We start from the raw sequence: 115,343 nt of genomic DNA on the forward strand, positions 1-115,343 counted from the left end.
ACTTACATCTCCATTTACTATGTGATAAACTTTCTTTGTCCTTTTCCATAAGGATACCTCCTATCTTTGATAGTGATGCGGTCGGGAAACCAACATCAGTTTATCAATTTTGGGAGGTCTTTTTATTACCACGCTGGAAGCTCTTTTGAACCACCAGCACAGCAGGTGGTTTTCAAACATACAAAAAAGCATCGGCAGCACATGGCCGATGCTAGAATCTTATGAATGTCCCACAATTCGATGGGGCACATAGGGCTCTTCCAAATAAGCAACGTCCTCTGGAGTGAGCTTGAAATCAACTGCTTCAACCGCACCTTCGACATGACTCATTTTGGTGGCGCCCACAACTGGCGCTGCCACAGGATCTTTTTGCAGCAGCCAGCCCAATGCGATATTTACTCGGCTGGTTTCATAGTTGTCCGCCAATTCGGCCACCCGATCAATGATCATTTGATCCATTTCCGCAGTTTGATCGTATTTCGCCCGTTGCGCCTGATCCGTCGTGCTACGGGAAGTTTGGACTGAAGCATCTCGAATCAAACGACCGGAAGCCATCGGACTGTAGGGTGTTAGGGCAATGTTTTCTGATAGGCAATACGGAATCATTTCCCGTTCTTCCTCCCGGTAAATTAAATTTAAATGATTCTGCATCGAAACAAATTTGGTCCAGCCATTCATTTCCGCTACGTGATTGGCCTTTTGAAATTGATAAGCATACATGGCTGAAGCACCAATGTAACGGGCTTTTCCCGCCTTGACTACATCATGCAGTGCTTCCATCGTTTCCTCAATAGGAGTAAACGGGTCCCAGCGGTGAATAATATACAAATCTACATAATCCGTCTGCAGACGTTTTAAGCTTTGATCAATTTGTGACATGATAGCCTTGCGAGACAACCCCTGACCATTCGGACCGTCGAACATTTTCTGATGCACCTTCGTGGCCAGCACGATTTCATCCCGTTTAGCAAAATCCTTCAGTGCCTTGCCGAGAATTTCTTCACTGCGTCCTAGAGAATAAACATTGGCTGTGTCAAAAAAGTTAATTCCTAAATCCAACGCCCGCTGAATCAACGGACGGCTCTCAGCTTCTTCCAGTACCCATTTGTGAATCCAATTGTTCGGATCGCCAAAGCTCATGCTGCCCAAACAAATCTGTGATACATCCATCCCCGTGTTACCTAATTTTACATACTCCATTTCGTTCATCCTTTCATTCGTTTGATTTGTTCCTCATGATCAATGATCGCACACAATGAAAATTTTTTCTCTTGATATTCATACTTAAAAATGCAGCAATTGCCAATTCGACGGCTGTGCTTGTCAGCACGGTACTCAGGTCGACTGTGTTCGTCCCAAAATTTGCGGAATTGCCCGCAAAAAGCCCCATGCGTTACCGCCAAAACCGTCATTGCTTCCTGCTTCATCAAGTCTGTACAAACGGATACTGCCCGCCTTTGAAAAGCCTGCTCCTCCTCACCGCCATATTGGACAAAGAAATCTCGATACGGCAATGCGGGATTTAGCTGCTCACTTTCTCCCTCCAGCTGACCAAAATTCCATTCCTTCAACCCCTTCAAACGCGTATAGGACTGAGAAGTTATTTGCTCCAATGTGTCCGAGGTACGTTCTGAGGTAGAACAATATGCCTGATCAAAGGTAATACCTGCCCTTTGGAAATACTGTCCAGCAATTTGGGCTTGGTAAATACCCCGTTCAGTCAAAGGTGAATCACACCAGCCTTGAATTTTATGCTGAGCGTTGAACAACGTTTCTCCATGGCGAACCAAATACAACATTTTCTTCATTTCAGCCTCCTTGCTCAGAAACACCAAAAAGAATGGATTCAACCATTCTTTTTGATGCCAAGATTATACGTTGACCGCTTCGGCTACCTCTAACTGCTCACCATTAGAAGCAATCACCTGTTTGTACCAATCAAAGGATTTTTTCTTGGTCCGCTTCATCGTTCCATTGCCTTGATCATCGCGATCAACATAGATAAAACCGTAACGTTTGCTCATTTGACCCGTGCTGGCTGCAACCAAATCAATACAGCCCCAAGTCGTGTAGCCTAACAGTTCCACCCCATCAATTTCCACCGCTGCTTTGAAGGCTTCGATGTGCTGCTTCAAATAATCAATACGATAATCGTCTGCTACATACCCGTTTTCGTCCGGTACATCCACCGCACCTAACCCATTTTCCACAATAAACAACGGTTTTTGGTAACGGTCATACAGCTGATTCAAGGAGTTGCGCAAGCCTAATGGATCGATTTGCCAACCCCATTCTGTTGACGGCAGATGCTCATTTTTAATAGAAGCGAAAATATTGCCGGTAGCCTGCTGGTAATCCTCTGCATGGGCGCTGACTGTGCGGGAGCAATAATAAGAAAAGGAAACAAAATCAACCGGAGCCGAAGCCAGGATTTCTTCATCGCCTGCTTCCATCTGAATCCTTAACCTCTCCTGTTCAAATTTCTTCAAGGCATAGTTTGGATATTTGCCCCGTGCCTGCACGTCAATGAAGAAATAACCTTCGCGATCCCGCTTAATCGCCTCTTGATAATCCTCAGGACGACAGGTGTAGGGATAATGACTGCCGCCAGCCAGCATGCAGCCAACTTGATTCTCCGGATCTACCTCGTGAGCCATCTTCGTCGCCAGCGCACTCGCCACCAGCTGATGATGAGCCGCCTGATATTTCACTTCTTCCTTGTTATCGCCTTCTCGAAAAATAATCCCGCCGCCGACAAAAGGCTGATGCAATAAAATATTAATTTCATTAATCGTCAACCAATACTTCACATAACCCTTGAACCGCTTCAGCACAGTTTCCGCATAGTGACTGTAAAACTTCACCAGCTTGCGGCTGCGCCAGCCGCCATATTCCTTAATCAAATGAACAGGCACATCAAAGTGAGCAATCGTCACTAACGGCTCGATGTTGTGTCTTTTTAATTCTTGAAAAATAGTTTCGTAAAAAACCAGCCCTTCTTCGTTCGGCTCCAATTCATCCCCATTAGGAAAAATTCGCGACCAGGACAGTGACATGCGATAGACCTTAAAGCCCATTTCGGCAAACAATTGGATATCATCCAAATAACGATGGTACATATCAATCGCTTCTTTAGCCGGATAATAATGATCCTCCCGCCATTCCAGCATTTCCATTTCACCTAAACCGACTGCTTTACGGTCTTCACCACAAGGCAGCAGGTCAATATTGGACAGCTTACGGCCACCTGCTAATACGCCGCCCTCGACTTGATTGGCAGCTGTGGCACCGCCCCATAAAAAGTTTTTATCTAAAGCCATTTTTTGCCTCTCCCTTGTTTTAAACTTTTACCGCTAAAATATCTTCCTGGCAGTCGGTTGATCCTTGAGCAATCGTCTCGATTGATGAGTATTGCGGACTGTTGGTCACCACCACTGGAACCTGGGTTTCATAACCCGCTGCCTGAATGCTTGCTAGATCAACGTCTAACAACGGTTGCCCTTTTTTCACTGTGTCGCCAGCATTCACCAGCACATCAAAATATTGCCCGTTTAGTTCCACCGTATTCAAGCCCACATGAATCAGGATTTCTACGCCAGTATTCGAAACCAGCCCAATCGCATGCTTCGTTGGAAAAATCGCCGCAATGGTTCCATCAAAAGGAGCGACTACCTGACCTTCCACCGGCTCAATCGCAAAACCTTTGCCTAAAGCCTCGGAAGCAAATGCTTCATCATGTACTTCACTTAAAGGAATAATTTTTCCCTTCATCGGACTAATTACCCGCGTATCTTCTAAAATCAGCTCTTTTATTTCCGGAATATCTTCCTTCTCAAACTTAAAGCTCAAAAGATAGGTTAGAACACCAGAGACCACCATTGAAATAATCAAGGCAATGACAATGTTCCAAAAAAAACGCATCGTGTTGTCACCAATATACAGCAGAATCGCTGGAACACCCGAAGAGCCTGTCGCAAAACGGTGAGTGTTAGTCAAACCAGCAAACAATCCGCCAGCACCCCCACCGATCATCGCTGCTACTAATGGATATTTCTTCGGCAGGTTAACCCCATATAAGGTTGGCTCCGTAATCCCCATGTACGCCGTGATCGAACCCGAAGTTGCCAGCTGCTTCAACTTTTTATCCTTGGTCCGGAAAGCTACCACCGCTGAAGCAGTTGCTTGAGCAATGTTGGAACACACACAACCAGGACCAAAAATGCTGTCATAGCCAAGCTCGGCCATTTGCATAACTCCCAGTGGTGCCACCCCATTGTGCAAGCCGAACATTACCATGATTGGTAAAAATCCGCCGATCAATACTGCCGGAACCCAGCTGGCATTCACACTCAAGAAAGTAAAGAAGGTTGCTAAATATCCGCCAAGTACCGTTCCGATCGGCCCTAAAACAGCTAAAGCCAAAGTACCCATCACCAAGAACGTCAGCATCGGTACAAACACCAGCTCTACTGATTTCGGAATCACGCGGTTCAAGAATTTTTCTACATAAGATTGTGCAAAAATTACCAGCAAAATCGGAATCACAGAACCAGTATATGTTGCCAAGGTAAAAGGAATAATGTCAAAAAAATGTACTGGATCACCCGCTGTTACTAACGCCCCCCAATTGGGATGCAGCATAATCGCCGCCACAGACACTGCCAAAATCGGATTGCAGCGTAGTTTTTGTGCTACTGTAAAGGCCAAAATCATCGGCAGAAAATAAAACACCCCATCCGCAAACATATTTAATAAATAGTAGGTTTGCGAATCTGCTGAGATTACCTCAAAAACCATCAATAAAGCCAGTACCGCTTTCACCATCCCGGCACCTGATAACGCCGGAATCACTGGCTGAAAAGTTCCCGCCACAAACTCGATGATGGTGGTCATGATGCCTTTTTTCTCACCACTCGCTTCTCCTGAAGCGGATACATCCACATTTTTCTCTACTTCTTCAAAAACATCCTTCACATGGGTGCCAATGACTACCTGATGAACACCCGCATTAAAAATATATTTAGTTACGCCATCCAGCGCTTCTAAACCTGCTACATCTACCTTCGTTTCATCCACTAATTTAAAACGTAGACGTGTTTGACAATGATAGGCTTCGGTAATGTTTTCCTTCCCACCCAATTCTTTCACAATGTCACGAGCCAACGACTGATACTTCTTACTCATGATGTTACCCCTTTCACTGGAACAAGCAGCTTGTTTTTGAAACTCACCGGTGTCTTCATTGCTTGTCTGTAAGTGCACTTTATCATGTCCGGATAGCGTTTCCAATAGTTTCAAAGCAAGACGAAACGCATTTCACAAAACTTGGGAAATTAAGCCCGTTTTGTGAAATGCGTTTTGGGTTTTGATAAAAAGACAGATGCGACAAAGAAGTTAAAACCCCTCCTCCAGCTCCTTAAACGTCGCCTGTCTCCGCGACTCCAGCTGCTTAGCACTGGCGATTTTGTTCACCTTGTTCTCCTCATAATTCAACGCAAATACCTTAGCAAACAGCGCATCGAGAATCAGCAAAATGGATTCCTGGGTGGCGAAATTGGAAATTTTTGAATAAAGCTTTTCTTTACTGGAAATATTCAGCACAACATCAGAATAATCCCGCAAGTAATTTTTGCCGCCGCTGGTAATACTGATGATGGGAACCCCGCGGTTTAGCAAGATTTTTACATTACTGGTAGGACTCTCCTCCGGTGTATTGCCAGAATAAGAAATAATAACTGCACAATCTCGTTGATTCAAGGAATGAGAAATCACACCGGACTCCCCCGCTTTTGCCATAAAAGCTTTCTTGCGTATCGTTAACAGGTTGCGTTTAAACAGCTCGCCGTAATAATAATTAGGACTTGTACCGTAGACAACCACATTGTCTGCCCGAAGGATTAATTCCGCCGCTTTGTTCAAATCCTCTGTTGCAATCAAGGATACCGTATCTTTGATGCTCTGCATCTTCAAATTAACTAAACTCTCAATGATTTCCAATGTTTCAGCCTCTGCAGAAAAAGGAAAATTTGGGTCAATATCGGCATAAGCCGTGTCGTCGTAATAAGCAACCTCATGATGAAAAGCATACATAAATTCCTTCCAGCCGGAATAGCCAAAGTATTTAGCGAAACGCACCAGTGTCGGTTTGGAAGTGAAGGTTTGCTTAGCGATCTCTTCCATCGATAAGTCCTGCAGCTGGTCTTTGTTCTCCAAAATAAATTCGCCAATCGTCCGTCGCGCATCACTCTGCTTAAAGGCTGCTTCTTCAATCCGTTGAAATAAATACATCGCTGCTCGTCTCCTCTTGTCTCTTTTTCGTTAGAGAATCAATCTTGCCTTTTATTGTAACAGCCTTCAGATACAATGACAAAGCGCTTCAAGAATATTTGTTTGGATTGTTTCAATTGGTTCTCCATTTGAATAAACAATCTAACCCAGCATAAACTTTTTTGGTTACGACTCTGTTTCCCATCGATGCACGACAAACATTTCTCTAGTAATCATGACATCCTTGCTAACAGCTTTCCTATTCATAGGTTAATTTATAAGACGATGCATTCAACGTTTGTTTCTGTAGATGTCGATTTTTAGTATACTTAACACTAACTTTGAACGGGAGGTTAAGAGATGACCTATACGATTGGCGAATTTGCCAAGCTGACTAATTTTTCCATCGACACACTCAGGTATTATGAAAAACTAGGAATCATTCTACCCAATCGCGACCAAAACAACCGGCGCGTCTTCTGCGAAAAAGACCTTGTCTGGATCGACTTTATCAGCAAGCTAAAGCAAACTGGTATGAAACTGCAAGACATAAAAAAATATGCCGAATTACGTTATCAAGGAGCACAGACGGTTGAGGAACGCTTAGCCCTGCTCTTTCAGCAATCCGTTAGTTTGCAGAAAAAGAAAGAAGAAATTGACACCCATATCGCCTTTTTGGAGACCAAAATTACGATTTATCAGGAAATGCTTGCTGAACAAAATCAGCATGTTTAATTTCTGCTTGACCTAGAGTATACTCCAGCAATTATTGTCTTAGGTACAGACATTAAGGAGGTATTTACTTTGGAAAAACTAAAATACACAGTGATCACCGGTGCCAGCTCAGGAATTGGATATGAGACGGCCAAGGCCTTTGCTGACCGTGACAAGCCGCTCATTTTGGTGGCACGTCGAAAGAAGCGGCTGCAGCAATTGAAACAAGCGATCCGACAGAAAAATCCAAATCTTGAGGTGTTGATTTTTCCTGTCGACTTGACCATCAAGGAGAATGTTTACCAGCTTTTTTCAGACTTGACAATCTATGAGCTTGAAACATGGATCAACAATGCCGGGATTGGAATGTATGGCGGGCTACGAACAAATGATCTTCAAAAAACGGAGCATCTCCTACAGTTGAATATTGAGGCATTTGCTATTCTTTCCAGCCTGTTTGTGAAGGATTACTTTTCAAAAGCCGGAACTCAACTGATCAATATCTCATCTGCTGGCAGGTATACGATCGTCCCTAATGCGGTCTTATATTGCGCCACCAAATTTTTTGTCAGCGCCTTTACCGGAAGGGATAGCAGAAGAATTGATTGCTGCTGGTGCCAGCATGCGAGCCAAGTTATTAGCTCCTGCTGCCACCAAAACCGAGTTCGGCCAGATAGCAGCGAACACGGATACTTATGATTACGACCAAGCCTTTGGAACTTATCATACCAGTGAAGAAATGGCTCAGTTCCTGCTGCAGTTGTATGATAGTTCTTATACTGTCGATTGGGTAAACCGCGAAACATTTACGTTCGAGTTGAGCAATCCGCGTTTCCCTATAGCAAAACGCTCTAAATGATGTAGAAACTGTGATCAATCGTAAAAAGGATTTAGCCCTTCCTCGTCTTCTTCTTATCAGGTACTTTTAAATGATTAATTTGGTATAATAGGGAAGCAAAATCCATCGAAAAGGAGACAACACTGTGACGAAGTATTATGCGGTAAAAAAAGGCAGGAAGACTGGTGTGTTCACTACCTGGGCTAACTGCCAAGAACAAATCAAAGGGTATTCTGGAGCAATCTACAAGTCCTTTGCAACAAAGTCAGAGGCCGAAGCATTTGTCAAAGGAGATTCAGCGAAAAAGACTAAACTAAGAAATGAAGATAGCCTGATCGCGTACGTAGATGGTTCTTTCGATAAAAAAAGACAGGCTTATGGCTCAGGAATCGTCCTACTAAAAGGCAATACAATTTTAGAAGAGCTGTCGATTCCCGGCAAGCATAAAGAATTCACGGAAAGCTATCAAATCGCTGGAGAGGTCTTTGGTGTTTTAGAAGCTGTTTCTTGGGCGATCAAACACCAATACTCCGATATTGAGATCCATTATGATTATGAGGGAATTGAAAAGTGGGCGCTTGGGTATTGGCGAGCAAATAAACCGGTCTCGCAGTATTACGTGGAAGCCTTTAAGCCTCTATCAAAGAAAATTGATGTCTCATTCACAAAGGTAAAGGCCCATTCTGGAGATACTTACAATGACTTGGCAGACGAACTAGCAAAAAAAGCAACTCAAATTGAAGCCGAACCTGTGAGAAAAGAAGCATCAGATGCAGAAAATCAGCTGCTGCATGTCGAAGGCCACAACAATGATCTCTACATGAATCTGCTGATCGATGGCAAATTAGTCGATTACACCACACTCTATAATCTCATTACCTCTCAATGGCAGCAACAAGGTTATCTGCTTGCTGATCTAAAAGAAATAAAAGTGATTTTTGATGTAGACGAAGAGCAGCTTATTGCTGCTGTAATTGATGTGAAAAATGATGTCGAATATCTCTCTTTTGATGGAAGTCAATTGACAGAATACGAATGAAAATGGAAAATCACCAGCTGATCTACCGGCTGGTGATTTTTAGAGCTATCGTGTATTTTACAGGGGTTTCATACCCTACTTAGTTGGAAAGCCTTCAGATCAAAACATCTTTTTCTGCAGAACTCAAACAAAAAGACCGCCTATCTATCAGACGGTCAAGCAACAAAATTCCCTAAAATAAATCTGCCCTTACACCAAACGGTTCAAGCTTTTCCGGTTCATACCCCACACACAAATGATGGTCATTAAACAAAATTGGACGATTAATCAAATGAGGATACGTACGCAGTACAGTCAATAATTCATCAGGGGACAATTGGGAATAATCAAGAGACAGTTCGTCATAAATTGGGGAACCCACGGTTAAAATTTCATTGATATCCTCTACCAGTTCTAAGATGGTAGTCAAGGTTTCCCGTTGGAGCGCCTCCGTTTGCAGATTGTACGATTCAAAATCTACCTGATTCATCTGCAGCAGTTTTTTAGTTTTTCGACAATTGGGACAGCCTGGATCTGACAATACTTGGATCATTTCCATCACTCCTTCGTTCATTTCTGTATAAAAAAAGATTGCCGTTTTCTAAAAGGCATAGCAACCTTCATTTGTAGATATGAGCGTTGTATAAATTGTGAATTTTCACACATTCGTTTCATTTATTATAGCGCTTTTCTATTTTTAAAGATATGAATAACCATCTTCTTTCATATAAGCCGATTCATTTGAGTGCTTCTCGAGAATTTGATGATAGCAGGTCAAACACTCTTAAAAAATTGCGTGGAATGTGACAGATGGTGCCAATGTGTAAATCGGAAAATAGATTGAGTCAACATCAGACAAAAAATCAGCACATTTTTACCAAAAGTTAAAATGTGCTTGTGTAATATCCACTTTGAGGACACCGCCAGGAATATAAAGAATGATTTTCAATTCATAAACGTTTCTCTTTTGTAGGAGCTTGAATCGCTCAGCTATATCTTGGTTCAAAAAGTCTTGGACACTGATAGTGAACAAGACTTTTCTAATCAATACTCCTAAACCAATCATATACTTCTTTGCAGAAGGACTCACAATGGATAGAATAACTATTGTGTACATCATCAATTTCAATCATTTTTTTGGAACAAGTCAAATGATTGTAATAATTATCGAAATGAGCTGGACTAAAGTAGCGATCATGCATGGTCTTAAATACCAAGGTTGGGACCCTTAATTCTTTTTGCAGCATGCTGTCTTTGTGTACCGCCATTTCCAACAAGGCTAACAAAAATTTGCTATCGGTCTTCCAGAAATCCGTTCGCCCTCTGACCATTTTTACATACATTGCTTCATCTAGTTCTGCGTGATACCCAGTATACTCAGGCGGTTTCATAGTGAATTTAAAATTCGGAATTGCTTGTAATAGCGGGCACAGCAGTTTAACTAAGAATCGCGGATACCCCATTCCTTTCATTTCACCATAAGAGAGGCATGCAAATTGCGCAAACCCTTTCACATTATTTCGCGCCTGTACGTAATACTGAGCAAAAATCCCGCCGATTCCGGTAGTGCCATACAAAAAGATTCTTTCAGAATACTCCTCTTCGATATAGGCAATCACAGCATCTAAATCGGAGAGAATACTAGATCTTGTTAAATGACCGTCGGATTGACTACATCCTGTCCCGCTAAAATCGAACGCGAAAATATTGACTGGATAGTTGGTTAAAGGTTCATAAACACTCTGGAAATCCGTGGTCGATACAATCGGTGTGTGGGTAATAATAATATTTAAAGCTGATTTGCTGTAGATCCATTGATTACAAAAAATCTTTTTCTTATTTTTTTGAATATAGTACTGATCCCAGGTCAAATGAGCGGCCTCCTTCTTGACAGATCTTATTGCGCCAATCTGCTCAAAATTCTTCTGGCTAAAAATAGAATCCACAAAAGTGCCAGAAGCACTCCAGTGATAAGCGCAGACAGTCTTGATTCCACGACATATTTTCCCAGCCAATAGGCCGGAAGCAGAAAAAAGAAACATTGACGATCCCCTTGCAAAAGGAATGGTGGTAGAATTCCCAGCAAAGTCAAGGAAGCAATTTTCGTGACTGCCATGCCTTCTAATTTATTGGCTGAAAAGGCGACAATGATTAGTACAAGAATCATCCCTAACAAAGCCGAAAAGATCGAAAGCAGCAGCACGTGAATCCAGTTAAGGCCGCTACTATGAAAAATACCTAGAAAAATCGGAGTAAAAACCAGAGCAGCGATAGCCGGGATACCCACTCTTGAAAAAAGATAACCCTTTTTTCCTAAAGGAGTTACCATAAAGTATCTAGCCAGCTGGTTATCGATCTCTTCCAAAAAAATCAGTGCAAAGGCAAAGCAGAACATCCATGGTGTGATCAAAAGATACAGCATGTCTAATAATAAAACTATATAATCAGGTACTTCCGTATAGTTGGAAACGATGCGGAGCACGTACGGAACAAAGAACTTTAATAGAAACCCAGTAACAATCGGAACCAAGAAAAGAACGGCAAGCATATAATCATTCCCTATTTGTCGAAACAGGTTCAAACTGCTGGCTGCATATTTTTTCATAACTTCGCTCCTCCGAGCTGTCGAAACATTTTTCTGACTTGAACCAAACAAATCTGGTACAGCAAAATCATAAGAGCGATGTTTACTCCCCCATCCACGATCAACGATCCGCTGCTGCCATGAATCAAACGGATTGTTGCACTGAACGGGTGAAACTTCAGAAATCCATAATCCTCCCGAAGAATGGAAAGAATCGGCGGAATGAAACAAACCAGCTCGATTCCGACACTCGCTAAAACAAATTGATTAAGGCTGCGAATAGGACTGCCCGCAATCAATCCCAACAATGAAAATTGAATCGATGCAAAGCATGTCCCTAAGAGCATATGTGCCACACTCTTTTTTTCTGTCGGTAAATAAAGAATCACAGCAAAGAGTACAGACAAAATCAATAGTGAGCCAACCTTTGAGAGAATATATTCCTGCGGTTTTAATGGTGAAACTGCCAAAGAATTTAAGACTCTTTGGCTTTTTTCCAACAAAATGATGGCACCCATCACGAACAACCCGATCGCCGCTGGATCAGAAAAAATCAGGATCGTCGTTGCTTGAGCTTGGATGGCATCCGCCAGTTCGTTCAAAATCACTACATATACGAGACAGACAACACCATAGATAAAATAGAAGTTGTATTTCCATTGAAAATAGCTGTCTTTTAAAATCGCCTGTTTCAGTCTCATTCCAAACTCCTCCCAGTCAATTCGATAAACAAATCATTCAACGTCGGCTCACTAGAATGGATCGACAGCAACCGGTTTTCTTGAATCAATTGCTGCAGCAAGCGATCCTCACTTGTTGCTTTCAGCAAGCACTCCTGAACGCTTTCCCCTTTTTCCAGATACGAATAGCGAATTTTAGCTGCCCCGGCAGCCATGATCAGATGATGCGGACTGTCTAAGGCTAAAATCCTTCCCTCCGAAATAAACGCCACCTGATCACACAATTCTGTGGCATCATACATATTGTGTGTCGTCAGAAGAATCAATTTCCCCTTGGCTTTTTCCGCTAAGATCAATTCCTTCATTTTCTGACTATTCACAGGGTCCAAACCGCTGGTGGGTTCATCGAGAAAGAGGATATCCGGATCATGAATCAACGACCTGATAAAATTTAACCGTGTTTTCATTCCTTTAGAAAAGTCACTTACGCGCTTACTTCCTTCATTTTGCAGTCCAACGCTTTCCAGCAGCTCGTCGATTCGACGCAGAGGTCCTTGATACAAAGAACCGAAAAAATTCAAATTTTGTTTTGCTGAAAATTTTTCATACAAGGTCGGAAACTCAAAATCTACCCCGATTCGTTCATAAAATTGGTTGTCATATTCCCGACGCTCCATTCCATCTATCCATATTTCTCCCTCATAGTTTGAAATCAACCCGATCAAAATCTTCTGCAAGGTAGACTTGCCAGCACCCGAAGGACCTAGAAACCCAAAGATCTCACCCTTCTGCACCGAAAAAGTAATATCCTGCAGAAACGGTTGTTTCGTATAGCTGAAGTTGACATTCTTTACAGTAATCAAATGCTCCCTCTTTTCTATATGACCATTTTGTAATTATGGTCATTAAATTGGTTTTAAAAAAGGATCGGTCTTTGCCAATCCTAGATCAATTGATTTAATACGCCTTCCAGCAGGATCGTCAACACTTGATTACCGTCTGGATCGTTCATGAAAATCGTGGTACAAGTGAAGATCGCTTGAAATACCTTCGCCATCACCACAGCGTCTTGTTTGAAAGAGATTCCATAATCTTCTAAGGTTTTCAGCATTTTGACGTCATCCAAGGTGTGCGCGTCAAACAGCTCCTTTGGCAGACGTCTCTGAACATGCTGAATCGTTTCACTGTCAATGTTGTATAGAAGCGGATACTCCTTGATCTTTTCAAATAGCCATTTGAAAATGTACATTGCCAGCTCCTTTGTCTCCAAGTGAGTATGCTGATCCAGCTCATGTTTCATTGCGGCAAAAATCCGCTCCTGAATCGAAAAGTTGATTATCATGAAAAGATGTTCTTTACTTTGGTAAAACGCATAAAAAGAACCTTTGGAGATATTGGCGCTTCGTGCTAAGTCATCCACTGTTACTTTTTTTAACCCTAAGCTGCTAAACAAAATTTCTCCTTGCTCCAGAAGGGTTTCTTCAATTGCTTTACGCTCTGTTTCTGTAAATCTTGGCATAGACCCACTCATTTCTATATGACCAATTCAGAATTATCGTCATATAAAAGTTAACATATGGATATACAATTGTCAATATTACTTGAAATTAAGACATTTTTCTGTTGAATCAGCTTTTGCGTATCAACAGGTATTTCTTTGTCAACATCCTGTTGTATTCGAACGAGACGACAATTAGCGAGCTGCAAAGCACGGACAGGCAAGAAAAATCAAGACAAGAATCAATTATTAACGTTTTATATGGAGACTAATCAGTGCCCAGCCTGTTCAATGCGAGAAGGCGAAAAGCTACAATCGCATGATTCAAAATTAGTCTTGATACAATTGGTAGACAGCTTCTTCTTTATTGAATACCCAATAATGGTCATCAAGTATTTTTCTGTTGAAATGCTTAGAGCTTTACTAAATAAAATCCTAGGATGTCTTCTGTCTACTGCATCAAAACGCGAACAAGTAAACATCCTCATCCTCTTCTTCCATCACGATTGAAAACCCCAGTTTTTGCAAAAGTTTTATTGACGCAGTATTAGCCGGATCGACACCTGCTTTCACTGCTGAAATGTCTTTTTGACTTCGCCCCCATTCAATGACTTCCTGAATGACCTCATAGGCATAGCCCTTGCGGCTGTTTGAAGGAGAAATGGTATACCCAATCCAAATATGCGTATCTTCCTTTTTCAAATAGACATCCCCGATGAGTGATCCATTCTGCTTATCTATAATCGCAAGCTGCATTCCGTTTGTGATCACTGGATTTTCCAAGAGTATTTCCGATATTCTTCTTTTGTACGTCCCTTGAACCCTTGATATCGCATCCAATCGTCGTCATTGTGGTACAGAACAAAAGCAGGAATATCCTCTTCTATGAATTCTCTTATTGTACATCTCTTTGTATGCAGTTCCATTTTTCTGTGCTCCTTTCATCGTTCCTGCTATTTTTACAAGTTTATCCGCTGTCCACACAAAAGTCTATCAAAAAAGTTCAATAGAATCGCAGCTCCTTCCCATAAATACTCTTGGTTCATCTGTTGATTTTTATTTTTTCACATCGAAGATCGTTAGTCATAAGGATGAAGAAAAGGTGAATAAATGATTATTTAAGGATAAATCTACGTCAAACCCGAACATTATCCAGAATAACTGTACAAAAATTCGAAAAAACATCGACAGTAAAAATACCAAGTGTTATTATTTTTGAAGATACGTGATCGTTAAAGAAGGCGGGGAAACTATGAAAGAATTATACGATGGCAAAACAAAGACGGTTTTACTTGATGAGCAGAACAAAGAGGTCCATCTACTATTTAAGGACAGTGCCACAGGCGAAGATGGTGTCTTTGATCCAGGTTCTAACACAGTCGGCGGCAGCGTCGAAGGCAAAGGAAAAATCGGCTTAACGATTTCAAAATACTTTTTTGAATTAATGGAAAAAAACGAAATCCCTACTCATTACTTAGGAGCAGATGTCGAAAAGGGATTAATGAAAGTTCGACAATTGACAGTACCAAATTTAGAATTTGTTTTGCGCTATTTCACAGCCGGCAGCATGTGCCGTCGCTTCACATTACCAGAAGGCTTGCCTTTTGATCCTCCTTATTTGGAAGTTACTTTGAAAGACGACGAGCAGGGCGACCCATTGATTACGGACAGATTGTGCCAAATGAAAGGCATTTTAAAACCTGGACAATTTGATGAAGGGCTCGATATTTTGACAAAGGTCGGCGAAGTTCTCAAAGTGGCTTTAGCAGAAATGAACCTTACACTGATCGATTTCAAAATCGAAATCGGCTATGATGAATCGGGCAAAATGTATGTTGTTGACGAAATCACTCCGGATATTTGGCGCGTCAAGGACGAGGCAGGCAATATCCCTAACCAGATCGATTGCGCGCAATTGATTTTAGCAAAAATTCAATAAAACGAAAAGGTGAGACTCGATAATTTGAGGCTCACCTTATTTTTAGTTTGATGGAAACAGCGGCTCCGATGTAATCAGCTCATTATTTCGTCAAACGAGCAAAAGAAAAAGTCCTTGTTTACCAAGGACTTTCGCAGGTTGTACTTCAACAGGAAGTCTAGAAACTTGCCTATCTTCTGATTTCTTTGTTCCTGCGAAAGTCTATAAAAGACTGATATATAAATGTTTCTTAGTAGGACAACTGCACTTTGACTGCGAATTATTTGACCTTGTGAAACAATCACTAATATTCGTATCTATTAAATAACGATTAACTCTCGAGATCAACAAAAGCATTCAGCGGTTTTAAACGTTCATCTTCAGTAAGATGACGATAAATTTCTGACGTAGACTTATCCGCATGACCCAATCTTGCTTTAAGAACGTCCCAGCTACAATGCTCAGCTACCAAGCTTGCCATTGTATGCCGCGTTAAATGTGTATGAAATGGTTTAGTGATTCCGCATTTCTTAACGCAATTTTTGATATGGTTATTCACGTAGTCTCTCCTAAATGGTAACCCTCGTTTTTTTGGTTCCAAGTAAACAAACAAGTATGACTGATCAATAATGAAATCTAATTGGGAACGCATTTCGTCTAGTACCACAATCAAGTGTTTCAACTTTTCCATGACAAGTGGAGTAACAACAACTCGTCTTGCCGAATTTGCACTTTTTGTTGTTTCAATTTTAAAATCAATCTGTTTACTTCTGACAGCGGTTTGCTTATAAAAGAGGATCTCATTCTTATTGAAGTCAATATCCTGTGGTTGTAGGGCAAGTGCTTCGCTCACACGACATCCTGTATAAAACAGAACGTGGTACAAAGTGCTAAGAGTCAAATCTTCATGAACCGTTGCATAGTTCAGAAAAGTACGGAGTTCATCGATTGTTAAATATTTCTGATCTAAACTTTCCAAAGATTGTTTTAAATCCTGTACAGTTTTCTGATACTTGGGAAGTGTAACACCTTCCAATGGATTTTGAGATAAGAGCTTATTTTTGACACTGTAATTAAAAATCATATTCAACGTTTGCTTAAAACTATAAAGAGAGTTTTTAGAATATCCCTTCTCTTTAAGATCAAAAAACAAGTTGACTAGAAAATCTGTATCAATTGATTTTAGTTCCTTATCTCCAATACACATCGAGAGAGTTTTCATTAGTGTTTCCCTCTTGTCATATGTGCTTTGTTTTTGTTCACGAAGTCCTTTATAGTAATCAAACCACATTTCAGCAATAACCGAAAATTTTTCGTTACTACCGAATATTTTTTTCCTTCTTTTATGATCTTTTTCAAGCTCCAAATAAGCATGTTGAGCTTCCCGCTTTGTTTTGAAACCTCTTCTAGTGGTTCTAAAAGCTTGAAAAGACCAAGTTGTCTTTCCTAATGAATTTTTTTGCTTTTTAAATCTATCTTTCGTTTCCATTTTTCCTCCTAATAAAAGAAGGAGGTTGAGGTTACTGAGACTTTATCGAAGTATTCTATGAATTTCATTATAGGCTAAATTCCTCCAAAAATAAATTCTATAAAGATCGTAATGACTGCATTTTTTTTATGAATGGATCATAATTTTTGTTTCTGTACCATTCAAGAATATCTTCTCTAGAATAATGTCCTCGTATACCGTACCAACAATCCGGAAAATCAGAAAGATTGATCAATCTATTAAGTGTACTGTTACTGATTTGAAATTCTCTCTTCAAATCTTCATTAGTTAGAATCAATGGTAGTTGTTTAATTGACAGCAGATTCGATGTATAGTCTTCAATCAACTTTTTAACAACAGGTAGCAATTCATTTTTCAGATATTCTTCATTCTGATTTATTTCTTTTATTATGGGTACCTCTTGGATTATTTTGCTTAATTTGTTTTAAGACAAGAACAAATTGAATCATTACAAAATCTCCTTTCCACTTCTAAGTAAGCTTGATACTATTTTGAACCGCCTTAGGATTGGCGCACAGGTATTTCACCTCCCCTTGTAGTTAGCAGCGAGACACATTTTTGAGTGTGAGTATCATTATAGTAAGTTGATGTCTTGGCATCTTGTTTTCCAAAGTCAAGATGATATCAGAGTTGTCTCGCTCGGCTACTACTTCATGGCGTATCTGTACTATAGCTCGATCAACTTAAAACGTTATCCAAAAATTGATATTTAATTGTCATAGAACAAATTAATTATTCATACATACATAAACTAAATCTCCTGAAATATGAAACTTAGATTGGTTGATTTAAAATTATTTAATTTTGACATTTTCAGATTTCAAATCGAATCTCAAAAATGATAATAGTCTTTTTGATTGCATCAATCAGTAGACAAAAATAAGAATCACTATCAAATTATCGATAGTGATTCTGTTTCTTGATGTTTCTAAAATAATGTTCAATCATTCAATTGATTCATAGAATCTCTTTTTGAATTTGAGAAAATCTTCAAAATCTTTCAAAATATGATAGAGTCGAGCCTTATTAATAAACTCCTGTTTAGATGATGGAACGTGCTCTTCCTGTAACTCGATGATTAACTCCGACAAATAGTCGATTTGTTCGCTACAAAAAAATTGATCTTCAATATGTTTTTTTATCTCAGTGACAAGCAAGCTGATTATCTGGATGGCTTCTTCATTATTTCTGATATTCTTAATCTCATAATGGAGATTATGTAGCAAGCCGCATTGTTGTAAACGCATTTCAAAATAATCGACAAAGTAATCATCCTTTACTGGTAATCGATTCTGTTGATACTTCACTGCACATTTTGTTAATTCCATTAGATCATTTTCAAGTTGAATGATTTCATCCCAGATAGTACTTTTCTTTTCTGGTCCTTTGACATAATCGATCATTTTCTCGAAAATACAAACAAACCTTTTCTCGATACTTTTCTTTGATCGTTCTAAAAATTTTCTCTGGCGAGAATAGGCCTGAAATTGATTAACAATAATGGCAATAGCCAGACCAATCAACAACAAATAAAACTCATTCAATAGATCATGCATGGTTATTTCGGCACGAAACATGAGGTGTGTGATCGAAACAGCATTAACAGATAAAGTGGACAATAAGTTCTTATAGCTAAATATGAAGGTAATGATTGTTAAAACAACTCCAAAGGTAAACCAATTATTTCCTAAAAATGGATGGAAAGTCAGTGTAAAAAACATCGTAATCAAAAAAGTACTTATCCGATTGATCCCTAATCGAATAGTTTCAGTTTTTGTAACAGCTAAAGTAAGAAGAGTAATTATGCCAGCGGAAGATGAAAAATCTAAGGAAAAAAATTCGGCAATCAGTATAGCAATAGAACTCCCAATTCCAGTCCTCAAGGCGTGCATGGTATAGTCATTTAAATTTATTTTAGGAATGAATTCCATGATCCTCTCCTTCCAGCGCTTATGTAAAAATTTCCTGTTACGCAGTTTTTCTAGATTAAAACTGAAACTTTATTGCTGAAAAATATGTATATAGTCGTGAAACTTTTATTGTTGGCGCTCAAGAAACAGCCTCTCGATCATAATCTTTTTCTTTCACAAATAGTTGCCTACAAGGAATTCTCACTTATTTTCGAAGATGGCTGTTTCTATAGCGCGATAGCTTAAATCAACTAAAGAATGCCAACAAAACTCCTGCTGCTACCGCTGACCCAATAACTCCTGCTACATTGGGACCCATTGCATGCATTAATAAATAATTATTTGGATTTTCATGTTGCCCCACTTTTTGAACGACACGGGCTGCCATCGGAACTGCCGAAACGCCAGCTGCTCCAATCATCGGATTTATTTTTCCGCCAGAAAGCTTATACATTACCTTTCCTAAAAGAACACCCGAAGCAGTTCCAATCGCGAAAGCCAATAGACCCAAAACGATGATTTTCAATGTTACTGGGGACAGGAATAAGTCTCCGTCTGCTTTTGCGCCAACTGTTACACCCAATAGAATTGTCACAATATACATCATCGAGTTAGTTAAGGTTTCAGTTAGTTTAGGGACGATACGAATCTCTTTTATCAGATTCCCTAGCATCAAGCAGCCAATCAGTGTCGTCGCGCTTGGAACGATTAGACTGATAAAGATGGTGGTCACAATCGGAAAAAGAATCTTCTCGGTTTGTGAAACTGTCCTAGCTTGAGTCATTTGGATTTTTCGTTCTTTTTCTGTAGTCAAGAGACGAATAATTGGTGGTTGAATGATTGGCACCAACGCCATGTAAGAATATGCGGCAAGTGCGATTGCCGATAATAAGTGAGGCGCTAATCTTGTGGTAACAAAAATGGCTGTTGGACCATCAGCCCCTCCAATAATTCCTACAGCACCTGATTCTTGCGGTGTCATTCCTAGAGCCGTTGCTAAGAAAAATGCGGCGAAAATACCAAATTGTGCGGCACCGCCTAAAAGAATCGTCTTAGGATTAGCGATTAGCGGTCCAAAATCTGTTGAAGCGCCTAAACAAAGGAAGATTAGTGGAGGATAAATACCTAAGTTAGTCCCTTGATACAAGTAGTAGAATAGCCCCCCTGGATTATTATTTGCGGCTTCACTCATTAAACCTGCCAGAGGTAAATTGACAAGTAAAATTCCAAAAGCAATTGGAACCATCAAATAGGGTTCATACTCTTTCTTAATTCCCAAATACAAAAATATACAGGCTAAAACGATCATAAATAGATTGTTGAATGACAGATTTTCAAAACCCGATGTTTCAATCATTTGCTGAAAAATCTCTAACATAGTATCCCTCCATTGTTATAATACAACCAGTAATTCTCCTGATTCGACTGTTTGATTTGATTGAACAAGGATACTTGAAACGACTCCATCGATTGGTGAAACAATTTCATTTTCCATCTTCATTGCTTCTAAAATAACTAGAGTATCGCCAGCATTCACCGTATCTCCTGTTTTTACATTAACCGATAAAATGTTTCCTGCCATTGGTGCTGGTACTTCTTTTCCACCACCACTCTTAGGTTTTTCCGATGGAGAAATCTCGTGTGAAGTCTTAGCAACTTGAGTCGCTTCCTCTTCACTGATTTCCCTTAATGTCACCTTGTATACTTGCCCATCCACATTAATTTCATATTGTTTCATTTGACCTTCTCCTTATTTAACTCGTTCGATTTTTTCTACTTGATAGTGTTTTCCTTGTTTGTTTTCACTTGCTTCTGCTAGTGCTGTTAGCAAAGCTACGCGTTCTAATTCAGCATTTGGTTGAACCATCGTTGACTTGGCAACTTGGGATGATTTGGATACTTTTTCTTTTACGTCATTATCCGATTTATTCACAAGTTTTGCTGTTATCTGCATCAAAACCATTAGTCCCGATAAAATAAGAAAGACTAGCGACATCGCTACAATAGTCAGGCCTAGTGAATCCATAATTGTATGTTCCATTAATATAATCAGCTCCTTGTATAGGCAAATATTTTAATCGGTTGTTCTGGATCAGCTGCATTGACTTCTGATTCTCCTGGTCCTTCTAAAAAGTTTTTTCCTACCTGCGGGAACAGAGCGTAGATCAATACCTCTTCATCATTCTTAGCGAGTTTCCCGATTTCTTGTTTCAATACGTCGAATTCTGGTTCAATATGATCCGCAGGACGATCGGTGATTCGTTCTTTGTCCCCTACTATTGAGGTAATAAATGCTTCATCAATTGGAACGGGGGACTTTCCGTACTCACCTAAAAGATACGATTTGACCTCATTTGAAACCATCTTATAGCGCTCACCAGTCAATACATTCATTGCTGCCTGAGTTCCAACCATTTGGCTCAATGGTGTAACTAAAGGCGGGAAACCTAGATCCGCTCGCACTTTTGGCACTTCCTTCAGTACTTCCTCGTAGCGATCGGTTGCGCCGGCTTGCTTCAATTGAGAGTACATATTGGAAAGCATTCCACCTGGCACTTGATATAGTAGTGCTCTTGGATCAGGAGTTAACATTTTAGGATCAAGCAATCCGTTTTCAAGATATTTATCTTTGATATCCCGAAAATAGTTTGCTGCTTCTTCCATTTTCTCGACATCGATAGATAGCTCATAATCATCTTCTTTTAAACTTAGGACCATCGACTCTGTCGCTGGTTGGCTGGTTCCTTCACTAAATGGAGAAAGTGCAGTATCGATACGGTCTGCCCCTGATTCAATGGCAGCTAGATAAGTCAGCTGAGCGATACCGCTGGTACAATGTGTATGGACAATTATTGGTAGACTAGTCGCTTTTTTTAACCGTTTGACTAGTTCGCGACATTTATTTGGTGTCAATATTCCTGCCATATCCTTCACACAAATAGAATCAGCACCCATTTCAGCAAATTCTTTTCCAAGTGATTCGTAATAATCCATGGTATGAACATCACTAATCGTGTAAGCAATGGCTAATTGAGCTTCTTTCCCCGTGTTCTTTACAGCTTTCAACGCAGTTTGAAGATTCCTTGTATCATTTAATGCATCAAAGATTCTAAAAATATCTATGCCATTTTCCGCCGAAAGCTTAATGAATTTTTCAACAACATCATCTCCATAATGTCGATATCCCAATAGATTTTGTCCTCTGATCAACATTTGCAAAGGGGTATTAGGAACTAAACGCTTTATTTTTCTTAAACGTTCCCATGGATTTTCATTTAAGTAACGTATACAAGCGTCAAAAGTTGCTCCGCCCCAACACTCAAGTGATGAATAGCCTACTTCGTCTAACAGTGGCAACACTGGTTCCATATCTTCCATCGACATACGGGTAGCCATTAAGCTTTGATGCGCATCCCGCAAAATCGTATCAGTAATCTCAATTTTCATTTTTGAGTCCTTTCCATTTTTTAAATATAAAGCCTCCCTTATTTTCAGATAAAGGAGGCTGACAAAGAATTTCTATGGATAAAACGGAAACAAGATCGGTAATAATATTAGACTTACTATCGTCGATACTACGATCAAAGGTAGTCCCGCTTTCACATAATCCATGAACTTGAAGCCACCTGGAGAAAGTACCATCGTATTTGCCGGCATTCCGATCGGTGTTGCGTACGCGCAAGAGCCGCCGATAACCGTTGCCATCAGTACAGCTCTTGGATCAGCACCCATTCCTGTTGCAATAGACAAACTGATTGGAACCAACAACGCCGTAGTAGCAGTATTTGACATGAAGTTAGTTAACACAGCTGATAATAAGAAGATAGCTGTCAGTAATGCGAACGGAGAAGCATTTTGACCTAATAACCCGATTACCGCATCTGCGATCATTTCTCCTGCACCAGTAAGCTCCAATGCATTTGCTAAGGCCAAGGTTCCGCCAAAAAGGAAAATCGTCTGCATATCGATGGCTTTATATGCTTGCTTTTCAGTAATAACACGGCACAGTACTAGAAGAATGGCTCCTACACAACCAGCAACATATAATGGAATTCCGGTTTGATTTTCAAAAATCATACCAAGAATAGTCATGATCAAAATAACTAAAGACAACGTCTGTTTCCATTTAGGAATGTGTGAATAATCAACATCATCAGAAAAAGCGCCATCATCATCTATGGTTGTTTCATTAGGCAAAAACCGATAACCAACCAAGCTGAAAAAGAGAATCCCAATAATTAAAATCGGCAATCCAACATAACCGAATTCAAAAAATCCAAAGCTCATATCCATTTCTTGCAAAGCAGATTGAGCAATCAAGTTGCCCGGTGCGCCAATTAAAGATAAGTTTCCTCCCATCGCCGCAGCAAAAGCTAGAGGCATTAACAATCGACCTCTGGAATATCCGGACTTAGATGCAATACCGATAACAACAGGAATTAAAACAGCAGCGGTTCCCGTGTTTGAAAGAAAACCCGACATGGTACCTGTTATAACCATAATTGCTACAATCAGCTGTCTTTCAGATTTCGCAAATTTAGAAACTACGGCACCAATCTTGTTGGCCATACCTGTTTCAAAGAGCGCTCCACCCACTACGAACATAGCCACAAATAGAATCACATTGGTATTTACAAAACCATTGAAAGCTTCTTTCGGGTCCAATACTTTAGTTAAGATCAATCCGATACAGACAATCATAGATGTTAATGCCAAAGGAATTTTCTCCGTGACAAACATCACAATCGCAAATACTAAAAATAGAAGTGTGATAACAGCAGGACTCATTTCTTTACCCTCTTTTCCTTCATTTCGATGGAAGCCACTAATCAGGCTTCCACTCCCTATTTAATAAACCCAACTTGCTTGCTGATTCGTTCGATTTCTTCTTCTTTACGTCTATTGAACTCTACTTTATTGTTTTCAAAAAGATTAGACCCTTCAGTATCTATGGAAACAATCAATGGACCATAATTTTTTACTTCGTTTACCCATAATGTTTCAGGCATTCCTAAATCTTTCCACTGAGCATCGACAATTCTTTCAACTTTTTCAGCAGCATAAACCGCATTCCCCGCTGGATAAACCAGATGCAGCGCCTTGTTTTCTTTACAACCTTTTACAGTTCCCGGACCCATGCCGCCTTTTCCGACAATCAAACGAACACCAGTCTCTTTGATAAACTCTTCTTCAAATTTTTCCATACGCATACTAGTTGTCGGACCAACAGAGATCATTTCGTATTCATTGTTCCCGTGGTCCTTGACAATCGGACCTGCGTGCAAAATTGCTTTATCTTTGACATCAACCGGCAATGGACGGCCTTCTTCAACGACTCTACGGTGTGCAACGTCTCGGCAAGTCACTAAAGTTCCTTCTAAATAAACAATATCACCAATTCGGATATCCTTAATATCCTCGGCACTAACAGGTGTTTTTAAATGATATTCTCTCATAGCTCTACTCCTTCATGTAATGGCAACTCATAGTTTAAATCACGATCAAAGTTGATTTTTCCGCGGCGATGAGACCAACAGCCAACATTCACTGCTACTCCAATCACAGATGGATGTCTTCCAGTATTAATGATATTGACGCCCATAACAGATTTTTCACCACCAAATCCCTGCGGTCCCAAGCCAATATTATCGATTCCTTCCTCAAGTAAACGTTCCATCATCGCTGCATTTTCATTAGGACTAACGCTATCAACCTCTCTCATCAAAGCAAGTTTAGAATTCATCGATGCCGTTTCTACTGAGGTTCCAATTCCAATACCTACTAATAGAGGAGGACACGCATTGATTCCATAACTAGTCATTTGATCCATTACAAAACGTACAACCCCTTCATATCCTTCACCAGGCATCAAAACTTTTGCAGCACCAGGTAAGCTACAGCCCCCACCTGCCATATATACATACATTTCGATATCATCACTGTCTCCGTCGATTTCTGTGTATACCGTTGGCAACCCAGTCCCGATATTCAAACCAGTATTATACTCATCAAATGTTTGAACAGCATTGTGTCGTAGCGGCGCTTTTTGTGTTGCGAGATAAACAGCTTCTTTTAAAATATCTTTCAGCTCACTGAGCAGTGGAAACTTCGATCCAACTTTGATGAAAAATTGAAGCGCTCCAGTATCTTGACAACTCGGACGTTTTAATTCTTCTGCCAACAGTTGATTTTCCTTCATCGTATCGTAAACCAATTGTTGTAATGGATCGACTTCAATTTTTGAAAGCTCGTCCAATTTTTTTGTTACGTCATCCGGTAATCTTCTCCCAACGACCGCAATATACTCAACAAGAATATCACGCATTTTTTGAGCTTCAGAAGACAATGTCTTTTCTTCATAAGCATATTTAAGCATTTCTTGTACCTCCTAGTTTTTTCTTTATTATGCCTTTCGAAACATTGACTATCTATCCATTAATTAACGAATCAATTAACGCTAGTTAGGGTCTCCCTCGATAATTTATGAACCAATTGCTTAATGTGTAATTAAAATAAGCTCATCAAGAGAGCATATATATAGGTATTTGTTTGCGCTTTCAAACTATAAGCATATTAAAAAAAGGGTAACCACATTTTTGTGATTCCCCTAAATAGAAAATTTATATACATTTTTAATTAACTATACTTTTTATGTTCTCTACCAAATCATTATACTTATTCTCGTATTCTTTACTTGTACAAATGTCACATAAATTTTGATTATTTTGAGGAGAAATTTCACGATAAGAAAGAAGTTTTTCTTCAATTAAATCTCTTTCTTTCACATCCAAATCATTCTTAAATGTTCTATCAATCTCTTGAATATGAGGATTGATTTGTTTTCTATACTCAGAGGGAGTCGTCCCGAAATGTTTTTTAAACATTTTGTTTAAGGCTTTAACATCACTAAAACCATTTTCAAAAGCAATGGTAGCTACTTTTTTTTCAGTTGTAGCTAGTGATCTGATAGAGTGTTGTAATCGACATCTTGTTAGATATTCATAGAAGTTTATGCCTAATTCCGATTTGAACATTTTAGATAAATAGGGAGTCGAATAATTGCAGTGTTGGGCAAGTCTCTCAAGTGTGATATCCGATTTAAAATTATCTTCAATATATTGAATTGCAAAATCTAAAAATTCTTTCTTTTGTCCAACAGTATATGTACTTTTTTTATTTGTATTCAATAAAAAGAACTTAGTCATTTTTTCTGCAATAGTAAAGATTAATCCATTATGACTTAACTGGTTGGCAGAATTATCTTCAGAAAGAAGTTGTAATCTAGCAAGATCTCGTCTTAATTCGTTATATAAGGGATTCATTCTTTCTTTTGCAGCATTCATTTCAAATCGTCCCTTAGACAAATCAAATCCTTGGGAAGTAAAGAAATCAGGTGAAATATATAGTCGCATCGCTATGCTATTGGGAACAGAAGCAAATGTTGCATGTCCACAATTAGAGTTGATGATCAACAGATCTCCTTCTTCTAAACCAAAAGTATCCCCTTCAACATTCACTTCAATTTCACCTGTTAATAGCCACAGTAATTCAATTTCATAATGCCAATTATAGTGGTAACTTCCGACTTTATAAATCAATTGATCATAAGAAATACCTATGTTTTTGAACTCGTACTTTTTTCGGACTTCCATTCGATCACCTTCTTTTAATTGTGAGATGTTGTTCAAATCATTCACAGTTAATTTAACACATAAGAGTTCTGAAATATATATCTTTTTTTCAGATATTCCTTAAGTATGTGAAGGATCTTTTTAATTGTTTCAGTGCTAATATAGGAATTTGAATCAGAAGGAAAAATAGCGAACGATTTAAAATTTAACTGTTAACTATTGTTTAATAAAACTTTTTCCTCGATTCTACAATTATTCGAGTTTTTCCCATAAATGAATCGCTCACACTATTTACTCAATTTTTGAACAATGACTTATCATTTATCTAATTCCAAAACTAATATTCACTATGAAAAACATTTACAATCAAGAATTATCGATAGTTATTTGCTGAGCAAAAGAATGTTCTAATTGACTCACTTCCATTTTTTCTTTAAAATAGTAGTCGTATGATAGGTAATTAAATAAAAAAAGGCACTTGGTCAACTAGCGCCAACTAGTCTACCAAGCCCTGATTAAGTCACTCAGAATGACCAATCAAGTTGCCCTTAGTCAATGAAAGCCATTGACAGTAAATATTTTACTCAATTTCAAGAGAAATATCTAGTGTTTTACTATTAGTTTCTCTGTAATTTAATTGTTTAAAATTTTCAGGAATATCTTTATATCCTGTTTATTAAGGCTAAGCAACAGTATTGGTAGGAGACCAATGCTGTTTTTTTATTGGTTTTCCTATCATACTTTTTGCAGAGTAGTAAAATTCTCCTAGTTCGTATATTGCTCCACAACATATGGATAGAAAGAATCTCACTCATACTCTGCTAGAGCCGTATTATTTAACGCTTTATGAGCTGCCACTCATACTAAGTAACGGGCTCAAATAATTCAACACCGTTTCATGTTTCTTCTCCTTCGCATTTATTGTGGAGGAGATTTTTATTTTCGTATGCTGAAACTATTAGTCAAATGGTATGAATTGTTCAAACTTCTTTCTTTGTTGCGGAGAAAATTCAGTAGAGGAAATCATTCCCATGATTTTATTTGTACCATTCTCCTGATCAATTAAAAGCAACAGTTTCAAGGTAGGCGCAACCTGTTTTCTAAGCCATGCCAATGTTCGTCGTAAATCATAAGGCTGTGGCTCCGAAGTTAATTTGAGTTTGTCTCTCGTTTTCCCAAGAAATAGTTTCCATTTTGGATCAGTAGTCCACTTCCTTTTATTTTGATTTTTTATAGGAGTAAGGAAGACAATATATGTATTGATGATATTAAAAACTGTTTGTTCAAAATCTTGATGTGTCAGTAAGTCTTGTATTGCATAATACGCTCGATCATCTTTTAGGCGAATCTCATAGCGATTCTTAATGGTTGAATTTTCAAGAGCGATACTATTCTTTACAAGCTGCTCGTAATTCTTTTGATAAAAACAAAAGTAAATATCACTTTTTAAGGAACCTAAATAAAGCGTGGTTCTTAGCGAGCTTAACGCTTCTTCTTCATCCTCTAGCCTTCCAGAATCAATTGAGCGGAATGAACGGAATTTAGACCGTAGCTCTTTTTTCGAACACTTTTCCGCTAGATAAGGAATGGAGAGAATTCCAACTCGATCATTAATCGCCAAGTCAATACGTTTGTAATGGACTTTTTCTTTTTCACATGTATTGAAAAAATCGAACCATGAACGATTCTGAGCGACCAATAGATTTTCAAATTCTCGACATCCCTGTCCTTTTAGTTCAACAAGTGTTCCCTTGTCATCCTCCTCGGGCGATATCATTATTTGAATGTCACTAAAAGCATATTTCGCTATATAACCATAGAAGGCATAGTCTTCGTAAATCATATACTTCATTTTGATTCGTAAAATATTTTCACAGATATATGGAACATCATGACTCTCAAATCTTAAACGTACATAATCAAAGACCAATTCAAAATCATTTTCTGGATTCACTCTTTCTAAACAAGTCAGTAGAGTCTCTTTCATTTTCTCTGATGGCGTTTCTTTCTCATTTTCTATGCGATTAATGTGTTCTCTAGAATAACCGCTCAAAACAGACAACTTACGTTGTGAGACACCATATTGAGTTCGTTTTTCCTTTAATACCGCACTAAAACCCATAGCATTCTCCTTCATAGAAAAAAGTGTGAAGTAAACAAATTTACCTCACACTTTTTTGATTTTGTAGAAAGACTGTTGTATCAATTGTTTCTACGTGTATTTTGTTTGAAATGTTGTATTTACTACCCCCCTAGTTAGATACTGGGGGTTAACGCTTTGGTACGCGCAAGCGCGTACCAAAGACAAGCTTCCAGCTCGCCGCCCACGCTGGGGCGTGTTCGTCGGCTGGGCTTGATTGAATCACTTTTGGTTTTGCTTCAAATTCTTTGTGATTCTTTTTATCTTAATCTCTCGATAATTGAAACCTATTTCTTTCATTAACTCTTCCCATGTTTTTCCAGTTCTTCGGATAATCGTAGATGGTGAGGGCATTATTTTTCTATCGTAATTCTGCTCAAAGGCTCTTCTAGAAAGAGAAGCTTCTAAATTAAGTCGCTCTATTTCAGTCTTCAATAGATACATCATTTCAAAATCACTTACTTTTTTTTCTTTCTCAGAACTAAAGAACGGTCTAACATCCTGAAATCTCTTTTTTAGAGTTGATAAGGATGGCATATTTTCACCAACACATTTTTTCTCATACCTTCTTTGCGACCGAATTTGATTATCAGTAATAAATTTTTTTACGAGCTTCTCTAATTTACTATCAGAGTACTCGTCCCACTTATATCTTTGATAGGTTTTCTTTCCTAGTGATAACAACATTTTATCCCAAGATCCAAAGCGTTGATTGATAATCCATAAGCTAGGTGCTTGACCACTGTTATCAGCTAATTTTTTCTGGTACTCTCTGACAGTAACTATCTCATTTTTATCAATAAAGCGATTAATTAATCCCAACAATTCAAAGTCATTTTTTTCTTTCCAAATTATTCTGTTATCAGTTGATTTCAAACAAATCATCTCCTCGAAGTTTTATAGAAACCGCGAAAAGTTCTCTTTTGTTCACCGTAGTAGTTGAATTGGGTATTCTACCGGACGAGAGTTGATCCCAACCTCTGGACTGTAAAATTCGGTAATCGTTTTGGTACTTTCAAGATGAATAATGTAGTCACTGACTTACTACCTTTTTCACCATTTTTGACTGCATACGTAGTCAACTTTGGAAAATCTAGGAAAATACAGGATAAAAAGTCCGAAAAACCGAATTCTCTCGAAAAAAGAGCAAAAGAAAAAGCCCTTGATACCAAGGACTTTCGCAGTTATTACTTCGATAAAGAATCTCAGAAAACCTATCTTCTGATTTCTTTGATTCTAGCGAAAGCCTCTAGAGGCTTGATATAAAGCTATTCTATTTAGTTTTGACTACTTTTGACTAGATTTTTATAGCTACTCTTCCAGTTCAATAAAGGCGGTCAAAGGTTTAAGTCGTTCATTAGCAGTCAAATGACGGTAAATTTCACTTGTTGATTTATCTGTGTGACCAAGTCTGGCTTTTAGGACATCCCAACTACAATGTTCAGCAACTAAACTAGTCATTGTATGACGTGCTAAGTGTGTATGAAAAGGCTTATTAATTCCAGAACGACTAACACATTTCTTTATATGGTCATTTACATACTCTCGTCGAAAAGGAATTCCTCGTTTGCTTTGTTCTAAATATATGAACAAATAATTATCGTCGTTTTTGAATTCTAAATCTTTACGCATCTTATCGAGCGATTCAACCAACACTTTCAGCTTGTTCATTACTAAGGGAGTAACAGCTACTCGCCTTGCCGAGCTGTTTGTTTTAGTAGACTCAATCCGAAAATCAGCTTGTTTTCCACTAACAACTGTTTGTTTGTAGAAAAGAATTTCGTTAGTCTCAGTCAAAATATCAGACTTTTGAAGTGCTAAAGCTTCAGATACACGACATCCTGTATAAAATAGAACATGAAATAATGTGGATAGAGGCAAGTCTTCGTGAATTATTGAATAGTTTAGAAAAGTTCTCAACTCATCAATCGTGAGATAGTCTTGATCTAGGCAATTCAATGATTTTTTTAGTTCTTCAACACTTTTTTGATATTTGGGCAATTTGACTCCAGTTAATGGATTGCTCGTTAGAAAACTTTTTTTGACGCAAAATTTGAATATCATATTCAAGGTTTGCTTCAATCCTTGAAGTGAGTTTTTTGAATAGCCTTTAGATTTCCCATCAATGCCTTTTTCTTTAAGCATATAGAAAAAGCCTTCTAAAAACTCCGATTCTAACTCAACCAGTTCTTTGTCGCCCAACCAACGGCAAAGGGTCTTTAGAATTTCTGAGCGTTTCTCATACGTACTTTGTTTTTGCTCACCTAAACTTTTATAATATTCAAACCACAATTTGGCAACTACTGAGAATTTTTCGTTTTTAGTAACTATTTGCTTTTTAAAACGATATTCCTTTTCCATTTCTAAGTAAGCAAGTTGTGCTTCGCGCTTTGTTCTGAAACCACGCTTCGTCGTTCGAAACGCTTGAAAATACCACGTTACTTTTCCTTTCGAATTGATTTTCCTCTTAAATCTATCTTTCGTTTCCATAAAATCCTCCTAGTGTCATGAAGGAAGTTGTGGGCAGTATAGATTTTCTGTTGAAGTAAATTCTTATGCTGCCATTATCACATAACTTTCTTCCATTGTAAATTTTATAATGAGTTGATCTCTCTCATAATCTTTCGAAAGCCTTCAAAATCTTTGTCTCGATACCATGCAATTATGTCGTCTCTCAAATAATGCCCACGTATTCCTTTCCAGCATGGCGGAAATTCAGTGTAATTTATCAGACGGTTCAAAGTGCTATCACTGATTTGAAATTCTTTTTTCAAATCTGAATTTGTCAGCACGAGAGGGAGTTCTTTTATACTTGCGATTTCTAAAATATAATGTATTATTGTCAGTGTTTTTTCATCCAGATGTACTTCCTTGTTTTCGTTATCCATCTTATTCACCTTTCGTGTATAATGAGGGAAGCAAGTTTCTATTTACTTGCTACCTTTTTAGGAATGCTTGTCACAGTTGTTTTTGCGGACGGTTGTGACAGGCTCTTTGTTTTCCATTTCATATTTTGTTGCACTGTCTTTAGGATTTTTCCTAAACCTCTATTCTTTTTGTGTCTATTTACCTTCACAAATTTGTGAGAATATCGACCATCAAGATTTTTCTTCTTAGGCAACAATAATTTGCCTCTTTTCATGTAATGTTCATCTTGTGTTGAAGTATATAAATTAAAACCTTCGTTAATTTTGATCAATAATTCAACTCTGCGAATGAACTGTCCCGCATCTTCTGAGAAATTGAATCGAACATTTTCGAAAAAATCAACAGGTTCCTTTGTACTTGTGATAATAATGATTTTTGCCGAACCTAATTTATTATGATATCTTGCACTAATTGGACTAATAGTGTATGGATCAAGTAGCTTTAACCAATCCGAGACACTTAAACTATCAGCACGAATATCATCTAGAAATAAAATTTCTTGTCCATTGTATTCGTCAAATGGATTTGTAGAAGCCGTCATACAAAATTCCCAAGACATTTTTTCATAATACAAAGCAAGCGTTTGTATCATCTTAATTATTTTTTTACTCAAAATAGTTTTTCCTACACCACTTTTTGCATGAATGAAAATAACTGTCTTTTTGAATCTACCCGCTTCTAAATCAGCTATTGTTTGATAACTTTTACTTTCTCCAAAAGTTTCAAATGCTTCATTTATCTTTCTTTTATGGAGAGCATATATTTTGTATAAATCATCTGTCAGCATTATTTGACTCTTTGTAAGATTACCTGCAACAATTTCTGACACTACATAATCAATACTTTGATTTGTTTCTGTTGCTTCCTTAATCGCACGCCCCTTTACCCATTTATCCATTCTGCGATTATAGACACTAAAATAATCTTCGCCTTTGGCTGTTACGACTTCTTTTGGATCGTACTGAAACTTTTCAAGATCTTTTGCATGTACAAGATAAGCGGTCATATTATCATAACCATATCGTCCAGACTTGGCTTTTTCCAAATACTGAGGTTCAATCCCCGAGGTTACGGCTAGGTTGGTAATCGTATTCCCTTTGTCAAATTTAATTAATAGATGAACATGCTTTGCTTTCTTCTCGATAACATTTTCCATTTTTTCTGAATCCCATACGGCAATCTCATCCTTGTCATGAATGATTCCGTACGCTTCGCTCACTACGCAATCGCTCTTTTCAAGCCGATTGACCACTTCTTCTAAAAGAGGTCGAATATTTCCTTTTTTTGCTTCTTCTATATAATCTTTATCCCATTCATGCCAAAACTGCTCATCTAATTGCTGAACAATCATGACACAATTCAAAACAGCTTGTTTCTTCATATTTAAATCAGTCCTTTTCAAACTATTCTTTTAACTATTCCGTTAAAATTTTTGAGTAAAACATTACAGTAATTAGGCTTTTGGCCTGATAAATCAATTTTTTGGAATTATTACGGCACATCGACAAGCCCAGTGCCGTGTAGGCGTAGAATAATTAAATAGTTAAATGTTACGCAGTGCAATGCAAGCCTTGCACTGCGTTTGATCTATCTTATTTTTCTATGAACCACGGTGTTTCATAAAAATGTGGTGTTTCCCATCTTCTTCCACTACTTACAACCCTAGCGACTCCTTGACCTGTTTCGTATGAACGCTTGGGCATATCTGCAAAACCTGCCATCAGATACTTTCGTTCATCAGCGGAATCAGCGGCTCCACCTAACATAATAACTGCGTCTGAGCAATTTACACGCGCTAGAGAAGGAAGAAAGCCCTCTTTAGTAGCAAATTGGCTGATAGCAATAATGTGTATACCAGCACTAGCACCGGTTGCACTCAATTTGTTAACAGCAACTTCCCAACGCTTTTTTAGTGATTTATCAAGTTCTAGTTCCGCATTAAGATTTCCAATTTCATCAAAGAAAACAGCTACATCATTCATATTTTCTATTTCAAGGTACTTTTCTTTATCCGCTTCATTGATTTCATCAAGTCTTGATAACATGACTTGTACCCAGTACTCAGCTCGTTCAACAATCTCGATTGCTGTACTTTTTCCATTGAATTCTTTGACATAGCGATCATATTTTGCGGAATTATATTCCACTTCCCAACCTTGTAAAATCATTAAAGGAGCCATATATCGACCAGCTAATACTGATTTTCCCGATCGGGTACGAGCAATAATGCTAAGATGAGGTGTCATATTAGAATGCCATATCAAGTCATCTGATAAACGAATAGCATGAACATCTGTATCAATAAATTCTGCTAAGGATTCATCAGAATCTTTAACGTAAAGCCTATTTGAAGTTTGCATGTCTTCAAAATGAAAGAGCATATACGTATCACCATCTGTCAGTTCGGATGAGACAACAGCAAAACGTCTGTATTTACCACTGAGAATACCTGATATTCTTTGTTCATATTTTTCCCGATCCATGCGCTCATAATTTGCAATATTTTCAATTGCTACATAACCATATGTTTGATCATCGGCAATCCAAACACAAATTTGTGGCATTTCATCACCATATCGAGTTGTATTCGATAATTTCAATACATCCGTGATTTGTTTATCATTAAATAAGCTTTTAATTTTTTTAGACAGCTTCTGTGATTCTTTTGACATAGCCATCAAATCAAATGTGGTTACTCGCTCTTGATTTTTATAAGAAACAACAAAACCAATTACAAGTAGAATTGTACAAATGAAGGTAAATATAATTGCTCGTTTAGAATAATCTTCAATCAAAGCAAAATATTTACTCGAGCTACTCAAATGATAGATGTATCCACTTAGTCCACTAGATGTAAAGGAAATTACCAAAGTCATCAAAAAATATTGATGACTTTGGAATTTACTTTGTTTGTTGCGAATGATTCTTCGATACTTACGCATTTTTCTGTACAACTTCAACAGAATCTGCTGAGTACCATCCGCCCCGGCTAGTTTGACCACCAACTACATTTTTAAAGTGCAACATTGTACCAAATTTAACGTCCACTTTATTCGGTGCTTTAATCACATATTCTAAATTTTGTGTATGATCAGCGATAGGATAACGATATTTACCATCTTCTAAAGCTTCGATCGAACCTGCCAAAAGCACTTTGAGATCAAGGATAGCATCCGTTGTATACTCGTTTCCGGTCCTTGGACTGATCTTCGTAATTTCTGATGTTGGATGACCTAGCACGATAGCTAAAGGGTTTACCCAAACAGGTGATGACATAACACATCAATTCCTTTCTGTACAGCAGTTTTTGCTGTAAATACAATAGTGACGTTGCAACATAACAGAACTCTTTTAATGACTTAACTGTTAAGGGTCATGTAACATTTTCTGTAACTTGTATTGCGATTAAAAATTTGTAGCATCTTGTTCTTTGTAGATTGTTTTATAATCTTCTAATTTTTCTTTTGCTATATATATTTCATTAATCTGTGTGGCTCTCGATGAATTCGCGAATGTTAGAACATACTTTCCAAATTTCAAATTTACAGGATAATCGAATTTATCTTCGGCAATAACACAGTTCATTTTTTTAATCGCTGTATTGAGTTCTTCTGATGAAGCATTACAAGCTTTCAAGAATTCAAAAATAGATACCAAGTTGGTGGACGTTGTTTTGATTTGTGTTGAAATTTTCATTTTTGTTTACCTCGTTAGTTAATTTATTTCTTTGATACAAGCCATTTATCGTTTTGTAGTTCAACATTCAAATCTAGTTCACAAGCTTTTTCCAACAAGCTGATGGAGAAGTATGGAAATTCTAAAACTGAATACTCTTCAAATGTAGCTCGTTCAAGTGCATATTCTAGAAATACTTCATACGTACTACTTAATAAAATGTCGTATATCTTAGTGTTTTTGAAATTTTTCTGGAACGTCTCTTTTGATGTCACTTTTTTTAAATTCATTGTTATTCCTTCTTTCTTGTTTGCTATAAAATCTTTCAAGATTTTGCTGCTTTCTTGATAGTCTTATTCTATGATATATATAAATAAATAGAAATTCGGTAGCGACAAAAGGTGGGTTTTGATATAATAAAGTAGAGGAGGGCGCATATGAAATGTAAAAAAGAAAACTGCCATGGAAAAGCAAATAAAGATGGTACTAAAAATGGTAAACAAAGATTTCGTTGCAAATCATGTGGACATGTTTTTCATAAGGAGTCACGTACGAGATTAACAGAAGAGCAGAGACAAGATGCAATTGCTTATAGATTTGAGGGACATACGAGAAAAGAAACAAGTGATCGGTTTGGGGTCAGCGTCAGAACTATTGAAAGATTATCAAACAAGGCTAAAGAAAACCCCATCTTTTAGCCTTATTTTCTTCTAGACTAACTTTAAACAAAAATCCCCCAGAATCTACGCGTATCAAGCGAAGATTCTGGGGGTGCTTTTGAAATGAGGTAATTAGTGACCCCACTCTATGCCTCCTATGCTGTCATTTCCCCCAGGGCTGTCTTGGATTCCGCTTGCATTCCCGGGCGTCCCACCAGCGGGTCCTGATGGCAGAGGGTTATTTGGCACTGGAGCGGGAGGTTGATAGTTTGGCGTCGTTGGTTGTTGATAGCTTGGTTGCTGATAATTTTGTTGTTGCTCTTGATAGATGGGTTGGTTATTTTGTTGTGACTGTGCTTGTTCAGCCGGTTGCGCTAATTCCGTTGATACATTGAAATCATCAGCTTGGGCTATCTCTTTTTCAGTTGCCTCTTTTTTAATCTCTTCTATTAAAGAGTTCAGTTTGTTTTGTATAGTTTCTTTATCTGATTTCAAATAACTATCAGTTACTTTGTCTAATAATGCTTGTACTGCTCTTATATCTTCTTCCGCCTTTGATTTTGTTGCTTTATCTAATGCAATGTTCAAGTCTGAAACCTGTTTCAATAGATCAACCAATTTTGACAATTTTTTAGCAAGTCTAGTTTTTTCTGCTTCTTGATTGTCGCTAAGTCCATCAATTGAAACGTTTGCTGACTCAATGTCTTTTTCATTTCTAGTCTTATACGCTTGATCAACAGCATTTTCTGCAGATTTTAAATTGTCTGCTTCTTTTTTGACTTGTTCTTCTTGTTTTTTTTGAGCAATCTCCCTTGCTTGAACTTCACTGTTGTGATGAACACCATATGCAATGCCACCAGCTAAAAAAAATACAGCTAGTGTAGCAATAACAACCCTCTTTTTCATTCTATCCCCTCATTTCCATACATCATCTTTATCATTATTAACAAATAGTATCTTATTATGTTTGACTGCTTTTCTCCATGTCTTTATCCCACTGATGGGGGCAATAAAGGCTATCCATATCTGAATAACGATATTTTGAACAACGATTTTCCAAATCAAACTCCAAATAGAACCTACATAAATAATGTTTCTTGAAAATGTATCAATTACTCCACCTTGATAGCTCCAGTATGCATAATGCCAAAAAATAAATGCAATCACAGTCCAAATTAACGGTACAGTACTGTGTCGACTTATAAGACTATCCGTTTCAGATGTTGAACCCATGTAGCGAATAAATAAAAACATCAATAAACAGCCAACGAGCCGTCTTATATTGTATTGTTTTCGATATTCAACAGTTAGATGCTCTTTAATTGAAGCATACACCCCTTTTGCTTTATTAGCATAATCCATTTCATTTTTCTTGGAAACTTCAACCTTTTCCTCAATTTCATCCATTTCTAATCTCTCCTTTTTTTAAGATAAACGAACAAAATAATTTTACCATTAAAGAGTCGTTTTTAACACCCCTAAGAGCTCGATTTGACTCTGATGTAAAAAGTCAATTTCGTTTAATCTTAACGGTAGGAGGGGACTATCATGCAATTGAATGATTTAATTGTTCAACGAATAAAATTTTTCCGTACAAAGCAAAAAATTAGTCAAGATACTTTGTCGAAGCGTGCAGGATTAGAACTAAAGTATATAAATAAAATTGAGAACAAAAAAATTGGAATAACCATTGCTACTTTAGAGAATATTATTATTAAAGGATTAAATATTAGTTACAGTGAATTTTTTGATTTTCCAAAAATTGAAGATGCTGATGAAAATCACGAACAGGCCATAGCCAAATTCAATGATGAAGAATTAAAAGAAATGCTGTTGAAATTTTTAAATTTTTCTGATGAATTTGAGGATAAGCTAAAAAAAATTAAGCAGAATCTAAACACAAAGCAATAACGGTTATTGACCTTCTAATGTTAGATTACTTCTTTTATAATTGAAAAATTTTCTAACTGTCTGCTGAAATTGGTAGGCAGTTTTTTAAACCTCGACTTCGCTCGGTTGCCCTGCATTTTAAGTGTGCGAAATAAGAACTCTTTCACACACTCAAAAAGCAGGCTATTAGTAGGGTTTGATTTTTTAAGAATGACTTTGCTTTAAATTTTTGGTAAGTTTTTCAACTTTGGTTTTTCTATAGTCAAAACCAAGCTCTTGCATTAACATTTCCCAACTTTTGTTCATCTGACGCATAATAGTTGAAGGTGAGGGAATGATTGATTTGTCATAACTCTTTTCAAATTCAGTTCTTGATAGACTTTCAGTTAAACCTAATCGATTAATTTCATCATAAATAAGTTTTAACAATTCAAAATCAGTATACTTATCCGAATCTTTCTCCTGTTTAAATAGATAATTTAAATCACCAAATCGTTTTTTTAGTGTAGATAGTGAGGGCATACCTCTTCCAACAATCACTTTTTCATATTTTCTTTGGGAGCAAATTCTATTTTCTTTTACAAATTCTTTAACCATTTGCTCAAGATCAGAATTATTAATAGCGTTCCATCGATATCTATCATAAGGCTTTTTCCCCAAGGTTAGTAAAAGGTTATCCCACGATTTAAATCGTGTGTTAATAAACCATGTGCTAGGAACTGCATGTGGTTGTTCATTGAGTTTACTTTGATATTGTCTTACTGATTGAATTTCGTTCTTATTGATGAACTCTTGAATGATCCCCAAAAGTTGAAAATCATTCATTTCCTTCCATACTATACGTTTATCATTTGCTTGCATTTAATTAGCTCTCCTTTGAAAGTACTTATAAGAAGCCTGCAATATTTGCTTTTGTGCAACTGAGTTTGCTGCAATGGTTTTTCTTTCCGATTTGAGCAACCACAACTTCAAAGATGCACAATTCGGTAATCGTTTTGGTATTTTAGGAATGGCTTTTGTAGTCAGTCCAACCCCTTAATTTATTCCATTTTTGACTACACAGGTAGTCAAAGTGGGAAAATCTAAGGGAATTTGAGAAAAATTTCGATTTTTAGAAAAAAAGAGCAAAAGAAAAAGTCCTTGATTACCAAGGACTTTCGCAGGTTGTACTTCAACAGGAAGTCTAAAAACTTGCCTATCTTCTGATTTCTTTGATACGCGCTGCTTTTCCGTGTAATGCACGTAGGTAGTACAATTTTGCACGACGTACTTTACCGTAGCGAACAACTTCGATTTTAGCAACACGTGGTGTGTGCAATGGGAAAGTACGTTCCACACCGACACCGTTAGAGATTTTACGTACTGTGTAAGTTTCGCTGATGCCAGCTCCACGGCGTTTGATGACTACGCCTTCGAATAACTGGATACGTTCGCGAGTTCCTTCGACAACTTTCGCGTGAACACGTACAGTGTCCCCAGGACGAAATGCAGGAATATCCTGACGTAATTGATCTTGTGTTAGTTCTTGAATCAATGGATTCATTTTTATCATTCTCCTTATTCCCAAACATTCTTAAGGCCTTGCCCCAGCGGAACATCGTAATAGTTGAGAGCTTTACACTCACCAAAACATTCTAACACAATTAAAATGCATCTGTAAAGAAGATTTTCTTGTCATCTGTGATTAATTGACGACCCTGATAGCTATTTCTTCTTTTTGATTCGTTGCATAATCTTTTGCCTGTGCCTCGATTTCTTGCAGATCGTCTTCAGATGCGTCTTTGCGCAGAGTGATTTCGACGATTCCTTCTACTTTACCCTCTTTTGTCTCGGTATCACGCAGGGTCACACTGCTGATTCGGTTTGGGAAATCGGTAAATAGATTGCGTTTAATCTGATCCATGTTTTCTCTGAGCGCATCGTCTTCGATCGGATTGTTCAAGCGTTGTGTCTCTGTCTGCGAGCCGCGGCCTTGGTTTCGCTCTTCGAAATAGCGGTCGATCTCCTGCAATGTCAACGAGTCGCTATCTGCAACTTGCTGCACCACCAGCTTATAATCGGTTAGTTTGTAGTCCTTCAGTTTATTCTGCAGGTCGGTCAACTGTTCCGCGCTCAATTCTGAACCGATCGTATCTACGACGATTTCTCGATCCTCGGCATCAACGGTTTGACTCAGCACATAATATTGAGCAAATTCACTGGTCACAAATTGTTTTGCATTTTGCTCTGCCACCTGTTTTTGAACTAAAAATTTTGCCGAATACAAACTTGGCAGCAGCACCAAAACGGCAACAACGATCATCAAGTAGTTCCGCTTTTTTTCCTCCTGTGATTTAACCACTTTGCGTTTGGAGACCTGCAAGATCTGTACCACGATAAATGCAGTGATCACGATACAGGAGACATTGACCAGAAAAAGATAGCCCGCTCCTAAAAAATAAGACAGATTCTGTTCATAAATGCCATACCCCATCACACACAATGGCGGCATCAAGGTGGTAGCAATCGCCACACCGGGTACGATATTATTGGGTTCTTTTTTTCGAGCACCAATCATTCCCGCAACACCACCGAAGATCGCAATGATCGCATCCCAAATCGTCGGCTGTGTTCGAGATAAGATCTCGCTGCTGGCATAGGTGATCGGAGACAATAAAAAATAGATCGCTGCAGCCAAAATCGCAAAGCCCGCTTCTATCAGCAACAGCTTCAGAGCTTTTCCAGTCAAGATGGAATCAAACGTAGCCAAGCCCATCCCCAGCCCTTGAACAGGAGCCATGATCGGTGAAATCAGCATGGCGCCGATCACCACGGGCTGCGAATTCATATTCAACCCGATAGAAGCGATTACAATCGCGCAAACTAGGATAAAGATGTTTTCTTTTTTAGGATAAATGCCATCATAGATTTTATCGTACAGCTCCTGGTTGGTTAAAACCGAGGAATCCTCCATACGCCATCGCTCCTTTTTCTTTTTATTCTAGCAAAAAAGCCCGACTGACTAAAACAATATGCTAGTCAGTCGCGCTTTTATTCTTGTTCTTCGTGTTTGATCTCCGTTAAAAGCTTGCTCATTTCTGGCGTCAGATCGACCTGTGCCAACATGTCTGGTCGCCTCAAATACGTCCGGCGTAATGATTCCTTCAGCTGCCATTCTTCGATCAGCCGATGATGGCCATTGGTTAACACTTCGGGCACGGACAGACCATTGAACTCAGCTGGCCGGGTATACTGCGGGTGCTCCAGCAAACCGGTGGAATGAGAATCGGTTTTGGCTGAAGTCTGATTGCCGAGAACCTCCGGCAGCAGTCGAACAGTAGCATCGATCATCACCATCGCCCCCAGCTCTCCGCCGGTCAGCACGTAATCTCCTAAAGAGACTTCGTCCGTCACAAGCGTCCGGATCCGTTCATCATACCCTTCATAATGACCGCAGATAAACACCAGCTGCTCTTCATTCGCAAACTCTTCAGCCATTTTTTGATTGAAGGGCTTGCCGGCAGGATCTAGTAAGATCACCCGTTTCTGCTGGTCTCCCGTTTCTTGTTCGATTGCTTTCAAATTATCATAGATCGGCTGGACCTTCAGCAGCATGCCTGCCCCGCCGCCATAAGGATAGTCATCTACTTGCTTGTGCTTATTGTCTGAATAGTCCCGAAAATTATGGACATTGATCTCCAACAGATCCTTCTCCACTGCCTTGCCAATGATTGACTCTCCCATCGGGCCTTCGAACATTCTTGGAAACAGGGTCAATACATCAATTCGCATCGTCTATCAATCCTTCCGGGATCTCAACCCGAACCACTCCTGCATTCAAATCGATCTCCTGTACGACAGATTCAATATAAGGAATCAATGCATCCTTTTTGCCTTTACGCTTAACAACCCAAACGTCGTTAGCTCCTGGTGATAGAATCTCTATGATCTCACCTAGTTCACTCTCTTTTTCATCAATCACCTTCAGGCCAATGATCTCATGATAGTAGAACTCATTTTCACCCAATTCATCCAGCTGTTCTTCCGAAACCTTTAGCAAACTGTCTCGAAAGGGCTCGACCTGATTGATCGTGGTATAGCCTTCAAAAGAAAGCAGGTCAAAATTTTTGTGCTTGCGATGACTGGCGATCGTCAACTTTAGCGGGGACTCTTTTTCCTTAAATAAATACAACAAGTTTCCGACTTGGTAACGTTCCTCAGGGAAATCGGTCTGTGAGATTACCCGAACTTCCCCACGAATGCCGTGGGTATTGACAATCTTTCCAACTTTGTAATAATTGGTCACTTTTTTTCTCCTTCTTTATCGATTCATCGAAGCCGCCATGCGCAGGCTGCCCATCGGTTCGATATTTTTGGTTTTATAGACGACATTGTCTTTCTGCCAAACGACCATGTTGCGATCATACTCAAATCCATTGACTCGCAGGGTAACCTGGCCGACGTCATGCGGGACTGGCAATTGTACTTTTTCCAAAAAAGCTGCCGCCTCTTTTGCTAGTGGAATCAGTTCTTTCTGGTCCTCATCTGACCGGATCAGAAAGTTCCACGCGTTCTTTTTCCAGTTCAAATAATCGCTGTCTTCCTCTTTTTGCTGCGTCGCTGTGATCGATGATCCAAGGTCGATTTTTTCCCCACTGGGATCGTACGCCGGAGCTACCTCTTCACGCGCCGCTTCCTTCGAAGATAGGATCATGCGTTGAAATTGAGCGATTGGTTCCTTGTCAACCAAACGCGGGTCATTCAGCGGGACTGGCTCTTCGACTAAGTAATAGAAAACAGTCAGCACACCATTGCTTTCAGTAGCAAACATGGCCAGTTGATTGTCGCTGTTCACTGCATTTGGCAGCGGAAAGGTTTCTTTTGGATAATAAGCCAGTAGCTCATCCATCGCAGTGTCCGTATCACTAGAGTCTGTACTCGAAGAAGATTGACTGGACGCCTTTGTCTGACTGATGGATTCTTCAGTTGAGGACGACGTGGTCGTGGTCGTCGTCGCCTGCTCTGCTCCTTGACAAGCTGTCAGAAGCAGCAGACTGGCCAATAGCAAGAATATCTTCAAGGGCCTCACCTCCTGATAGTATTCTACCTTATCTAAACAGAAAAAACACCCGAATCTAACGATGCGAGTGTTTGACTGATCTATTTTCCGTCTACAATGTTCAGACGAACTTTTTTGGGACCTTCTGTGCGTACGCTGTAAACGATCGTACGAATGGCCTTAGCGACGCGTCCCTGTTTTCCAATGATTCGGCCGATATCTTCAGGTGCCACGGATAAGTTGTACTCGAAGAAATCTTTCGATTCATTGATTTCTAATTCCACTTCATCAGGTTTGGTAACCAAAGGACGAACAATGGTTAACACAAGGTTTGATAAATCTTGCATAGTTGTCCACCTTATTTCTTAGTGAATTTAGCTTCATGATGTTTTTGCATGATACCTTCTTTTGAAAGGATATTGCGGACTGTGTCAGAAGGTTGCGCACCTTTAGCTAACCAGCTTAAAACATCTTCCTCTTTTAAAACGACTTCTGCAGGGTCTTTCAAAGGATTGTAAGTACCTACAGTTTCGATAAAACGTCCATCACGAGGAGAACGAGAATCAGCAACAACGATACGGTAAAAAGGTTTCTTTTTAGAACCCATACGTTTCAAGCGAATTTTAACTGCCATTGTATAAATACACCTCCATTTAATTAATCACAAGAGGTAGTGTATCACGCTTTTGAACAGCTGTAAAGAGTTTTTTCTTTACAGCTGTAAAAATTCTGCCGAGTCATATCATTTGTCAGCTTTACTTATTTTTTGTAAGATAAAAAGGTAAACAAAAACAAGGAGGATTCAATCATGACAAAAACAATCGGTATTTTCGTCGGAAGCTTGCGCAAGGACTCTTACAATAAACTTGTTGCTAAAAAATTCGCTGAGCTGCTTCCTGAAGGCTATGAAGCTAAATTCATCGAAATCGGCAACCTGCCTTTTTACAACGAAGACTTGGAAGTCGAAGGAAAGGTGCCTGAAGAATGGACGCGCTTCCGTGAAGAAGTCAAATCAGTAGATGGGGTTTACTTCGTAAGTCCGGAATACAATCGTTCAGTACCCGCAGTCTTAAAAAATGCACTAGATGTGGGATCTCGTCCCATGGGCAGCAGTGTATGGGGCGGCAAACCAGGACTTGTCGTGACCGTTTCTCCTGGCGGACCTGGCGGCTTTGGTGCCAACCATCATCTGCGGCAATCTTTGGTGTTCCTAGACGTACCGACCCTGCAGCAACCAGAAGCTTACATTGGTGGGATCATGAATCTTGTAGACAAAGATGGAAATATTGCAGATAACACGGTCCAATTTTTCCAAATGATCACAGATAAATACATTCAATTTTTTGAAAAACTAACCAAATAACCCATTCAAACAGGCTGTCAGCGAAAAAGGCTGGCAACCTGTTTCTTTTTTTTAGTATACTTAATGGTATTAGGAGGGATAACATGAAAGGTGTCGTATTTGATTTTAACGGAACCCTATTTCGCGATTCAGCTTACCATGAGTCGGCCTGGCAAACATTCATCTCTCAGGAGACCGACCGAAAACTGACCAAAGAAGATTTTGAGTATCATATTCATGGGGTTAACAATCAATTTGCATTGGAATATATTTTTCAGCGTTCCCTGCAGCTAGATGAGATGGAAGAGCTGGCAGAGCGCAAAGAGAAAATCTACCGTGACAACGTCCTTGCCTTGACAGATGGCAATACGCTGATCAAGGGCGTCCCTGAATTATTGGACTTCTTACACGAAAAGCAGATACCAGTCAACATCGCGACGGCTTCGATGGAAGCCAATGTGCGGTTTTACTTTAACTTTTTCGATTTGGGGCGCTGGTTTGAGTATGACAAGGTAGTTTTTAACGACGGAACTGTCAAAAGCAAACCAGACCCTGATTTCTATGTGAAGGCCAGTAAAAACATTGCGATCGCTCCAAAAGACGTTGTGGTGTTTGAAGATTCCTACTCTGGGTTGAAAGCAGCTGAGAATGCGGGTGCTGGGAGAATCTTCGCGGTCACGACCGATGACAATCGCCCTGAACTAGAGGCGATTGATTTCGTCGATAAAGTGGTTGACGATTTTACGGATCCGGCAATTTACGACTTATTTCACTAAACTCATCCTCTGGGTGAGTTTTTTTGCGAAGAAAAAACCACGCGGATTGAGCGTGGCAGAACGCTTTACAGCATCTGTTTGATTTCTTGGTATCGGAAGCAGTCGACTTCGTGATCATTGACAATCCCTACGGCCTGTAAAAAGGCATAGATCGTTGTACTGCCGACAAACTTAAATCCACGCTTTTTCAAATCTTTGGCGATTTCATCTGACAGTGCCGTTTTTGCAGGGACTTCTTCCATTGATTTTCGCTGACCATCGATGGGCTTTCCATCAACAAAGCCCCACAAATAAGCTGAAAAACTGCCAAATTCCTGTTGCAGCTTCATCACTTGCTTGGCATTCTCGATCGCGGCTTCGATTTTTCTACGGTTACGGATGATCCCAGCATTTTGCATCAACGCTTCAATTTTTTCCTCCCCGTATCCAGCCACTGTTTGCAAATCGAACGAATCATAAGCTTGATCAAAATTCGCTTCTTTGTTTAAAATCGTTTGCCAGCTTAATCCTGCTTGATTCATATCCAATACCAGCTTGCGAAACAAGCGTTGATCTTCTCTTTCCGGTACACCCCAAACGGCATCATGATACTCCATCATATTCTGACTCGTTTGACCCCATGGACATCTATGCATTCCTAGTCACTCCTTTACTCTTCAAAACAAGAACATACATTCCCTTTTTGTTAGGATACCATTTCCAGAGTTAAAACGAAACATGAATCTTTCAATTTTCAAAAAAATCTTGTCTAACTCGTGTGTACTATGTATACTAGTACACGTAGACACCTATGCAAAGGAGGCTCGTCATGGTCACGATCAATAAAACAAGCAGCAAAGCGTATTATGAACAATTAGTTCTAGGCATCAAAGAAGATATTTTTCATGGTCTCCTGCAGCCGGGTGATCAGATCCCTTCTGTTCGGGAGATGGCCAAGCAACTCTTGATGAATCCAAATACCGTCAGCAAAGCATATAAAGTCTTAGAGTCAGAAAATGTGCTGGTCACTGTGAAAGGCAAAGGCACCTTTGTCCGGGCGATCGATGACGCCCCTCGTGACGAAATGCGGATTAGAAAATTAAAAGAACAGCTGAGTGATCTCGTGATCGAAGCCAATCATCTGAAAGTCGATCGAAACGAATTGATTGCTTGGATCAAGGAACATGAAGCTTCATTGGGAGGAAAACCATATGATCATTAATGACCTATCAAAAACGATCAATCAAAAACCAGTCCTAAAGAATCTGTCGTTTCAGCTTGCTCCATCCGAGATCGTAGGACTGATCGGCCGAAACGGTTCCGGGAAAACGACCTTGTTCCGCTTGATCGCTGAACATTATTTACCTGATGCAGGTGATATTCAAGTCAATGGCCGCTCGATTTTTACCGACAAACACCAAAAACAGGCGATTTTCTTTATTGACGAAAAGGAAAATTTTCTACGCGCGTATTCTTTGCAAAGAATTCTTGGGTTTTATCAGAAAGCCTACATTGATTTTGATGAAAATTTATTTTTACAGCTGATTCAGCAGTACCAATTTCGATTATCCAGTCTGTACCGTCAACTGTCCAAAGGCAATCAACGATTGGTTCAAATCATCCTGGCAATTTGTTCAAATGCGACGTATCTTTTACTGGACGAACCATTTGACGGTTTGGATGTCATCGTCAAAAAAGAAGTTATTGGCTTGATGATGGAGCATTTAGGTGAACACCGCTCTGCCTTGATTGCTTCACATAATTTAAACGAGCTGGAAAACCTGATCGACCGTGCGCTCCTGTTGAAGGACCACACGATCTTCAAGGATTACCATCTAGAAGAGATGCGTCAGCATGCTAGAAAGATCCAAATGGTTTTTAAAACAAAAAAGGTCCCTCTGGTCGTCAAGGAACAGTCCAAGTTATTGAGCTTTCAAGGTCGCGTGATTACTGCGATCTTCGAATCCTACAGCGAAGAACTGGAACAGGCCATCAAACACTTCGAGCCCCTGCTTTATGAAGAATTGCCGCTTTCGCTGGAGGATCTGTTTGAGGCAAATCTAAAACCGAAACCACACAGGCTGCAAAAGGAGGTCTCATTATGATTCGTTCGATCTATTGGGAACGGTATAAAAAAGCATTGATCGCACTCTGTTTGCTGATCATTGCCTTCTCTGCTTACACGGGCTATAGCCAACAACGGGATTGGCATTACAAAAGAAATGATTATTTGACTAATCCGGAAAGAAAGCAGGAGTTTAGGGAAAGTGAAGGTGCTATGGGATCTTCGTACGAAAATGGTGCCGTGGGCTTTTCTAGTTATGATGAATTTGTAGAGTATCATTCTTATCTGTTTCATTCTACACAACCCCATGCTTCGAATACCAATGTACCTAAAGCCAAGGATTATACTGCCAATGAGGCGTATCAATCGAGCCAATCTCGTACTCCCGGTCTCTTGATCGTCGTGATCGCTCTTACTGGCTTCTTGCTCTTTTTCTATGATCAGAAAACTGGCTTTAACCAATTTCTTTATTCTTTAAGTGTTTCACGCAAGGAGCTATTCGTAAAGAAACTTCTTTATCTCGTATTGCCGCTTATGGCATCCGTGGTTTTCGGAAAACTCATCCAGGCGATCTTGCTTTATGTGATGATTCCACAGCCCTACATGAATGCAACGCTAGGCCAATTGCTCTATTCAATCGTTGGGTTCAGTTCATTGATCTTCTTATTATTCAGTGCCAATCTGCTGATTGGTACTTTAATGGGAAATATCGTTTTTGGGCCCCTCACTTGGTTAGTGTTCAATTGGCTGGCTTTAGGTATCCCCAGCAGTGTTTATGGCGTTTTTGATATTTATTCTTTGCGAAAAGGTGAATCATTCAATAATTATCCCAAAAATCTGTTTCTTATAGACATCGGAAAAACCGGCGGATACTGGTGGATGAGTTTACTCCTGCTTGCTTTAGCTGCTGGCTGTCTATATTGGGCTTATCGCGAATACTCGATGATCTCCTTAGAAAATGACAGTGATTACCTCTTGAGCAAGACCGCTCGCTGGCCGGTTTGGCTGGTGATGACGACCTTTACGTCGTTTGTTTTTACTATAAATATCAACAGTCCCTGGCAAGTTTATTATAGTCAAATCGTCCATAAAATTGATTTCACTGGAACGATTGTTACACCGATCATTCAAACTATTGTGGGTATTCTTTTTGTTGCAGCGAGTTGTTTTGTGATTGTTTTCTTTTCAAGCATAAGAGAGCATCTTTTGGTCTGGCAGCAAAAACGACTGATCAAAAAGGAGTTAGCTAGTCACTAAAGGAGGGGCATAAATGATTGATTTCCTGTTTCGTCTCTACAGCTTGGGATGTATTTTTCTGCCTTGTCTGCTTTACCAATGCCTGTTTTTAAAGCGGCAGCCAAAAGAACAAATCCCGCTTTCATTTCTTGTCTGGCGTTACTTATTGATTTTATACCTTTACTTGGTCATTGATGTGACTGGGGTTGGAACGCTTGGGGACCTCCTGAGTTATCCTGAGCTTATTCGTCCGGATGAAATCAGTCTGATTCCCTTAAAGGATCCAGTTGGCCTTCAATCTGTGTTGAATAGTGTTATGTTCATGCCGCTAGGGTTTCTATTGCCGTTGATCTGGCAGAGGTTTCGTAGGCTGCACTACACGCTGTTGCTGGGAGCAAGCTTTTCATTAGGGATCGAACTGCTCCAATTGTTTAATCGAAGAGTCACGGATGTCGATGATTTGCTGATGAATACGTTGGGAACATTGGCAGGCTATTTGATATGGGTGCTATGGCAGAAATTATCTAAAAGAAGCAGCAAAGAAATCCGTGCGCTCGGCTCTTGGGAACCATGTATGTACCTTTTTCTTAGCTTGGCCGGCAACTTTTTTCTTTACCATTGGCGATTTTTCTTACGCTTTTTATAGAAAGGTGGATCCTTATGACTATGAAAAAAATAGCCAGATTATTACTTGGTTTGTATTTGCTGGTGCTCATCTGGATACTGTTGTTTAAAGTGACGATTTCCTTTACAGAGATCCTCTCCAGCCTAAATGGCCGAAGAAATATCAATCTCATTCCCTTTCACTCCTCTACCATCGTCAATGGGAGAATCAATCAGACAGAAATCATGTATAATTTTCTCATTTTTATGCCCTTTGGCGGGTTGCTGGGAATAACAGATAAGCATAGATCGATCATGCGAAAGGTGTTGCTGATTGGCGGCTTCAGCCTGATGATCGAGATGTTGCAGTTTGTCCTAGGTCTAGGAGCAACCGATGCCACCGATCTTTTGATGAATACAGTAGGCGGACTTTCAGGATTGCTGCTGTATCAGCTGCTGCGACGTTTCATCACTGAATCAAAGCTGGATAGAGGCTTGACGATTCTCGGCAGCCTTCTATTTGTCTCCAGCTTAGGCTTTGTTGCCTTTATCTTGCTTTACAACCTTTAAGTGCGGCTAGCAAAAAAAGCTCAAACGGTTTGAACAAATTCCTAAAGTGGTGTTAGTCCCACTTTAAGAATCGTTCACTCGCGTTTGAGCTGTTCTCCTTACTTCTTCCGTTTCTTTCTCTTCTTCTTATTTTTCTTCATCATCCGGTTCATCGCCATCTTGCCCATTTTGCCCTTGATGCCTGAACCGAACATTTGGTCCATGCCAGCCGGCATCGAGCCTTTGCTCATTTGCTGCATCATCTTCTGCGATTCTTTGAACTGTTTGATGAAACGGTTCACTTCCACTACGCTGTTCCCAGAACCGGCAGCGATTCGACGACGACGGCTTGGATTCAATAATGTGGGATCTTCTCGTTCGGCTTTAGTCATTGATTGAACGATCGCCTTTTTACGAGCTATATCTTTAGGATCGACCTTCAGATTCTCGATTCCCGGCATTTGGTTCATCCCTGGAATCATTTTGACCAGGTCCTCCAATGGCCCCATATTCATCACCTGGTCCATCTGTTCGATAAAATCGTTGAAGTCGAAGCTGTTCTCCTTCATCTTGCGGGCAAGTTCTTCCGCTTTCTTTTCATCGTAATCCTGCTGAGCCTTTTCGATCAGCGTCAGCATATCTCCCATGCCGAGGATTCGGCTGGACATCCGATCAGGATGGAAAACCTCCAAGTCGGTCAACTTTTCACCTGAACCAATGAATTTAATCGGTGCTCCGGTGACTGAACGAATCGAAAGCGCCGCACCACCACGTGTATCACCATCCAATTTAGTAATGATTACCCCAGTGATTCCCAGCTGCTCATTAAAGCTTTGTGCGACGTTGACTGCATCCTGACCGGTCATTGCATCAACGACTAGCAGGATTTCATTCGGCTGGGCAACTTCCTTGATCTGCTTCAGCTCATCCATCAACGCTTCGTCGATATGCAGTCGTCCTGCCGTATCGATCAATACATAGTCGTTTTTCTTCTCACGTGCAAGTGCCATCCCTTGACGAACGATCTCGACTGGACTGACATCCGTGCCCATGTCAAAAACAGGAACATCCAACTGTTGACCCAATACCTTTAACTGGTCGATTGCTGCTGGACGATACACGTCGCCTGCGATCATTAATGGTCTGGCTTTTTCTGTTTTGATCAGGTGATTGGCTAGTTTTCCAGCAAAGGTGGTTTTCCCTGCCCCTTGCAGACCGGCCATCATGATTACCGTTGGGATTTTAGGTGATTTTACAATGCCGACAGTCTCAGATCCTAATGTTTTCGTCAGCTCTTCATCAACGATTTTTACGATCTGTTGCGCTGGAGACAGGCTTTCTAAGACTTCTGCTCCTAATGCACGTTCTCGGACTTGTTTTGTAAACTGTTTGACTACTTGTAAGTTTACATCGGCTTCCAGCAATGCCAAACGGATTTCCCGCATCATTTCGGTGATGTCTGCCTCAGTGACCTTGCCTTTTCTTCGTAATTTGCTCATCGCCGCTTGCAGGCGCTCGGTTAGATTTTCAAATGCCATTGTACTTCGTTATTTCCTTTCTGCTATTCATCTAGGTCCTGCAGCTCCTTGATCGCTGATGCCAAACATTCATCCTTTGGATAATGGTCTTTGACATATTCAGCCAACTCATCCAGCTGCTCTTCACGAACCATGTAATCGGAAAACAAATGCAGCTTCCGTTCATAGTCTTCTAAAATTTTTTCTGTACGTTTTATATTATCATAAACTGCCTGGCGACTCACACTATATTCTTCTGCAATCTCCCCTAAAGAGAAATCATCCGCATAATAAAGCTCCATATAGTTCATCTGCTTTTCTGTCAGAAGTGTCGCATAAAACTCAAACAGACCGTTCATTCGATTGGTTTTTTCAATTTCCATGGATTCCCTCCTCTTGCTGAAAACCACTTGTTTCAAGTCTTTGCCAGTTATCTTCTGAATAAACAGTCAACCCTTGATTGATAAAATAAGCAGCCGCAACTCCCGCTCCTGAGATTCGTTGACCAGAAAAACTGCCATCGTAGATCAGTCGAACACCGCAGGAAGGACTGCGCTCTTTCAAAACGACTTGTTGGATATCCAATGCCTTCAGCTTCTGAAAAGCTGCGATTGCTCCCTTTTTAAATGCTTCGGTCACATCGACTCCCTGCTGATCTATCACATGGGCTCGATTTTCCCAGACGTCAAAACCGTTTCCCCCAACGATCTCCGCAGGGTAGCGCGGTGTTGGCAATCCGCCTAAAACCTCTGGGCAGATAATGACCGCTTTTTCTTGCTGAAGCAGTTGTTTCAGCTCCGCAATTTCATTATGGTTGCCATCGTAGCGACAACAGACACCGGACAAACAGGCGCTGATCCCGATCATTTAATTATTCTCCCATTCTAACAAAAAACAAGTGACAAAACTGCGTTCTCATTATACCATTTATTCATAATAGGAAATAGTCTAACCGAGCTTTATTCTAAAATAAAGGAGAACGCTATGAAACGTGTATTAGTCGTCGATGACGAGCCTTCGATCGTAACCTTGCTGACCTTCAATCTTGAAAAAGAAGGCTACGCAGTCACGTCGGCGGAGGATGGAAAAGAAGGGTATGAACTAGCACTGAATGATGCGTATGATTTTATTATCTTAGATGTCATGCTGCCTTCGATGGATGGACTGGACATCGCAAAAAAACTGCGCCAGGAAAAAAACAACACGCCGATCTTGATGCTGACTGCTAAAGATGATGCTATTGATCGGATTTTAGGCCTTGAGATCGGAGCAGACGATTATCTGACCAAACCTTTTTCCCCGAGAGAGGTACTTGCTAGAATGAAGGCCATTTTCCGCCGGATCGAGCCTCGACAAGAGGAAATCGTTCACGAGAGCTTGACCGCTGGAGAAATCGCAGCTGATTTGACGAACTATCAAGTCAACGTGCGAGGAAAAAGAATCGAATTAACACCCAAGGAATTCGAATTGTTAATCTACTTTATGAAACGAAAAAACCGTGTGATTGACCGTGACACCCTGCTTGACCGGATTTGGCAGTATGACTTTTCGGGGCAGAGCCGGATCGTGGACGTCCACGTTTCTCATCTGAGAGAAAAAATTGAGCTTGATCCAAAGCATCCGCAATATTTGTTGACGGTACGCGGATTTGGCTATAAATTTCAGGTGCCCGAAGCATGAAGAAACGCAAGCTAGATTACCTTTTCCTGTTTGTCCTGATGGTGGCTCTTTTTATCGGCAGCTGGAACCTAGCTAATCGTTTTTATCAAAAAGAATTAGTCAACCAGCAAGAAGAATTTCTTTTGAACAATGGACAACTGCTGATCAGCCAGTTTTCCTTGGATACGCTAGACAGCGAAGAAAATGACCAGCTGATCAGTCATTATGCTAAGGAGCTGGATGAAAGAGTCACGCTGTTAAACCAGGATGGCACGATCCTTTTTGACTCCAGCCATCCAGATTTGACAGGCAGCCGCACTGATCGGCCTGAGATTCAAGCAGTCTTAGCCAATAATACCTATTCTTCATCCGTTCGTTACAGTCAGACGCTGAAAAAGGAATTACTCTATACAGCCCAACCGATCGTTAGGAACAACCAGCGGATCGGCGTGCTTCGGATCGCCAAAAGCACTTCGAATTTTGCGCCTAAAACAGCCGATTTCCAACGAAGCATGTTCATCATTTTACTGCTGTTTTATCTTTTCTTGTATCTTGGCATTTCCTACTTGATCTATCAACGAAACCGGCCAGTAGAAACCGTGCTGCCTGTACTAAAACGTATGGTTAAGTCGCCGGAAAAGAGCAATTTTGTTCTTCAAGATTCTGCCAAATGGCAGGAGCTTTATGTAACGATCAATCATTTGAGTGAACAGCTGCATGATACCTATGCGGCCTTCACCACCACAGAAGAACAATTTAAGACTTTGTTTCATGAGCTGATGATCGGAGTATTCATCATTGATGAGCATGGAAAATTCTTCATGATCAATCCTACAATGGAAGAAATTTTGCAAATGGGTGGAGCTTCCCAGCATTATTACTGGCAAGTCATCGAGGACAACAAGCTGATCCAGCTGATCCAGCAGGTTATGGTGGAAAAAAGCCAGGTCCATCAGGAGATCGCCATTCGATTGCCGCAAAGGAAAAATCTTGATGTTCACCTGCGCTTTTTGGAAAATGCTGCAGGTGATCAAATCATGGGCACTGTTTATGACCTGACGCATGTCCGGCATTTGGAGAAGATCCAGCGTGATTTTGTCGGTAACGTCTCTCATGAATTAAAAACACCAGTGACTTCTTTGATCGGTTTTACTGAGACTTTGTTAGACGGTGCAAAAGAAAACCCTGAATTAACCACTGAATTTCTCACGATTATGCACAAAGATGCCGTTCGTTTGCAGCACTTGATCCAAGATATCATCGAATTATCCAAAGACAGCGACCATGTATCCGATGAACTGCAAACCATCGAATTGCATGACTTTGTTTTGCAACAGCTGGAATTCTATCAACATTTATTGACCAAAAAGGATCTGACTGTCAATGTTGTTGGCGCAGAAAATGTCTTTTATCAGACACGACCAGTTTTCTTTCAACCGATCCTTAAAAACCTGTTGGAAAATGCGATTCAGTATTCTCCGGAACATAAAAATATCGTGATTACTTATAAAGTGAAAGAGGTTTTAGAGATTAAGATCACGGACACAGGGATCGGTATTTCTAAAGAAGACCAAGAACGCATTTTTGAGCGCTTTTATCGAGTGGACCGGGCGCGCAGTCGCCATTCCGGCGGTACTGGGTTGGGATTGGCGATTGTCAAAGAATACACTGAAATTCTAGGCGGAACCGTTTCTGTTGAAAGCCATCCGAAATTAGGGTCCACTTTTACAGTCACTCTGCCGATCAATTAGCAAGGTATCACGAATGAGTTGGTTTTCAAAAAACCAGTTACAATGCACTCGAAGTATCTATCCGCCATCAAAAAACCAGCAGAACCTCAAGGATTCTGCTGGTTTTTTAGTATCGTCTATTTGATATTGCCTTCAACGTCTCGTTCGATCTTCATATCAGTAATCGGCAGATAGCCCAATTCTTTTACTACACCGCCTTGGATATCTTCAGAGGTCATGTACTTCAAAAAGTCAGCCAATTCACCCTCAGGTTCACCGTTTGTATACATGTGCTCGTATGACCAAATTTCCCATTTATTTTCTGCAATATTTTCAGCTGTTGCTTGGACACCATCGATTTTAAGAGCAGTCAAGCTGTCATCGATGTACGACAATGCCAAGTAGCTGATCGCTCCAGGTGTTTCAGCCACGATTTTCTTCACAGTTCCAGAAGAATCTTGTTCCTGAGAATCGATCGGTGCGGCACCTTCTAATGCCCATTTTTCAAAGGATGCACGAGTACCGCTACCGTTGGCACGATTGATGACAGCGATCTCCTGATCTTTTCCGCCAACATCTTTCCAGTTGGTGATTTTACCAGTGAAAATATCAACCAATTGTTCCTTGGTGATATCTTCCACTCCCGTATCTTTATTGACAACAGGGGCGAAACCAACCACAGCAACTTTATGATCCACTAATTTTTCTGCATCGATGCCTTCTTTTTCTTCTGCAAAGACATCCGAGTTCCCAATCTCAACAGCACCTGCCGACACTTGGCTCAACCCTGTACCGCTGCCCCCGCCCTGAACGGAGATTTGAACGTTGGGATGTTCTTGTGTATAGTTTTCCTGTGCTGCATCAACTAAAGGCTGTAAAGCCGTAGACCCGACTGCTGTGATTTTTGCAGCATCTCCGGACCCAGCATTGGATGAAGATCCGTCAGTAGCTCCTTGTCCACCACAGCCGGCCAGTAAAAGAGTCGAAAGAACCAAGGTTGCAAAGATTTTTTTCAATTAAAACACTCCTTATGAATAGTCTTTGTAGGATTAGTACACAACGACTATACAAAAGCAATGTTAAGCTTCCATAGGATTGATGTAAATGAAAGGTAAAGCTCTGTAAATTTTCCGTAAAGCTGATTTTCTTTTTATGCTATATGAAAAGCCAGGCTTTAGAAAAAGGCACTTAAAAGGAAGAATTGGGCTCTAACAGAAAGGCTTGCTCTTCTTTAGTTGTCGTTCTTCCCAGTACGTCATTTCTATGCGGGTAACGTCCAAAGCGCGCGATGATCCGTTGATGCCGCTGTTCAAATATCAAGTTTTCCTCCATTCCCTCTTCAGCAAATAATCTCAGTGCTGTTTCGTGAATCATCAACGATTCTGAATGCATAAAAGGCATGTAAAGGAAACTCCTTTGCTGAACCGTCAGCTGGTCGATCGGTGTATGGCTAATCGCCTCTTGGGCTAGGACCAGCGCCATGCCGTCAAAAGCAAAAGACTTGGAATCGCCGCGGTATAAATTTCGAGAAAACTGATCTAATACAATGATTTCCGCCAGCCTTCCCTCGACCGTTGAACGCCATTCCGCCAACTCCCCCATCGTCGCTTTTTGGTGAATCTCGGAAAAACGCACGCGTATGATTTCATCAAATGCCTGATCCTTTTTGAACCATTGTTCTGGTTCACATTCTTCAAACCAAAATCGCAGTATTTCTTGATAATTCATGGTGATCGCCTCCAAAAAAAGTGTCTATGTACAGTTTAGCATGTACATAAACACTCTGAATACCAAAAGGCTATTTAGACATATAGGCAGTCAAGCGTTTGACTGCTTCCTCCAATTGAGGCATCGATGCCGCATAACTCAAGCGAATATAGCCTTCTCCTTCTGGACCAAAGGCGATCCCAGGAATCACGGCCAGCTGATTCTTTTGAGCAAGATCCAAGCAGAAAGCCATTGAATCTGTTTCAAAGCCCTCGGGAATTTTAGCAAATAGATAAAACGCACCAGATGGTCGTGCGATTTCAAAACCTAGTTTATTCATCGCTTCATATAGATAATCCCTGCGCAATTTATACTCTTCCCGCATCACTTCCCCATCAGCGATCCCTTGAATCAACGCTCGAACAGCAGCCTTTTGGGAGATCGTCGAAGCAGCGGTGACCAAATATTGATGAACTTTGATGATCTGTGCGATCAATTCCGCAGGAGCAAAAATGAATCCGATCCGCCAGCCCGTCATCGCATGCGATTTGGACAAGCCGTTAATCAAAATCGTTTGCTCACTTAAATATTTTCCAAATGAAACATGCTCTGTTTCATAATTTAACTCACTGTAAATTTCATCGCTGATCACGAAAACCGGGTACTTTTCAAATACAGCGGCCAACTCTTGGATCTCCTGATCATTATAAGCCACCCCTGTAGGATTGGATGGCGAAGTGATGATTGCGGCCTTGATTTTTTCTCCATGTGTCGCCATCGCCTGATCCACTTGTTCCGGGGTCAATACAAAGCCCGTTTCTCTAGTATCAATATACACCGGCTCTGCACCAGCTAGTAAAATCAGCGGCTCATATCCCGGGTAAGTAGGCGCTGGTAAAAGCACCTTATCGCCTGGCTCTAAAATGGCCAACAAGCTGGCGGCTATCGCTTCTGTTGCACCAACAGTTACTAAAACCTCTGATAACGGTTGATAGCTGACGCCGTATTTTTCCTGAACAAATCGGCTGGCGGCTTCACGTACATCCAAAAGTCCGGACATCCCTGTATAATGACTGTAATTATCCTTGATTGCTTGAGAACCAGCTCCTTTGATATGCTCAGGTGTATTGAAATCCGGTTCACCCAAGGTCAGCTTCAGAATATCGGGAATGCTGGAAACCTGCTCATCAAATTGCCGGATCAATGAGACGGCAACTTCGTAAACGTGCTTGTTAAAACGGTTTGCTAGTTTATTCATATAACCCCTCCATTTTTAATCATATTATCATAATACGTTTGATAGTAAAGACTTATCAGTTCTTTTCTTTCAAAAAATTGAAAATAAAGTAGAAAGATACAGAAAGTACGAGTCCCAACAACGCAATAACATAGGCAGGCTGAACAGAGATCCAATAGGTCTCTCTATAAAAGTCGACATCACTTAACCCTGACGGGGACAAACCTGTGGGTCCTAAAATAATCCGAGGAATCATAAAAAAGAAGCTTAAAAACACGATTTGGAGAGATAGAATAACAATTTTCACAAATCTGCTACGACGAGTATACTCAAACAAGACCATTGCCAGTGTCAGCAAAAAGTAAAAGATTGCCAGCGTGCTGAAATTTTTAGCCACTAAGATGCCGTTTCCTCTGATTGGACGGAAAATGCCGATATCCTCCACTGTTGCACCAAACCAAAGAAAAGGAGACGTTAAGAGCGGCGATAGCCAAAACAGTAAATACACATATGTAAGTTTATTCTTCATAAAAGAGTCCTTTCGTTTCATCAAAAACTTCAAAGAAAACGTAGTTAATCTTCTGGCAGTTCTTTGAAAAGAAAATAAGATATTTTTCATTATAATACGAAACAGTCAAAACGTCATTGAAATAACAAAAAAACCAGCATAAAATAACCATATAGAATGATAGAGTCAAGGGAGGTCCTGGCAATGAGCAAACCGATTCTCAAGCAATGTATTTATGTTTTCTTCTTGATTCCTTATATCCATTTGATTTTACTGATTGATTTTCATCTGCATTCCTTGTTTGGATTCATTGTGTCATTGCTTCTTGCAGGAGGAATTGGCTTTTATGCTCGCCGAAACCGTCATATGAAAGGCCTGCTGATTGGAAATCTTTTCAATATTGGTATGTCTTATCTGCTAACGTTTTTAAAAAAGGATCTTTTTTTTCTGCGTCATCTGACTTATCCCTACTTTGTTGTGACTGCACTGATTTTTTTATTTATCATTGCCCAATTAACCGGAAGCTTTTGGGGTTCTTTTTTTCAAAAAAAATAAAACCATTCTCTATGCTGCATCAATCATATACTGTAGCATAGAGTTTTTTTGTACAAAGAAAAGGCCAGTGAATCTTGAATTCACTGACCTTTTTATTAACGATGAATGTATGCTAGTCCTGATGCACTCAATGTTTCTAGATTTGGTCCCATTGGTGTGGCAAAGCCCATTCCACCTTGGGAGATGGTAATTGTATTGTTGGCAGCGTTGTAAGACTCTACGTAAGCCACATGCCCGTATACAGGATCTGCAGTCCAAGACCCGACAGATTGACCACCGGCGAAAACAACGATCGAACCTGCAGCAGGTGTTCCATCCACCTGATAGCCATCGGCTTGCGCAGATCTTCCCCACTGCTCGCCATTGCCCCAATAAGGTCCAGCCCATGGTGCAACCTGTTTCACATACCAAGTACATTGGCCTGGTGCGTACGCATTTGCTTCATTAGAATGATCGATACCGCCACCAGTCACAATGCCCGGTGCTGGAATCGGTTCTGGCGTTGATTGGTTATCCGAGTTGTCCGCTACATCAATAACTGGAGCAGACTCTTGTTTTGAAGAACCATTTTCATTTGCTGGTGCTTCTGGTGTCGCTGTGCTGTTTGAAGACGCTTCAGACGGTTTAGCTGTGTTTTCCTCTGATTTTGTTGTGCTCTCTTGAGCCGCTGCCTCAGCCTTTTTCGCTAATTCAGCTTGACGAGCACTCTCTTCCTGGCGAGCTTTTTCAGCTGCCTGTTGTTCTTTCAAGATTCGAGCTTGTTCTGCTTCAGCCGCTTCTTTTTGTTTATTTAGTTTCGCTTTATCATTTTCAGCAGTTGCTTGTTCAGCCGCTAAATTGGCCTTCAAAACATTTAATTCTGCCTTTTTGTTTGCGATCGCATTTTTTTGTTGATCTAACTGCTGTTGTGTAGCAGTCAATTCAGCAATTTTTTCTTGGTTTTCTTGAACCTTCTCTTCAACTTTTTGCTTGTCTTGCTTTTGCTGCTCTACTAGCTCGTTATTCGCACTAACAATCGTTGATACGGCACGTACACGACCTACCACATCACTAAATGAGTCTGCATCTAGAACAGCGCCAACATAACTAGTGCTTTGTCCATTGACTTGCACATTACGAGCCTGTTTTTGGATCGCTTCTTCACGTTTTGCAATTCGTACTTTCAATGTTGCAATCGTTTCTTGAAGCTGGGACGTTTCTTCATTTAATTGTTGTTGCTGGGATTCAAGCGCGCTGACCTTTGCAGTCACAGTCGCAATTTCTTCTTCTAAAGGACTAATCTGAGCTTGAACATCTGACTGTTGTTCTTTCAAATCATTGATCTTTTGATCTTGTTGATTGATCTGCTGGTCAATGTTGTCTGCAAAAGCAGTACTTGGAATCGCCGCTAGTGTCAAAGAACACACCATTAATGCGGATAATAAACTTTTTTTCAATACTTCTTCCTCCGAATAATTACTTGATTCATAATGATGTTTCAATCATACGCCAAAAGCATTCTATCATAGCGATATGTCATAGAGATAAAAAAAATATTACAAAAAAGTTTCAATAATAAGTAAAATAATAGCAAATTATAGATATCAAACAGTCTTCACGCCATTATATTTTTTAATTCTAACCAAAAACTCATTAAATTAAATTATTATCTTTGTTAGCGCTTTTAATTATTTTTATTTGATGATAATCAACTGCTAGTGCTGTTTGTTTTTCTGCATCTTGATCAAAAAAAGCTGTTTTAAGATGGCATTTCGATGAGATTGACTAAACGATATGAATCGGCTATCCTTAATATACCCCCTACCCCTATGGTCTATTTAAGAAAGGTGATCCCATTGAAACGTTCGACAGAGAAAAAAATCCTAAAATTGGCTATCCCAGCTACAATCGAAAATTTATTACAAACATTAGTAGGTTTTATTGATACCTTGATGGTGTCAAAAATTGGTTTAATGGCAGTTACTGCGGTCGGTGTCGCGAACTCTGCCCTAAATGTCTATTTGGCGATCTTTATAGCGCTCAGTGTTGGGGCCTCTTCTTTGATTGCACGGAATATTGGTGCTGGAACAGTTAAAGAAGCCGCAAAAACTGCTCGTCAGTCTACCGTGCTAGCAGCAGTCATCGGACTGCTTTTCGGACTCGTCACCATTGGCTTTGGCCGCACGATCTTACTTCTCATGGGAGTCAGTAAAGATGTTCTGCACTATGGATTGACTTTCTTTGTCGTTGTAGGCGGCTCTGCCATCTTTCTTTCTTTATTGACTGTTTTTGGCAGTGTTCTTCGCGCCATCGGAGACACGACATCGCCTATGAAAATCAGTATTCTTGTCAACTTAATGAATATAGTGATCGATTATCTATTGATCTTTGGGATTGGTCCCTTTCCAGAGTTGGGAATTTTAGGGACAGCTATCGGAACTGTTCTTTCAAGAATTCTTGGATGCTGTCTACTGTTTAAAAAGATACAGCAGACGGAATTGGCTTTTGAGCGGCACTCTTTGTTCAGAATGAGTGATTATCGACCTTTGATTCAACTATCTATCCCCGCTGCGCTTGAACGATTAGTGATGCGCCTCGGACAAGTGATCTATTTTGGGCTGATCGTTGTGATTGGTGCCAAAACTTTTGCCGCACACTCGATTGCCGGCAATATCGAAAGCTTTGTTTACATGCCCGCATATGGGCTTGCTACAGCCGCAACCACTTTAGTAGGATCGGCTGTTGGTGCAAACCATTTTTCAGAAGCAAACCGGATCGCCTATCTCGCAGCAAAGTTCGGAGTGCTGTTTATGAGCGGCTTAGGAGTCATTCTTTTCTTTGGTTCGCCGCTTTTTGCTCGTTTGTTTACACAGGATAGTGCTGCTATTCAACAAATCATCGTCGCTTTGCGGATCGATGCTTTTAATCAGCCTGGTTTAGCCATTAGTTTGATCACTACAGGGTCGCTGCAAGGAATGGGAGATACAAAAACACCGTTATACAGTACGATCGTTGGCATGTGGGGAATCAGAATCGTGGGTGTGGTTGTTTTTGGACAGGTTTTAGGTTGGGGGATTGCCGGAATATGGCTCTCGATTGGCATCGATCTCTATACCCGTTCTCTTTATTTGGTTTATCGTTTCCATAAAAAGAGTAAAAACTTTGTCCGAGAAGAACGAGTGCTTGATAAAGTATCTGCTTAACGTCACAAAAAAAGTTGACGAATTCTGGCAACACCTTCGTCAACTGTTTTAATTCATTCGATTGTATTGTTTGATGACCTTCTGCAGCTTTTTCATTTCATTGTCCAATGACTCTCCATCAGCAACATTCATCAACGAATGGTCCGCCTGTGCCTCCAGCAGCAGTTTGCTGATCGTTTGGATAGCGGAACGGGCCGAATTTAACTGAATGATGATTTCATCATACGGCTGTTCTTCAACGATCATCTTTTTGATCCCGCCCAGCTGTCCTTCAATTCGATTGATCCGCTTTACCAGAGCACCAGTTTCATGGTTTGGCAAATGACTCATCCTGCACCTCTTTTCATTCGATCTTTTCTTTTTAATAATAGCTTTATTTCACAAGTAACGTCAACCAAAAGTTGAAATTGACAGTTTAAAGAGGCGCTTTTCAGCTAGAGAAGACCTCTGTGTAATGGTGGTAAAAGACCAAAAAGGGCATCTCCTAATTGAGAAATCTGTTAAACATTGTCTGATGACTGTTTTTATTACTCTCCAGCGTTGCCGTCTTTGAGACCGTATTGTGTGTTTTACGAAAATTTTGTGACAACTGATATTGCACAAACCGCGACCCAGATATTTGTATCGAACTTCCTTCATATTCCTGCTCACGATGAACACCTTTGCCTCTGACTATGCATTTTCTGTCACTCGGAAACGCTCGGGACTTGAGCCTGTAAGCTGGGCGAACAAAAAAACGAGCGTCCCAATCAGGGAACTCGTTAGCAGCTATACAATCATTTCATTCAATTACACCACTACATCAACCTGCTCTTCCACACCCTCCTCTTTTGGTTTCCTTTTGGCTTTAGTTCGTTTGTCGCGGTTGACGATCGCCACTTGCATTACGATACATAGAAGCATCAGTAAGCCGACAAAAATCTTTGTCCACCATGAGCTGAGCGTGCCTTGAAAATCGACCATCGTCCGAATCACACCCGTAATCAAGACACCAATGACCGGTCCGATCAGAGAACCGACACCGCCTGTCAGCAATACACCACCGATTACACAGGCTGCGATCGCATCCATTTCTAGGCCTTGAGCATGCAATCCATAACCTGATAATGTGTAAAAGCTGAACATGACGCCCGCTAATGAAGAAGCAAAGCCGCTTAATGAATAAATCATTATTTTTGTTCGACCCACGGACAATCCCATCAGCATTGCTGATTGCATATTCCCACCCATTGCATAGACCGTACGACCGAATTGCGTATATTTTGATAGATAGATACAAACAAGAACGAAAAGAATCGCGATCAACACATTGAGAGAAATAAAGTAGCCCGGCAACAAATAGACTTTAAATTGCGAGAGTTCGTAAAAAGTATCGTTTGTGATCGGAATCGACTCGATTGAAATCAGGTAGCACACCCCACGAGCAAAGAACATTCCAGCAAGTGTAACAATCCATGGATGCATTCTGAAATACTGGATCAGGAAGCCTTGGACTGTGCCAAAGACCGCACCGACAACCAAACAAAGAGCAATCACTAGAAAGGCATTCATTCCACTTTTTAGTAAGGCAGCTGCGATCATCGAGGTCATAGCAATCACTGCACCGACGGACAAATCAATACCGCCAGTCAAAATAGGGAAACAAATCCCGCAGGCTAATACGATCAAATGAGCATTATTGATGAACAGATTTAAAACGACTCGTAAGGATAAAAAGCTGGGATACATAATGGATCCGGCTAAAAACAAGAGCAAGAAAATCCCGATAGAAGCCAGCAATGGAACATTCAGATTACCAATTTTAATTTTCAACAGAGACACCCGCTTTCCGTTTCTGCTTCATTGCTGTCGACCACTCCTTCATTCGCTCTGAAGAAAGCAGTACGACAAAGATGACTACGATCGCTTTGACCACCATAATCGTTTCTGAAGGAATTCCAAAGGTAAAAATCGTCGTACTCAACGTCTGGATGAATAGAGCACCGACCACTGTTCCGCCGAGATAGAATTTCCCACCATCCATTGAGGTTCCACCTAATACAACAGCCAAAATCGCATCCAGTTCCAGCATTAAACCATTATTATTTCCATCGGCACTGGAGACATTTGCACTATCCATCATTCCGCTCAAGGCTGCCAGCACTCCGCAGATGATGTAGCAGATCCATAAAACTTGGCGCGTATTGATTCCCGCATAACGAGCAGATTGTTCATTGATCCCGACTGATTCGATCGATAAACCTAATGAAGTCCTTCTAGTTAGCAGATAGACAAAGAGAACGATCAAACCCATCAAGATTGTCGGGAATGGCAATCCTAAGAAATACCCACGGCCAATAAAAGAATAGGAGGTTTTACCCAATGTTAAAATCTCACCGCCGGAAATAATCTGCGCGAATCCGCGACCAACCGTCATTAAAATTAGCGTAGCGATCATTGGCTGAATGTTCAGCTTGGCTACTAGGAAGCCATTCCACAAACCGCATAAGCAACCGATCAACAATCCAGAAGCAATCGCCGCCACGACTGGCGTTCCGATCGTCAGCAAGTAGGCAGCGACCATTGCTCCTAGTGCATTGACCGATCCGACTGAGATATCGATCCCACGACTGGCGATCACTAGACACATCCCGATGGAGACGATCACTAGAGAAGCTCCACGGTTCAGTACGTCAATCATACTGCCATACAAATGTCCGTTATTGATTGACAGTTTGAAAAAGTTCGGTGAAAAGATCAGGTTGAACAGCAAAATCAGCAGTAACCCGACGACCGCCCATAACTCTTTACGCTTTAACAATCCTTTGAGTTTTTCCATCAAAATACCTCCCCAGCAATAGCACTCATAATATTATTTTCAGAAATGGCTTCTTCGGTTAATTCAGCTACTGAAAGACGATCCCTCAACACGATGATTCGATCACAGCAGCGAACCATTTCTTCGTATTCGGAAGAGATGAATAGAATCGACATACCTTTTCTGGAAAGAGATAGGATCAGACTCTCGATCTCTCGTTTAGAACCGATGTCGATACCCCTGGTGGGCTCATCTAAGATCAAGAGCTTCGGCTTTGTTACCAGCCAACGAGCCAACAAAACCTTTTGCTGATTCCCACCGGAAAGTTCGCCTACTTTTTTATCTGCATCCGGTGTTTTGATATTCAGCAGGTCAATATATTGTTCGGCGATTTCTTGTTGTTCCTTGAAGCCGATTCGTTTCCAACCGTGTTTTGCCTGTAGGGAAACAATGATATTTTCACGGATACTCAGATCGGCTAAAATTCCAGAAACTTTGCGATCTTCAGAACAAAAACCGATATTTTCTTTGATTGCCTTTTGCGGAAACATTTTTTTGATATGGTTGTTGTCGATATAGAGCACCCCATCATCAAATTCCTGCGCACCAAACAACAGCTCGGCAACTTCACTTCGACCAGATCCTAATAAGCCTGCTAGACCAAGAACTTCTCCCTCGCGTATATTCATGGAGAAATCGCTAATCACTCCTTTTTTGGTCACTTCCTTCATTTGGACAAAAGTCGTTTGCGGATATTCGTTCGATTTTCTAAAAGCTCGTGAATTTTCATCTTTGAATTCTTGTCCAATCATTTTCGTAACCAAATCGATCTGAGACAATTCACTTGCTAAATATTCACCGATCCAACGACCATTCCGCAACACCGTGATGCGATCAGATATCGCGTACACTTGATCTAAAAAGTGAGTAACAAATAATATTGCCATGCCATTTTTTTTCAACTCGCGAATGATTCCAAATAATTGCTCAACCTCATTACCGTCCAAACTAGATGTTGGTTCATCTAAAATCAAAACACCTGATGACATATCTACTGCTCGTGCGATCGCGATCATCTGCTGGATCGATACGGAGTAGCTATCCAATGTTTGTGTGACATCCACATCGATTTTCAATGTTTCCAATAATTTCTTCGCGTCAAGATTCATCTTTTTCCAATCGATCTTGCCTAGCTTTTTCGGTTGGCGACCGATATAGATATTTTCTGCGACCGTCAAATTCGGACACAAGTTGATTTCCTGATAGACCGTACTGATACCTGCCTCCTGTGCTTCTTGTGGTGTTTGTGGTTCGATCGTTTCTCCATTCAACGAGATTGTACCGCTGGTTTTGGGATAAACACCTGTCATCACTTTGATCATTGTTGATTTTCCAGCGCCGTTTTCTCCCATCAAGGCATGTACTTCGCCCTTGCGGAGATTGATCTTTACACTATCTAATGCCTTCACTCCAGGGAATTCTTTTGAGATACGCTCTAGGGAAAGAACGATTTCATTTTCCATTGAGATTCCTCCTATTCACACTGTTTCGATAGTTGAAAAAGGAATAGAGGGACCTCTATTCCTTTAATAGTATTAGTAAGGTCGTGGTAAGTTTTCTTTTGCGTTCTTACTATCAAAGATGCCGTTTTCAACAAATACTTCTTTTTTCACTTTTTCGCCCTTCGCCAATTTCTTCGCTGTTTCAATGATATCCTCACCGTAAAGCGGGCTACATTCTACGACACAATTGATTTTTCCATCGACGACTTGTTCTAGTGCGTCATTGGTTCCATCAAATGAAATAACTGTGATATCTTTACCCGGTACTTTTCCGACTTCTTCGATCGCTTGGATCGCACCCATAGCCATGTCATCGTTTTCAGAGAATAGGACATCGATGTTGTCGCCGTTAGATTTCATGAAGGCTTCCATGACTTCTTTACCTTCAGCACGAGTGAAGTTGCCTGATTGCTGTTCAATAATTTCCCAGTTTTTGTGCTTTTCTACACCTTCAGTGATCCCGGCTGTCCGACCAACTTGTGCAGAAGATCCAGTCGTTCCTTGCAGATGTGCGATGTTCAAAGGTTCGCTTTCCTTACCATCTGCCTTCATCTGATCTTCTAACCATTTGATTCCACGCTCGCCTTCATCTTTCGAATCCGTTCCGATCCAGGCATTGTACAAATCATCGATCTTCTTGCCTTTCATCTTACGGTCTACGATCAAAACAGGAATGTTTGCATCTTTTGCTTCTGTTAAGACTGTTTCCCACCCTGTTTCTACCACGGGCGCTACCGCGATCACATCGACACCTTGTTGAATGAAATTACGAATTGCTGAGATTTGATTTTCCTGTTTTTGCTGCGCGTCAGAAAATTTTAAGGTGACTTCTGGATCATTTTCCGCTGCATCTTGAACTGATTTTGTATTGGCCGTCCGCCATTGGCTCTCTGCCCCCAACTGAGAAAAACCAATCGTGATTTTTTCATCTTTTCCTTTTTTCGTACCTGAGTCCTCAGAGGCCTCTCCTCCGCCGCCGCACCCGGTTAACAATGTACCAAGGATCGTAAGTGACAAAAACACGCTGACCAATTTTTTCTTCTTCATGCATTTTCCCTCGCTTTTCTTTTGATGAGTCAATCATATAACGAGTTTGAAAACGCTACCACGAATCATTTATGGAGATTTTCTTTAAATTATTCAGCAGATTTCACCGACCTAAGAAATGATTCAAAAAGCACCTTGATTATTTTTAGGGAGTGTCTATAAATATTTTCGATACGCTATCTTTGGTTTATTTTTTTTCATACAATATAAATAGGAAATGATTGGGACATGAGGAGGAACCGAAAAAATGAAAAGGGTTTCGTTTTTAGTGTTAGTGCTTTTACTTTTGACTGGCTGTTCTGGAAGAAACTCCAACTCAGAGAAAGAAAAAAAACAGTATGTAATCGGCTTCTCACAGATCGGTGCAGAAAGTTCTTGGCGGGAACGCAACACCCAATCGGTCTTAGAAGCTGGCAAAAAAGCGAACTATAAGATCATTTACGAAAATGCGAATCAAAGTCAGGTGGAACAGATCAAAGATGTCCGTTCCTTCATCGCCTCACGTGTGGACTTGATTATTCTAACCCCGATCGTGGAAACAGGCTGGAGACATGTTTTGGAAGAAGCCGCTGATGCTAATATCCCTGTAGTCATCAGTGATCGATTGGTTTCAAAGGAAGATGCGTACCTATTCAAGACATTCGTTGGGCCGGACGTTCCGATCCAAGGAATCCAAACGGCCGACTTCTTAAAGAAGAAATTTAAAGACGCTCCGGCACCGATCAATGTCGTCGAGATCCAAGGCAGTGTAGATGCCTCGCCCGCAATCAGCCGACACGAGGGGCTAGTTGAAGGATTGAAGGATGATCCGCGTTTTAAAATTGTCGCTTCAGTTCATGGAGATTTTATGCTCTCAAAAGGTCGAGAAGCCATTAAAAATGTAGCAAAATCTCATGATCTCAAACAAGTGGATGTGATTTATTGCCACAATGATGATATGGCAGATGGCGTTGTTTCTTATTTAGAAGAAACCGACATCAAACCAGGCAGGGATATCACGATTTGCAGCGTTGATGGTCAGCAAAGCGCGATCGATCTGTTGAAAGCCGGAAAAATCAATTGCGTGATCGAATGTGATCCCAACATGGGAGAAAAACTCTTTCAAGTCGTCACTGCAATATTGGATGAAAAAGATGTTCCAAAAGAAAATTTCACGACAGGGCGCGTGTTCTCCGAATATTCCGATTTAACGAATATCGAGGAGCGAGGATATTGATCATGAAGCGGATAAGTATCGGAAACACTTTAGATTATCATTATAAGCTGGTGATCCTCTTAGCCATTATGCCGATGGTTCTGATCAGTATTTTTTTTATGGTGAACATTTTTCAATATCGACAGTCAATTGAGAATATTAATGATGTCAACAAGCTCAATTCTGAAATGGCGGTAAAAATCGATAATTCGGTCTTTTATTTGATCACCGGCAAGCCGACAAAAATGCAGGATCCGACAGAGGTGATCTTGCATTATCAAAAAGAATTAGATAAATTGAAGGACAGTTCTTCGTCTTTCGATCAGCAGCAAACATTAGATGTGGCTATACGTATTTTGGATACCGATCTGCATTATGTGAATACCATCAAAAAGAATATCAAGGTGGAAAAGCCGGTCAGAGACAGCGAAGCGATTCTCGTTGAGATCCGAAACGTTAATGTTCTATTAAAGGATACACTGCAAGAATTTGTAACCGGTGAAATCAATCTTTCCAATAAGAAGAGCAATCAAATTTTTCAAACCATTATCATTTTGATATTTTTAGAAATTTGCTTAGTAATCGTCCTTGTCATCATTATCAGTCGAAATAAAAAGAACTTAAATGCGCGAATAAAAGTCCCGATGGATAAACTTTTGACCTCACTTTCTGAAGTTTCGAAAGGAAACTTGAACACTCAAGTAGAAAGCTCTGAGATCGTTGAATTCGATATTTTATCCTCTGAAGTCAATCAGATGACGACGCAGATCAAAGCCTTGTTAGAGCAAAACGATCGTAAACAACAAGCGATCGCAAAAGCTGAATTAAGAGCATTGCAAGCCCAAATCACTCCACATTTTATTTATAACAGTCTAGATGCGATCATTACCTTGTCTGAGTTAGATGAGCCTGAACGTGTAGTCGAAACAACTTTAGCTCTGTCGAATTTCTTTAAGCTGACTCTAAACAACGGCAACGATTGGGTTACAGTCCAACAAGAGATCGAACATGTCAAAAGCTATCTGCAAATTTTAAAAACACGCTACGGGTCGATCATGGAGTACGAAATCACGATCGATCCAAAAATCGAGACAGTCAAAATGCTCAAAATGATTCTGCAGCCAATCGTAGAAAATGCGATGTATCATGGGATCAAGCACAGTCGTCGACGCGGACTGATCCAAGTCAATGGCAGCCAACAGGACCAGCGTTTAGTTTTTGAAGTCACAGACAATGGTGTGGGGATGTCTCCTCAGCAAATTGAAACGTTACAAAAGAATATCCGAGAACTGGATCCTACCGGTGTATCAGGTGGGTATGGACTATATAATATTTATCGCAGATTGCGTCTTTATTTTGGCGAGACCGCTGAGCTGAAACTGGCAAGTCAAGAAAATCAAGGAACGATCGTTACGATTATTTTGCCGCTTCAAACAGATGCCTTTCAAGAAATGGGGAACGAAGATGCTTAAAGTGTTTATTGCAGAAGATGAAGAAATCATTCGCTTATCCTTGCGCAAACAACTCGCTAAATTGGAAAAAGAAGGCGAGGTTCAATTTGTCGGCGAAGCCAGTGACGGGGACATGGCTCTTTCCATGATGCAGGAATTAAAACCGGATTTACTTTTGACAGATATTCGGATGCCCTTCATGAACGGATTAGACCTTGCTCGTTACGCCAAAGAAATGCTGCCATGGCTTCACGTAATCATCATCAGCGGCTATGATAATTTTGCTTATTCCCAAGAAGCCATCACCATCGGTGTCGATTCCTATATCACCAAACCCGTGACTACGAACGAGCTGACCAGCGCCATCATGGCCTCACAAAAGCAGATCCAACAAGAGCTCGAACGGCAAAAACAGCCAGACCAAAAAAATAAAATACTGCACTTCGAATACTATAAGGAACATTTTTTCCATCATTTAGAAAAAAGCGGCTACAAACCTAGTGAATTAATTGAACGACAGGAAAAACTCAACTTCAACTTATTAGGACAATATCTAACCGCGCTTTACGTCAAACTACCGCAACAGCATTTGAATGAGCAAAACTATCAACACTTGATCCTGCGTTTCCATGAAATCTTCGGCTCCGATAAAAGTGTTCTGTCAGTCATCTATGATACGCTGACGATCAAGGGGCTAGTAAGCGGTCCAACAGAAGCAAAATCCATGGACAAGGCCTATTATGCTGCTGATATTTTACAATATGAACTTCAAAGCATCGAGGAATCCGCCTTTGTCATTGCGATTGGCAATACCTCCAATCGCCTGACGGAGCTTCGCAATCATTTGCTTGTCACGCAGCAATTTGCCATCGACAACCTTGAACCATTCAGCGGAAAAATTATTCGGCTTGCAGACTCAGCTAACATTGAAGACGCGAGATTTGTTTTGCCCGATAAAACTTTGCTTAATCTCAATCAGGATTTTCAAGTAACAGAATCAATCAGTGCAATTTTACAAGGTTTAGAAACGGAAAAAGGCTTCTCTTCCTCCTACGCCTATCAAGTTGCCCAATACTTGATGAATTTCTTGAAAAAGCTAGATACTAACCAAGGAAAAAAAATCTTGGCAGAATATCAAGAATCCGACCTCGTCTTGATCAGTAATACCCCTTCCGTCTACCGCCTCCTGCTGGAAGTCCTGCTGACAGCGATCAAGAATGGGGTAAAAGAAAAAAGTTATCAGAAAAAGGAACAAGAGCATCCAGTGGTTACCGCTGTGTACAAAGAAATTTTGGAAAATTATTCAGATCCAAATTTATCTCTACAAGCCGCTGCCGATAATGCTAGTGTCAGCCTGACCTATCTAAGTACTCTTTTCTCTCAAACAAAAGGGAAAACCTTTATCGATGCGCTAACAGAGATTCGGCTAAATCACGCCAAAGAACTATTAAAGGAAACCGACCTGCTGATCACTGCGATTGCCTTTGAGATTGGCTATAATGATCCAAATTATTTCAGCTACCTCTTCAAGAAAAAAGTTGGTGTTTCCCCAAAAGCTTTTCGCATGGAGCAAAATAAATAAGCACAGGAAGAATACCTTCTTCTTGTGCTTATGTCCTATTCATGAATCAATTTCCATCACATTCAAAAAACGAGCCTCCCATAATAGGAAGCTCGTTAAAGTCTGTTTGAACAGAATCTTTATTTTTCCTCTGCGTTGGCGTCTTTGAGACCGTATTTCTTGTTGAAACGATCGACACGTCCGTCTGCCTGAGTGAATTTTTGACGTCCAGTATAGAATGGATGAGAATCGGAAGTAACTTCGACACGGATTACCGGGTACGTATTTCCATCTTCCCATTCAACAGTTTCTTGTGAATACTTAGTAGAACCAGACAAGAATTTGAAACCTGTTGTTGAGTCCATAAATACAACTGGATGATATTCTGGATGAATTCCTTGTTTCATAGTTTTTTTCGCTCCTTTGCCCTGAATCATTTGCTGAAACAGAGTTATTTTTGCAATACGCAACAGATATATACTATCATGAACGATTGCTGAATGCAATTATCTTTTCATATTTTTTCTTGGTGTTCTGGTGCCAAAAGAAACATCTTTGAAAGCTTCAAAAAAGGCTTGATTGTTCTTGGTTTTTTTCAAGAAACTAATGAACTGGTTGGTGTATTCCAAGGAATCTCCGGTCATGTTCTTGCGAATCTTCCAAATCTCTTCCAGTTTTTCAGAAGCCATCAGCAGCTCTTCTTTACGCGTACCGGATTTCTTGATATCGATGGCAGGGAAAATGCGGCGTTCAGAAAGCTCGCGAGACAATTGAAGCTCTAAGTTGCCGGTTCCTTTAAACTCTTCATAGATCACATCATCCATCCGACTTCCGGTATCGACCAATGCGGTCGCCAGAATCGTCAAGCTGCCGCCTTCTTCGATATTACGAGCCGCTCCAAAGAATTTTTTAGGACGGTACAAGGCTGCGGGATCAATCCCTCCGCTTAAAGTCCGACCACTTGGAGGAACAACTAGATTGTAGGCTCTAGCCAGGCGAGTGATGCTGTCCATCAAAATGACGACATCGCGTTTGTCCTCGACTAAGCGCATGGCGCGCTCTAGAACCAATTCAGATACTCGTGTGTGGTTTTGAGGTTGTTGATCGAAGGTCGAATACACCACATCACCTTTGACGCTGCGTTCCAAATCGGTTACTTCTTCTGGTCGTTCATCGACCAATAGTACGATCAATTCAACATCTGGGTAATTGTCAGTAATGCCATTTGCTACTTCTTTTAATATAGAGGTCTTCCCTGCCTTAGGTGGAGCTACGATCAGACCGCGCTGTCCGAAGCCGACTGGTGAGAAGATATCGATCATACGTGTAGCCAGACGACCAGTAGTGGTCGCCAAGGTCATTTGCTTGTTAGGATATAAAGGGGTCAAAGCCGGGAAATGCGGACGCTCTTTGGCATCCTCAGGGTCTTTGCCATTCACACTTTCAACATGCATCAAGCCATAATAACGTTCGGATTCTTTCGGTGGCCGAGCCTTGCCGGCAACCTTATCGCCATTACGCAGACCGAAACGGCGAATTTGAGAAGACGAGATATAAATATCTTCAGCACTTGGCCCATAATTGATTGGACGCAGAAACCCGTAGCCATCTTGACCAATGATATCTAGTACACCTTCCATGTAAAAGAATCCTTGCTTTTCCGCCTGTGCTCGTATCACGGCCAGAGCCAGTTCCTTTTTATTCATTTGGCTGTAGTAAGGAATTTTGAAATCGCGCGCATAGCTGTAGATTTCCTTCAGCGTGCGATTCTCCAGCTCAGCCATTGTTAAATAATCACTCATTATTCAGCCTCTTCCTCAATCATTTCTATTGTTGCGCCAAGTGACGTCAGTTTTTCGATAATATTATCATACCCACGCAAAATATACTCTACATTAAATATCGTCGTCTTTCCTTCGGCCATTAGTCCAGCGATCACTAAACAAGCCCCTGCTCGCAGGTCTGAAGCGACAACTTCTACCCCGTGAAGCTTAGCTGGCCCATTGACAACGATCATATTGCCTTCCACCGTGGCTTCAGCGCCCATCCGAACGAGCTCAGGAATATGATTCACCCGTTTTGAATAGATCGTATCGATAATTTCTGCCGATCCTTCTGCACAAAGCAGCAAAGGCGTAATCGGCTGCTGCAGATCAGTGGCGAAGCCTGGATAAGGAGAAGTCGTGATATCTACTGCCTTCAGTGGTCGCGAAGGCAGTACTTCGATACTATCTTCTGAGATGTTCATTTTTACGCCCATTTCCTCCAACTTAGCGATAAAGCTTTCGATATGTTCGTAAATCACGTTATTGATGATCATCCCATCACCGATCGCTGCTGCTAATGCTAAATAAGTCCCCGCTTCGATCCGGTCTGGAATGATCGAGTGTACACAGCCATGCAGCTCTTGAACACCTTCGATTCGGATCTCGTCAGTTCCTGCCCCGCGGATTTTCGCGCCCATATTGTTCAATAATGTTGCAACATCAATAATTTCAGGTTCACGTGCAGCGTTTTCAATGATCGTGCGGCCTTCTGCCTTGACAGCCGCCAACATCACGTTGATCGTAGCACCGATCGATACCACATCCATGAAGATCCGATCGCCCTTTAATCCTTCTTCTTTCGTTCGCAAATAGATAACACCATGCTCATTTGAAACCTCTGCCTCTAAACTCTCAAAGCCTTTAATATGGAGGTCGATTGGACGCGGTCCCAAAAAACAACCGCCAGGCAATCCAACCACGGCTTCGCCAAATTTCCCAAGTAAAGCCCCCATAAAATAATAAGAAGCCCTTAAAGAATTGATCTTTCCGCTGGGCATCGGGATAGAAACTACATTACTCGGATCGATTTCCATCCGATTGTTTTCAAAGCTGACTTTTGCGCCCATAATTTCAAGAATTTCGATCAAGGAATGGACATCCTGAATATCAGGAACCCCCTCTAAAACAACTGGAGAATCAGCCATAATTGCAGCTGGAATTAAAGCGACTGCACTATTTTTGGCTCCGCTAACCGTTACTTCCCCTTTTAACGCTTTTCCACCATGTATTTCAATTTTTTTCATTTATATTCACCTAATTAGTTTATTTGCTTTATTCATGTAGACCATCATCCATTCTATCATAAAAAGGGATAGTTAAAAAGCCAGAGTTGCGAAAATAAAGGCGTTTGAACGACAAAAAAGACCCCGGAACGTTATCCGAGGTCAAAACAGATTCAAATTAAGCTTTATTTGCAGAACCGAACCAGTCAATGTGTTCTTCAGCATCTTTTACGATTGCTGCAACACCTGGTGCCAACAATTTACGAGGGTCGAAGCCTTTTCCTTCTTTGTCTTTGCCAGCTTCGATATATTCACGCGTCGCTTTCGCAAATGACAATTGGAATTCAGTATTCACGTTTACTTTAGAAACACCCATTGAGATTGCTTTTTGGATTTGTTCTTGAGGAATTCCTGAACCGCCGTGTAATACTAATGGCACTTCAGAACCTACAGCATCAGCGATTGCTTGTAAGTGATCGAATGCCAGGCCTTTCCAGTTTTCTGGGTATACACCATGAATATTACCGATCCCACATGCTAGGTAGTCGATACCAGTGCCAACCATTTGTACACATTCGTCAATGTCAGCCAATTCGCCAGCACCGATGATTCCATCTTCTTCGCCGCCAATTGAACCAACTTCACATTCAACTGAAACGCCTTTAGCGTGAGCTTTTTCTACTACGTCTTTAGCCAATTTCAAGTTTTCTTCGAAAGGCAAATGAGAACCATCGAACATAACTGAAGTATAGCCAACTTCGATACATTCCAAAGCAGCTTCGTAAGAGCCATGGTCTAAATGGATAGCAACTGGCACAGTGATATTCATGGATTCTACTAAATTACAAATAATATCTTTTGCAACTTTGTATCCGCCCATGTATTTAGCAGCGCCCATTGACGTTTGGATAAGAACGGGTGCTTTTTTCGCTTCAGCCGCGCGCAAGATCGCTTGCGTCCATTCTAAATTGTTTGTGTTGAATCCACCGACTGCATATCCGCCTTGACGAGCAGCTTTTAAGAATTCAGCTCCTGATACTACTGGCATAAAAAATTCCTCCTAAGTATTCTTTTTGGCTAAGACTCTGTCTTAACTAACGATTCAATTTTAACAAAGTTTCCCTCACAATGCCACTCCAAACATAGCGTAAAAGCCTTTACATCGGAATTTTATTGATTTTTTAGTAAAAAAAACTGAAACGGACTAGCCGCTTCAGCAAGTTTTATTCTTTTGCTTCATGATTTTCTAATGAGGCTCCAACGAACGCCTTGATTAATGGTTGTGGGCGATTTGGACGTGAGATCAATTCTGGATGGAATTGACAGCCGACAAAGAATTTTTTCTCCGGCAATTCAACGATTTCTACTAAACGATTGTCTGGAGAGACGCCTGAGAAAACCATTCCTTGATCTTCAAACAACTCACGATAACTGTTGTTGAACTCGTAACGATGGCGGTGACGTTCTTGGATCACCTCTTCATTGTCATAAGCTGCCGCAGTGTTCGTGCCCTTTTTCAGTTTACATGGGTACAAGCCTAAACGCAGTGTTCCACCAAGGTTTTCTACGTTTTCTTGATCCGCCATCAAATCGATAATATTGTTTGGTGTGTCTGGAACGGTCTCCGCTGAGTTGGCATCTTCCAATCCAGCGACATTGCGCGCATATTCGACGCAGGCCATCTGCATACCCAGACAAATCCCTAAGAACGGTATGTCATTTTCACGAGCATATCGGATCGCTTCGATCTTTCCTTCAATCCCGCGATCGCCAAATCCGCCAGGCACTAAAATCCCGTCGGCATCCTTTAATTGCTCGGCCACATTTTCCTTCGTCACCTCTTGTGATTTGATCCAATTGATCTCGATATCAGAATCAAAGGCAAAGCCTGAATGTTTCAACGCTTCTACAACCGAAATATAAGCATCTGGCAATTCAACATATTTTCCGACCAATGCAATCTTGGTTTTCTTCTTCAAGTTTAAAACTTTTTCTTCCAGCGCACGCCATTCAGTCATATCCGCTTCTGGTGCTTCGATCTTCAAATGATCTAAGACAAACTGATCCATGCCTTGTGCCTGTAACGCTAACGGAATCGAGTACAGGGTTTCCACATCGCGGGATTCGATCACCGCTTCTGGTGCTACATCGCAAAATTGAGCCAGCTTGTTCTTCGTTCCTTGAGAAACCGGCAATTCTGTACGAACAACCAAAATGTTAGGCTGGATGCCTAAACCGCGCAATTCCTTTACGCTGTGCTGCGTCGGTTTGGTTTTCATTTCACCAGCCGCTTTAAGGTAGGGAATCAATGTAGTATGAATATACATCACGTTATCTGAACCAACGTCTGCTTTCATTTGACGCAAGGCTTCCAAAAACGGCAAGGATTCAATATCCCCTACAGTCCCTCCAACTTCAGTGATGATGATGTCAGAGTCCGTCATTTTCGCAGCCCGCATGATTTTTGACTTGATTTCATTTGTGATGTGCGGAATCACCTGAACTGTGGCTCCAAGGTACTCGCCCTTTCGTTCTTTCCGGATAACTTCGGAATAGATTTTTCCTGTTGTCACGTTGGAGTATTGATTCAAGTTGATGTCGATGAACCGTTCATAATGTCCCAAATCTAAATCAGTTTCTGCGCCATCGTCCGTGACAAAAACCTCTCCATGCTGATAAGGGCTCATCGTCCCTGGGTCAACGTTGATGTACGGATCGAATTTTTGAATGGTCACCTTCAGTCCGCGATTCTTCAGTAAACGTCCCAATGAAGCTGCCACGATTCCTTTTCCGATCGATGATACAACGCCGCCAGTTACAAAAATATACTTTGTCATAAATGAAAAAACTCCTTCATTCTAATTTGCAGGAAAAGCCTAGAAAATAAAGAAAGCTCCCTATCCGTATGAATAGGGAGCGTAAATTTACTAAACTCTGACCCTCTTAAAAGGGTGCCCAAGCAGTATAATACCCACTCTTGGACGAAAAGTCAACACCCTTTCTTTTATTCTCTTTCCTCTATTGGAATAAACGGTGCCAGATACTGGTTTTCTTTTCTGGCTCTGTTGCTTTTTCTTCGCCTAGATCAGGATATTTCTGCTCAACATCGATTACAGGCTCATCGACTGCATGATCAGACACTAATAATAAACCGATTTTCTCGTCTTGATCAGCCACCACATCACTTACGATCGTAAAGTCAATATTCTCTTTATTCGCGATCGTCATAAATCGCTGCTGCAATGCCAATGAAATAGCACCATTGATCAACAGGTGGGCATTAGGTTCCTTTTGAATTTCTTTGATCAACCCGGCATCATTGTTTTTATTACGCATTTCCTTGATATTCATGCTTAAAAAGCAACGCTCACGGAACGTTCCCAAGTATTCTTTTTGTTCATCTGGTTTAATTTTCGGCGTCCCGTATCTTCCACTATCTAAATGTTTCTGCAATTCATCCTTGGCCATATGGGTTCACTTCCTTGTCTGATTTCAGATTCATTATAGCAAAAAAATTGCCAACCATAAAAATTTTTGCTATAGTTCAATGAATGAAACGGATCGTGTCGCCGGACACTAGAGTATTCCCTTTACGCATAGGCCAATGCTGCGTAAAGGGGGTACTCTTTTTTATTTAGGAGGAATTCATATGTTTGCCTTAGTAAGTGCCACTTTTGTAACCAGTGCTTTGGATAGCCTAAATCCAGTCGCTATCGCTCAGCAGCTCTCTTTTCAAGCGCTAAGCAAAAATAAACGAGATATTCGCGGCTTCATTTTGGGGATTGGACTGACAAATTTTCTTGCCGGTTTATTGGTCTATCAAGGGTTGAATCAATTGATTCAACGTTTTTATCATCGCATGATGTCCAACTATCCGTTTGCTGTGCCTGTGATAGCTTTGCTTTCTGGAACGCTGCTCATGGTTTATTTATTTAAGAAGAAACCTGTCGAGGAATATAAAGAAAAAACCATTAGCAGGCTAAATATGTCCAAGCTTTTTGGGTTGGGCATTATTGCCTGTTTATTAGAGTTGACCAGTGCCCTGCCTTACTTTGCTTTTTTAGGGATCTTAGTGTCCTATCAGGTTGGCTTTTTTCAGCTTGTCGCTATTCTATTTTTTTACAATCTGATTTACGTTGCACCACTGATCGTTTTGTATATCTTTTCCATCTATTTTGAAGAACGATTAACAAATTTCTATCATGTGTTCAATCGGCTCATTCACTGGTTGCTGCGTGTAGTGGTACCGCCGATTCTATTTGTCATTGCCTGTTGTCTCTTATTTTATGGAACTCACTATTTTATCGTTTAAGTGTATACTGTAAAAGACGGAGCCGAGGCTCCGTCTTGCAAGTTAGTCATTCGTTTCTAAAAACATCTTTTTAGGCATTTGCAGGTTAGCAGAAGTGTATGCACACATGAACGCTGTTCCGTTTGGATATTCTTCTGGCACCATAGATTCAAAAATCTCCCGCAACGGAGTATATTGATCATCCCAGGTTTTTATTTGAAGGTCTCCCGCCTTTTCGATCAAGGTTTGTTTCGTTACCGGAAAGCGGATGTCAAGTTTATTGAAACCCTTTACAAAATAATGCATGCCGATATTTGGAAATCCCATCGTTTTCCCTCCTTATAAATAGATGTTCTATCAGTTAGTCCTCTGGTTTTAGATAGCTGTACATCGCTGAATCTTTGCCTGCGCCGTGGGTATCTGGTGATGCAGCTCCGCGATGAGTCCTCAACCACAACAAATCGCCCATCAATGCCTGCTTTTGTATCGCATCACATAATCCGGGATATAGATCTGCTTTGAAGATGTATGGAATGCCCACGGGTGCTTGAGCAATGATATCCCCTTCTGGATTCACGACCATACTGCGCCCAAAAAGCGAATAGCATTCGTCCATTTCAGAGTTATTTGCTGCCACAACATAGACTTTGTTGAAATAAGCTCCCGCGCGATTGGTGATTTCGTATTGATTTTCAAAAGGGGTCATATAGGTCGTTAACCGCAGTACTACGTTGGCTCCCTTAGAAGCAGCTTCACGCCAGTTGTCCTGATAATCACCGTCTGAGCAAATAATCGAAGCAATCCTCGCTCCTTTCGGTCCCTTGAACACCCGGATCTCATCCCCGGGGCTTGAAGGCTCTACCGGATTCCATGGAGTAACTTTGCGATAAATGTCTACAATTTCTCCTTTGTCGTTGATCGTGATTGCGCAATTTTTATAAAAATTACCATCCTTTTCATCCACACAGGCACCCACAGCCAGCCAAATCTCGAACTCTCTGCAGACTTCTTTTAACCGTCTCAGTTCAGGACCGTCCAGGGTAATACAGCAAAGCGACGCATGCGGTCCAACGCCATTCAATGAAGCTTCTGGTGTCACGATCATATCAATACCAGGAAAACCAGTGATCGTTCGTTCGATCCATTCAATGATTTTATCCACATTTTGCATTACTTCTTCTCGTGTTTTCGGTACAACCGCCAATTTCATTTGAAAAAGTGCAACACTCAAACATTCTGTTTCGATCTTTCCATTTAACGGAAAGCAATTTCCTACATTCACGAAAATTCCTCCTTTTACACGACCACCTTTTTTGTTTGGATCGTTTGCAATAATTTGGTAGGGGAGGTTTGGGTAAATAGCTGAAATTCATGGATCAAATGTGCCTGATCATAATAACCTAACTGACAAGCTACTTTCGCAAGAGTTGAATGGTCGTCAAAATAGACCGCCTTAATCGCATTCTGAAAACGAATGATGCGGCTGTAAAGTTTTGGAGAGACACCGATCTTTTTTTGGAACACTCGCTGTGTATAACGCTTTGAATAGCCGGTCTCTCGTTCGATCTTCTCCATCGACAAGGCCGTTGTTTCTGTACACAGCAGCACAGAAAGATACTCTGCCAGCACCGAACGCTGCGTTTCATCAAGAAAGACTGCACGATGGCGCTTTAACAGCTCTCTGCGTTCCTGAAAGGTCAATGTATAAGCAAGCTCATCAAGAAAGGCTTCCGTATTCGAAAATTGATCGCTCAAAGCAACGACTTGATCCACAAAGTTGCTTTGATTCTGTTCAATACAACGCAATCCTACATTCGTATATGGCTTGATCCCAAAATACAATACGCCTGGTTCAATGACGATTTTTCTAGCCTTGGTTGAAATCCCTAGAAATTTCCCGATGACACCAGTGCTGCGAATTTCAAAAAGTAAATTCACACAAGCATCCGGAAGATACTCCGCTTCGATTGTTTCTTGGACTTCAAACTGATAAATCAATGCTTCGGTTTTTAAGTGCTCTTTTGACCAGATGACCAAATCCTCTTGGTAATTTGACACCCGTCCATCATGGGTAAATAACTGAAAAGGTTTAGCATCAATGATTCTGTTCTTCGCTTCTAAAACTTTCATACCGTTCACACTTCCTTATTGATTTGACCAGAAGCAATTAGCTGAAAAGGATTCCTATACTAACGGTTTTATCCGCTTGCTGATCCCGGCAATGAACTTTCTCTGGCTTACCGCAGTGTCATTTGCTTTATCAAACATCTTGTTTTTCGTATAAATCAATTCTGCCAACGGGTAGACTGTAGTTGCAAATACGTATCCCTCTGTAATTTAATCTAACACATCAGGCGGCAAAATGGGTGTAAAAAATGGACCTCATTTTATATGTATTCAACTATGTTTTTCTACACCTCGAAAATTACTGTTATTTTCAAAAAATAAAAAACGTTATTTATTTAACAAGAATTGTTTATACGTATATCTTATCAGGTTATTTTAAATATGTCAGCACGATTCCCCTCTTCCCCTAAGTTCTTTTTTTTACATTTGAATAAATTAAAGACAAAACTGGCAATGTTATAAAACTTCATAGAAACTAAATTTATTGATTTTGTCTCTTTAGGTTAGTGATCAATCATTGCGACTGAACTGTTTAAGGGCAAGAACCTGTGAAAAGCTCCTGCCCAATAAATTAAACTTATAGTGTTGTGAAGCATTTAGAGATGATCTTCCAATCTCCGTCCGCATCCTTTAATACATGGAAGTGGTCTTCCAATGTCCCATCACCGAAAAAGCCCGTTTCATACACTGTAGCCTCAGCAATATTTCCAGTTACCTTCAAATTCGTGATTTCAGCTTTGTAAGGGGCTCCACTTTCCTTCATCGCCGGATGGGAACCAACATCCTCAATAAAAGGTGCAGGATTAGCCACCATCAAATCCGGTCCCATATATCCTGTCATAATTGCTGCAGGATGGAACACACTCTTCAGCAATTCCGTATCTGCTGTATAGGTTCCTTCAATGTAATTTTCGACTACTTGTTTTACTGCCTGTTCGCTCATTCTTATGCCTTCTTTCTTTTTTATTTAGATAATATCAATCGCTGTTAGTCTTCCAATTTCAAGAGTTTTGCAGCATTGTGATAAAACACTTTTTCCATTGCTTGTGGATTGTCAGCGAGAGCTTTTTGGACTTCCGCTATAGAATACTTGAAATTTCCAAATGGATAATCTGTCCCAAACAACACTCTGTCTTCACCTAAAAGATCTACGCCCTTTTTAATAAGAGTTGCATTGCAGAAAGTTGTATCCGTATAAACGTTATCCAACCCTTTCGTATTTTCAGCAAAGGCTTCTGGCCATCCGCAGCAATGCGCCGCAATCAATGAGTAATCTTTGAATCGTGGAGCAAAGTCATAAAAATACTGCGGATCGCCAAACTCAGGATTTTGTGGATAATTCGTATCTGGTCCGTAATACTGGCCGATCCCTACATGGAAAATAATTGGCAGTCCAGCTTTGCCGAAAAGATCTACTGCTGCTTCAACTTTTGTATTTTCCAAACTGATATTTTGCAAAATTGGATGGACCTTTAGTGCTTTCGCACCCTTTTGAATATCCAATTTCAATTTTTGTTCCATCTCAGGAATTTCCAAATCAAAGTTTGGACAAGTAAATGGGATAAATCGAGAATCTAACTTGGAAACTGCTAGATATTCTTCAAAGCTGGTATTGGGCAACACTGGTAATAAACATGCATACGCAATGTTACTTTCTGTCATATCTCTGCCAAAATTTTCCATCGTGCATTCCCAGACCCGGTATTGTCCAGCATCAATCAGCTGTTGCAGGGCCTCAGGACTTTCTGGAAAGAAAGGCATATTGTATCCTGATTGCTCAAAGGGAATGAACGGATCAACATAATCGCCTTTTTGATAATTTGTTTTGAATGTGATACTCCGATTCTCGTGGAAGATATCTCCCACGTGTGTATGAAAGTCGATGATTTTCATTCGTCATGCCTCCTGTTAGTCTTCTAAATGAAGGATTTTAGCTGCATTTTCATAAAACACTTTTTTCATGACACGTTCATCATCAGCGAAGGCTCGTTTAACTTCTTGAATCGAATATTTAAAAGTTCCGAATGGATAGTCTGTACCAAACAAGACCTTATCTTCGCCGATGTGTTTTACGCCCAACTGCATTAATTCCGCTGAACACATCGTCGTATCTGTATATACATTGTCTAATCCTTTAGTATTCTTAGCAAAATCTTCTGCCAACAAGCAGCAATGTGCCGCGATTAGAGGATACTTGCTGAAACGTGGGGCGAAATCATAAAAATATTGTGGATCCCCAAATTCAGGATTGGTTGGATAGTCTTTGTCTGGTCCATAATAAGAGGTGATCCCTACATGGAAGATCGTTGGAATATTGGCTTTTCCAAACACCTCTACTGCCGCTTCCACCTTTGGATCTTCTAAACTGACATTTTGTAAAATAGGATGGATCTTCAGTCCTTTGGCACCTCGTTTGATATCTAATTCCAATTTTTTCTCTAATTCAGGAATGTCTAAACTGAAATCTGGACAGGTAAAGGGAATAAAACGAGAATCTAATTTGGATACTGCTAAATACTCCTCAAAGCTGGTATTAGGAAGAACAGGCAGCAAACAAGCATAATCCACTTCATCCTCTGTCATGTCATTGCCAAAATTCTCCATTGTACATTCCCAAACGCGATACTGACCAGCATCAATCAAACGTTGATGGTCTTTTTGATCTTTGACAATCAATGGCTTGGTGTAGCCGGAACGTTCCACTTCGATAAATGGATCTTCATAATCTCCTTTTTTGATATTGGTTTTGAAGGTGATACTGCGGTTCTCATGAAAGATATCCCCTACATGTGTGTGAATGTCTAAAATTTTTACCATTTGTTTTCCTCCTCGTAATTTTTATTCTGGAACAGGTGGTTCATTCGTGTTTTTGTTCGTGCTTGTTTTGATACTCCAAAATACCGTGATGACTGTCAAGACAACTAGGAATGCGACACTGGTTAAAAAGACAGTCCCCTCGTCCGCATTTGGTATAAATCCTGCTAATGCATTGATGATCAGTGGTGATGCTGCCGCACCGACTGAAGTGAAAGCCATATAACTGCCCATGGAACTAGACATCTGCTCTGGGGTTGCTGTTTCTGAGATGGCCTGAATACCTAATGGGATTGACAATGAAAAGCCGACTCCCGCTGTGATCGCTGCTAAAAATACGATCGTGATACTTGGGAAAAGCACCAGCAGCAAATACCCACCCGCTGTTACTGCACAAGCCAATGTCAACACATACCGATTTAGAACTTTAAAGATTTTTGGGAAGGCAAAGCCCCCCACGACTCCCGCTCCGGTACTCAGTGACATTGCTAAAGCAACAGTTGAAGGATCACCTAGCCCCATTGAAGCAATATACAGCGATGCATTCAAAGAGAATGTTGAGTAGCCAATACAAAACAGACAAATCAAAACCCCTATGAAATAGACAGAACCCGGCACCTTTGCCTTGGGCGCATTTTGTGCACCCGCCACTTGCTTCTTAGGAGCCACTTGATCTGCTGGCAGCCAGAGCATAACGATCACGATTGTCACCAGAATAATGCCAAAAGCCAAATAAGCTTGTGTCCATTGAACTCTAGCCAGCATCCCGGCCACCATCATCATGACCACAGACCCCCCATTTTGAAAGGCAGTTTGCATTCCATACATTTGACTGCGTTCGTCCCCTTCAAATAATTCTGTTGAAATATTGCTGATGGTTGTCATCAATGTTCCCTGGCCGGCTCCAATCAATAAACTGGAAGCGTAGATATAGACTAGTTTGTCATGCAGAAAAGCAGGAAGCAATCCTCCTACCAGCATCAATACCAGCGCAACTAATACAATGTACTTCTTATTTAATGTGTTTCCCAGTACTCCAGCAACAAGGGTTGCCGGAAATGAAGCAACCATTCCAAAGGTCATGACCATTTGGATCGCAGTCAGACTGGCATCTGGAAAGCTTTGAGCAATATTTGCCAGTACAGTTGAGGCGATCATGATTGCCATCACGATAAATGATTGCGATAAGACCGCGGCTTTTACTTTAAAGTTTTTCACCTTTCTTCCTCCTCGTGTCCTAAAGGATCTTTATGATCCCTTTTTATTGCGAGGGATAGCTTTTTGTTCACAGGACTCCTCCCAATAATGCTTGGCTGATCACTCTTCTACATAGCTTCATATAGAACGAGCTGGTTCTATCCCTCTTCGTGTTTGAGGAAACCTGCTGATCGGACGATCGATGCATCGATACGTGATGAAATTAACCAGAATGACTCGGCTGCAGTCCAAGTGATTCTGTTCATTTGACTTAAATAATGTCCATTGCGGCGTGATATCCCGTATGCACCGCTTTTCTAACAACCGAAGCTCCTGTACAGTCGCCAATCGGCATAAAGGTCTCCCAACCATCCCATTGCCGGATCTCTTCGACGATCGCTTCATTTGGCTTCATTCCCACCGCATAAATGACTGTATCCGCGGATGCTTCATGTTCATTTCCATCAGAATCAAGGTACTTCACCCCAGTTGCAGTTACCTCTGTTACCTTGACAGAAGTTTTTGAATGAACCAAATCAGCCATTTTTTCCATCATTTCGAATAAAGCAGCCTGGTGGATTCGGTTTGAATCCACTGCCAATCCTTCTTGAAGCTCAAGAACAGTCACGTCCACTCCTGCTTCCGCTAGATGCAGAGCAACTTCGCAGCCCATGAGCCCGCCCCCGATCATTACCGCTTTTTTACCAACCTTTTCTGGATTGGTATAAACCTCTGTAGCATGGATCATTGGATAGGACTCGCTACCTTTGATTTTCAACTCCACCGGGGTTGCCCCTGAGGCCACGATGATCGACTGTGGATTCAACTTACGAACTAGAGCCAGATCAGCAACCGTATTCAGATGAACGTCAACGGCTTGTTTTTTCAGCTGGTCAATCAAATAATCTTTGAATCTGCGCAAATCTCCTTTATGCGCATCAATGTCGGTAAATTTAAGGTTTCCGCCTAATTCGGCTTCCTTTTCTACTAATGTAACGGTATGGCCTCTTTGTGCAGCTGTGATTGCAGCCTTCATTCCTCCAGGACCGCCGCCGATCACCAAAACGCGTTTATGATTAACAACATTCGGTGTACGCAACGTGTACAATTCGTTGCCCGCCAACGGATTAACGTCACATTCGTTGTGCCCATCGTATTTCCCACCAAGACAGTTGGTACATCTTAAGCAAGGAGTGACCTCCTGGGGCCTGCCAGCAAATAATTTATTTGGCAGCTGCGGATCAGCAACAATCGCTCGACCGATCGCAATAAAATCGGCTTTTCCTTCTGCAATGATTTTTTCCATCTCTACCGGATCATAATGTGCTCCGACTGTAACGATTGGCGTTTTCACACCACCATTTTTCATCGCTTCCGCTAATGGCAAGTTGCATCCGTGCGGCAAATAAACGGATGGGAAGGTGTATTGCTTCGTTGCATAATAGGAGCCGGCTGAAACATGCAGCAGATCGATTTTTCCATCCAGCATTTTAGCAAACTCCACCGCTTCATCGATTTCCAAGCCGCCTTCTAAGTATTCCTTTCCGCTGATTCGATATTCTAAAAGAAAATCTTCGCCTACTCTTTCCCGAATAGCATCCACGACCATTAATGGAAAACGAGCGCGATTTTCTAGACTTCCTCCGTATTCATCTGTTCGATGATTGGTCGCAGGCGATAAAAACTGAGCCAGCAGCCAGCCATGAGCACCATGGATCATGATCTTTTGGAAGCCGCTATATTTTGCATACCAGGCAGTTTCAGCAAATTCATCTGCCACCCGGCGCATATCTTCTTCATTCATCTGACGAACCACGGTTCCGTTTTCTTTTGTAAACCCATTTGGTCCAATGGGTTGATGCCCCCTAGTAAAGATCGGTTCACTCGTATCTCCACCATGGAAGATTTGGATGGATGGTACTGCTCCATGGCGCTTGATGGCATCAGTCACCTTCAGCCAGCCAGAAGTTGGAAAAATCGCGCGCTCAAAATCAGGTACTAAAATATCATCGTTTGGTCGTCGACTTGAATCATAACGATTGATCGCCGTTTCACTCAACGTTACACTTGCAGCCCCACCGCGCGCTTTGTCTTCGTAGTAGAACACAGTGCTCTCATCTGGCATTCCTGTATAGTAATCCGGCCAGACCAGCGAGGTCGGTGAAGCAAAAATACGATTACGAAATGTGATAGTCTTGATTTTTTTTGGACTAAATAGATGCGGATATTCTCTCATTCCAATCCCTTCTTTCTACTCTTTTTCATAAACGATCTTTCCATCTACGATCGTCATTAATACCTTGGTTTCAGCAAGTTCCTCTGGGTTTATTGAAAAGATATCATGATCAAGTACTTGGAAATCTGCCACTTTGCCAATTTCGATTGATCCTCTCACTGTCTCTAAATGTTCTTGTTTTGCCCCATTGATGGTGTACATGCGAATGGCGTCTTCTAATGTGCTAGCCAAATCTGGACGGTAACAATTGCCGCTCATGGTTTTTCTTGTAACCGCAAATTGAACACCTTGCAGCCAATTCAGCGAAAATATATTTGAATCAGAACCATTGGCTACATTGACGCCATATTTTTGATACTCCTTCCATGAAAACAGCTCTTCTCCCCGATCCTTCTCAAAGCGCATTTTCATGAAATCCATGATGGTATAGGCTGCGATCGATTGCACTGACATGCCGATGCCAAATTTGCCAGCATCTCGAGCATTCTCTAAAGTCATATCGTCACCATGGATCACAAAATGCCGTGGGTTCTCTCGAGGATATCTTTGAAAGGCTTGAATATACCCATTGATGATCGTATCGATCGTTCGACCACCGATTGCATGGATCCCCAGCTGCCAGCCTTGACGATGGACCTCTATGATCGTTTTTATCATCTCGTCTTCTTGCTCTTCATCGGTCATTCCAGGAAAGGTCGATCGACTATGGTCCTCAGTAATTTGATTGTCTGCACGCAGCCAGCCGCCACCATCACCAAAGATTTTTACGGTTTCTGCTTTTACCCAGTTTTTATCTTTAAAGTCTGGCAGCTGTGTCTGCCGCAAGCCATCGATAATCGTTTGGTAACTTTGAATCCCTTGCACTCCTGCCAATAAATTTACACTTACACGAGCAGTCAGCCTTTTCTCTCTAGCCAGCCTTTCGTAAATCGCAATACTTTTCTCACCCCATGTGCCGCAAAGAAGCTGGTCTCCACCGATTCCCAAAACATCAACGTGGCTTGTGATCCCATATTTGTTGAGTTCCTTGTTCATTCGTAAGATACAAGCTTCGATCTCCTCTTCAGTCAATGCTGGAACATGCTGCCAAACCAGTACCTGAGCGCCCCATTCATTCAGGTATCCGCTAGGTTCCATCGTTTCGTTGATTCTCTCGATAAGCCCCTCCTCTGATCTCAACTCTTGCGTTTCCGCTGTGATTCCGCAAATTTCCAATGCCTTGCTGTTCACAACCATTCGGTGTGCCCCATAATCATTTATGACTACTGGATGATCAGGTGAGACAGGATCCAGATCCCACTTTTTTGGTGTACGATTTTCCGCTGCACACTCTTTGATCAACATTTCGTTCCAGCCCATTCCCATGATCCAGGTTCCGGCTGGCACTTTGTCGACAGCTTCTCGAACGACCTCTTGCAAATCTGCGATTGATTGGACCTTTGGAAAGCTGACATCTAAAAAATGTGAGCTAAGTGACAGTCCCGTGTGTACACCATGCATATGCGCATCATGTACACCAGGCAGCATAACTTTTCCTTGCAAATCGATCACAACTGACCGATCGCCTATATATTGTTTCATTTCCCCCGTCGTTCCAGTGTCGATGATCCAACCGTCGACTACTGCTACCCCTTCAACAAAGGTGAATTGTTTATCCACCGTTGCTATTTTCCCATTGAATAGGATCAAGTCTGCATCCATCATTTGCATCCTTTCCTCGTTATTAAGAAAGCGTTTTCTTTAAATTGATTGTATCAATGGTGTTTAGGATTAAATTGTAAAAAAAAGAACTACTGCTTTTAGAAGGTGTTAGAAGTGCTTGCGAGGTATTGATATCATCACGTTTTGTTCTTAAATCTTAAAATTGCTCAACTCATAAAATAAATGAATTCTTTCCATGAAAAAAAGACTTCTCCTGAGATAGGAGAAGCCTTTTGCGTCCGAACATATAGTTATCTGTCTTTTATTGGTGATTATTTACCGATAAATGGGTTGCTTTTCAAGTTGTAGAAAGATTTGATTCCTTTGTATTCTGCAACATCACCCAATTGGTCTTCGATACGTAGTAATTGATTGTATTTAGCAATACGGTCAGTACGTGAAAGAGAACCCGTTTTGATTTGGCCAGCATTTGTTGCAACAGCGATATCAGAGATTGTAGAATCTTCTGTTTCACCAGAACGGTGAGATACAACTGCAGTGTAGCCCGCTTCTTTCGCCATTTCAATCGCATTGAATGTTTCTGTTAAAGTACCGATTTGGTTCACTTTGATAAGGATAGAGTTAGCAACACCTAAATCAATTGCTTTCGCTAATTTTTCAGTGTTTGTAACGAACAAGTCGTCACCAACTAATTGAACTTTATCGCCTAAAGCTTCCGTTAGTTTCTTAGTACCTTCCCAGTCGTTTTCGTCTAAGCCATCTTCGATTGAGATGATTGGGTATTTCGCGCATAATTCTTCGTAGAATGCGATCATTTCATCTGTAGTCTTTTCGCCTTCGCCAGAATCAGCTAATACGTAAACACCTTTTTCTTTGTCGTAGAATTCTGAAGAAGCTGCGTCCATTGCAAGAACGATATCTTTACCAGGTACATACCCAGCTTTTTCGATTGCTTCGATAATAACTTCGAAACCTTCTTCGTTAGACCCAAGGTTAGGAGCAAATCCGCCTTCGTCACCAACTGAAGTGGCTAAGCCTTTTGATTTCAAGATTGAAGCCAATGCGTGGAATACTTCAGCACCGTAACGTAGAGCTTCTTTAAATGTAGGAGCTCCAACAGGCATAATCATGAATTCTTGGAAATCAATAGAGTTATCAGCATGTGATCCGCCATTAATGATATTCATCATAGGAGTAGGCAAAACTTTTGTATTGAATCCGCCAAGGTAGTTGTACAATGGCACTTCTAGATAATCTGCAGCTGCACGAGCAACGGCAATTGAGACACCAAGAATTGCATTGGCACCTAATTTACCTTTGTTAGGTGTACCGTCTAATTCGATCATTGCTTGGTCGATAGCCGCTTGGTCGCGTACATCGTAACCGATGATTGCTTCAGCAATAACGTTGTTTACATTGTCAACAGCTTTAGTAACACCTTTGCCGCCATAACGAGCTTTGTCGCCATCACGTAATTCAACCGCTTCGTATTCACCAGTTGAAGCTCCTGAAGGAACCATTCCACGACCAAAAGCGCCGCTTTCAGTATAAACTTCTACTTCGATTGTTGGGTTACCACGTGAGTCAAGGACTTCGCGAGCGTAAACATCTGAGATAATTGACATTATTTTGTCTCTCCTTTTAATTTTGTTTTATTACGAGGGTTCAAACCCTTATAACCAATATTAGTGAAAAATGACGACAGTTGCAATCAAAAGCCGTCTTTTTCTAAAAATTATTTTGCACCTTCAAGCAGTGCCAAGAATGAATCAGCTTTTAGGCTGGCTCCGCCAACTAAAGCGCCGTCTACATTTTCTTTTGCCATGTATTCAGCAATGTTTTCAGGTTTTACAGAACCGCCGTATTGGATACGAACAGCTTCTGAAACTTCCTTGCCATAAATACCTTCGACCGTTGAACGAACTACACCGCAAATTTCATCCGCAATTTGTGCATCAGCAGATTTACCAGTACCGATTGCCCAAATTGGTTCGTAAGCAATAACCATGCTTGATACTTGTTCAGCTGATAAGCCTTCTAAGCCAGCTTTGATTTGTCCTTCGATCCATTCAGCAGTTTTGTTTGCTTCGTATGTTTCTAAAGATTCGCCACAACAAAGAATTGGTGTCATCCCATTTGCAAAAATAGCTTTGGCTTTTTTGTTGATTTCTTCATCTGTTTCATGGAAATATTCACGACGTTCTGAATGGCCGATAATAACATATTCCACACCAAGATCAGCCAAGGCAGCTGGTGAAGTTTCACCAGTAAATGCGCCAGCATTTTCCCAGTAACAGTTTTGCGCTGAAATTTTTAATTCAGTTCCTTTAGCAGCTTCAACTAATTCTTGCAAGAATAAAGCTGGTGATCCAATAACTGAATCCACTTGGTCATTTGCAGGAATTTTGTTTTTCACTGCTTCAGCAAAATCTTTCGCTTCAGAAGCAGTCAGGTTCATTTTCCAGTTTCCAGCGATGATTGGTTTACGCATGTCGTAGCACTCCTTTTTTTGTATTAAAAATTTTTGTCGGAATCAAAGCGGCGCGAGCCGCCAGATTCCCCAGCAAAATAATTATTTGTCGTTGATTGCAGCAAGTCCAGGCAGTTCTTTACCTTCTAATAATTCAAGACTTGCACCGCCACCAGTTGAGATGTGCGTAAACTTGTCAGCGAAACCTAATTGTTCTGCTGCCGCTGCAGAGTCTCCACCACCGATGATTGTCGTTGCATCTTCTAAATTAGCAATCGCTTCGCAAACACCGATCGTACCGCGTGCAAAGTTGCTCATCTCGAATACACCCATTGGTCCGTTCCATACAACTGTTTTAGCACCTTTTAATGTTTCAGCGAATAAAGCAATTGATTCAGGTCCAATATCCAGACCCATTTGACCTTCAGGAACATCTCCTGCGTGTTCTTCAGTTGGTACATCGTTTGAGAATTCAGCTGCTGTAATTGAGTCAACTGGCAACACTAATTTGTCTCCAGCTGCTTCGATTAATTCTTTCGCCAATTCTACTTTATCAGCTTCAACTAAAGAGTTGCCGATTTCCATGCCTTTAGCTTTGTTGAATGTATAAGTCATTCCGCCGCCGATCAAGATTTTGTCTGCTTTAGGAATCAAGTTTTTAATTACGCCAATTTTGTCGGACACTTTTGCTCCACCTAAAATTGCAATCATTGGACGTTTTGGTTCTTCCACCGCTTCACCGATGAATTTAATTTCTTTTTCCATTAAGAAGCCGGCAACTGTAGGAATACCTGTTGAAGCAATTCCTACGTTTGAAGCATGTGCGCGGTGAGCTGTACCAAATGCGTCATTTACAAATACATCGCCTAAAGAAGCCCAATATTTACCAAGTTCAGCATCATTGCCGCTTTCTTTTTTGCCGTCAATGTCTTCGAAACGAGTGTTTTCGAAAACAACAACGTCGCCATCTTTCATGTTGTTGATAGCAGATTCCAAATCAGCGCCACGCGTTTCAGGTACAAAAGTCACTTCTTTCCCTAAAAGTTCGCCTAAGCGTTTCGCAACCGGTGCTAAAGATTTGCCTGCTTTATCTTCTTCTGTTTTCACACGACCTAAGTGAGAAAATAAAATTGCTTTCCCGCCGTTGTCAATCACATAGTTAATAGTTGGCAGTGCAGCTTTGATACGAGTATCATCACCGATCACGCCATCTTTTAAAGGAACATTAAAGTCTACACGTACTAAGACTTTTTTATCTTTTAAATCGATATCTTTGACAGTCATTTTTGCCATGAAAGAAGACCTCCTAAAATTTTTTTTGACACTTCATTTATTATATACTTCTTTGCCTAAAAGAGGTAACGATAACTTTGATTAGCCGCTCACAGACAAGCTGTTCTCAGCTATTTAAAAAGCGGAGAAGCGCGATGCTTCCCCGCCTTTTTCAGACAATGTTTGCGTTAGATCTTATAAGTTAGCAAAGTATGCTAAAGTACGTACCAATTGTGCAGTGTAAGACATTTCGTTGTCGTACCAAGCTACAGTTTTAACCAATTGTTTGTCGCCAACTGTCATAACTTTTGTTTGAGTAGCATCGAATAAAGAACCGTAAGTCATACCAACGATATCAGAAGAAACGATTTCGTCTGTGTTGTAACCGTAAGATTCGTTCGCTGCTGCTTCCATAGCTGCATTGATTTCGTCAGCTGTTACTTCTTTTTCAAGAACAGTTACTAATTCAGTCAATGAACCAGTTGCAACTGGAACACGTTGAGCAGCACCATCTAATTTACCGTTTAACTCAGGAATTACCAAGCCGATCGCTTTAGCAGCACCAGTTGAGTTAGGAACGATGTTTGCAGCAGCTGCGCGTGCACGACGGAAGTCACCTTTAGGATGAGGCCCATCAAGAGTCATTTGGTCCCCTGTGTAAGCATGGATAGTTGTCATGATTCCTTCAACAACACCAAATTTGTCATTTAAAGTTTTAGCCATAGGAGCTAAACAGTTCGTTGTACATGAAGCACCTGAAATAACGGTTTCTTTACCAGTCAAGATGTCATGGTTTGTGTTGTAAACGATTGTTGGAACGTCGTTTCCACCAGGAGCAGTAATGATAACGCGTTTAGCGCCACCTTTTAAGTGTAATTCAGCTTTTTCTTTAGAAGTGAAGAATCCAGTACTTTCAAGAACGATGTCTACACCTAGATCACCCCAAGGAATTTCTTCTGGGTTGCGATGTGAAGTGACTTTAACTTCTTTGCCGTTAACATCGAAAGAGCCTTCGTGAACTTCTACAGTTCCGTCAAAACGTCCTTGTGTAGTATCATATTTTAACAAATGAGCTAACATTTTAGCATCTGTTAAATCGTTGATCGCTACAACCTCTAGTCCTTCTACATTTTGGATACGGCGGAAAGCCAAGCGTCCGATACGTCCAAATCCGTTAATTCCAACTTTTACTGTCATTTAAGAATTCCTCCTTATGGAATCAAAAAAATATTTATTTTAAAGGGTTGCCCCTTTTAAAATCTCATTTGCTGCGGCTTCATCTGTGATAAGCCAGGTTTGTTCAGGAGCATGTTTCATGTAAGCCAGAATCGCTTTTGCCTTCGATTTTCCACCGGCCACGGCGATCACTGTCGGAATCTTTTCAACATCCTCAAAAGATAGGCCAATCGGCGGCGCTTTATAAACGATCTTGCCGCTGGCATCAAAAAAATAGCCAAATGATTCTGCTACTGCGCGATCCTGTCTCAACGTGACGATCTCGTCTTCAGTCATTTTGCGTCGTACAGCCATATGCAGCGCTCGTCCGATGCTGTGAATGACGCAATTGGCTTCTTTGATAGTCGCCAAAACGTTTTTGATCGAAGGTTCTTTCAGCAGCGTGTGATACGCTTCTTGGCTCAACTGCTCGGGAACGTATAATACACGATGGTCTCCTTTTGCATTGGCTGCCATTAGAGCACTGACCGAATTCGCCTGAATGGAAACGGACTCGCCGATACCTCCTCTGGCCGGCACAAAAAGATTATGTCTTTTCGGTGTCTCCATCGGGGTCACATGCTTGGCAATCTCTGCCATCGTTGTCCCACCCATTACAGCAATGATGTTAGTGCCCTCCTGCAATCGGCGATGGAGAGCATCATTGACTAATTCTCCAAAATCACCAACCACTTTAGGCTGTTCATCACTATTTCCAGAAACAATCAAGCATCGTTCGATATTGAATTTCGTGGCCAAACGTTTTTCAAGCTGATCCATCCCAGTGAGTTGATCCATTAACAGATCCAGATCCTGGAGAAGCACCTCGCCTTTTTTGGTAAGCGACATGCCGCTTTTGGTGGTCTCAATCAAACGCTGTTCTCTCAAAAAATCCGTCTCACTGCGCAACACACGTTCTGTCAGTCCTAATGATTCCGCCAAATTTCGGCGTCCAATTGGCTGCATCCAAAAAATGTTTTGCAATACACGGTATCTTCTTTTCACGGCATTCAAAATATCTGGAGCAATTGTTTCCAGTGCCTTAAATTCACTTAGCAAAGGATTTACCTCCATTGGACTTATAAAGTCCCTCATAGACCTTAAACGACCCATGAATGATAAAAAAAAGTAGGAAATGATCAAAAAAATAAGTTTCAAGCAAATCCTCACATATCGAATTCTACCAGTTTTATCGCATTTACGCAAGAAAAAACCAAGAAATTTTTCTTGGTTTAGTCGAAACGTTTTCTTTTGGATGAACTAGGGATCCCTAGCGCTTCCCGATATTTGGCAACGGTTCTGCGCGAAACCTTTTGCTCTTTTTCTTTTAGTAGATCAGCGATTTTTTGATCAGACAATGGCTTGTTCTTATTTTCAGCATCTACCATCGTACGGATCAATTGCTTCACTTCATCAGCAGAGGTATCTTCATCATTAACCTTATTGACAAAAAAGCTGCGCAGCTCGAAAACCCCAAAATCCGTCTCGATGTATTTGCCGTTTACTGCACGGCTGACTGTTGATTCATGAACACCTGCTTCCTGCGCGATCTCTTTTAACATCAAAGGCTTCAAAGAACCTTTTTTATCTAGAAAAAAGTGCTCCTGATGGGCAACGATTAGCTTGCCAACCTCCAAAATAGTATCTTTTCGTTGACCGATCGTCCGTTTCAACCACTCAAACTGCTGCAATTTTTCCTTTAGGTATTCTTTTGTCTCTTCATCTGCTTGTTGTTGTAGTCGATTAAAATAGTTTTCTTGGAAGTTCAACTTTAATTGGCCGCGTTTATTGGACAAAACATGCAGGCTGCCATCCTTACTTCTGACTAAAGTCAGATCAGGAATGATAAAATCAGGGATACTCTCACCAAACCCAGCACCTGGAAATGGATTCAACGAGCGGATGTAGTCGATGATCTCCTGAATTTGAGGCATCGTCAACTGGTATTCCTTCGCCAATTGTTCAAAACGGCGATTGGCAATTTTATCAAACGCTTCTTCCAGCAGCAAATAAGCCAAATTGGGTGCATAATCATCTCGTTCAGTCTGCAGCATGAGACATTCTTGAAGATTTCTCGCTCCGATACCTGGCGGATCCAATTGCTGAAGCAGTGTCAAGGCATCCAATAACTGAATATCCGTAGCCTGATACTCCTTTTTAAATGTTTCTTCATCGATTTGAAGATACCCATTACTATCTACATATTCTGCTAGTCCCAACATTAATTTGCGTAAAAATGTCTCTCGATAATTCAAGTGAATCTGATTGATCAAATATTCAAACAGTGACTCATGCTGATCAGCAATTTGGCCAATGTAATCATTTTTTGAATGATCGTTCATCATCATAAGATCACTGCGCATTTTCGGTGCGACGACCTCAAAGAGCGGATTTTCCAAAGAAGCGGTCTCAACGTAATCCCGCAGTTCTTCCGTATTGAATTGAAGCATCTGGATCGCTTGCTGAAGTTTTTGCGTCATAGCAAGCTTTTGTGTCTGTTGCTGAGATTGAGAATATCCTTGCTGAAACTTCATTGTACTTACCCCTTGTTTTTTTTTGATTCTATGCTAAACTAATAATCGTTGCTGCGCCCTTAGTGTAGTGGATATCACGTAAGATTCCGGTTCTTGAGACGGGGGTTCGATTCCCTCAGGGCGCGTTTCTAATTATATCAATCATTGAAGCACTTTCCAACAGTTGGAAAGTGCTTCTTTTTGTTCATTCTGCTTTTTCAAAAAAAAGCAGGCTTCACAAGCCTACTCTTCTTCGTCGTCTTCTTCAAATTCATCGTCATCGTCGTCATCAATCACACTAAGATCATCCTCGATACCTCCTGGCACGACCTCTTCGTCGTCACCTGTATCATCATCTGCACCGATTTCTTGAAGATCTGAGTTGTATGCTGCGATTTCATCGTCATCATCGTCGTCATCTTCAAGATCGAGATCTTCGTCATCTTCATCGACTAGATCCGTATCTTCAGGATCGTCATCGTTATAATCGATCGCATCTTCATCTCCATTGATAAAGGCATTGACTTTTTTACGTTTTTTACGTCGAGGGGTATCTTCGTCCTCGTCTTCTAACCCATGGTTGACCTCTTCATCGATTGAATCGATCGCATACCATGAACGCAATCCCCAACGATTGTCTCCCAAAGAAATAAAGCTGCCGTCAATATTCAAGTCCGTATAAAATTGTGCTAATGCATCACGAATCTCGCTGTCCGATTTGCCAAGGTAATTTTGAATTTGATTGACCAAATCAGAAAAGTCCATGACCTCGCCATGGTCCTCCAGAATTGCGTGTGCCACTTCGATCATTGATAATTCTTCTTTGTTCAAGTCAGCAAAAACACTAAGTTCCAAGTATGACACGTCCTTTCACAGTCTACTCCTTATCATACAAAAACCCGCAATAAAAAGCAAACCTTTCTTTTGGTTACGTCGTAAATTTCAACTCAAGATGATAATCTCCGACTTTCTCCTGTCCCATGTATAGCTCATAATCCAGCGTAACAACTCCAGAAAACGGCCGATCCCTCAAGCTGACATGCAGATTGGTGGTATTGGTGGTGATCATAAACATTCCATAAGGTGTCTTATAACTTGTTTCAATTTTTTTTAAATACGCAAATTTCATTCGCATGCGCATTTCACCTGAGCGAATCAGCTGGATCTGTGAATCAGGAGTAATTTTCATGGTCACAGGAACTTCCTGTCCATCTGGCTGGACTTCTTTATAACGAATATAGATCGTGCCATTGATCTTGACGATTTGACCATACACATCAAACACAAAGTCCTCGGTTTCATTGTGTTGGGTCACTCTTGTTTGCAGATTGATTTTTGCTGGGATTCCTTCATTGATATTCACTGAGTTTCCGCCCCTTTCAAATCTATTTTTCACGGTTTTGATTTTTTTGTCAACTACTTCCTTTTTTTAAGTGCTGAAAGCCGCGCGAGATCATTTTTTTGTTTATAATAGAATCGTGTGGAGGGAGATTTTATGAAAAAAGCTTTATTCTTTGATCAAGGACTAGTCCCGAAAAAGGAGCTGTTCAGTCCATTTGCATTGACAGATGTCCTGACCAGCTTTTCAGGCGAGAACGATATACCGATCATCCACTTTTGGCAAATGGATCAGGTATTGATTCTAGGAATGAAGGACAGCCGAGTTCCTCATTTAGAAGAGGCTCTTTCGACAGTTCTGAAGTATCAGTACCAACCGATTTTGAGAAATGCTGGAGGATTAGGAGTGATCAGTGATTTAGGAACGCTGAATGTCTCGTTGATCTTGCCCAAAAAAAGCGTTCATGACTTATCTATCGATGAAGGATACCTGCGGATGTTTCACTGGTTGAAACAAACATCTTTTAACGAATGGACCATCACGGCTGGTGAGATCGCTGACTCTTACTGTCCAGGAAAATTTGATTTGTCCATCCAAGGAAAAAAAATTGCAGGGCTCGCTCAGCGGCGAGTGAAGAATGGGATTGCGGTCATGATGTACCTCAGCGTCAATGGCGACCAAGACTTCCGCGGACAACTTGTCAAAGACTTTTATCAAGCAGGTCTTAAGGATTCCTTTGGAGACTTGGGATACCCTCCCGTTCGTCCTGAAAGCATGACGACTCTGTCTGCAGTGAATGGAAAGGAAATGTCTATCCGACAGGTCAAGGAACAATTATTAGAGGCAATGCCCCATTCGGATCAAACAGAAAAGCTATCTGATTTTTTCCAAACGACCGATTTCACCGATCGCTTAAAAAAAATGACCCAACGAAATATGATTATTCAGGAGGAATTAGATGAGCAGTTATAAAAATCAATTACTACCAATGGAGAAAGTATTTCGCGATCCTGTCCACAACTATATCCACGTACAGCACCGCGTGATTCTTGATCTGATAAATTCAAGGGAAGTGCAACGGTTGCGAAGAATCAAACAACTAGGGACCTCCTCATATACCTTTCACGGGGCTGAACATAGCCGATTTTCGCATTCTCTCGGCGTTTATGAGATCACTCGACGAATCTGTGACATTTTTCAACGCAACTACTCTGTTGAAAAGGTTGGAAAAGATGGTTGGGATGACAGTCACCGCTTAGTAGCTCTTTGTGCTGCTTTGCTGCACGATGTAGGTCATGGACCTTATTCGCATACATTTGAACACATTTTTAAAACCGATCACGAGCAGTTGACCGTAGCGATCATCACCTCTCCAGAAACAGAGGTGTTTCAAATTCTAAATAGTGTCGCTGAAGGCTTTCCCGAACAAGTGGCCAGTGTGATCACGAAGACCTACAGCAATCCTCAAGTCATCCAAATGATTTCTAGTCAGATCGATGCTGATCGCATGGATTATTTGTTGCGCGACGCCTATTATACAGGCACAGAATATGGCACATTTGACTTGACGCGGATCCTGCGTGTGATTCGGCCTTACAAAGACGGGATCGCCTTTTCCATGAACGGAATGCATGCTGTTGAAGATTATATCGTTAGCCGCTATCAAATGTATATGCAGGTCTATTTTCATAATGTATCTCGTGGAATGGAAGTGATCCTGGAGCATTTGCTGGATCGAGCAAGTGAATTGTTTGAAGAGGACCCTGATCTTTTTGCTTACCATTCTCAACTATTGATCCCCTTTTTGAAGCAATCCTTTACTTTGGAAGAATATTTACGTTTGGATGATGGTGTGTTGAATACTTATTTCATTCAATGGCGCGATGAAAAAGACGTGATTTTGAGTGATCTGGCGCAACGTTTTTTAGATCGCAAACCATTAAAATCGATTGCTGTCGATTCGGCAGAGAATCCTTTATTGGACCAACTGCGAGAGTTGGTCGAAAAGGTTGGGTTTAATTCTCGTTACTATACAGCAATCAATTCTAGTTACGATCTGCCGTATGACTTTTATCGTCCAGAGTCTGGCCGTCACCGGATGCAAATCGAAATTATGCAATCTGATGGCACGATGATCGAGCTTTCTCAGGCTAGTCGTCTGGTGGCCGCTTTGGCAGGTCAAGGCCAAGGAGATATTCGTTTCTATTTTCCTAAAGAAATGATCCAGCCGCACCCAGCAAATGCCTCATTGTTTGAGGAGGATTATCAGTTGTTCGCACAGCACATTCGTAACGGACGACTAATTGAAAAAACGAGCTAGCATATCCTGCTGGCTCGTTTAACTATTTAGATAAGTAATCGGCTGCTATATTGTTTAAACAATGCATCACATCTGAAGGATAGTCTGCATGAAAGAAAAAATCATGAACAGCCAACTCTTCTGCTCTCAACTTGCCTCTTACAACTAAAGAAAAAAGGTTCGCCAAATGACTGATGTTGGCCTCAGCAATAGCCTGCAGACCAATCACTTCTTTTGAATGAGGATAAACAAACATAATCAAATAGACAGGGACTCGCCGGTTGTCTTCTAGATAAACATGGTAGACACCAGAAAATTTGTCGATAGGGTACCTGCTAAAGCGTTCGTCTCGCTGTTGCGCACCGCTTCGTGCCACCGTCAACTCACAGATAGTAAAAACATTGGTCTTCGTGCTTTGAAAAACCAGTTCCTTTTTTGCAGCGATATGATTTGCTGCCACGATGGCGCTGCGTACCGCATTGTTGACTAGAGACATATACAATCTCTCTTCGATCGGCAATAACTCCAGGCGCAGCATATCTCCCAGTACATAAATGTCCTCAGACGCTTGAAACTGCGGAGAAACAATCCCAGTCCCATCGATGTCTAAATCGATCGATTGGGCCAAAAATTGATGGTTTGGTTCAAGGTTAGGTGCTTTGATCAGCATATCTGTTTCAAACTCACCTTGGTTCGTAACGATCTTGATTTTTTCTTCTGTTTCCTCGACTCTTTCAAAATCGATCGCTGTTAAAAATTTGATTTCCTTCTGGTTCAGCTTTTCAATAATCCGCTCTGTGATTTCGTTATCAACAGCCATTTCCAAAAGATTGTCGAATTTTTCCAATACGATAATCTTCAATTTGGGATTGTACACGTGCAAGGAAGCCGCTAATTCGATTCCGATAATGCCTCCGCCTAAAATTGCTACAGATTCAGCATCCTGGAGTTTTTCGACCGTTCTTCTGGCATCATTCAATTCCTTCGTCTGATACACAAACTTTTTTTCTTTTTCAATTAAATATTGTGGCTGAGTAGAACCGATTGCAATGATCAGTTTATCGTAAGAAACAATTTTCTCTTGGCCATCCTCTTTGATCATTACCGTTTTATCCCATGAGTTGATAGCTGTACACTCCGTATTCAAGTGAACATCAATATAATTGTCTTTTAAGTCCTTTTCGTTAAACCGAATGGCATCCTCCAGCCGATCGATCTGTCTTTTTAAAAATACGTTGATCCCATTAGGCACATACCCCAGATGATCCTTTTTTTCATAAATCACAATATCCTTATATGGTTTTCGTTTGCGAATTTCCAAAGCAGCCTGTACGCCTGCAAAGGAACCTCCAATAATTACAATCATAATCTGCTTACTCCTGTCTGATCGGCCAATTCTTGCAGCAGCTTTGTCAACTCATTTATACTGAACTCCGTAGGAATCTCTGGAACCGTGATGTACCTGTCCACGATCGGATCCTTAGGCATTACATGATCATTGATAACTAAATCATACGAGTGATCCGCAAGGTATGCTCCGATTTCAACCGCCTCATTTTCCTGGAAAAAGGAGCTTACGATCCCTTCGAAGGTTTGGTTGGATTCACTTTCACGGGTAAACGAGATACCGATCTTGATTTTTTTATTCTTTCGCTTTTGGATCAAAAGCAGCACATTCTTATACCCGTCGATAAAAACCTGCTCAGGCAAGACGTTCTTTCTGAAGATCGCAGCAAACAAGCGAACCTCTTTCGCAATTGCACGAGCATGGGCATCGAACTCCGTCGTGATTTGATGATTCTCGGCATCATACCCCTCGATCCAGCCAGAATATTTCAACACATTGAAATGCAGACTGAACATCAGACTTGTTACTTCCATCCACAAAGCACGGTTGCTTTCTTGATCAAAAAAGCCATGCTTACGAAGATAAGTAAACACCAAATCATTCATTTGGTCGATCAGCGTAGCCTCTTCGTAATTTTGTTCATAAATCAAATAACTGATATCATCTCTAGAGGAAAAAATGTTAATGGTGCAGAGAAAAAAATAAAAGCTCTTTAACTCAAACGTCTCGATCGTCAAAGCGTAACGCTCAGAATAAATTGCCAAGGCTTCTTTGATCAGCTTTAAAACTTCAGGTGAAATAGTCGCCTCTTCTTCTGGAGTGATCTCAGCATAGAAAATGCCTCTTTTCTTACGACGTTTGCTGAAAATCTCCAAATATAAAGCGATTTTTTGGTGAACTTCAGTTGAAAAACTTCGTTGAAACGTTTTTTCTAACTGACGAATCACCATCTGTTCAGTGGTTAATTCAGTCACTGAATTCTCATAGGATTGTGTGACCCATAATAATTGGAAAAAAAAGTATCTGATCTGAAGCTCATCTCCAACGATTTGGCCATTCTCAAGCGACAGTTCAAATTCAGTCAGCAACCGATTTAACCTGCTAACCTCTTCTACGTACTGTTCTTCGCTTATCTGGAATTTAAATGTAAAATGATAGATATCTCTATCGGAATCCTCTAAATGCTCCAATAAAAGTCGATATGCAAGTGACTTTCGAACTTGTTCTCGCAATAATCTTTTTGAATCGAAGTATTGCATTGTTTCCAGCACTACGGTCGATTCATTTTGCACGATGCAAATCAACTCATTTTTGTCTTCATAAGAAAGCTGAAACGTCTCGACCAACTCCTGAATCGTTGGCAAAGAAAGCTGAAAAACCGCCATCAATTCATTTATTGAAGCACGACCACCTTCATGATAAAGATATTCAACCATACTCACTTGGAGTGCTGTCGATTTGTCTAACAAATGATGGATGTCCATTTTCTCCACCTCCCAAATCAAGAATAAATGAGCCTATCAAAATATTCAACATATTCCTGCGTTTCCTCTTATATTTGAAAAATTATTATTTGATTAAAATTTTTCGAAAATCCTAAACATTCTCGTTTTTTCTAAAATGACGTTTTTTTTCACTTATTATAATTTTTTGGACTTTAGTCGTCAATTTTCTCTTAAAAGATAAAAAGCATCAAATGAACGAATGTCATTTGATGCTCTATTAGTGATTAATTAACCATTTTTTTACAGCCCACTTGTGGCTGCCTCTTTTCAATAATTCAATCCCTTTTTCAGGCGTCACCCATGTACTGCGACTGTTCTCTTCTAGAGGGGCACTCACTTGCTTCCATTCCTTGGCGATAAAGAAGTATCCAGGATTATAAAAATAAGTATCTCGATGACGAGAATAAAAGTATTCATCTGCTTGCCCTAAATAAGTCGACAGGCGTACCTCATAGCCAAGCTCCTCCAGCATTTCTCGGTCGATCGCTTCTTCTTTTGTCTCTGCTCCTTCAATCTCTCCACCAGGTAAAAAGAAGGCGCCGTTCGGGGCTTGAACTAAGACGATCTCTTTTTTCTCATTAGCCAGTACTGCATAAGCTGCATAGCGAGCCTGGTAGTTTTTCTCTGCTTCCTTCTCTCCAAACGTCGGGATCATTTCGCAACTCCTTCATCTCTTCTTATGCCTCTTAGTTTACATTAATTTTTTCTCATAAACAACCGAGTAAGCAAAATGCGAATCTCTTCTGAAATCTATGGTAAGATGAACTTAGACTATTGTTGAAAGGGTGATTTTATGAAAATGGCACATACGTGTGTACGCGTAAAAAATCTGGATGATTCATTGGAGTTTTACCGTAAAGCTTTTGGCTTTGAGGAAAGTCGCCGCCGTGATTTTCCAGAGGCAAAATTTACGCTCGTTTATTTAACCTTACCAGGTGATGATTATGAATTGGAGCTGACTTACAATTACGACCATGCAGCTTACGATTTAGGAAACGGCTATGGACATATTGCGATCAGTACAGAAGATATTCGTGGACTTCACCAACAGCAAAAAGAAGCTGGATTTTCTGTTACTGACATGAAGGGTCTTCCAGGGACAGAACCTTCTTACTACTTCATTATGGACCCAGATGGATATAAAATTGAAGTGATTCGTGCCTAAAAAAGGACAGGATTCCATTTTTGAGAATCCTGTCCTTCTTTTTTATCCAATATAAATACTTTCTTCCGGATACTTGTACTGCCCTCTTTCTTTTGCCTTTGCACCACGCATCGTCAAAGAGAAGCCGACTGTCAATATCCCAACACGGCCAACATACATCAGCAAAATGATGATGACTTTGCCAAAGAGTGTCAACTCTGGTGTAAGTCCCATGGTCAAGCCTACAGTAGCGAAAGCCGAGACCACCTCAAAAGCGATAAATTCGATTCCAGAGGTTTCCGGAATCACCTCCGTCATGGAAAGAATAATAATCGCAGTGATACACAATGACAAGGTGATGAAGAATAAGGTCAACGCCTTAAACACAATTGCCGGTCGTATCGTGCGCCCAGAGATTTCAGCACGTTCGCGTCCTTTCAGCATTGAAACAGTCTGAATGACTAAAACAGCCAATGTAGTTGTTTTAAGTCCACCAGCCGTAGAACCAGAGGTGCCCCCAATAAACATTAGGATGATCGTCATAAAGATCCCGGCCTGACTCATATGCAAATAGTTTATGGAAAAATAGCCGGCGGTTCTAGGTGTCACCGCCATAAAGATCGTATTGGCAAAGCGTTCAAATGGCGTGCTGTTAGCAACTAGCTCACTTGCATTGTGTTCTGAAAAATAGAAAAACAATGTCCCGCCAACCAGCAAAAACACCGTCATGCTCAAAGCGATCTTGCTATGCAGCGTCAACTGCTTGCGTTTAGGAAACTCAATCAAATCATACCAAACGAAAAAGCCGACGCCGCCAGCGATGATCAATCCGGAGATGACCAGCAATACATAAGGATTCGATTGAAATCCAACTAGGCTGTCTCCAAACAAATCAAAACCGGCATTGCAAAAAGCCGAGACCGAATGAAACACTGCATACCAGAGACCCCTTTTTAGACCGTACGCTGGTACAAAATCAATCGCCAGCAATCCAGCGCCTGCCACCTGAATAAACGCGGCTAAGCGCAGAATATGCAGCATCAGCTTCATTACACCGGACATGGCTTCCATATTTAAGGCTTCCTGAAGTAAAATACGTGTTCGCAATCCTACCTTTTTCCGAAAAACAGTAAAAAATAGAATGGGCATCACCATAAATCCTAACCCGCCAACTTCGATCAATATCATAATGATCAGCTGGCCGAATCCACTCCAATGTTCACTCGTTGTTAGGGTTGTCAATCCGGTCACACAGGTTGCTGATGTTGCTGTAAATACCGCATCGATAAAGGATGTGGCTTCGCCTGAACGACTGCTGACTGGCAAACTGAGCAGCAGCCCCCCTAGAAGGATGATCGCCATGAATCCAAAAGCGATCGTCTGTAACGGATTCAATTTTAAAAGTTCAATGTGCTGGTTATTTTTCATCGTCTCTACCTAAGGAAAAAGAGCACCACTAGGAAGTGGCGCCCATATTTTTTATTTTGATCAACCGGGTAACTTCCGCCCGTTCATTTTCTTCCAACTTCATCTTGATGTAATAAATCGTCTCTTCCAGCTGAGGAATCGTCATGTATTCCAACGCATTCACTCTACGACGGGTTTTTTCGATCTCTTTCGCCATTAATTGACAAGTTTTTTCGATCTCAGTCAGTTCCAATAATTTAGGAAGGATCTTCGTGAAACGATCGATCGACTGATCAAGTTCTTCATTCGAATTTAGGAATCCGTATTCCAATGGATCATCCGCCAGATTGGATTCATGTTGAAAATTCATGACTGGTACTTTCACACTCATGATGTCCTTTTCGATCACATCCAACGTGACTTTCTCTTTGGGCACAGCCAACAGCTCATCAATAAACTTAGTATTGAGCATGGCATCCGCCATTACGAAATCTCCCATGGCTGACTGCAGCTCTTTTTCCACCACAGCTCGAAGCTCATTGTTCTTTTTTACCAACAAGATGAATCGACGCATCAATTCGTCTTGTTTGTCTTTTAATAGCTTATGCCCTCTTGTGGCAGTAGTCAACTGCTTTTTTAGACGATTTAATTCCATCCGTGTTGGATTGACATTTAATTTGACCATCGATTAAACTCCTTTGGTTAAATATTCATCCAACATATCATCCTTGATTCGTTTTAATTCGGTCCGCGGCAGCATAGCCAGCAATTCCCAACCTAAATCCAGTGTTTCGAAAACGGAGCGGTTCGTGTAGAATCCCTGATTGACGTATTCTGCTTCGAATCGATCCGCAAACTTCGCGTAGATTTTATCCGTATCAGACAATGCAGAGTCTCCCAAAACGACTGCTAATTCCTTCGCCTGTTTTCCTTGTGCATAAGCAGAGAATAGCTGGTTCATGGTAGGTGCGTGGTCTTTTCTAGTTTTTCCTTCCCCGGTACCTTTGTCCTTCAACCGTGAAAGCGACGGCAATACATCGATCGGTGGTTGAATACCGCGTTTGTCCAGTTCACGCGACAAAATGATTTGACCTTCCGTGATATAGCCAGTCAAGTCAGGAATTGGATGAGTTTTGTCATCTTCCGGCATTGAAAGAATCGGAATCTGCGTAACGGAACCTTTCAATCCGCGAATTCGTCCAGCACGCTCATACAATGTCGCCAAGTTGGTATACAGATACCCCGGATAACCGCGTCGCCCCGGAACTTCGCGACGCGCTGCTGAAATTTCTCGCAATGCTTCACAATAGTTCGTCATATCGGTCATGATGACCAACACGTGCATTCCTTTTTCATAAGCCAAGTATTCGGCAGCCGTCAGTGCCATACGAGGCGTTGCGATCCGTTCAATCGCTGGGTCATTCGCTAAATTCATGAAGACAACAGAACGATCAATCGCTCCAGTCTGACGAAAATCTTCCATAAAGAATTCAGCCTCTTCAAAGGTAATTCCGATTCCGGCAAAGACCACCGCAAAATCGTCTTCTGAATTTAATACATTGGCTTGTCTGGCAATTTGAGCTGCCAACTCTTTATGAGGTAAGCCTGAACCAGAGAACACAGGTAATTTCTGGCCACGAACCAAGGTATTCAAATGATCAATAGCTGAAATACCTGTCTGAATAAACTCATCTGGATAATCGCGGGAAACAGGATTGATCACTTCTCCGTTGATATCGACTTTTTTCTCAGCTAAAATTTCAGGGCCGTTGTCTTTAGGTCGGCCCAAGCCATCAAATACACGCCCGATCATATCCTCAGACACGCCTAATTCTAACGGATGTCCTAAAAATCGTGCGGTCGAATCCCGAAGATTGATTCCACTGGTCCCTTCAAAAATCTGTACCAATGCTTTGTCCTCATTTACTTCCAGCACCTGTCCACGACGGATCTCTCCATTGCTCATTCGAACTTCCAAAAGTTCTTCATATTTGATTCCTTGGACTTTATCAACCGCCATCAAAGGACCGACCACTTCACTGATCGTACGATACTCCTTAATCATTGGTCATTCCTCCTTCAGCAATTATTGCTTGAATCTCCGTGCTGATGTCTTGATTGATTTGATCAAGTTTTTCCAACTCGTCTTCTGAGACATATTTGCTTCGAGCGATCCGATCCCGGAGCGTCACTGTACCATCAATGATTTCTTTTAGATAGGCGCCTAGCTCTAACGCTCGCTGGCCCTCTTTATTAAAGGTCAAAATATTACTTAACATTTTTTGCTGCTTTTCTCTTGAAGTGAAGGTATCTACATCATCAAACGCATTTTGCTGTAAATAGTCCTCGCGAATTTGCTTGGCTACTTCCAAAGTCAAACGGTCCTTTTCCGACAACGAATCAATACCGACTAAGCGAACGATCTCACTTAATTGCGATTCATCCTGTAAGATACGCATGCCTTCACTCACTAATGCGGACCAGTCGATCTGCATGGCATTGTCTAAAAATTTCCCAACTTCAGAAGAATACAGTGAGTAACTTGCCAACCAATCGATTGAAGGGAAGTGACGTTGCTGTGCCAATGTAGCGCTTAGTCCCCAATACACTTTTACCACGCGCATGGTATTTTGAGTAACTGGTTCCGAAGTATCCCCGCCTGAAGGGGACACCGCACTGATTGCAGTGATCGAGCCTTCACGATTTTCCGATCCTAAAGCGATAACCCGACCAGCTCGTTCGTAGTACTCGGCCAAACGGCTTCCCAAATAAGCAGGATAGCCTTCATCACCAGGCATTTCCTCAAGTCGGCCGCTCATTTCACGCAAGGCCTCTGCCCAACGAGAAGTAGAATCAGCCATGATCGCAATGTTGTACCCCATGTCGCGGAAATACTCGGCGATCGTGATCCCAGTGTAGATTGAAGCTTCCCGAGCCGCCACCGGCATATTGGAAGTATTGGCAATTAGTATCGTCCGCTCCATCAATGACTCCCCAGTTGTAGGGTCGATCAATTCTGGAAATTCATTCAACACGTCAGTCATTTCATTTCCACGTTCGCCACACCCCACATAAACAACCAAATCTACGTCGGCCCATTTAGCGATCTGATGCTGCACCACTGTTTTACCGGCTCCAAACGGCCCCGGAACAGCTGCCGCTCCACCTTTGACTACAGGAAAGAACGTATCGATCACACGTTGCCCTGTGATCATAGGAGCTTCGGGATTTAGCTTTTCCTTTACTGGACGTCCACGACGAACGGGCCATTTTTGCAGCATGGTAAATTCTTTTTCACCGTCTGCAGTTTCTAAAACATAGACTATCTCGTCGATGGTAAACTCTCCAGAAGCAATCTTTTTCACTTTACCACTGACACCATTTGGCACCATAATTTTATGATTGATTAGCTTGGTTTCTTGAACAGTACCCATAATATCTCCACTGGATACTTCCGCACCAACTTCAACAGCTGCATCAAACCACCATTTTTTTTCATGATCCAAGGCAGGCAATTGCACGCCCCGTGCCAAAAAGTTGCTGCTTGTTGCATCTCTGAATGTGTCCAAAGGACGTTGGATCCCATCAAACATTTGAGAAACGATCCCTGGACCTAATTCTACTGACAATGCTTCACCAGTTGTTTTAACTGGTTCTCCAGGTCCGATTCCTGCGGTTTCTTCATAGACCTGAATAGAAGCAACATCGCCGCGCATTTCGATAATTTCACCGATGACCCCCAGCTCTCCAACATAACAAATATCTTGAATCGCTGCTTCTGACATATTTTCAGCCATTACTAAAGGTCCGGAAACTTTGATTATTCTTCCATCTTGCAAGTTGATTGCTCCTTTATAAAATATTCTGTCCGACTGCTCGCTCGACCTGATCTTGAATCATTCGTTTTCCGATCCCTAAAGAGCCTTTGTGACTGGGAATCAAAACGATCGCTGGAATTAAATTTTCTTCATAGCGCTTGATTGTATCGGGAACTAGCTCGGCGCATTGTTCAGTCACATAAATGACACCATACTCACTGCGAGCCATCTCGTCGATAATTCGACGAATCTCGGTTGCTTTTTTTGCTACTCGAACATCAAAATCAAATAATTTGAAAGGAAAGACAGAATCCTTATCTCCGACTGCACCAATTTTAAGTGCCATAGCTGTCACGCATCCTTTCTCTTAATTGCTCTTCAGTTAATCCAACTTTTTTTCCTACGATGATCAAACGCAGATTTTTGATTTCTACTTCCTTTGCATTTAATAAAGCTAAAAGTGGAAGCGGACCAAAAGCCTGGACTTGCGCTCGTGCAAAATGATCAGTTGCATAATTGTCACGGATTCGTTCCAATTGCGTCAAATCGATTTCGCCATCCTTAATCAAGGGCTGAACGACCTCGGCATAATCCGTCGTCAATAGAAACTCCGTAAATCGGTGGAAGGATTCATCGACAACTGCCAACAGCTCTTCCTTGGGGATACTCCCTTGGCTAGATAGTACCGTAGATATAAAGTTTTTGCTGCGCTTTTGACGAATGCCCCGGCCCAGCATAACGATATTCGAAAAATCGATAAAGCTGATGATCTCCTGCAACAATTCAGGAGAATCCAAGGTTTCTCCTAAACTGCGCATACAACGCAAGTACACACGGTCAAAAATAATATCGACCCCTTGCAAATTATTCGACTCTTCGAAATGTTCTTTCACTTCTTGGATACTATTCATAACCTCTGCAGGCAGCCCGCTGGCAACTCCAGTTTTGACTGCACTTTTAATTTGATCAAGCGTGTAAAACCCATCAAATATAAATAAATCATCAAAATCCTGATGCAACAATTCAGCTTTCGTCACGGCCTTCAGGTTATGGTAAGTAAAGCGCATGGTATAAACCCAGACGATCCTAGGATCTGGAGCGATCTCCACCAATTCCTTAATGAGCTTAGCTTGTTCCTCTGATAACGATTCTTCAAATGTATCTTCAAAATCCTCGTTGACATGTTCTGCATAAATAGTTGTTTTCAACAATTCGCCAACTTCTTGAACATCCTTGGCTTGAACAAGTCGCTCCATCATTTCGGCTGGAATCAATTCAAGCTCTTTTAGCCGAATCAGCGGATTTAATTCATGATAACTATATTGTTTCATTATAAATCCTCCTATGCGAAAAATTCCTGTGCCAACTCGTAGCCAAGATCAGATTGGATATCTTGCACGAGGGTTTGATACAAAAAGTTATATTGAACACCGTTATCATTTAGCAGAAAGCCTGCCTGATTCTCTATGGTTTCTTCGCTGAACAACAATCGATAATCAAGCTGTTTGTTTTGTTCAGCGACCCATTCGGAAGTAAAAACAGCTTTCGTCTTACTGCCGCAAATAAACACCAGCTCGCCATTCAAATCGCGAAGTCCTTGCAACGCCTTTTTAGCAAAGTCACGATGCTCTTCAGTCGTCCAATTCTCCATGGCTGTGACAGCATCTTCAAATAGGAGCTCCAAAAACAACTGTTTCTGGTTAAGAATCTGCTGTTTTGTTTCCACTTGCTGCCTATTCTGCATTTGTTTGTAATTCTTTTCGAGTAGATGAATGCTTTTTTCTAGTCTTTGCTTATGTTCGGCCTCGATTTCAATCAAGCTCGCTTGATAATCAGACTCGATCCGTTCTTTTTCAGCTTTTTCATAGGAAAGTCGCTCTTCTTCAGCCTGTTCCTTCAGCTGCAAAATAATCTTTTCAATTGCCTCCATACTCAACGGCTCCTTACACTTGGCCGACTAAAAGGAATGAAATTACGAATCCTAAGATTGCATATGTTTCTACCATTGCTGCAAAAATGATCCCCTTTGTCGAATGCTCTGGTTTTTTCGCAAGAATTTGAATCCCTGCTGCGGCTACCTTCCCTTGGGCAATCCCAGAAAATAGTCCAGTGAAAGCGATCGGTAATGAAGCACCCAAGTAACCTAATCCTTGAACCATTGTTAGATCCCCTGATGACATATTCGTAAAGATTAAGAACGCAATAACGAAACCATATAATCCCTGAGTACCTGGCAGCAGCTGAAGAATCAACGCTTGTCCAAACTTTTCTGGTTGGCTGGTGGTCAAAGCCGCTGCGGCCTCCCCAGTCATCCCCACCCCTTTGGATGATCCGATCCCTGAAAAAATCGTTGCTGTTGCCATACCTAAAATTGCAAAGATAATACCGCCATTGTTGTTGATTAAGTAATCGATCATTGTAAAAAGTCCTCCATTATTTTTCTTGTTGTTCAATATTGACATATTTTTCTTCTGTCTTCAAAGGGGCAAACGGACGTCCTCCACCCTGATAGAACTTGCCGAAAAACTCGACATATTGCAAACGTGCACCGTGCACATAAGCCGATAGTAATGATAAAAAGATGTTCAAACCATGAAGTACCAGCATCAATAAAATCCCTACAGTAAAACGGGCAGCAGGCGGCATAAAGCCTACCAGCATGTTAAAGGCTGCTGCAATACTTCCGCCAGAGATACCTAACGCCATTAAGCGAGTATAGCTGACTAAATCCCCTATATACCCAGTCAGTCCATATAAATTGTAGGCTCCTCTTGCTAATCCTTTGACTTTGGAACCGGATTGCATCATTGGTATGAAAACGATGGCCAGCGCACTAATAATGGCGATGATAACACCTACGGTCATTAGAGCTGAACTTCCTAACAGCATTTGTCCCGCACCAGCAACGATTCCGCCTATGAAGATCCCCTGCCAAGCAAAGCCGTCCGATACCGCACTAAGGTAATCCTTGGCCTTGATATTTTCCGAAGCTGCCAACCCTAATCCGACAAATATCTGAATGACCCCAAATACAATTGATAAAATCAAGATCGCAATGACATCGTCTGAAGTAGATAAAATCGGCTGATATGGCAACGCAAAGCCGAAGTAAGAGTCATAAATCAATCCCCAAATAATCGTTGGAATCGACAATATTTGAAAGAATTGCATAAACCGCTTCATTCCTCGTGGAAACAGCATGACCTTCAAGGCTAAAGTGGTAGCTATGAGCATTAAAGCACCATACCCAGCGTCAGCTACCATCATTCCGAAAAAGACGAAATAAAAAGGCGCAAACCAAGGCGTGGGATCCACTTCATGGTATTTCGGCAAGCTGTACATCTCAGTCAGCATTTCGAAAGGCCGAACGATTGGGTTATTTTTAAGTTTTGTCGGAATTTCGACTGCAATTTCATTAGAAGTCGGTTCCTCAACCTCCAAGTAGACATTTTCTTTGCCAACCAAATCAAATAAGAAAGTCCGAAACTCCACAAAAGCATCCGCTTCGACCCATCCCTGCATCACAAACAATTGCTTTGTTTGAATATAGTGATCATGGATTCTTAGACGATTTTTTCTGGCTAGTAAGGTTTCTTCTGCCCATTCGAGACTTTCGATATTTACCCGCTTTTGCCCAATCAACACGATTTGCTTTTTCAATGATTCATTCAGCTTTTTTAATTCCGCATTGATTGCAATTAATCGTTCTTTCGGCAGTTGCTTCTTTTCATAAACAAAGCGAACCACATTGTAACGATGAATCAGCTCATTGATAGCAGGCTGTTCCTCTTTCAAATAGATCAAGCTGAAACTTACTTCACTTTGCGCATTGTAAAGCTCTTCCAAGTAAATCGTTTCTTGCTGTGCAATGGTTGACTGGAAATCCTCCCAGTTTGCTTCATCGATTGTTCCTAGCAATAAATTGGTCAATTTTGAAGGATTGTCTGCTGGCACCATATCAAGATATTGCCAGCGGCTTAACGTTTCCTCCTCTTCCGAAAGTTGACGGATCGTTTCTTGTATTTGATTGAATTGATCCTCTAATGTCTGGACTTCCTTTAATTCCTTTTCAAAGGCAGCCTGGTCAAAGTTGCGTTCCAATTCCTTTAATGTTAATACTCTACGTTTCAAATGAAACCCTTTTTCCTTGCTGCTGCCGTAGTGCTCGATAAACCGTATGCTGTGTGCTAAAGCCTCAACTTTGAAATCAATTTCTTGGATCACGGCTTGCCGATCCTCCGGCTGGTAATCTCCGAAAAATTGATCGACCCATTGATTATTCTGAGCAGCTTGAAAAACATCTCGTACCTCTACGTTTTGAAATCCTTGAACTGCGGCAAGAATTTCCTCGCTTCGTCCCTGTTCAGCAATCAAGGTCAATTTTTGCATCTTACTGACTGCCATATTGTGCAATCACCCTTTCGATAATCTTTTGCACCGCAGTCTCCTTTAAGCGTTCGTAATTTGCTTGCATCTGCGCTTTTGCTTCAGCAGCGTCTTTGTTCAAGGCTTGTCCTTCTTCATCATACGTTTCACGCAGCATACTTTCGCGTTCAGCGATGATTTTGGCCGATTCTGCCTGAAGCTGCTGTTTTTTTTCTTGGATGGTCTGTTTGCGACTTTTTTCCAATTCCAGCAATTCTTCCTGCAGCTTTAGCTTTCGTTGCTCATTCTCTGCTTCAGCTTCTTTAATTTGCTGCAAGGCTTCTAACATTCTTGATCCTCCTTTGTACAAAAAAATAGACACAAACGTTCAGGGTGTCCTTCTCACCCCTTGAAGAACATGATCCTTGAAGCTTGCGCCCAACCATTAGTTTATAAAATTATCTGTTTAAGTATAGCAAAGTTTTTCTATAAAAAAAAGTATTACTCTTCAAGTTTGTCATAAGGACTAACTTCTTATTTGATTATAAAAAGAACCAATTATATCAAATGTATCATTTCTCTGATATAAATGGTTCCTTCAACTTTTGCACACTAATCAATAAATTGGTCTACCCAACTAAGCTTGATTTCCCATAGTCCTGCCTGCATATCGGCAAAAGGTAGTATCTCGGTTTTCTTAATCTCTTGATCATAGTCGAACAAGCGTTTCCAACTATTAACTAGTTCGGCCTTGAGGTGTGGATAAAATGCAGTTGTATACACATCTCCTTCATAGGTCACATTAAATTGCTTCAATTTTTTGTAATAAGCAGCCGTTTCGGATTCATTTCCGACAAAACGCAAGTTTAAAATCTTGTTCCAATCGGACATCCGAAAGAAAACGACTTGCGATATTGGCACATTGAGCCGCATGATTCGTGCATCTGCTGAATAATCCAAATACTTTACATCGAAAAAGGTCCAAATGGCAGAATCCGCATCTTTTGGTTTTTCAACAATTTTCTTTGCCTCGTTGGTATACCATGAATAGGCTTGAAGAAAAACGTGAGACGTTTCTCCATACTTTTCCTTAATGAATTCCGACTTGACAGTATGCCGTTCATCAGCGATCAACTTATCTACGACCACTTTGCTTTGGGAAGTATAAAGTCTTATGTTTTTATGCGTAGTATCCATTCTTTTCGAATCTCCCATATCGTGCCGACTTTCATCTCACCTAGGACTGTTGTATCATCAAAAAGACGTTCACGACTTTTTTCGATTTTTTGCTTGATGCTTGGATAAAAAGGCGTCATACAAGCAGTACAATCATCAATACCATACTTTTCTAAAAGTTTGGTATGCTCTTTCTGATCTGCTAAATCTTTTGGAATAAACATATAATTAACGATATTGCCCCATTTAAGTAAATCGACGATAATTAATTGGTTTTTATTGATTTCCAGTTCTAACACGACGTTGCCTTCGCTATTTTGAATACTTTCTTCTTTAGAAAGCGATACCCAAATAGGATATTCAACATCCGGTGGCGGTGTTACAAACTGCGAGGCTGTATGAAAAAACCAATCATATGCACCTAAATAAAGATTTGTATGATCCTCCATTTTCTGCTCGATATATTCCTTTTTTACTGTGTACCGCCCTTCTTTTTCTAAAACATCAAGTATATCTTTATGTTGTTTTGTCCAAATCCTTACTCTTTCACTCATCATTCCTCCGAAAGCATCTTTTTTTACGGTCAGCAATCCAAACAAAAATTCTTTTCCTCTTCCGGCAGTGTTTCTTTTACATAGTTTTGAATGTGTTGATGGAAACTCTTAACTACTGCGGGCAAATTATTGGTCTTAAGTACTTCAATGATCTCCAAATGTTCTTCAGTTTTACTTTCAGGAATACCAAGTGATGTAACATCTTCGTTCATCACTACCAATAATTGATAGAATAATCCTTCTAAAATTTGAGCACGTTTAATACTGCCGGACAATTGCCAAAGATAATTATGAAAAGAAATATCTAACGTGTTGATCAAATAAACCTTTTCCTCATTCGTTGCACATCGAGACTCTCCATTTTTCATTTCAAGCGCGATGTCTGT

At 40.8% G+C, this 115,343-nt stretch carries 119 protein-coding genes, 1 tRNA gene, 1 pseudogene and 1 other annotated feature (1 of these 122 running past the window's edge); of the genes and pseudogenes, 25 read left to right on the forward strand and 96 right to left on the reverse strand.

Annotated elements, in window-relative coordinates:
- Window positions 1–219: 219 nt before the first annotated feature.
- The 5 genes from NRIC_RS00005 to NRIC_RS00025 all read right to left on the reverse strand — a co-directional run bounded on the left by NRIC_RS00005 (window position 220) and on the right by NRIC_RS00025 (window position 6,288).
- On the reverse strand, window positions 220–1,200 hold the full coding sequence (locus NRIC_RS00005; RefSeq protein ID WP_146620640.1) for an aldo/keto reductase: 981 nt from the start codon (window positions 1,198–1,200) through the stop codon (window positions 220–222).
- A 5-nt stretch (window positions 1,201–1,205) separates the two neighbouring features.
- Entirely contained in the window at window positions 1,206–1,808 is a 603-nt protein-coding gene (locus NRIC_RS00010) for a histidine phosphatase family protein (protein ID WP_146620641.1), read from the reverse strand.
- A 63-nt stretch (window positions 1,809–1,871) separates the two neighbouring features.
- Entirely contained in the window at window positions 1,872–3,320 is a 1,449-nt protein-coding gene (locus NRIC_RS00015; RefSeq protein WP_146620642.1) for a 6-phospho-beta-glucosidase, read from the reverse strand.
- Window positions 3,321–3,339: 19 nt separating this feature from the next.
- Window positions 3,340–5,184: a beta-glucoside-specific PTS transporter subunit IIABC gene (locus NRIC_RS00020; protein WP_146620643.1), complete on the reverse strand. Its 1,845-nt coding sequence runs from the start codon at window positions 5,182–5,184 to the stop codon at window positions 3,340–3,342.
- A 210-nt stretch (window positions 5,185–5,394) separates the two neighbouring features.
- On the reverse strand, window positions 5,395–6,288 hold the full coding sequence (locus tag NRIC_RS00025) for a MurR/RpiR family transcriptional regulator (RefSeq protein WP_146620644.1): 894 nt from the start codon (window positions 6,286–6,288) through the stop codon (window positions 5,395–5,397).
- 339 nt (window positions 6,289–6,627) lie between these two features.
- On the opposite strand from NRIC_RS00025, the gene NRIC_RS00030 reads away from it, so the two are divergent.
- The 3 genes and pseudogenes from NRIC_RS00030 to NRIC_RS00040 all read left to right on the forward strand — a co-directional run bounded on the left by NRIC_RS00030 (window position 6,628) and on the right by NRIC_RS00040 (window position 8,858).
- A complete protein-coding gene (locus NRIC_RS00030) occupies window positions 6,628–7,002 on the forward strand; it encodes a MerR family transcriptional regulator (protein WP_146620645.1) in 375 nt (124 codons plus the stop codon).
- 69 nt (window positions 7,003–7,071) lie between these two features.
- Window positions 7,072–7,840, forward strand: a pseudogene (locus NRIC_RS00035) (SDR family NAD(P)-dependent oxidoreductase).
- 124 nt (window positions 7,841–7,964) lie between these two features.
- Complete coding sequence (locus tag NRIC_RS00040; RefSeq protein WP_146620646.1) at window positions 7,965–8,858, forward strand: ribonuclease H1 domain-containing protein; 894 nt, start codon at window positions 7,965–7,967, stop codon at window positions 8,856–8,858.
- A gap of 172 nt (window positions 8,859–9,030) precedes the next feature.
- Here the strand turns inward: NRIC_RS00040 and NRIC_RS00045 are convergent, their stop codons facing one another.
- From NRIC_RS00045 to NRIC_RS19145, 8 genes are all read right to left on the reverse strand, one after another.
- Complete coding sequence (locus NRIC_RS00045; protein ID WP_175579949.1) at window positions 9,031–9,390, reverse strand: ArsC/Spx/MgsR family protein; 360 nt, start codon at window positions 9,388–9,390, stop codon at window positions 9,031–9,033.
- Window positions 9,391–9,877: 487 nt separating this feature from the next.
- Window positions 9,878–10,708: a serine aminopeptidase domain-containing protein gene (locus tag NRIC_RS00050; RefSeq protein ID WP_227873687.1), complete on the reverse strand. Its 831-nt coding sequence runs from the start codon at window positions 10,706–10,708 to the stop codon at window positions 9,878–9,880.
- A gap of 26 nt (window positions 10,709–10,734) precedes the next feature.
- Window positions 10,735–11,442, reverse strand: coding sequence for an Rv2686c family ABC transporter permease subunit (locus tag NRIC_RS19420; RefSeq protein ID WP_227873688.1), 708 nt, complete (start codon window positions 11,440–11,442; stop codon window positions 10,735–10,737).
- Window positions 11,439–12,122 carry a fluoroquinolone export ABC transporter permease subunit gene (locus NRIC_RS00055; RefSeq protein ID WP_146620649.1) on the reverse strand — a complete coding sequence of 228 codons (684 nt, stop codon included), beginning with the start codon at window positions 12,120–12,122 and terminating at the stop codon, window positions 11,439–11,441. Before NRIC_RS00055 ends, NRIC_RS19420 begins: the two co-directional genes overlap by 4 nt.
- A complete protein-coding gene (locus NRIC_RS00060; RefSeq protein ID WP_146620650.1) occupies window positions 12,119–12,964 on the reverse strand; it encodes an ABC transporter ATP-binding protein in 846 nt (281 codons plus the stop codon). The genes NRIC_RS00055 and NRIC_RS00060 overlap by 4 nt, the downstream gene beginning before the upstream one ends.
- A gap of 80 nt (window positions 12,965–13,044) precedes the next feature.
- Window positions 13,045–13,620 carry a TetR/AcrR family transcriptional regulator gene (locus NRIC_RS00065; protein WP_175579950.1) on the reverse strand — a complete coding sequence of 192 codons (576 nt, stop codon included), beginning with the start codon at window positions 13,618–13,620 and terminating at the stop codon, window positions 13,045–13,047.
- Window positions 13,621–14,058: 438 nt separating this feature from the next.
- Window positions 14,059–14,382 carry a GNAT family N-acetyltransferase gene (locus NRIC_RS00070; protein WP_146620652.1) on the reverse strand — a complete coding sequence of 108 codons (324 nt, stop codon included), beginning with the start codon at window positions 14,380–14,382 and terminating at the stop codon, window positions 14,059–14,061.
- The gene (locus NRIC_RS19145; protein ID WP_175579951.1) at window positions 14,367–14,525 is read right to left on the reverse strand and encodes a GNAT family N-acetyltransferase; all 159 of its coding nucleotides are present in this window, start codon (window positions 14,523–14,525) and stop codon (window positions 14,367–14,369) included. The genes NRIC_RS00070 and NRIC_RS19145 overlap by 16 nt, the downstream gene beginning before the upstream one ends.
- Before the next feature lie 326 nt (window positions 14,526–14,851).
- Between NRIC_RS19145 and NRIC_RS00075 the strand changes: the two genes are divergently transcribed.
- Entirely contained in the window at window positions 14,852–15,538 is a 687-nt protein-coding gene (locus NRIC_RS00075; protein ID WP_146620653.1) for a phosphoribosylaminoimidazolesuccinocarboxamide synthase, read from the forward strand.
- 310 nt (window positions 15,539–15,848) lie between these two features.
- On the opposite strand, the gene NRIC_RS00080 is transcribed toward NRIC_RS00075, so the two are convergent.
- The 20 genes from NRIC_RS00080 to NRIC_RS00175 form a co-directional block, all read right to left on the reverse strand.
- Window positions 15,849–17,006 (reverse strand): tyrosine-type recombinase/integrase, encoded by a 1,158-nt coding sequence (locus NRIC_RS00080; RefSeq protein WP_146620654.1) that lies wholly within the window; start codon window positions 17,004–17,006, stop codon window positions 15,849–15,851.
- A gap of 97 nt (window positions 17,007–17,103) precedes the next feature.
- The gene (locus NRIC_RS19425; RefSeq protein WP_146620879.1) at window positions 17,104–17,418 is read right to left on the reverse strand and encodes a DNA-binding protein; all 315 of its coding nucleotides are present in this window, start codon (window positions 17,416–17,418) and stop codon (window positions 17,104–17,106) included.
- Window positions 17,419–17,971: 553 nt separating this feature from the next.
- The gene (locus NRIC_RS00090) at window positions 17,972–18,958 is read right to left on the reverse strand and encodes an aromatic acid exporter family protein (RefSeq protein ID WP_146620655.1); all 987 of its coding nucleotides are present in this window, start codon (window positions 18,956–18,958) and stop codon (window positions 17,972–17,974) included.
- A 226-nt stretch (window positions 18,959–19,184) separates the two neighbouring features.
- A complete protein-coding gene (locus NRIC_RS00095) occupies window positions 19,185–20,315 on the reverse strand; it encodes a sodium ion-translocating decarboxylase subunit beta (protein ID WP_146620656.1) in 1,131 nt (376 codons plus the stop codon).
- Window positions 20,316–20,330: 15 nt separating this feature from the next.
- Window positions 20,331–20,675, reverse strand: a complete 345-nt coding sequence (locus NRIC_RS00100; protein WP_146620657.1) for a biotin/lipoyl-containing protein — start codon at window positions 20,673–20,675, stop codon at window positions 20,331–20,333.
- Window positions 20,676–20,687: 12 nt separating this feature from the next.
- Window positions 20,688–20,978, reverse strand: a complete 291-nt coding sequence (locus tag NRIC_RS00105) for an OadG family protein (RefSeq protein ID WP_146620658.1) — start codon at window positions 20,976–20,978, stop codon at window positions 20,688–20,690.
- Between the two features lie 8 nt (window positions 20,979–20,986).
- A complete protein-coding gene (locus NRIC_RS00110) occupies window positions 20,987–22,384 on the reverse strand; it encodes an oxaloacetate decarboxylase subunit alpha (RefSeq protein ID WP_146620659.1) in 1,398 nt (465 codons plus the stop codon).
- A 72-nt stretch (window positions 22,385–22,456) separates the two neighbouring features.
- Complete coding sequence (locus NRIC_RS00115; RefSeq protein WP_146620660.1) at window positions 22,457–23,725, reverse strand: SLC13 family permease; 1,269 nt, start codon at window positions 23,723–23,725, stop codon at window positions 22,457–22,459.
- A gap of 56 nt (window positions 23,726–23,781) precedes the next feature.
- Window positions 23,782–24,393 carry a L(+)-tartrate dehydratase subunit beta gene (ttdB, locus tag NRIC_RS00120; RefSeq protein ID WP_146620661.1) on the reverse strand — a complete coding sequence of 204 codons (612 nt, stop codon included), beginning with the start codon at window positions 24,391–24,393 and terminating at the stop codon, window positions 23,782–23,784.
- Entirely contained in the window at window positions 24,390–25,313 is a 924-nt protein-coding gene (gene ttdA, locus NRIC_RS00125; RefSeq protein WP_146620662.1) for a L(+)-tartrate dehydratase subunit alpha, read from the reverse strand. Before ttdA ends, ttdB begins: the two co-directional genes overlap by 4 nt.
- Before the next feature lie 256 nt (window positions 25,314–25,569).
- Window positions 25,570–26,589, reverse strand: coding sequence for an AraC family transcriptional regulator (locus NRIC_RS00130; RefSeq protein ID WP_146620663.1), 1,020 nt, complete (start codon window positions 26,587–26,589; stop codon window positions 25,570–25,572).
- Window positions 26,590–27,526: 937 nt separating this feature from the next.
- A complete protein-coding gene (locus NRIC_RS00135; RefSeq protein ID WP_146620664.1) occupies window positions 27,527–28,690 on the reverse strand; it encodes an XRE family transcriptional regulator in 1,164 nt (387 codons plus the stop codon).
- A 240-nt stretch (window positions 28,691–28,930) separates the two neighbouring features.
- Window positions 28,931–29,584 carry a hypothetical protein gene (locus tag NRIC_RS00140; protein WP_146620665.1) on the reverse strand — a complete coding sequence of 218 codons (654 nt, stop codon included), beginning with the start codon at window positions 29,582–29,584 and terminating at the stop codon, window positions 28,931–28,933.
- 435 nt (window positions 29,585–30,019) lie between these two features.
- On the reverse strand, window positions 30,020–31,198 hold the full coding sequence (locus NRIC_RS00145; RefSeq protein WP_146620666.1) for a site-specific integrase: 1,179 nt from the start codon (window positions 31,196–31,198) through the stop codon (window positions 30,020–30,022).
- Between the two features lie 104 nt (window positions 31,199–31,302).
- A complete protein-coding gene (locus NRIC_RS00150; protein ID WP_227873690.1) occupies window positions 31,303–31,596 on the reverse strand; it encodes a DNA-binding protein in 294 nt (97 codons plus the stop codon).
- Window positions 31,597–31,634: 38 nt separating this feature from the next.
- Window positions 31,635–33,017, reverse strand: a complete 1,383-nt coding sequence (locus tag NRIC_RS00155) for a Rep family protein (protein ID WP_175579952.1) — start codon at window positions 33,015–33,017, stop codon at window positions 31,635–31,637.
- Window positions 33,018–33,228: 211 nt separating this feature from the next.
- Complete coding sequence (locus NRIC_RS00160; RefSeq protein WP_227873691.1) at window positions 33,229–34,578, reverse strand: cell division protein FtsK; 1,350 nt, start codon at window positions 34,576–34,578, stop codon at window positions 33,229–33,231.
- A complete protein-coding gene (locus NRIC_RS00165; protein ID WP_146620667.1) occupies window positions 34,571–34,912 on the reverse strand; it encodes a hypothetical protein in 342 nt (113 codons plus the stop codon). The genes NRIC_RS00160 and NRIC_RS00165 overlap by 8 nt, the downstream gene beginning before the upstream one ends.
- Before the next feature lie 129 nt (window positions 34,913–35,041).
- On the reverse strand, window positions 35,042–35,332 hold the full coding sequence (locus NRIC_RS00170; RefSeq protein ID WP_146620668.1) for a hypothetical protein: 291 nt from the start codon (window positions 35,330–35,332) through the stop codon (window positions 35,042–35,044).
- A 23-nt stretch (window positions 35,333–35,355) separates the two neighbouring features.
- Complete coding sequence (locus NRIC_RS00175) at window positions 35,356–35,601, reverse strand: hypothetical protein (protein WP_146620669.1); 246 nt, start codon at window positions 35,599–35,601, stop codon at window positions 35,356–35,358.
- 147 nt (window positions 35,602–35,748) lie between these two features.
- On the opposite strand from NRIC_RS00175, the gene NRIC_RS00180 reads away from it, so the two are divergent.
- Window positions 35,749–36,009, forward strand: a complete 261-nt coding sequence (locus NRIC_RS00180) for an IS1/IS1595 family N-terminal zinc-binding domain-containing protein (RefSeq protein ID WP_146620670.1) — start codon at window positions 35,749–35,751, stop codon at window positions 36,007–36,009.
- A 93-nt stretch (window positions 36,010–36,102) separates the two neighbouring features.
- On the opposite strand, the gene NRIC_RS00185 is transcribed toward NRIC_RS00180, so the two are convergent.
- Window positions 36,103–36,876 (reverse strand): hypothetical protein, encoded by a 774-nt coding sequence (locus NRIC_RS00185; RefSeq protein ID WP_146620671.1) that lies wholly within the window; start codon window positions 36,874–36,876, stop codon window positions 36,103–36,105.
- A gap of 9 nt (window positions 36,877–36,885) precedes the next feature.
- Window positions 36,886–37,377 (reverse strand): hypothetical protein, encoded by a 492-nt coding sequence (locus tag NRIC_RS00190; RefSeq protein ID WP_146620672.1) that lies wholly within the window; start codon window positions 37,375–37,377, stop codon window positions 36,886–36,888.
- 141 nt (window positions 37,378–37,518) lie between these two features.
- Between NRIC_RS00190 and NRIC_RS00195 the strand changes: the two genes are divergently transcribed.
- Complete coding sequence (locus NRIC_RS00195) at window positions 37,519–37,881, forward strand: helix-turn-helix domain-containing protein (protein WP_146620673.1); 363 nt, start codon at window positions 37,519–37,521, stop codon at window positions 37,879–37,881.
- Between the two features lie 183 nt (window positions 37,882–38,064).
- Here NRIC_RS00195 and NRIC_RS00200 read toward each other — a convergent pair whose 3' ends face one another.
- From NRIC_RS00200 to rpsP, 8 genes are all read right to left on the reverse strand, one after another.
- Window positions 38,065–38,721, reverse strand: coding sequence for a hypothetical protein (locus NRIC_RS00200; RefSeq protein ID WP_146620674.1), 657 nt, complete (start codon window positions 38,719–38,721; stop codon window positions 38,065–38,067).
- 334 nt (window positions 38,722–39,055) lie between these two features.
- Window positions 39,056–39,403 (reverse strand): 50S ribosomal protein L19, encoded by a 348-nt coding sequence (gene rplS, locus NRIC_RS00205; protein WP_010756017.1) that lies wholly within the window; start codon window positions 39,401–39,403, stop codon window positions 39,056–39,058.
- A 141-nt stretch (window positions 39,404–39,544) separates the two neighbouring features.
- Window positions 39,545–40,813 (reverse strand): TIGR00341 family protein, encoded by a 1,269-nt coding sequence (locus NRIC_RS00210; RefSeq protein WP_146620675.1) that lies wholly within the window; start codon window positions 40,811–40,813, stop codon window positions 39,545–39,547.
- 77 nt (window positions 40,814–40,890) lie between these two features.
- Window positions 40,891–41,631 carry a tRNA (guanosine(37)-N1)-methyltransferase TrmD gene (gene trmD, locus NRIC_RS00215; RefSeq protein ID WP_146620676.1) on the reverse strand — a complete coding sequence of 247 codons (741 nt, stop codon included), beginning with the start codon at window positions 41,629–41,631 and terminating at the stop codon, window positions 40,891–40,893.
- The gene (gene rimM, locus NRIC_RS00220) at window positions 41,621–42,145 is read right to left on the reverse strand and encodes a ribosome maturation factor RimM (protein ID WP_146620677.1); all 525 of its coding nucleotides are present in this window, start codon (window positions 42,143–42,145) and stop codon (window positions 41,621–41,623) included. Before rimM ends, trmD begins: the two co-directional genes overlap by 11 nt.
- Before the next feature lie 15 nt (window positions 42,146–42,160).
- Window positions 42,161–42,919, reverse strand: coding sequence for a hypothetical protein (locus tag NRIC_RS00225; RefSeq protein ID WP_146620678.1), 759 nt, complete (start codon window positions 42,917–42,919; stop codon window positions 42,161–42,163).
- An 80-nt stretch (window positions 42,920–42,999) separates the two neighbouring features.
- Window positions 43,000–43,245, reverse strand: a complete 246-nt coding sequence (locus NRIC_RS00230; RefSeq protein WP_146620679.1) for a KH domain-containing protein — start codon at window positions 43,243–43,245, stop codon at window positions 43,000–43,002.
- Between the two features lie 11 nt (window positions 43,246–43,256).
- Entirely contained in the window at window positions 43,257–43,532 is a 276-nt protein-coding gene (rpsP, locus tag NRIC_RS00235; RefSeq protein WP_146620680.1) for a 30S ribosomal protein S16, read from the reverse strand.
- Window positions 43,533–43,706: 174 nt separating this feature from the next.
- Here rpsP and NRIC_RS00240 point away from each other — a divergent pair, with 174 nt between their 5' ends.
- Together NRIC_RS00240 and NRIC_RS00245 are read left to right on the forward strand one after the other, a co-directional pair.
- On the forward strand, window positions 43,707–44,261 hold the full coding sequence (locus NRIC_RS00240) for an NADPH-dependent FMN reductase (RefSeq protein WP_146620681.1): 555 nt from the start codon (window positions 43,707–43,709) through the stop codon (window positions 44,259–44,261).
- Between the two features lie 83 nt (window positions 44,262–44,344).
- Window positions 44,345–45,016 carry an HAD family hydrolase gene (locus NRIC_RS00245; protein WP_146620682.1) on the forward strand — a complete coding sequence of 224 codons (672 nt, stop codon included), beginning with the start codon at window positions 44,345–44,347 and terminating at the stop codon, window positions 45,014–45,016.
- A 65-nt stretch (window positions 45,017–45,081) separates the two neighbouring features.
- Here the strand turns inward: NRIC_RS00245 and NRIC_RS00250 are convergent, their stop codons facing one another.
- On the reverse strand, window positions 45,082–45,651 hold the full coding sequence (locus NRIC_RS00250) for a DNA-3-methyladenine glycosylase I (RefSeq protein ID WP_146620683.1): 570 nt from the start codon (window positions 45,649–45,651) through the stop codon (window positions 45,082–45,084).
- Window positions 45,652–45,824: 173 nt separating this feature from the next.
- On the opposite strand from NRIC_RS00250, the gene NRIC_RS00255 reads away from it, so the two are divergent.
- From NRIC_RS00255 to NRIC_RS00275, 5 genes are read left to right on the forward strand one after another with little or no spacing between them, the layout of a single operon-like run.
- Window positions 45,825–46,217, forward strand: coding sequence for a GntR family transcriptional regulator (locus NRIC_RS00255; RefSeq protein ID WP_146620684.1), 393 nt, complete (start codon window positions 45,825–45,827; stop codon window positions 46,215–46,217).
- On the forward strand, window positions 46,207–47,100 hold the full coding sequence (locus NRIC_RS00260) for an ATP-binding cassette domain-containing protein (protein WP_146620685.1): 894 nt from the start codon (window positions 46,207–46,209) through the stop codon (window positions 47,098–47,100). The genes NRIC_RS00255 and NRIC_RS00260 overlap by 11 nt, the downstream gene beginning before the upstream one ends.
- On the forward strand, window positions 47,097–48,317 hold the full coding sequence (locus tag NRIC_RS00265) for an ABC transporter permease (protein WP_146620686.1): 1,221 nt from the start codon (window positions 47,097–47,099) through the stop codon (window positions 48,315–48,317). Before NRIC_RS00260 ends, NRIC_RS00265 begins: the two co-directional genes overlap by 4 nt.
- A gap of 13 nt (window positions 48,318–48,330) precedes the next feature.
- Window positions 48,331–48,942, forward strand: a complete 612-nt coding sequence (locus NRIC_RS00270) for a VanZ family protein (RefSeq protein ID WP_146620687.1) — start codon at window positions 48,331–48,333, stop codon at window positions 48,940–48,942.
- Window positions 48,943–48,956: 14 nt separating this feature from the next.
- Window positions 48,957–49,469, forward strand: a complete 513-nt coding sequence (locus tag NRIC_RS00275; protein WP_146620688.1) for a VanZ family protein — start codon at window positions 48,957–48,959, stop codon at window positions 49,467–49,469.
- Between the two features lie 98 nt (window positions 49,470–49,567).
- Here NRIC_RS00275 and ffh read toward each other — a convergent pair whose 3' ends face one another.
- Genes ffh through NRIC_RS00290 form a run of 3 tightly spaced genes read right to left on the reverse strand, consistent with a single transcriptional unit; the run spans window position 49,568 to window position 51,832 of the window.
- Window positions 49,568–50,986, reverse strand: a complete 1,419-nt coding sequence (gene ffh, locus NRIC_RS00280) for a signal recognition particle protein (RefSeq protein ID WP_146620689.1) — start codon at window positions 50,984–50,986, stop codon at window positions 49,568–49,570.
- 23 nt (window positions 50,987–51,009) lie between these two features.
- Window positions 51,010–51,348: a putative DNA-binding protein gene (locus NRIC_RS00285; RefSeq protein WP_146620690.1), complete on the reverse strand. Its 339-nt coding sequence runs from the start codon at window positions 51,346–51,348 to the stop codon at window positions 51,010–51,012.
- Window positions 51,338–51,832, reverse strand: coding sequence for a 2-thiouracil desulfurase family protein (locus NRIC_RS00290; RefSeq protein ID WP_146620691.1), 495 nt, complete (start codon window positions 51,830–51,832; stop codon window positions 51,338–51,340). The genes NRIC_RS00285 and NRIC_RS00290 overlap by 11 nt, the downstream gene beginning before the upstream one ends.
- A 117-nt stretch (window positions 51,833–51,949) precedes the next feature.
- Here NRIC_RS00290 and NRIC_RS00295 point away from each other — a divergent pair, with 117 nt between their 5' ends.
- A complete protein-coding gene (locus NRIC_RS00295; protein WP_146620692.1) occupies window positions 51,950–52,645 on the forward strand; it encodes a response regulator transcription factor in 696 nt (231 codons plus the stop codon).
- Window positions 52,642–54,375 (forward strand): sensor histidine kinase, encoded by a 1,734-nt coding sequence (locus tag NRIC_RS00300; protein WP_146620693.1) that lies wholly within the window; start codon window positions 52,642–52,644, stop codon window positions 54,373–54,375. Before NRIC_RS00295 ends, NRIC_RS00300 begins: the two co-directional genes overlap by 4 nt.
- 116 nt (window positions 54,376–54,491) lie before the next feature.
- Here the strand turns inward: NRIC_RS00300 and NRIC_RS00305 are convergent, their stop codons facing one another.
- The 4 genes from NRIC_RS00305 to NRIC_RS00320 all read right to left on the reverse strand — a co-directional run bounded on the left by NRIC_RS00305 (window position 54,492) and on the right by NRIC_RS00320 (window position 57,827).
- Window positions 54,492–55,370: a phosphate ABC transporter substrate-binding protein PstS family protein gene (locus tag NRIC_RS00305; RefSeq protein ID WP_146620694.1), complete on the reverse strand. Its 879-nt coding sequence runs from the start codon at window positions 55,368–55,370 to the stop codon at window positions 54,492–54,494.
- 172 nt (window positions 55,371–55,542) lie between these two features.
- Window positions 55,543–56,082 (reverse strand): DUF924 family protein, encoded by a 540-nt coding sequence (locus tag NRIC_RS00310; protein WP_146620695.1) that lies wholly within the window; start codon window positions 56,080–56,082, stop codon window positions 55,543–55,545.
- A gap of 70 nt (window positions 56,083–56,152) precedes the next feature.
- Entirely contained in the window at window positions 56,153–57,319 is a 1,167-nt protein-coding gene (locus tag NRIC_RS00315; protein WP_146620696.1) for a pyridoxal phosphate-dependent aminotransferase, read from the reverse strand.
- 55 nt (window positions 57,320–57,374) lie between these two features.
- A complete protein-coding gene (locus tag NRIC_RS00320) occupies window positions 57,375–57,827 on the reverse strand; it encodes a hypothetical protein (protein ID WP_146620697.1) in 453 nt (150 codons plus the stop codon).
- A 183-nt stretch (window positions 57,828–58,010) separates the two neighbouring features.
- Between NRIC_RS00320 and NRIC_RS00325 the strand changes: the two genes are divergently transcribed.
- Complete coding sequence (locus tag NRIC_RS00325; protein WP_146620698.1) at window positions 58,011–58,361, forward strand: hypothetical protein; 351 nt, start codon at window positions 58,011–58,013, stop codon at window positions 58,359–58,361.
- A 95-nt stretch (window positions 58,362–58,456) separates the two neighbouring features.
- Here NRIC_RS00325 and NRIC_RS00330 read toward each other — a convergent pair whose 3' ends face one another.
- Window positions 58,457–59,797 (reverse strand): CHAP domain-containing protein, encoded by a 1,341-nt coding sequence (locus tag NRIC_RS00330; RefSeq protein WP_146620699.1) that lies wholly within the window; start codon window positions 59,795–59,797, stop codon window positions 58,457–58,459.
- Window positions 59,798–60,115: 318 nt separating this feature from the next.
- On the opposite strand from NRIC_RS00330, the gene NRIC_RS00335 reads away from it, so the two are divergent.
- A complete protein-coding gene (locus tag NRIC_RS00335; protein WP_146620700.1) occupies window positions 60,116–61,543 on the forward strand; it encodes an MATE family efflux transporter in 1,428 nt (475 codons plus the stop codon).
- Between the two features lie 48 nt (window positions 61,544–61,591).
- Here NRIC_RS00335 and NRIC_RS00340 read toward each other — a convergent pair whose 3' ends face one another.
- From NRIC_RS00340 to NRIC_RS00360, 5 genes are all read right to left on the reverse strand, one after another.
- Entirely contained in the window at window positions 61,592–61,873 is a 282-nt protein-coding gene (locus NRIC_RS00340; RefSeq protein ID WP_146620701.1) for a metal-sensitive transcriptional regulator, read from the reverse strand.
- Between the two features lie 459 nt (window positions 61,874–62,332).
- Window positions 62,333–63,355, reverse strand: a complete 1,023-nt coding sequence (gene yjfF, locus NRIC_RS00345; RefSeq protein ID WP_227873692.1) for a galactofuranose ABC transporter, permease protein YjfF — start codon at window positions 63,353–63,355, stop codon at window positions 62,333–62,335.
- Window positions 63,345–64,361, reverse strand: a complete 1,017-nt coding sequence (locus NRIC_RS00350) for an ABC transporter permease (RefSeq protein ID WP_146620702.1) — start codon at window positions 64,359–64,361, stop codon at window positions 63,345–63,347. The genes yjfF and NRIC_RS00350 overlap by 11 nt, the downstream gene beginning before the upstream one ends.
- Window positions 64,361–65,863: a sugar ABC transporter ATP-binding protein gene (locus NRIC_RS00355; RefSeq protein ID WP_146620703.1), complete on the reverse strand. Its 1,503-nt coding sequence runs from the start codon at window positions 65,861–65,863 to the stop codon at window positions 64,361–64,363. Before NRIC_RS00355 ends, NRIC_RS00350 begins: the two co-directional genes overlap by 1 nt.
- Before the next feature lie 72 nt (window positions 65,864–65,935).
- A complete protein-coding gene (locus tag NRIC_RS00360) occupies window positions 65,936–66,949 on the reverse strand; it encodes an ABC transporter substrate-binding protein (protein ID WP_146620704.1) in 1,014 nt (337 codons plus the stop codon).
- Window positions 66,950–67,196: 247 nt separating this feature from the next.
- On the opposite strand from NRIC_RS00360, the gene NRIC_RS00365 reads away from it, so the two are divergent.
- The 3 genes from NRIC_RS00365 to NRIC_RS00375 are packed head-to-tail and all read left to right on the forward strand — an operon-like array spanning window position 67,197 to window position 71,177.
- A complete protein-coding gene (locus tag NRIC_RS00365; protein WP_146620705.1) occupies window positions 67,197–68,165 on the forward strand; it encodes an ABC transporter substrate-binding protein in 969 nt (322 codons plus the stop codon).
- Window positions 68,166–68,167: 2 nt separating this feature from the next.
- A complete protein-coding gene (locus tag NRIC_RS00370) occupies window positions 68,168–69,616 on the forward strand; it encodes a sensor histidine kinase (protein WP_146620706.1) in 1,449 nt (482 codons plus the stop codon).
- Window positions 69,609–71,177 carry a response regulator transcription factor gene (locus tag NRIC_RS00375; protein ID WP_175579953.1) on the forward strand — a complete coding sequence of 523 codons (1,569 nt, stop codon included), beginning with the start codon at window positions 69,609–69,611 and terminating at the stop codon, window positions 71,175–71,177. The genes NRIC_RS00370 and NRIC_RS00375 overlap by 8 nt, the downstream gene beginning before the upstream one ends.
- Before the next feature lie 119 nt (window positions 71,178–71,296).
- Here NRIC_RS00375 and NRIC_RS00380 read toward each other — a convergent pair whose 3' ends face one another.
- The 6 genes from NRIC_RS00380 to NRIC_RS00405 all read right to left on the reverse strand — a co-directional run bounded on the left by NRIC_RS00380 (window position 71,297) and on the right by NRIC_RS00405 (window position 77,673).
- Window positions 71,297–71,563 (reverse strand): type B 50S ribosomal protein L31, encoded by a 267-nt coding sequence (locus NRIC_RS00380; RefSeq protein WP_146620708.1) that lies wholly within the window; start codon window positions 71,561–71,563, stop codon window positions 71,297–71,299.
- A 99-nt stretch (window positions 71,564–71,662) separates the two neighbouring features.
- Window positions 71,663–72,958, reverse strand: coding sequence for a transcription termination factor Rho (rho, locus tag NRIC_RS00385; RefSeq protein WP_146620709.1), 1,296 nt, complete (start codon window positions 72,956–72,958; stop codon window positions 71,663–71,665).
- Complete coding sequence (gene murA, locus NRIC_RS00390; protein ID WP_146620710.1) at window positions 72,958–74,226, reverse strand: UDP-N-acetylglucosamine 1-carboxyvinyltransferase; 1,269 nt, start codon at window positions 74,224–74,226, stop codon at window positions 72,958–72,960. The genes rho and murA overlap by 1 nt, the downstream gene beginning before the upstream one ends.
- 157 nt (window positions 74,227–74,383) lie before the next feature.
- Window positions 74,384–75,253: a class II fructose-bisphosphate aldolase gene (locus tag NRIC_RS00395; protein WP_146620711.1), complete on the reverse strand. Its 870-nt coding sequence runs from the start codon at window positions 75,251–75,253 to the stop codon at window positions 74,384–74,386.
- A gap of 175 nt (window positions 75,254–75,428) precedes the next feature.
- Window positions 75,429–77,042 (reverse strand): CTP synthase, encoded by a 1,614-nt coding sequence (pyrG, locus tag NRIC_RS00400; protein ID WP_146620712.1) that lies wholly within the window; start codon window positions 77,040–77,042, stop codon window positions 75,429–75,431.
- A 181-nt stretch (window positions 77,043–77,223) separates the two neighbouring features.
- Window positions 77,224–77,673, reverse strand: a complete 450-nt coding sequence (locus NRIC_RS00405) for a YueI family protein (protein WP_146620713.1) — start codon at window positions 77,671–77,673, stop codon at window positions 77,224–77,226.
- A gap of 181 nt (window positions 77,674–77,854) precedes the next feature.
- Here NRIC_RS00405 and NRIC_RS00410 point away from each other — a divergent pair, with 181 nt between their 5' ends.
- Window positions 77,855–78,517 (forward strand): GAP family protein, encoded by a 663-nt coding sequence (locus NRIC_RS00410; RefSeq protein WP_175579954.1) that lies wholly within the window; start codon window positions 77,855–77,857, stop codon window positions 78,515–78,517.
- Between the two features lie 42 nt (window positions 78,518–78,559).
- Here the strand turns inward: NRIC_RS00410 and NRIC_RS00415 are convergent, their stop codons facing one another.
- From NRIC_RS00415 to rpoN, 15 genes are all read right to left on the reverse strand, one after another.
- On the reverse strand, window positions 78,560–78,823 hold the full coding sequence (locus NRIC_RS00415; protein WP_146620715.1) for a hypothetical protein: 264 nt from the start codon (window positions 78,821–78,823) through the stop codon (window positions 78,560–78,562).
- Window positions 78,824–78,857: 34 nt separating this feature from the next.
- Window positions 78,858–79,778, reverse strand: a complete 921-nt coding sequence (locus NRIC_RS00420; protein WP_146620716.1) for a nitrilase-related carbon-nitrogen hydrolase — start codon at window positions 79,776–79,778, stop codon at window positions 78,858–78,860.
- A gap of 14 nt (window positions 79,779–79,792) precedes the next feature.
- Complete coding sequence (locus NRIC_RS00425; protein ID WP_146620717.1) at window positions 79,793–80,626, reverse strand: helix-turn-helix domain-containing protein; 834 nt, start codon at window positions 80,624–80,626, stop codon at window positions 79,793–79,795.
- Between the two features lie 574 nt (window positions 80,627–81,200).
- Window positions 81,201–81,566, reverse strand: a complete 366-nt coding sequence (locus tag NRIC_RS00430; RefSeq protein WP_146620718.1) for a nuclear transport factor 2 family protein — start codon at window positions 81,564–81,566, stop codon at window positions 81,201–81,203.
- 44 nt (window positions 81,567–81,610) lie between these two features.
- Entirely contained in the window at window positions 81,611–82,516 is a 906-nt protein-coding gene (locus tag NRIC_RS00435; RefSeq protein ID WP_146620719.1) for an amidohydrolase family protein, read from the reverse strand.
- Between the two features lie 15 nt (window positions 82,517–82,531).
- Window positions 82,532–83,440 carry an amidohydrolase family protein gene (locus NRIC_RS00440; protein WP_146620720.1) on the reverse strand — a complete coding sequence of 303 codons (909 nt, stop codon included), beginning with the start codon at window positions 83,438–83,440 and terminating at the stop codon, window positions 82,532–82,534.
- A gap of 21 nt (window positions 83,441–83,461) precedes the next feature.
- Window positions 83,462–84,655, reverse strand: coding sequence for an MFS transporter (locus NRIC_RS00445; protein WP_146620721.1), 1,194 nt, complete (start codon window positions 84,653–84,655; stop codon window positions 83,462–83,464).
- 250 nt (window positions 84,656–84,905) lie between these two features.
- Window positions 84,906–86,870 carry an oxidoreductase gene (locus tag NRIC_RS00450; RefSeq protein WP_146620722.1) on the reverse strand — a complete coding sequence of 655 codons (1,965 nt, stop codon included), beginning with the start codon at window positions 86,868–86,870 and terminating at the stop codon, window positions 84,906–84,908.
- 15 nt (window positions 86,871–86,885) lie between these two features.
- Entirely contained in the window at window positions 86,886–88,580 is a 1,695-nt protein-coding gene (locus tag NRIC_RS00455; protein ID WP_146620723.1) for an amidohydrolase, read from the reverse strand.
- A gap of 263 nt (window positions 88,581–88,843) precedes the next feature.
- Window positions 88,844–90,157 carry a phosphopyruvate hydratase gene (eno, locus tag NRIC_RS00460; protein WP_146620724.1) on the reverse strand — a complete coding sequence of 438 codons (1,314 nt, stop codon included), beginning with the start codon at window positions 90,155–90,157 and terminating at the stop codon, window positions 88,844–88,846.
- Window positions 90,158–90,267: 110 nt separating this feature from the next.
- Complete coding sequence (gene tpiA, locus NRIC_RS00465; RefSeq protein ID WP_146620725.1) at window positions 90,268–91,023, reverse strand: triose-phosphate isomerase; 756 nt, start codon at window positions 91,021–91,023, stop codon at window positions 90,268–90,270.
- An 81-nt stretch (window positions 91,024–91,104) separates the two neighbouring features.
- Window positions 91,105–92,295: a phosphoglycerate kinase gene (locus NRIC_RS00470; protein ID WP_146620726.1), complete on the reverse strand. Its 1,191-nt coding sequence runs from the start codon at window positions 92,293–92,295 to the stop codon at window positions 91,105–91,107.
- 174 nt (window positions 92,296–92,469) lie between these two features.
- Complete coding sequence (gap, locus tag NRIC_RS00475; protein WP_146620727.1) at window positions 92,470–93,471, reverse strand: type I glyceraldehyde-3-phosphate dehydrogenase; 1,002 nt, start codon at window positions 93,469–93,471, stop codon at window positions 92,470–92,472.
- A 39-nt stretch (window positions 93,472–93,510) separates the two neighbouring features.
- Window positions 93,511–94,602 (reverse strand): sugar-binding transcriptional regulator, encoded by a 1,092-nt coding sequence (locus NRIC_RS00480; RefSeq protein ID WP_175579961.1) that lies wholly within the window; start codon window positions 94,600–94,602, stop codon window positions 93,511–93,513.
- Between the two features lie 119 nt (window positions 94,603–94,721).
- Window positions 94,722–96,023 carry an RNA polymerase factor sigma-54 gene (rpoN, locus tag NRIC_RS00485; RefSeq protein ID WP_146620729.1) on the reverse strand — a complete coding sequence of 434 codons (1,302 nt, stop codon included), beginning with the start codon at window positions 96,021–96,023 and terminating at the stop codon, window positions 94,722–94,724.
- A gap of 53 nt (window positions 96,024–96,076) precedes the next feature.
- On the opposite strand from rpoN, the gene NRIC_RS00490 reads away from it, so the two are divergent.
- A tRNA-Arg gene (locus NRIC_RS00490) sits at window positions 96,077–96,148 on the forward strand.
- Between the two features lie 97 nt (window positions 96,149–96,245).
- Here the strand turns inward: NRIC_RS00490 and rpoE are convergent.
- Both rpoE and NRIC_RS00500 read right to left on the reverse strand, forming a co-directional pair.
- Window positions 96,246–96,857 (reverse strand): DNA-directed RNA polymerase subunit delta, encoded by a 612-nt coding sequence (rpoE, locus tag NRIC_RS00495; RefSeq protein ID WP_146620730.1) that lies wholly within the window; start codon window positions 96,855–96,857, stop codon window positions 96,246–96,248.
- Between the two features lie 73 nt (window positions 96,858–96,930).
- The gene (locus tag NRIC_RS00500) at window positions 96,931–97,365 is read right to left on the reverse strand and encodes a YwiB family protein (protein ID WP_146620731.1); all 435 of its coding nucleotides are present in this window, start codon (window positions 97,363–97,365) and stop codon (window positions 96,931–96,933) included.
- A gap of 132 nt (window positions 97,366–97,497) precedes the next feature.
- Here NRIC_RS00500 and NRIC_RS00505 point away from each other — a divergent pair, with 132 nt between their 5' ends.
- Both NRIC_RS00505 and NRIC_RS00510 read left to right on the forward strand, forming a co-directional pair.
- On the forward strand, window positions 97,498–98,313 hold the full coding sequence (locus NRIC_RS00505; RefSeq protein WP_146620732.1) for a lipoate--protein ligase family protein: 816 nt from the start codon (window positions 97,498–97,500) through the stop codon (window positions 98,311–98,313).
- Window positions 98,300–99,661, forward strand: coding sequence for an HD domain-containing protein (locus tag NRIC_RS00510; RefSeq protein ID WP_146620733.1), 1,362 nt, complete (start codon window positions 98,300–98,302; stop codon window positions 99,659–99,661). The genes NRIC_RS00505 and NRIC_RS00510 overlap by 14 nt, the downstream gene beginning before the upstream one ends.
- Window positions 99,662–99,683: 22 nt before the next feature.
- Here NRIC_RS00510 and NRIC_RS00515 read toward each other — a convergent pair whose 3' ends face one another.
- The 3 genes from NRIC_RS00515 to NRIC_RS00525 form a co-directional block, all read right to left on the reverse strand.
- A complete protein-coding gene (locus tag NRIC_RS00515) occupies window positions 99,684–101,006 on the reverse strand; it encodes an NAD(P)/FAD-dependent oxidoreductase (protein WP_146620734.1) in 1,323 nt (440 codons plus the stop codon).
- Complete coding sequence (locus NRIC_RS00520) at window positions 101,003–102,472, reverse strand: AcpB/EbpR/MafR family transcriptional regulator (protein ID WP_146620735.1); 1,470 nt, start codon at window positions 102,470–102,472, stop codon at window positions 101,003–101,005. Before NRIC_RS00520 ends, NRIC_RS00515 begins: the two co-directional genes overlap by 4 nt.
- Window positions 102,473–102,710: 238 nt before the next feature.
- Entirely contained in the window at window positions 102,711–103,148 is a 438-nt protein-coding gene (locus NRIC_RS00525) for an NUDIX hydrolase (RefSeq protein WP_146620736.1), read from the reverse strand.
- Between the two features lie 138 nt (window positions 103,149–103,286).
- On the opposite strand from NRIC_RS00525, the gene gloA reads away from it, so the two are divergent.
- Window positions 103,287–103,658 (forward strand): lactoylglutathione lyase, encoded by a 372-nt coding sequence (gene gloA / locus NRIC_RS00530; protein WP_146620737.1) that lies wholly within the window; start codon window positions 103,287–103,289, stop codon window positions 103,656–103,658.
- Between the two features lie 42 nt (window positions 103,659–103,700).
- Here the strand turns inward: gloA and NRIC_RS00535 are convergent, their stop codons facing one another.
- From NRIC_RS00535 to NRIC_RS00595, 13 genes are all read right to left on the reverse strand, one after another.
- Window positions 103,701–105,065 carry a TrkH family potassium uptake protein gene (locus NRIC_RS00535; RefSeq protein WP_146620738.1) on the reverse strand — a complete coding sequence of 455 codons (1,365 nt, stop codon included), beginning with the start codon at window positions 105,063–105,065 and terminating at the stop codon, window positions 103,701–103,703.
- Window positions 105,066–105,093: 28 nt separating this feature from the next.
- Window positions 105,094–105,729: a V-type ATP synthase subunit D gene (locus NRIC_RS00540; RefSeq protein ID WP_146620739.1), complete on the reverse strand. Its 636-nt coding sequence runs from the start codon at window positions 105,727–105,729 to the stop codon at window positions 105,094–105,096.
- A 3-nt stretch (window positions 105,730–105,732) separates the two neighbouring features.
- Complete coding sequence (locus NRIC_RS00545; RefSeq protein WP_146620740.1) at window positions 105,733–107,109, reverse strand: V-type ATP synthase subunit B; 1,377 nt, start codon at window positions 107,107–107,109, stop codon at window positions 105,733–105,735.
- Entirely contained in the window at window positions 107,102–108,883 is a 1,782-nt protein-coding gene (locus NRIC_RS00550) for a V-type ATP synthase subunit A (RefSeq protein WP_146620741.1), read from the reverse strand. Before NRIC_RS00550 ends, NRIC_RS00545 begins: the two co-directional genes overlap by 8 nt.
- 13 nt (window positions 108,884–108,896) lie before the next feature.
- A complete protein-coding gene (locus NRIC_RS00555; RefSeq protein ID WP_146620742.1) occupies window positions 108,897–109,208 on the reverse strand; it encodes a V-type ATP synthase subunit F in 312 nt (103 codons plus the stop codon).
- Entirely contained in the window at window positions 109,198–110,193 is a 996-nt protein-coding gene (locus NRIC_RS00560; protein ID WP_146620743.1) for a V-type ATPase subunit, read from the reverse strand. The genes NRIC_RS00555 and NRIC_RS00560 overlap by 11 nt, the downstream gene beginning before the upstream one ends.
- Window positions 110,194–110,204: 11 nt before the next feature.
- Entirely contained in the window at window positions 110,205–110,792 is a 588-nt protein-coding gene (locus tag NRIC_RS00565; RefSeq protein WP_146620744.1) for a hypothetical protein, read from the reverse strand.
- A 13-nt stretch (window positions 110,793–110,805) separates the two neighbouring features.
- Entirely contained in the window at window positions 110,806–111,279 is a 474-nt protein-coding gene (locus tag NRIC_RS00570; RefSeq protein ID WP_146620745.1) for a V-type ATP synthase subunit K, read from the reverse strand.
- Window positions 111,280–111,295: 16 nt separating this feature from the next.
- Window positions 111,296–113,266, reverse strand: coding sequence for a V-type ATP synthase subunit I (locus tag NRIC_RS00575; protein WP_146620746.1), 1,971 nt, complete (start codon window positions 113,264–113,266; stop codon window positions 111,296–111,298).
- Window positions 113,253–113,576 carry a hypothetical protein gene (locus NRIC_RS00580; protein WP_146620747.1) on the reverse strand — a complete coding sequence of 108 codons (324 nt, stop codon included), beginning with the start codon at window positions 113,574–113,576 and terminating at the stop codon, window positions 113,253–113,255. The genes NRIC_RS00575 and NRIC_RS00580 overlap by 14 nt, the downstream gene beginning before the upstream one ends.
- A gap of 47 nt (window positions 113,577–113,623) precedes the next feature.
- Window positions 113,624–113,671, reverse strand: a sequence feature (sodium ion sensor (DUF1646 type); this cis-regulatory element may regulate processes involved in with the transportation of sodium ions).
- 168 nt (window positions 113,672–113,839) lie between these two features.
- Window positions 113,840–114,424: a DUF3841 domain-containing protein gene (locus NRIC_RS00585; protein WP_227873693.1), complete on the reverse strand. Its 585-nt coding sequence runs from the start codon at window positions 114,422–114,424 to the stop codon at window positions 113,840–113,842.
- A complete protein-coding gene (locus NRIC_RS00590; RefSeq protein ID WP_227873694.1) occupies window positions 114,400–115,002 on the reverse strand; it encodes a DUF3841 domain-containing protein in 603 nt (200 codons plus the stop codon). The genes NRIC_RS00585 and NRIC_RS00590 overlap by 25 nt, the downstream gene beginning before the upstream one ends.
- Window positions 114,987–115,343, reverse strand: the 3' portion of a protein-coding gene (locus tag NRIC_RS00595) for a GntR family transcriptional regulator (RefSeq protein WP_146620749.1). 342 nt of this gene lie beyond the right edge of the window; the window shows 357 of its 699 coding nt (coding positions 343–699); its start codon lies off the right edge, out of view; it ends in the stop codon at window positions 114,987–114,989. The genes NRIC_RS00590 and NRIC_RS00595 overlap by 16 nt, the downstream gene beginning before the upstream one ends.

The sequence above is a fragment of the Enterococcus florum genome, assembly GCF_004309355.1.
Lineage (GTDB): Bacteria > Bacillota > Bacilli > Lactobacillales > Enterococcaceae > Enterococcus_A > Enterococcus_A florum.

What these genes read in the sequence shown, in the direction of transcription:
- NRIC_RS00005 (WP_146620640.1), bottom strand. Translation starts at nt 1,200, where the DNA reads ATGGAGTATGTAAAATTAGGTAACACGGGGATGGATGTATCACAGATT.
- NRIC_RS00010 (WP_146620641.1), bottom strand. Translation starts at nt 1,808, where the DNA reads ATGAAGAAAATGTTGTATTTGGTTCGCCATGGAGAAACGTTGTTCAAC.
- NRIC_RS00015 (WP_146620642.1), bottom strand. Translation starts at nt 3,320, where the DNA reads ATGGCTTTAGATAAAAACTTTTTATGGGGCGGTGCCACAGCTGCCAAT.
- NRIC_RS00020 (WP_146620643.1), bottom strand. Translation starts at nt 5,184, where the DNA reads ATGAGTAAGAAGTATCAGTCGTTGGCTCGTGACATTGTGAAAGAATTG.
- NRIC_RS00025 (WP_146620644.1), bottom strand. Translation starts at nt 6,288, where the DNA reads ATGTATTTATTTCAACGGATTGAAGAAGCAGCCTTTAAGCAGAGTGAT.
- NRIC_RS00030 (WP_146620645.1), top strand. Translation starts at nt 6,628, where the DNA reads ATGACCTATACGATTGGCGAATTTGCCAAGCTGACTAATTTTTCCATC.
- NRIC_RS00045 (WP_175579949.1), bottom strand. Translation starts at nt 9,390, where the DNA reads ATGATCCAAGTATTGTCAGATCCAGGCTGTCCCAATTGTCGAAAAACT.
- NRIC_RS19420 (WP_227873688.1), bottom strand. Translation starts at nt 11,442, where the DNA reads ATGAAAAAATATGCAGCCAGCAGTTTGAACCTGTTTCGACAAATAGGG.
- NRIC_RS00055 (WP_146620649.1), bottom strand. Translation starts at nt 12,122, where the DNA reads ATGAGACTGAAACAGGCGATTTTAAAAGACAGCTATTTTCAATGGAAA.
- NRIC_RS00065 (WP_175579950.1), bottom strand. Translation starts at nt 13,620, where the DNA reads ATGCCAAGATTTACAGAAACAGAGCGTAAAGCAATTGAAGAAACCCTT.
- NRIC_RS19145 (WP_175579951.1), bottom strand. Translation starts at nt 14,525, where the DNA reads ATGGAACTGCATACAAAGAGATGTACAATAAGAGAATTCATAGAAGAG.
- NRIC_RS00075 (WP_146620653.1), top strand. Translation starts at nt 14,852, where the DNA reads ATGAAAGAATTATACGATGGCAAAACAAAGACGGTTTTACTTGATGAG.
- NRIC_RS00080 (WP_146620654.1), bottom strand. Translation starts at nt 17,006, where the DNA reads ATGGAAACGAAAGATAGATTTAAAAAGCAAAAAAATTCATTAGGAAAG.
- NRIC_RS00090 (WP_146620655.1), bottom strand. Translation starts at nt 18,958, where the DNA reads ATGGAATTCATTCCTAAAATAAATTTAAATGACTATACCATGCACGCC.
- NRIC_RS00095 (WP_146620656.1), bottom strand. Translation starts at nt 20,315, where the DNA reads ATGTTAGAGATTTTTCAGCAAATGATTGAAACATCGGGTTTTGAAAAT.
- NRIC_RS00100 (WP_146620657.1), bottom strand. Translation starts at nt 20,675, where the DNA reads ATGAAACAATATGAAATTAATGTGGATGGGCAAGTATACAAGGTGACA.
- NRIC_RS00105 (WP_146620658.1), bottom strand. Translation starts at nt 20,978, where the DNA reads ATGGAACATACAATTATGGATTCACTAGGCCTGACTATTGTAGCGATG.
- NRIC_RS00110 (WP_146620659.1), bottom strand. Translation starts at nt 22,384, where the DNA reads ATGAAAATTGAGATTACTGATACGATTTTGCGGGATGCGCATCAAAGC.
- NRIC_RS00115 (WP_146620660.1), bottom strand. Translation starts at nt 23,725, where the DNA reads ATGAGTCCTGCTGTTATCACACTTCTATTTTTAGTATTTGCGATTGTG.
- ttdB (WP_146620661.1), bottom strand. Translation starts at nt 24,393, where the DNA reads ATGAGAGAATATCATTTAAAAACACCTGTTAGTGCCGAGGATATTAAG.
- ttdA (WP_146620662.1), bottom strand. Translation starts at nt 25,313, where the DNA reads ATGCTTAAATATGCTTATGAAGAAAAGACATTGTCTTCTGAAGCTCAA.
- NRIC_RS00130 (WP_146620663.1), bottom strand. Translation starts at nt 26,589, where the DNA reads ATGGAAGTCCGAAAAAAGTACGAGTTCAAAAACATAGGTATTTCTTAT.
- NRIC_RS00135 (WP_146620664.1), bottom strand. Translation starts at nt 28,690, where the DNA reads ATGGGTTTTAGTGCGGTATTAAAGGAAAAACGAACTCAATATGGTGTC.
- NRIC_RS00145 (WP_146620666.1), bottom strand. Translation starts at nt 31,198, where the DNA reads ATGGAAACGAAAGATAGATTTAAGAGGAAAATCAATTCGAAAGGAAAA.
- NRIC_RS00150 (WP_227873690.1), bottom strand. Translation starts at nt 31,596, where the DNA reads ATGGATAACGAAAACAAGGAAGTACATCTGGATGAAAAAACACTGACA.
- NRIC_RS00155 (WP_175579952.1), bottom strand. Translation starts at nt 33,017, where the DNA reads ATGAAGAAACAAGCTGTTTTGAATTGTGTCATGATTGTTCAGCAATTA.
- NRIC_RS00160 (WP_227873691.1), bottom strand. Translation starts at nt 34,578, where the DNA reads ATGCGTAAGTATCGAAGAATCATTCGCAACAAACAAAGTAAATTCCAA.
- NRIC_RS00165 (WP_146620667.1), bottom strand. Translation starts at nt 34,912, where the DNA reads ATGTCATCACCTGTTTGGGTAAACCCTTTAGCTATCGTGCTAGGTCAT.
- NRIC_RS00170 (WP_146620668.1), bottom strand. Translation starts at nt 35,332, where the DNA reads ATGAAAATTTCAACACAAATCAAAACAACGTCCACCAACTTGGTATCT.
- NRIC_RS00175 (WP_146620669.1), bottom strand. Translation starts at nt 35,601, where the DNA reads ATGAATTTAAAAAAAGTGACATCAAAAGAGACGTTCCAGAAAAATTTC.
- NRIC_RS00180 (WP_146620670.1), top strand. Translation starts at nt 35,749, where the DNA reads ATGAAATGTAAAAAAGAAAACTGCCATGGAAAAGCAAATAAAGATGGT.
- NRIC_RS00185 (WP_146620671.1), bottom strand. Translation starts at nt 36,876, where the DNA reads ATGAAAAAGAGGGTTGTTATTGCTACACTAGCTGTATTTTTTTTAGCT.
- NRIC_RS00190 (WP_146620672.1), bottom strand. Translation starts at nt 37,377, where the DNA reads ATGGATGAAATTGAGGAAAAGGTTGAAGTTTCCAAGAAAAATGAAATG.
- NRIC_RS00195 (WP_146620673.1), top strand. Translation starts at nt 37,519, where the DNA reads ATGCAATTGAATGATTTAATTGTTCAACGAATAAAATTTTTCCGTACA.
- NRIC_RS00200 (WP_146620674.1), bottom strand. Translation starts at nt 38,721, where the DNA reads ATGCAAGCAAATGATAAACGTATAGTATGGAAGGAAATGAATGATTTT.
- rplS (WP_010756017.1), bottom strand. Translation starts at nt 39,403, where the DNA reads ATGAATCCATTGATTCAAGAACTAACACAAGATCAATTACGTCAGGAT.
- NRIC_RS00210 (WP_146620675.1), bottom strand. Translation starts at nt 40,813, where the DNA reads ATGGAGGATTCCTCGGTTTTAACCAACCAGGAGCTGTACGATAAAATC.
- trmD (WP_146620676.1), bottom strand. Translation starts at nt 41,631, where the DNA reads ATGCGAATTGATGTATTGACCCTGTTTCCAAGAATGTTCGAAGGCCCG.
- NRIC_RS00230 (WP_146620679.1), bottom strand. Translation starts at nt 43,245, where the DNA reads ATGCAAGATTTATCAAACCTTGTGTTAACCATTGTTCGTCCTTTGGTT.
- rpsP (WP_146620680.1), bottom strand. Translation starts at nt 43,532, where the DNA reads ATGGCAGTTAAAATTCGCTTGAAACGTATGGGTTCTAAAAAGAAACCT.
- NRIC_RS00240 (WP_146620681.1), top strand. Translation starts at nt 43,707, where the DNA reads ATGACAAAAACAATCGGTATTTTCGTCGGAAGCTTGCGCAAGGACTCT.
- NRIC_RS00245 (WP_146620682.1), top strand. Translation starts at nt 44,345, where the DNA reads ATGAAAGGTGTCGTATTTGATTTTAACGGAACCCTATTTCGCGATTCA.
- NRIC_RS00250 (WP_146620683.1), bottom strand. Translation starts at nt 45,651, where the DNA reads ATGCATAGATGTCCATGGGGTCAAACGAGTCAGAATATGATGGAGTAT.
- NRIC_RS00255 (WP_146620684.1), top strand. Translation starts at nt 45,825, where the DNA reads ATGGTCACGATCAATAAAACAAGCAGCAAAGCGTATTATGAACAATTA.
- NRIC_RS00260 (WP_146620685.1), top strand. Translation starts at nt 46,207, where the DNA reads ATGATCATTAATGACCTATCAAAAACGATCAATCAAAAACCAGTCCTA.
- NRIC_RS00265 (WP_146620686.1), top strand. Translation starts at nt 47,097, where the DNA reads ATGATTCGTTCGATCTATTGGGAACGGTATAAAAAAGCATTGATCGCA.
- NRIC_RS00270 (WP_146620687.1), top strand. Translation starts at nt 48,331, where the DNA reads ATGATTGATTTCCTGTTTCGTCTCTACAGCTTGGGATGTATTTTTCTG.
- NRIC_RS00275 (WP_146620688.1), top strand. Translation starts at nt 48,957, where the DNA reads ATGACTATGAAAAAAATAGCCAGATTATTACTTGGTTTGTATTTGCTG.
- ffh (WP_146620689.1), bottom strand. Translation starts at nt 50,986, where the DNA reads ATGGCATTTGAAAATCTAACCGAGCGCCTGCAAGCGGCGATGAGCAAA.
- NRIC_RS00285 (WP_146620690.1), bottom strand. Translation starts at nt 51,348, where the DNA reads ATGGAAATTGAAAAAACCAATCGAATGAACGGTCTGTTTGAGTTTTAT.
- NRIC_RS00290 (WP_146620691.1), bottom strand. Translation starts at nt 51,832, where the DNA reads ATGATCGGGATCAGCGCCTGTTTGTCCGGTGTCTGTTGTCGCTACGAT.
- NRIC_RS00295 (WP_146620692.1), top strand. Translation starts at nt 51,950, where the DNA reads ATGAAACGTGTATTAGTCGTCGATGACGAGCCTTCGATCGTAACCTTG.
- NRIC_RS00300 (WP_146620693.1), top strand. Translation starts at nt 52,642, where the DNA reads ATGAAGAAACGCAAGCTAGATTACCTTTTCCTGTTTGTCCTGATGGTG.
- NRIC_RS00310 (WP_146620695.1), bottom strand. Translation starts at nt 56,082, where the DNA reads ATGAATTATCAAGAAATACTGCGATTTTGGTTTGAAGAATGTGAACCA.
- NRIC_RS00315 (WP_146620696.1), bottom strand. Translation starts at nt 57,319, where the DNA reads ATGAATAAACTAGCAAACCGTTTTAACAAGCACGTTTACGAAGTTGCC.
- NRIC_RS00320 (WP_146620697.1), bottom strand. Translation starts at nt 57,827, where the DNA reads ATGAAGAATAAACTTACATATGTGTATTTACTGTTTTGGCTATCGCCG.
- NRIC_RS00325 (WP_146620698.1), top strand. Translation starts at nt 58,011, where the DNA reads ATGAGCAAACCGATTCTCAAGCAATGTATTTATGTTTTCTTCTTGATT.
- NRIC_RS00335 (WP_146620700.1), top strand. Translation starts at nt 60,116, where the DNA reads ATGAGATTGACTAAACGATATGAATCGGCTATCCTTAATATACCCCCT.
- NRIC_RS00340 (WP_146620701.1), bottom strand. Translation starts at nt 61,873, where the DNA reads ATGAGTCATTTGCCAAACCATGAAACTGGTGCTCTGGTAAAGCGGATC.
- NRIC_RS00350 (WP_146620702.1), bottom strand. Translation starts at nt 64,361, where the DNA reads ATGGAAAAACTCAAAGGATTGTTAAAGCGTAAAGAGTTATGGGCGGTC.
- NRIC_RS00355 (WP_146620703.1), bottom strand. Translation starts at nt 65,863, where the DNA reads ATGGAAAATGAAATCGTTCTTTCCCTAGAGCGTATCTCAAAAGAATTC.
- NRIC_RS00360 (WP_146620704.1), bottom strand. Translation starts at nt 66,949, where the DNA reads ATGAAGAAGAAAAAATTGGTCAGCGTGTTTTTGTCACTTACGATCCTT.
- NRIC_RS00365 (WP_146620705.1), top strand. Translation starts at nt 67,197, where the DNA reads ATGAAAAGGGTTTCGTTTTTAGTGTTAGTGCTTTTACTTTTGACTGGC.
- NRIC_RS00370 (WP_146620706.1), top strand. Translation starts at nt 68,168, where the DNA reads ATGAAGCGGATAAGTATCGGAAACACTTTAGATTATCATTATAAGCTG.
- NRIC_RS00375 (WP_175579953.1), top strand. Translation starts at nt 69,609, where the DNA reads ATGCTTAAAGTGTTTATTGCAGAAGATGAAGAAATCATTCGCTTATCC.
- NRIC_RS00380 (WP_146620708.1), bottom strand. Translation starts at nt 71,563, where the DNA reads ATGAAACAAGGAATTCATCCAGAATATCATCCAGTTGTATTTATGGAC.
- rho (WP_146620709.1), bottom strand. Translation starts at nt 72,958, where the DNA reads ATGAGTGATTATTTAACAATGGCTGAGCTGGAGAATCGCACGCTGAAG.
- murA (WP_146620710.1), bottom strand. Translation starts at nt 74,226, where the DNA reads ATGAAAAAAATTGAAATACATGGTGGAAAAGCGTTAAAAGGGGAAGTA.
- NRIC_RS00395 (WP_146620711.1), bottom strand. Translation starts at nt 75,253, where the DNA reads ATGCCAGTAGTATCAGGAGCTGAATTCTTAAAAGCTGCTCGTCAAGGC.
- pyrG (WP_146620712.1), bottom strand. Translation starts at nt 77,042, where the DNA reads ATGACAAAGTATATTTTTGTAACTGGCGGCGTTGTATCATCGATCGGA.
- NRIC_RS00405 (WP_146620713.1), bottom strand. Translation starts at nt 77,673, where the DNA reads ATGGCCAAGGATGAATTGCAGAAACATTTAGATAGTGGAAGATACGGG.
- NRIC_RS00410 (WP_175579954.1), top strand. Translation starts at nt 77,855, where the DNA reads ATGTTTGCCTTAGTAAGTGCCACTTTTGTAACCAGTGCTTTGGATAGC.
- NRIC_RS00415 (WP_146620715.1), bottom strand. Translation starts at nt 78,823, where the DNA reads ATGGGATTTCCAAATATCGGCATGCATTATTTTGTAAAGGGTTTCAAT.
- NRIC_RS00425 (WP_146620717.1), bottom strand. Translation starts at nt 80,626, where the DNA reads ATGAAAGTTTTAGAAGCGAAGAACAGAATCATTGATGCTAAACCTTTT.
- NRIC_RS00430 (WP_146620718.1), bottom strand. Translation starts at nt 81,566, where the DNA reads ATGAGCGAACAGGCAGTAAAACAAGTAGTCGAAAATTACATTGAAGGA.
- NRIC_RS00435 (WP_146620719.1), bottom strand. Translation starts at nt 82,516, where the DNA reads ATGAAAATCATCGACTTTCATACACACGTGGGAGATATCTTCCACGAG.
- NRIC_RS00440 (WP_146620720.1), bottom strand. Translation starts at nt 83,440, where the DNA reads ATGGTAAAAATTTTAGACATTCACACACATGTAGGGGATATCTTTCAT.
- NRIC_RS00450 (WP_146620722.1), bottom strand. Translation starts at nt 86,870, where the DNA reads ATGAGAGAATATCCGCATCTATTTAGTCCAAAAAAAATCAAGACTATC.
- NRIC_RS00455 (WP_146620723.1), bottom strand. Translation starts at nt 88,580, where the DNA reads ATGCAAATGATGGATGCAGACTTGATCCTATTCAATGGGAAAATAGCA.
- eno (WP_146620724.1), bottom strand. Translation starts at nt 90,157, where the DNA reads ATGTCAATTATCTCAGATGTTTACGCTCGCGAAGTCCTTGACTCACGT.
- tpiA (WP_146620725.1), bottom strand. Translation starts at nt 91,023, where the DNA reads ATGCGTAAACCAATCATCGCTGGAAACTGGAAAATGAACCTGACTGCT.
- NRIC_RS00470 (WP_146620726.1), bottom strand. Translation starts at nt 92,295, where the DNA reads ATGGCAAAAATGACTGTCAAAGATATCGATTTAAAAGATAAAAAAGTC.
- gap (WP_146620727.1), bottom strand. Translation starts at nt 93,471, where the DNA reads ATGACAGTAAAAGTTGGAATTAACGGATTTGGACGTATCGGACGCTTG.
- NRIC_RS00480 (WP_175579961.1), bottom strand. Translation starts at nt 94,602, where the DNA reads ATGGGTCGTTTAAGGTCTATGAGGGACTTTATAAGTCCAATGGAGGTA.
- rpoN (WP_146620729.1), bottom strand. Translation starts at nt 96,023, where the DNA reads ATGAAGTTTCAGCAAGGATATTCTCAATCTCAGCAACAGACACAAAAG.
- NRIC_RS00505 (WP_146620732.1), top strand. Translation starts at nt 97,498, where the DNA reads ATGAAAAAAGCTTTATTCTTTGATCAAGGACTAGTCCCGAAAAAGGAG.
- NRIC_RS00510 (WP_146620733.1), top strand. Translation starts at nt 98,300, where the DNA reads ATGAGCAGTTATAAAAATCAATTACTACCAATGGAGAAAGTATTTCGC.
- NRIC_RS00515 (WP_146620734.1), bottom strand. Translation starts at nt 101,006, where the DNA reads ATGATTGTAATTATTGGAGGTTCCTTTGCAGGCGTACAGGCTGCTTTG.
- NRIC_RS00520 (WP_146620735.1), bottom strand. Translation starts at nt 102,472, where the DNA reads ATGGACATCCATCATTTGTTAGACAAATCGACAGCACTCCAAGTGAGT.
- NRIC_RS00525 (WP_146620736.1), bottom strand. Translation starts at nt 103,148, where the DNA reads ATGATCCCGACGTTTGGAGAGAAGGAAGCAGAGAAAAACTACCAGGCT.
- gloA (WP_146620737.1), top strand. Translation starts at nt 103,287, where the DNA reads ATGAAAATGGCACATACGTGTGTACGCGTAAAAAATCTGGATGATTCA.
- NRIC_RS00535 (WP_146620738.1), bottom strand. Translation starts at nt 105,065, where the DNA reads ATGAAAAATAACCAGCACATTGAACTTTTAAAATTGAATCCGTTACAG.
- NRIC_RS00540 (WP_146620739.1), bottom strand. Translation starts at nt 105,729, where the DNA reads ATGGTCAAATTAAATGTCAATCCAACACGGATGGAATTAAATCGTCTA.
- NRIC_RS00545 (WP_146620740.1), bottom strand. Translation starts at nt 107,109, where the DNA reads ATGATTAAGGAGTATCGTACGATCAGTGAAGTGGTCGGTCCTTTGATG.
- NRIC_RS00555 (WP_146620742.1), bottom strand. Translation starts at nt 109,208, where the DNA reads ATGGCACTTAAAATTGGTGCAGTCGGAGATAAGGATTCTGTCTTTCCT.
- NRIC_RS00560 (WP_146620743.1), bottom strand. Translation starts at nt 110,193, where the DNA reads ATGAAACAATATAGTTATCATGAATTAAATCCGCTGATTCGGCTAAAA.
- NRIC_RS00565 (WP_146620744.1), bottom strand. Translation starts at nt 110,792, where the DNA reads ATGGAGGCAATTGAAAAGATTATTTTGCAGCTGAAGGAACAGGCTGAA.
- NRIC_RS00570 (WP_146620745.1), bottom strand. Translation starts at nt 111,279, where the DNA reads ATGATCGATTACTTAATCAACAACAATGGCGGTATTATCTTTGCAATT.
- NRIC_RS00575 (WP_146620746.1), bottom strand. Translation starts at nt 113,266, where the DNA reads ATGGCAGTCAGTAAGATGCAAAAATTGACCTTGATTGCTGAACAGGGA.
- NRIC_RS00580 (WP_146620747.1), bottom strand. Translation starts at nt 113,576, where the DNA reads ATGTTAGAAGCCTTGCAGCAAATTAAAGAAGCTGAAGCAGAGAATGAG.
- NRIC_RS00585 (WP_227873693.1), bottom strand. Translation starts at nt 114,424, where the DNA reads ATGGATACTACGCATAAAAACATAAGACTTTATACTTCCCAAAGCAAA.